Here is a 115,343-nt window from a genome sequence, read left to right on the forward strand (position 1 = left end):
ACGACACAAAAAAACCTACTAGCTTCAGTAGGTTTTCTCTAACTTAGTTGTACTCAACGACACGAGCTAAATAGTTGAATTCTCCTGAGTCACCATGGTAATCGCGGTAGACATCGACACTGAAATATTTAGGTTGATCAGCGTAAATGTGGTCAACGACTTTTTGCTCAAGTGACTCCAACGTTTCACCGACCTGAGAGTACACGAACTGCTTGTTCACTTTTTCCAATTTACGTTGTTTCGCTTCTTTGTGTGACACATAGTTGTTGATCTCTTCCCACTTTCCCACGAACTCGACCGCCACGTAACTCGAGTTCTCGTCAATCATAATAAAGGCTGCACCTTCTTCTTTGATTGCAGACAGTTGCTGCATATCACTATCCACTTTTTGCTGGTCAAGATGGGCTCCACTTTGGGCGAATGCAGTCGCGGAAGCGGTAAGCATCATGAGTGTAAGAACGGCTTTTTTCATTGTATCGTTTTCCTGTATTAAGGGAGTTCAGTTACCCAAAGTTGCCCTTGGGTGGCTTTTTTGAATCCATATTCGTAAATCGTCAGCAAGTAGCGGTGATCGAACATATCTTTCGTTACTTTGGCGTATCTGAAATCTTGATCAATGTAGGTAAACTGCATCTCGATATCGTTGATTTCACTGATGTATTTCATTCGATAGAGATCACCACGAGTTTGCGCTAGCGTAAGGCTTGAGACACTCTTCGATACCAAGTCCAAACCTTTGTCTTTTAGTGGACGATACGGCGCTTTTAACGCACCATTGCGAATCACATCCAACTGAGGCGCTTTTTCTAACCCCAAAGCATCTGAGATTTGTTGATAGTTGAAGTTAGACGGATTAAAGAACACCTGCGCTGCGAGACCGCCATCTACGTGTAACTCCTCAAGTGTTTCTCCATCATGTTCAACATCGATAAATTGTGGAGGGAAAACACCAGGGATCGATGCGCTCGCAGCAAGCACCTTGTAAATAAGTTCAGATTTGTCCGCTAAATCACTGTTCGCAATCGCACCAATATTCCAAATCACCAGTTCGCCTGAATCAAAATGGGTACTGCCAATAAAGAGGCGTTTACCATTGCGGTGTTGCTGCGCCATCGCCTCGATCATGGGCTCAGGGTAAGCGTCTGCGATGAAATCATAGAGGTTCTCACCATCGGTAAACGCGTCCTTAAACAGGGTATTTAAGAAGTTCTTCTTACCCAAAATATTCTTATCATTGATGTTGAGCATGACTTCTTTCATCTTTGGCATCGCATCACCGCCAATGAAAACAAAAGGAGCGATTAGGGCACCCGCACTGACTCCAGTAATGATGGCATAATCTTTTAGCTCCCCCTTTTCCTGTAGCCCCATCAAAACGCCGGCCCCGTATGCGCCGTTTACGCCACCACCCGATAAGGCCAAAATATTGAGCTGTTCACCCTCTACTTTGATCGGTGTGGTTTGATTGTGCGCTGAGTAGAGAAAATCCGGCGCTTCATTGGCCCACATTCGAAGTGGCTCATTTGGTGTCGAACTCGCGATCTCGACATCTTTATAGTTGCTTTGAGAAACACGAACATCCAGCGTATGAGGTGAACTACAAGCTACTATCAACAGCGAAAGTGCAACCGTCACACCAGAGGAAATTAAACGATTCATAATCAGTCTCATTTAATGTTCTCTGGCGTATGACCAGAGACTCAGTTTGAAGTTAATTGGGTCAAAATGAAGTCCGTTTCGTTGTGTGGAGTTACTATAGCTAGGCACGGCTAAACCCCATAATCGCGATTGTAGGATGCTATCCATCAAAGCAATTATGCCAAGTTTCTATATGCTAACTTTACGCTTCTCCGTTAATTAGGTACTGCGCTAAGCAATTTTCACGACGTTGAACTCATGCGTCGGTTCGACAAATTCGTATTGGGCATTGATCGTCTGTAGCTCCCATGTGCCATAGCCTTTGGTGATCTCCAATACACCGTAAACGGCGTTATGTGTATGACGAAAGGCTGCGACAGGAGACATCTTCTTCACCAAACAAGAAGTAAAAATCGCAGAAATCAAATCACCGACACCGACTGGCTGCATAGCAAATTCAACACTAGGGCGTTGGGCCAAATAGCTTGCTTTCGGCGTGGCTAAAATCATACTGAAGGCGTCATCTGTTAGTGCATGCAGGTGTTTCACCAATACCATTTTCGGTCCCAGCTCTAGGGCTTTTTTACATGCAGTGACCGCATCATAAAGAGAGTCAATTTTCACACCTGTTAACTCGCTCAGTTCAAACTGGTTAGGAACAATCACATCAGCGATGGGCAACAAGCTATGGCTTATCGCTTCTTTGACACCGTCTGCCACAATGCAACCTTTGTCTGGATCACCCATAACTGGGTCACACACATAAAGCGCGCTGTGGTTACGCGATTTGACTAAACTTACCGCTTCGGCCACCGCTCGACATTGCTCTGCGCTGCCTTGATAACCGGACAGTATCGCGCCACATTCGCCTAACTTCTCAATGTTATCTAAGCCTCTCATTAGAGAATGAATTTCATCTGCCCCAAACTTCTGTCCAGTCCAACCTTGCTGGTACTGAGTGTGATTTGAAAACTGAACCGTGTGAATTGGCCATACTTCGAGGCCCATTCTCTGCATTGGGAAGACTGCAGAACTGTTTCCGGCGTGGCCATAAACCACATGAGATTGAATAGAAATAATGCTTTTCATAAGTCACTCTTAATTTGGGAGTTTGTTAGCTTGGCGACTAAATAAACACAATGCCGCGCACTGTGCTTATTTGGTCGGAATAGCCTCGACAACGCCGAGGCTTATTCTTAATCAGGCTGGATTAATTAGCCTTGGAACTCAGCAAAGTACTCATCCAACACTTTGCGTGTTGCACGACCGATAAGCTCGTATTCGTGGTGAGTAAGGTTTGCTAACGAAACTCGAACTGATGCGTGCACTACATCGAAGCCTTGGCCTGGAAGTAGGATAACGCCGGTTTCATGTGCAAGGCGGAACAGGAAGTCTTTGCCCTTCTCACTCGCTTTGAACCATTCAACGAAGGCTGGTCCGTACAACTTGCCGCCCAAAGTGTCGAGCTCAAGCAGTGTGTAGTAGTCCACACAATCTTTGTTTTCTTCAATTTCTACACCCATGTTTTTGTACAGAGTTTTGTAACGCTCGCGAATGATGCGTTTACATGCTTCTTTATAGTTTTTCTCTGAGTCCATCAAGCAGTTCAATGAGAACAGCGCCATTTGAACTTGTTGAGGAAGAGACAAACCTGCTGTGTGGTTAAGTGCTACGCTGCGGCTATCTGCAACGATACGGTCAATAAACTTGATCTCACGCGGTTCCGGAGTCAGCGTTTTGTAACGATCGTCCAACTCAAGTTGACGCGCTTCAGGAAGGCTACGCATTGCATCGTCAAACACGTTGTTGTGTTGAATTGCAATCGAGCCTAGACGCCAGCCTGTTGCACCGAAGTACTTAGAGAACGAGTACACACAAAGCGTGTTGTATGGTAGTTTCGCAAACAGTGAGACAAAGTCGTCCGCAAAAGTGCCGTATACATCGTCAGTCACAATGAACAGTTTACAAGACATAAATTTTGCACATTTCGCTGATACATTTTGGTTAAAAAATCAAATTCAATATATGCAAAAAAATTATTGCACATAAGAAGCTATTACTGTGCACTTTCATCTAATTTATACAAATGATTCATAGCAGAAAGGTTGCCACGATATAATTTCATAAACAGGAAATTGTTGGGCCCAATGACACAACCAAGGTAAGCATTTGATTTAAAAAACAATAGTTAAATATACGACAGTGGTAGTTAATAGCTGAGGAAATTGGATGGCAGATGGTGTGAAGAGTAATAAAGATTCATACTGGGTAATAGGGTATCAGACTAAAATGGCCGCGACCGCAATCGATACTCTGTCATTCCTAAAACATTTTTGCCCCATTGTTACTTGGGGCTAGTACTAATCCATCTATTGTGAGTATGGCTTTGCCTTAATAAATCTTATTTGAACTCGCCTCTAAATGAGTGGGCTTATCGATGTAACTCAGCAACGCTCATAGTGAAAACTAAATCCGAATCTGCTTGGTTTGAGTAGCTGTGAGGGACATCCGTTTTAGCTATAGCGGACTGACCTTCATGCAGTTCTATGGCTTTCCCATCAATATTCAAAGTGAGTATTCCAGACTCAACATGAAAAAGTTCAAACGTGCCTTGTGGATGACCTGCTGATTCAAAAACTTCTGATGGTTTCATATTCCAGCGCCACAACTCAATCATATCTGGGCCGCTTGTTCCCGCCAGAAGTTTTGCGCTACCACCGTGCTCGCCAGTCCAAAGCGTTGGAATGTCCTCTTTATCAATGATGTTGACTGTTGGGTTACTCGCAACATTCACAATATCGGCAACCGAAATCCCAAGGGCAGCAGACAGTTTACACAACGTCGAAATGCTAGGGTTAGCTGCCCCTTTCTCTACTTCTACTAACATGCCTTTACTTATCCCTGCTCTTTTTGACAGGGCATCCAGTGACAACTTGAGCCTTTTTCGATGTTCCTTGATCCTTGCGGCTACCGCTTGATTAATGAAATCAGCATCAGTGCCACTATCGGTCGATATATTGACTTTTTTGGTCATTGTAATGTATCTTGCATAAAAATGAATCACTGAAGGAATTATCTAATGGTTGTTATAGTGCCGTCAATCGATGCTCGAATTTCCCAGATTGCACCAGAGTTCAAAGCATTGAGCATATCCGTTAAAGGAACGGAAGTTCAGAGCCAAGAGTATGCAAAACGGGTTCTGCAAGAAGCATGTACTTCCGTCATTGAGAACGACTATCCATGGGCAGAATCACACATCAATGCGTGGGGAGACGTTTTTCGTCAATTTGGCGCTAAACCAAATCGAACCCCTTGCTCGGCTGCTGCACTGCGAAAACGAGTATTGAAAGATGGAGGAATGCAGAGCATTGACCCTATTGTGGATATTTATAATGCCATCAGTATTCGATACGCCATACCCGTAGGTGGTGAAGATATGGACAGTTATCAAGGAACGCCAACACTCACTATCGCAGATGGCTCTGAATCCTTTGACACCATGAAAAATGGTGAGGCTTCAATTGAAAACCCTGATGTTGGGGAAGTAATTTGGCGCGATGAAGTAGGCGTTACTTGTCGTCGTTGGAACTGGAGGCAGGGTGTCAGAACCCGAATTGAATCTGACACACGTAACATGTGGTTTATTCTAGAAAGCTTGCCTGAAATGCCACTAGAACACTTGCAGGAGGCGGGGCAAGAAATGATTAAACACTTGCAAGTGATCATGCCTGATTCAGTGATAGAGCAATCGTTGGTGTTTGCTTCAAAATCCATTGAGGTTTGATGTGATAAATACTTTGTTAACGGGTGCCGTTGTTTCTGGAAGTTTGATTGTCGCAATCGGTAGCCAAAATGCGTTTCTATTAAAGTGCGGATTAAAAAAGCAATACGCACTGTCCGTTGCCACTATCTGCTTTCTTGGAGACATTCTACTGATCAGTACTGGTGTACTTGGTGTAGGGACACTGCTCTATAAAGCACCATTATGGAAAGACCTTTTGACTCTTGGCGGCGTAGTATTTCTTTTCTGGTATGGCTACCAATCTGCAAAATCAGCATGGAATGGTTCAAGTCACCTAGAGTTGGAAAATTCGGACATTGCCCAGAGTTGGTTAAAAGTCGTTTTAATGGCGATGGCTATCACTTTTTTAAATCCACATGTCTATCTGGATACGGTGGTGATCCTTGGTGGTGTGACTGCTCAAATGGAACCTGATGAAAAACTATTGTTTGTTATAGGGGCACTGATTGCATCAGGGATCTGGTTTTATGGATTAGTGTATTTGGCTAACAAGTTGATCCCACTTTTTAGTAAGCCAAGAACATGGAGAATTTTAGATTCTGCGATTTCATGCATCATGTTTGGTATTGCATTGAAGCTCGCAACACCTCTATTAAGCCAATACATATAGAACGTCTCGATAAAGCTGCATTTCCAATAACTAAACTGCTCCTGCCAGATTGGACACAGATTTTCCATACCAGAAGTTATTCGCATTTTGCTAATTTAAGTAAATGCTCTAAATCATTTCTGTCCAGCTTCGAGCTAGCTACCTCTGGCTAGTTCAACTCGCACCAAAGCTTGTTGCACTTCGATTACGTTTCCGATAGTCAGCTAGTTTTGATATGCAAAAGTAATGTGTGGCAAAACGCAAGACCTTACCCCATTTCTTTTTCTTCCTGTGCTAACTAAGTTCGTTCTAACCATGCTCGAATCTGTTTGATAACGGCTGGTATCTCACTTTCTCCTCGCTGGTTTTGAAAAGCGTGATCCAAACCAGCGAGTAACACAAACGACACGTTCGAACGCGACTGCATCAGTTGCTCTGCTTGTCGTTTCGCCTGATCAGGTGAAACGTTAATGTCTCGCTCCGACTGCAAAATGAGAATGTCGGCACTGACCCGTTCAAGTATCGTCCTTTGGTCTAACGTCAGCATCTCTTTCCACCAAGCAAAACCATGGGAGCTCATATTGATGTCCATTGTTTCAGCGCTTACCACGGCTTGCTGAAAACCCAAGAAACCATTTTTTGCATCTATCAAGGCTTCCGATGGCATAGTTTGCTCCATATTATAGAGAACATCATCAACGAAGAAGCGCCCACCAGCGTTCAAAGACACTAAGCTATCAACCGATGGAACTTGTGACGCGACCATGGCGGCAACTACGGCCCCTTCACTCCCGCCAAGTACAATAATGTGCTCATAATTACTCTCAAGTCTTTCGATCACTTGTCGGTAGTCTGCCGTGCGCTGTGTCGGTGAATCCTTTTGAATGTACGCTGTCGGGCAATCAGGGCTATCGCCATCGGGATTCCACCTGATCGCTTGGTTTAGCCCGTATTTCTCTACCGTGAGTAAATCAGCCTCTGGCGCCGTTTGAGAAAATAGGTTATTAATCGTCGTGCTGTGGGAGACGCTATTGCAATCAGAGCCTTGCATGATAACCAACAAGGTATTACTCGGATTTTCCGCCGTTTTGGTGAGGTAATAAATTAACGATGAGCCATCTTGCCGCTCGATACTATGGATAGTAGAAGACGCTTTGGCGACGCCAACAATAAGTAGCGGTATTACTAGAATTATCCGAATCAGGCCCATTTCAACCCCTTAAAATTAATATAAAAGTTAAAATATTCACCTTTTGAGCACCGCGAATCGGTAAAGTTCATTTTGCCTTTAAGATTCTGAATGGAGTGGTGACCTAAAGCTCAACCAGCGTTGTTGTCCAAGGACGTTCTGAAGCCAATCTCGGCAAACACGACTCTGCCCCTTTTCGTGTTAGCACGGAGACAGTCCTGTTACCAGAATTGTGTTTCAATAGTGCCTTGTAGTATCGAAAATACTTACCTCAAACTCTAGAGATTTATGTACTATACCACCTACTGGAAGCTTGATGGGTGGTATTGACGTGAACTTATCTCAAATTGATCTGAATTTGCTCTTTGTTTTAAAGCACTTGCTCGAAGAGAAGCATGTATCTAACACCGCTATGGCTTTAAATATGAGCCAGTCTGCGGTAAGTCGAGCACTGCAAAAAATGAGAGTTTTCTTTAATGACGAATTACTGGTGCGCAAGAAATACGGCTATGAACTGACTCCAAAAGCAGAGTCAGTAAGGCAAGACATCAATAATGTGATTACCAGTTTAGAAAAACTTGCCCATAGAGACTCGTTTGATCCGAGCACTGTATCAAGCACCGTTAAGGTTTACGGCCTTCTTCCTCAGATTAATACCTTAATGCCTAAGGTTATCGCTAAGATTCGGCAAGAGGCTCCAAACCTTAAGGTCAGTTTGGACTCAGCACCAAAACGTCATTTTGATGCGTTGGTGGCTGGAGATGTTCATTTCGCACTTTCCTCTCATCAACCGCCAAGCTCTGAGCAAAATATCTATCGAATGGTTGTTGCTAAGCGTACTTTCCGTTTGCTTATGAGCCGCTATCATCCACTGGCCGATTTAGAGCTAACTCCAGAGCGTTTGGCCGAATTTGACTTTGGACAAGTCTCTTTGCAGGGTGAGAAGCGATTGTCGTTTGAGCATAAATACCAAGAGCTAGGGTTAGCGAACAAAAAAAAGCGTTTATCAGCGCCAGTGCAACTGAATAACTTTAGTTCTGCTCCAAGTATCGCTGCGGAGACTGAGATTATATTTCATCTACCGACACCTTTTGCAGAGGCAGCTTGTCAAGACCCTCGCTTGATCGTTCGAGAAGTACCTGCCGAGCTACAGTTGGACTTTCAAGAAGTCTTCCTATATTGGCACAAACGCTTTAACGATGATCCTATGTGTGAATGGGTACGAGAGATCTTTAAACAGCTCTATGTTGGAACCGATACTTTAGCTTAAATGCTTATATCGGGTAATTCGTGGTTAACTATTCGTATATTGGATAGTGATATTCTCTTTTCTCGATAGTGATTAACTTGTCAGTGATTATGATAATCAGGTTTAATTGATAATAATTATTAAATGCAATTACATTTTAAGCCTATTCAATATGAAGCCTCTTTTCACATACTCTCTATTTTCTACATCAGTTGTTTCTGCTTGTATTACTGTACCTATGGTCGTTGTTGCAAATGACCAGTTACCTGAGACTGGTATCAATACAACAGCAATGGAAACCGTAGTGGTTACAGCCTCTGGTTACGAACAGAATGTCACAGAAGCGCCAGCAACAATAAGTGTTCTCACCCGAGAGCAACTTGAAAATCGCTCATATAAAGATTTGACTGATGCTTTAAGTGATATACCTGGGGTAACCGTTACAGGAGGTGGTGATGGCCAAGATATCTCAATTCGAGGTATGCCTGCTCAATATACGGCCATTCTTGTTGATGGCAGGAAGCAGTCTGGTCGAGAAACTCAAACTAATGGTAGTACGTTTACTGAACAAGACTGGCTTCCCCCGTTGAGTGCAATTGAACGTATTGAAGTTGTACGTGGCCCTATGTCAACCCTTTATGGGTCTGATGCTTTGGGAGGTGTTATTAATATTATTACGCGTAAAAATTATCAAGAGTGGCACGGAAGCTTGCGTGCAGAAACGACGCTTCAAGAAAATTCAAAATCTGGCAATAGCTATCAAGGGCAGCTTTACCTTGCTGGCCCTGTCATTGATGGTCTGTTGAGTACTTCTTTGACTGGACTGTATCAGGAAAGAAAAGAAGATGAAATTGAAGGTGGTTATGCAGGTAAGACACTCGACAACTATCGAGCTTCTTTGTACCTCACACCTACCTCGGATGACACTTTTACTCTGGAGTTCACTAATCATAACCAAGAGCGAGAGACCACTCTAGGTAAATCAGTGGAGCGAGAGTCTCAAGTTGCAGTACGAGAATATGAACGCCAATCTATTGGTTTTAGCCACGACGGAAACTACTCTTGGGGTACAAGTTCTTCATTTATCAGTAATGAAACAGTAAAAAATATCGGTGCAGATAAAGAAGTCGAGAATAGTCAAATTAATACGCAATGGGGTCTGCCTCTTAATGCTCACTACTTAACACTGGGCGCATCTTTCGAGCAAAAGGATCTGACTGATAATAAACTGTCATTGACCTCTAAAAACAAGCAATGGGCAGTATTTGCTGAGGACGAGTGGTATCTCACGGATACATTCGCTCTCACCCTTGGTTTACGTTACGACGACAATGAGATCTTTGACGGGCAATTTAGCCCAAGAGCTTACGGGGTCTGGTCTATTGACCCTAGTTGGACGCTAAAAGGTGGTGTGTCTACGGGTTATCGAGCACCTAGTTTGACACAAATGGACGAAGAGTGGGTTCAAGAGAGCTGTAGAGGACGTTGTTCTATTTACGGTAATCCAGACTTAACAGCAGAAACCTCCATCAATACAGAGATGGGACTGTATTACGTTAATGAGCGAGACCTTTCTGCAAACATTACTTTGTTTTACAGCGACTTCAAAGACAAGATCGAAAGTGAGTTTGTCTATCCGACTTGTACTGATAGCAGAAGTTGCGACCGCACTTACGTCAACATTGATGATGCGATCAGCTATGGTGCAGAAAGTTCCGTATCTAAGGGTATTACAGAGTCAATTACACTAAGTGCGACCTACTCGTATACTCGTAGTGAAAAGAACACTAATGACGATGATGATGGCTTGCCTCTCGTACAAGCACCTGAACATATCTTCTCACTTAATGGTGATTGGGCAGTGCGTGATGATGTTGCTTCATGGGCCCGAATAAACTATCAAGGCAAAGACAAAAACAACATCACTAGTGATAGCACAAGAACTTTGGCACCTTCTATTACTTACGTGGATCTCGGTGTGAACTGGCGTGTAACTAAGAGTGTGAAGTTAATGGCAGCGGTTTATAACTTGTTCGATGATCAAACCACAGAGGAAGAGTTTGGCTACATTGAAGATGGCCGACGCTACTGGTTAGCTGCTGAAGCGACTTTCTAATCTACTCACTTTTTAAGCGAATAACAAAACAATGAATACGAAAATTAAGTCTGCGATGACCTCTGTTCTACTTATGCCCTTTATCTGTTTGGCTGGGGAGTTCAATGTAGAGAAGGATATCTTGTTCAAAACTGTAGGTGAAAGAGAGATTAAACTCGATCTTTATGCTCCTTCGGTTGAATCAAATACTCAGTACCCGTTATTAGTCTGGGTACATGGTGGTGCATGGAAACGTGGGAGCAAAGACGCCATCCCAGAAAAGAACCCATTATTACTTCAGTCTGTGTTGAATGAAGGTTATGCGCTAGCTTCAGTTGATTATCGTTTAAGTGGAGAAGCGATCTTTCCTCAACCAGTACAAGACATTAATGATGCACTGAACTATTTGTACGACAATGCTGAAAAGCTCGGTATTAAAGCGGACAATGTTGTGATAATGGGACGCTCTGCTGGTGGGCACCTCGCTGGCTTTATTGGTGCGACTAACTCGGCATACCACCAAGTAGATTTCTATGAGCCACCAAAGTACAAGGTCTCAGCCGTAGTGAGCTTTTTTGGCCCTACCGATTTACTTGAGTTAAGTAATAAAGGTGGCAAGAAAACCAGCAAAAAATCGTCTGTATCCCGTTTCTTAGGAGATATTCCAAACAATATTCCAAAGCTTGCCAAGAAAGCATCAACGACGAGTTATGTGAATGAAAATACTCCACCATATATACAGTTACACGGCACCTTGGATAAGCGAGTGCCTCTATCTCAAAGTGAGATACTTAAGGCTAAGCTTGATGAGCATGGAGTTACCAACCAACTTTTCATTGAAGAAGGTGTAGGACACAGTGCACCTGTCTTTGATACCGAGAAGTACGTTACTCATGTTTTGGACTTCTTAAATAAACACTTTCCGAACTAACAGCTCTAGTCAATATAAGGCTTAAAAGTTCAAGGGGGAATACTGAGCCAACTGTGATTACAGTTGGCTTTTTCATGTATCTCTATTGGACATTTATCATTCTGATTAACGGGAGCGGCTGCTCATTTTCAGGCAGGGTTGAATAAATCTATGGCTACTTTGGGGTATGTATTCTAACGAACTTATGTCCAAAAGTGTGTCATACGCATCAAAAAGGTGCTCAGATCACATTTGTTAATCTATCATCAAGCCCAGTTGAAGTTGTTAGTCCAAAAGACTCAACCCATATTGTTTATCCTAACGGGTACCTAATCACTACTGGTAGACTGGTTGTTGCAAACTCTGGAGGCTCTGTAGTTAGTAAAGAAGAGCGAGGCATCGTTGTGGTTCGAGATTATGGTGGTAAAAAAACAAATGTAAATCAAAGAAGTGCCCCTTTAGCCGTTTGGATACCGAGTGCTATTGGTGGAGCAATCTTGGGTGGAATGGGAGTTGTAGCTTCGAACCCTAGTGCAGGCCTTAGACCCATGGTCATTGGAGCGTTCTCAGGGGCCCTTGGTGGTGCATTAGGCCCATTGATTGGGGCTGGTCAATTTGGAGGAGGAGGTGCTCTAGGTGTCTCAGTAGGTGGAGCGTGTAGCAGTTGCCATATTTAATTTGGATGATGGCAGTAACATCATACATTACCCTGTACTTTACTCTGTTAAAAGGAAAGAAAGAACGATTTATATATGGGCTCATATCGATCACTCTAATTACTGTGAGCAGTATGTTTAACATCAGAGAGCCTCATCTTTTTGATGTTTTGTCGTCGGTCATTATCTATGTTCTTTCTAAGTGGGTTAAAACAGATCCTAAGTATTTTCTACTCACAGTCACTGCCATATATTGGCTCCACCCTTTAGTTTTGAGTGTTGCAACTCTTCAAAGCTCATGAGAAAGAGCGGATGCACCAATAAAATAATGCTGAATAAGTAAGCGTTGTGTAACTTACAAGGAGTCGCCAGGGTAGCGACTCTTTTTTGATGCTCGATGAAGTATGTCTCGCTTTAAGTCCGTTGATTCGATAGAGTGTTACCGTTCCAACCATCACCTTTTCAATTGAGCTCAAAAAATTCATCTATTCGTTAAGGAATACAAGCCACATAGATCTTTGGAGTATCGTAGTAAAGCTTCTGTATAAACTTTAATCTAGAGCATCACACATAGCGATCATTTGGGTACTTGGTCATATTTAGTTGAATTAGGTAGGTAACGGGAAAACTAACTACCTTTGTCGTTTGCTAAAATAATGCCTGTCATTTAATTTAATTTAGCCTTGAGTAGCGGGTTGAGTAAATAATTAAGAACCGTTTTCTTCCCTCCTAATACATCGACCTGGGCAATCATTCCTGGGCGAATTGGATACTGCTTGCCCTCCTTCTCGAGAAAGTTAGTCTCGGTCTTAACGAGAATTTGATAGAAATAAACTTTTCCTTGAGACGTCTCTTCCTCGATAGTATCGGGACTAATTTGAATAACCTCTCCTTCTAAGTCACCATAAATAGAGAAGTCATAGGCCGTAATTTTTACCTTTGCTGGCATACCGGGGGCAAGAAACGCGATATCCTCTGGTGCAATTTTAGCTTCGACTAACAACTGCTCATCAATAGGCAGCACATACATTATCGGCTCACCTGGCTGGACAACACCTCCTTTTGTCGTGATGACAATATCATTAACCATACCTTTTACTGGTGAAACTATTTCTGTTCTCAGTAATTGATCTTGCCGCTGTACCAAGGCTTCGTTAAGAACATTAAGCTCCGCTTTTTTCTGTGTCAATTCCGTGTAAGCGTCCTGCATATAGCTATTGTTTACTTCTACTATTTGACCTTTAAGATCTTCCAATTCTTTCTCTAAGCGTAACGCTTCCATTTTACTGACTGATGCCGATTTAACCATTGGCCTTAAGATAGCTAGTTGATCTTCTACAATCATTATTCTGCGTTTTAAGCCTGAAATCTTCTCTTTCTTACTATTTCGCCTAGTTTCGAACAGTGCTCGCTCAAAGGCTAAATCTTTGTTATCAATACGCGCCTGATCAGAGAAGGTCAATGAAGGCTTATTTTTGACTTCTGCTTCTAACCTAGTGATTGACGCGAGTAATGAAGAAACTTGACTCCGCCCTTCTCGATAAGCAGCTTGAAAGCGAGTTTTATCCATATGTATCAGAATATCGCCTTCGTTGACCAACTGCCCTTCTTTTACGAGTAAATTTTGTACAATACCGCCTTCAAGGCTCTGAATTTTCTGTAAACGACTAGAAGGGATAATTTTTCCTTCACCTCGGGTTACCTCGTCAATTTCTGAAAAAGCTGCCCAGAGGATAAAAACGGCAACAATCAGAGAACATAACCACAATGCAGGTCGAGCCGAAAGAATGCGCTCGCCTCCTATCAGTTTGCTGGACGAACCCATGCTTTCACCTTTGGTTGCTGAATGCCTAATATTTTATCAAAATCACCTTGCATCGCGACGCTACCATTGCTTAGAACGATACCTTGACTGCCAAGACTGAGCATGCTGCGTTTATGTGTAGACATCACTAAGGTTTTACCTTTTAGCCACGTACTCATAAACCTAATCACTTTTTCTTCATTACTTTGATCAAACGCTGATGTAGGTTCATCCAATAAAACAATTCTTGGGTTTTGCAGTATGAGGCGAGCTAATGCGACGGCTTGTCGTTGTCCTCCAGATAAACTTCGGTTTCCTAAAATTGGCATATCTAATCCGAGAGGATGCGCGCGAACAGCAGACCCCAAACCAATATTGTCGAGCACCTCAAAAATGACGTCGTCGGAATGTCTGTCACCACCGATAAGTAGATTCTCGCGCAAAGTACCGTAAAAAAGCGCAGAGTCTTGTGGTAGATAACCAATGTCTCGTTGTCGGTCACTAGGATCAAGCTGGGTCATAGAAATATCGTCAATCAACAAGTGACCACTATCAATATCTTCTAATCCAGCAAGTACACGTAAGAGGCTTGATTTTCCCGCACCGTTACCTCCTAGCAAAATCGTGTGGGTTCCTGCTTTAATTTTGAGCTTTTCTATAGAGAGTGCTTTTTGTCCTTCTTCTCCATACGTCAAACATACATTTTCTAACTGATAATCACCATTTAACTTAGACTTTTCTGCAAATTGGCGTCCACAAGGGCGCTCCACAGGAGCCTGCATAATTTGGTCGAGCCCTTCTAGAGCCACTTTCACATGTTGCCAGCGTACCAATACGCCTGTAATTTGGTTAACTGGTGCAATCGCACGAGACGTGAGCATGGTACAGGCTATCAAAGCACCAATGGTCATTTCGCTCGCACTAATCTGGTGGACCCCAACAACAACGACAAAAATGAATCCCAATTGCTGAACCATTGACGCACCATAGCTGAGTTTGTTAGACAAGCTTTTTAAATCAATGCTGTCAGCTGCTTGTTTTTTTGTCAGAAGCTCCCAAAGGAAAAGGTTGCGCGAAGTAGCGTTGGTAGCTTTGACTGTTTCAAGGTTCTCTATCACTTCAATCATAAGCCCATGTTTAATAGCTCCTTCTTTTAACCCCTCTCTAGATAACCGTGCTAATTTCCCCTGCATAAGTAGGCTGGGCAACAGCATAAATACTATAGCAAGCACTGGAACCCAAACCACAGCACCACCGAGATACCAGATCACTAACAAGAAAAGGAAAATGAAAGGGAAGTCACTGATAGTCGCCGCTGTCGATGAAGTAAAAAACTCGCGAATAGTTTCGAACTCTTTTAATTGACTTGAAAACGCTCCGACGGATTGAGGTTTGGCTTTTAAGCGCATGTGCAACACTTGACAAAACAAACGAGATGAGAGTTCAAGGTCAAGCTTTTTACCCGTCACATCTAGTAAATAGGCGCGTAAAATACGTAGTAGGAAGTCAAAAACGATTGCAATAACGACCCCAGACGTCAATATAAACAGGGTATCGAATGCATCACTAGGCACCACCCTATCGTATACTTGTAGCGCAAACAGTGAGGTCCCGATAGCCAGAATATTAGCGAACAAGGAAGCTATACCAACATCGATATAGGTTGGCCAACACTTTAAGAGTTGGGACTTCAACCAATGTTTTTCATAAGGCTCCGCATACCCCTCTGCACGGTCATCAGATTTATATGAAACGCTTGCAATAACAACGAAACCGGAATACCGACTTTCAATATCAACACGAGGAACAACTCTTTGTCCTTTTGTTATAGGACAATAGGTAGTGAATTGCTCATCGCTCACTTTAAGCAGAATAATACCATCATTGTCTTCGGTTAGCAGAAGGGCTGGCAAGTGTTGATTATTCAGCTTTCCTAATGACTTTTCCAAGATTACGGAAGAAATTCCGTGGGAATCTAAAGCCCTATTAATCAGCTCAATTGAAAATTTCCCGTCTTTCAATGGTAGACCTTCACCAATGACATTGTAGCGAATTGGCTTGCCAATCAATGCACAATAATTAACGAGCGCCTCTCTAAGTGGGTCTTTACTCTGCGTCTGATTCAATATTCACCCCCATAACTTTCTGGAGCAAAATAAGAATCCAACACGCCTAACTCAGCTCGAATTCGGTATGGAATTCTTAGTAGCTCTATAGAAACATTCAAATGTTGATTAGCTAACTCAAAACGTTCGCGCTCGACGTTCAACAATTCTTGAACAGTGGTTAGACCAGCCCGAAATTGGTCTTGATACGCTAATACCAAATTCGTTGCTGCATCAAGCTGATTGATAATGGCGCCTTCTTGTTTTTCGAGCGTCGCCATCGTTTCGCGCTGTATTCCCATGTTTCGTGCCATATCGAGTTGGGTAAATTGCACATCCCATTTCGCAGCTTCGGCTCGCAAATGTTCAACATCATCTAAGTCAAAGCTCGCAGGGCCTTGCTTTAGACTGGCTCTAACATTGACAGCGATAGCAGAATCTTCCAGTAAATCACCTCCCACTTTTCTACGCTGAGAGTAGGCATCAAGCACAAGTTTCGGCAATTGTTCTGCTTTAGCTTGACTCGCATCATTTTTTGCAACTTCCACTTTCTCGACAGCTTGCATATATTGTGGTGATTGTTTAATGAGTGTCGATTCATCTTCCTTTCTCGGTAGTACGTTCTGTTGAATTTGAGAAAAGTTCGGCAGTGTAGGTAAGCGATTGACTGGCCTTTGGATCAGTAATTCCAAACGAAGCTTTGCCTGACGCTCATCGCTCAAAGCTTGTTGCCACTGTTGCTCACTATAGTATATAGCTTGACGGACTCGATTGACCTCAGAACGATCACTGTATCCACCGCCGCTACGCACATTGGCCATTTTCTCTATATTCTCAAGATGGCTCTGGTGGTCAAGTATCAGTCTCTTTCGCTGTAATTCCATTTTGCTATCAAAGTAAGCTTCAATGATTTCTAACCCTACCTCGGATCGAACCTGCCTTAAGTAATGCATCTTTTCTCGCGCTCGGGCATTCATGCTACTCACTTCACTATCCAAAGCCCCCCAATCATAAAGGGTGTAACTGGCATTTATGTTGTAAGCGAGATCCCCTTTTACACCATCGGCAGGTCCCGCGGACACATCCAGTGTTGGCCAATAACCTCCTTCACTCAGGTCAACTCTCATATCGGCTTGCTCTACTTCTGCTTCAATCGCCCTAACTCTCGGGTTCAAAGATAAACCTTGAATAACCAGTTGCCGTAGAGAAGGGGCCTCTATTGAAGAGGCCGACCAACTACTACTACAGGCTAAACTCATCAATAACAACGACGCTCTGATAGTAGATTTAGTAACCGACATTACTCTCCTCTTCGCTCGTTAATGGTGGCGTAATTGAACCTGCATTACTAAACATGACTCCATCTATCACGATGCTACCTGAGTCACTGCTCGCTAATGGCTCAACTTGCCCATCAGATGACTCCATTAAGGTGAGGTCAGAACTCTCTTCAGCGGTATACGAGAGCATTGCTTCCATCATAGTCGTGACTGACTCAGGAACGCCTTCTCCCGTTGCCTTTACAAAGACATTTAGTTGAGTTCGTTCCACCGTTCCATCGGGGTATGCCACTTCATAAGTGAATGAGTCATTGAGGATTCCACCAAAGACGGCTAAATTGCTATCCGGTGTATAGCTGTAATTACCCTGCGCATCAACATTTAGAGATCCGTATTGCCCTACTAGAGTGGTATTGGTAGCAATAGTTTCGAAATTCAATCCGTCGCCAGAAACAGACAGACTATAATCTGTACCAAACTGAACATCATTATCAAATAAGTTCCCTTCCGCAACAGAAACCTCATCCACCGTATATTGATCCATATAGTGCGTAATAGATGTCAAGTTAGCGCCCAAGGAACCCGCAACTCCCACAGGAACGTTGACTGTTAATGTAACTTCATAACTGCCTTCCGCCAGTCCATCAAATATCACCTGCCCACTATTCCCACTGACTAACGACAATAATGCATCATCAGAGAAGCTTTCTACTTCAGTCATCACGCCCCCTACATCTTGTGCCAGTGTCAATGTAACGTTACTGCCAAGACCAAGTAATTCATTGCTATCTAAAGTAAATCGCAAATCCTGAGTGGTGTTCGCTGCCACCTCGACACTGTATGTATCAGACTGGGAGCCGCCTAATGATACAAGCCAACTAACATTTAGCGCGTCAGTTATCTCTGGTTCAACAACTGAAACGTAATCATAGTGAAGGCCCGCAATAGCCGTATCTGAAGCAGTTCCTTGACCTGAAAGGTTGAAGGTTAGCTCTGCACTCGAACTGCTAAATCCATCTGAGATGGTATAAGTGAAACTATCACTATCACCTAAGCCAGCACGTGCTCCGTTAGCCACATAAGTGTAATTTCCGTCTTCATAAACGGTAAGCTCACCATACTGACCACTCAGTACGACACCCAATGTGCTGCTTCCAAGAACTGTAACTATATCACCGTCGCTATTAGTCACTTGGGTTACCACACCACCATTCGTGAGCGAGTCAGCTACTTCACCAGCATTCCCCCCCTGGATCACGTTGCCACTAACCGTTGTACTGCCTTCAAACTGATACTCAGTGAGGGTAGACGTCACATCAGTTCGTTGTAGTAGTGTTAAGGTATTACTTAATAAAGTGTCCGCAACTATATCCAACACCTCATCCACAACACTAGCTAAACCAATGGCATTCAATCCGGTCGTTAAGGTGTCGACTAAATCACCCGCGCCAATACTGTCAGCACTGGCCAGTAATGGTTCAAGAATAAATGTGCGCACTGCACTTCCAACTCCCAATCCACCTGCAGAACCCAAAACGTTACCATTTAAAGCGGATTCAATTGCGTCTAGGAGCACTTCTTGATTTTCTGCGCCCAAAACCACACCACCTGAGCCCAATTCCGTTAGAGATACATTATTATCACCACTCGTATCAAACAGATTTGCCAGCTCACTTTCATCGTTACGAACTACAACCGAATATTCGCCAGCCGGTAACCCCGAGAAGTTAGCCACGAGAGTATCATCACCAGTCACCCCTAAAACAGTCAGTCCTGCAACGTCACCTACAAGAGGATTGTCTGGTGACATTGCTTGTCTAACGACTTGACCCTGGGCATCAACAACCTCAACAACATACGCATCTGCAACGGCCACTAAAGCTTCTTGGTTCACTTCTACAACAACTTCTCCATTGAAGCCGCTGCCTACAATAATAGGAGTGCTTGAAATACTGCTTGCGTTATTCGTCGTGCTTATACTTGATAGTGTTGTATCGCTCGATGCACCTTCTAACAGCCCAAGAACTTGCGTATCGCTGTCTGTCACAGGCTCACTTACTTGGCTGGTTTGTACACCTAATGCCATATCTACTGAATCTGATTGAGCGGATGCAGCAGTAAAATCTGTCCCAGAGATCGCAATCGTCAGCGTTGCTGTATCCGATGTTTCGCCATCCGATAAAGTGTAGGTAAAGATTTCATTTTGCCCGACAGAGGCTCTATCACCATTGGCAACATAGCGATAGCTACCATCAGATTCAATATCCAATGTGCCAAATTGTCCTTCTATAGTAGTAACACCTGACGCATTGACGATAAGGCTCTCACCAGTTGAGCTCTCAACTTCCGTGATCAAAGATCCTGCTATAACGGCGTCTGCTCCCTCTCCATTGCTATTACCCGTAATAACATTGCCTTGCGCCTCAGTTTCTCCGTTATAAATGTACTCAGTGACTGTCGTCGTAATATCGGTGCCTTGTAACACTGTTAACGTATTACTGAGTAATGCATCAGCAACAGCGCTCAGCACGATATCTAAACTACCTGTCAAGCCAAGCCCGTCTAGACCTAAAGTCAAAACGTCTACAAGTTCACCCGCCCCAATTTCGGTCGTGGTGTCCAGCGCAGACTCCAGAATTCCTCGCACTGGAGGGCCTAGAACTACTCCGAGAGTTCCTTCAACAGTATTTAAAACAGAATCCTGGTTATCTGGCCCCAATACTACTCCAGCATTACCAAGCTCGGTTAGATTAACATCACCATTGCCATCGCTATCGAGCAATTCTTCCAACTTACTCTCATCATTGCGTACAACGACCGTATAATCTCCTGCCGCTAGTCCATCCACAGTGAATGAAACAGTTTCATCACCTGTAACATTAAACACATCTAAACCACCAACATCAGCCAATTGAGAATTAGCACTAACACTTGCATACACTAGCTCATTGTTTGAATTGTACACCTCAACTTTGTATGCATCGGCCACAGCAACCAAGCTCTTTTGCGAGACCTCAATCGCTACTTCACCAACATGATCTACAGACACTGTAAACGCAGAGCTTGCGTCTGTGCCTCCAGTGCTTTCTGCCACCCCAACCACTTGGACATCTTGAGTCGTTTGAGCAGGAGATACTGTTACGGTAGGATCTCCCATATCTAGAGAGCTAGTATCTTCGACTGCATCAATCGATTGAATTACAATATCTTGAGCAAGGCTACTTTCACTATTCCCGGCTTCATCAGTGACGGTGGCTATAACTGAATGTGTTCCTAAAGATAGAGTAGCATTTGAAAGATCAAGCACCCAGTTACCACTACCGTCTATAGTTAGCTCTGGGTCGGTACCTTCGGTATATATTGTTCCTGACACATTAACAGTAAGTAGTGTAGCTTCACTAGTGTTGATGGTACCGGTCAACACTAACGTTGTATCACTTGTGATAAAATCACCACCAGTACCAGAGTCAGTGGTGATGCTATCAAAGCTAACTATCGGTTCACCAATTACACCACCACTGACAGATGTATCTAAAATGGTGGTATCAGTAACTGTGCCAGTGTTCCCCACTGCATCTGTCACTTCCATGAAGACTGTAATCAAACCATCACTCAAACCGGATAAGTTAAGGTTATTGACGGTAACTACGCCCGAGCCGTCTACGGTAATATTCGTTGTAGGAATAGAGATATTGGTATTACCGTCACTGACTAGAATCGAATCTATGGTTGCTCCAACCTCTACTTGTCCCGATAAAGATACTGAAACCGATTCAGTCTCACTTAACAACTCATCACCACCGTCATTAAACGCGATCGAATTACTCCCATCACCATTACTTGGTCCGGTAGTGTCGATAACTAATGTACCAGAGGCTACCCCCTGGTTCCCCGCCTCATCGGTTGCTGTTACCGTAACGGTGTAGCTGTTGTCAGCTAGCGACGCTAACGTATTGTCCGCCAAGGTCCAGGTGCCATCACCGTTATTGGTTGCTGGATAATCAACCCCATTAACTGTGACCGTAATATTAGCGGTAACATCATTAACCGTACCCACTAATGCCGGCGTCGTATCATTAGTAGTAACGTCATTAGCCGTAACTATTGGCCCTACTGTATCAACAACCAACGTACCAGAGGCTACCCCCTGGTTCCCCGCCTCATCGGTGGCCGTTACCGTAACGGTGTAGCTGTTATCGGCTAACGACGCTAAGGTATCGTCCGCCAAGGTCCAGGAGCCATCACCATTATTGGTTGCGGTATAATCCGCTCCATCCACCGTTACCGTTACGCTCGCCGTGGCATCATCCACTGAGCCTGTTAACGTTGGCGTCGCATCGTTGGTCGTAGCGTCATTCACCGAGACAATAGGCGCAACCCCATCCACCACCACCGTGGCAGGCGCACTTTCATTGCCCGCCTCATCACTGGCTGTGGCCGTAACCGTCGTGCCATCCGCTAAAGGCGCGTCTGGCGTGATGCTCCAGTCCCCATTGCCATCAGCAACCGTGGTGTAATCGGAAATGCCATCCCCATCCACATCCACCTGCACTTCACTGCCGGCTTCTGCCGTGCCGCTGATCTCTGAGCCGTTGGTCGCGTCTAATACTGGCGCGGCGGGTGCCGTTGTATCAATCACCAAGGTCCCCGTTGCGGTCCCTTGGTTCCCCGCCTCATCGGTGGCGGTCACCGTAACGGTGTAGCTGCTATCGGCTAACGACGGTAAGGTATCGTCCGCCAAGGTCCAGGTGCCATCACCGTTATTGGTTGCTGGATAATCAACCCCATTAACTGTGACCGTAATATTAGCGGTAACATCATTAACCGTACCCACTAATGCCGGCGTCGTATCATTAGTAGTAACGTCATTAGCCGTAACTATTGGCCCTACTGTATCAACAACCAACGTACCAGAGGCTACCCCCTGGTTCCCCGCCTCATCGGTGGCCGTTACCGTAACGGTGTAGCTGTTATCGGCTAACGACGCTAACGTATTGTCCGCCAAGGTCCAGGTGCCATCACCATTATTGGTTGCGGTATAATCCGCTCCATCCACCGTTACCGTTACGCTCGCCGTGGCATCATCCACTGAGCCCGTTAACGTTGGCGTCGCATCGTTGGTCGTAGCGTCATTCACCGAGACGATAGGCGCAACCCCATCCACCACCACCGTGGCAGGCGCACTTTCATTGCCCGCCTCATCACTGGCTGTGGCCGTAACCGTCGTGCCATCCGCTAAAGGCGTGTCTGGCGTGATGCTCCAGTCCCCATTGCCATCAGCAACCGTGGTGTAATCGGAAATGCCATCCCCATCCACATCCACCTGCACTTCACTGCCGGCTTCTGCCGTGCCGCTGATCTCTGAGCCGTTGGTCGCGTCTAATACTGGCGCGGCGGGTGCCGTTGTATCAATCACCAAGGTCCCCGTTGCGGTCCCTTGGTTCCCCGCCTCATCGGTGGCGGTCACCGTAACGGTGTAGCTGTTATCGGCTAGCGACGGTAAGGTGTTGTCCGCCAAGGTCCAGGTGCCATCACCGTTATTGGTTGCTGGATAATCAACCCCATTAACTGTGACCGTAATATTAGCGGTAACATCATTAACCGTACCCACTAATGCCGGCGTCGTATCATTAGTAGTAACGTCATTAGCCGTAACTATTGGCCCTACTGTATCAACAACTAACGTACCAGAGGCTACCCCCTGGTTCCCCGCCTCATCGGTGGCCGTTACCGTAACGGTGTAGCTGTTATCGGCTAAGGACGCTAACGTATTGTCCGCCAAGGTCCAGGTGCCATCACCATTATTGGTTGCGGTATAATCCGCTCCATCCACCGTTACCGTTACGCTCGCCGTGGCGTCATCCACCGAGCCCGTTAACGTTGGCGTCGCATCGTTGGTCGTAGCGTCATTCACCGAGACGATAGGCGCAACCCCATCCACCACCACCGTGGCAGGCGCACTTTCATTGCCCGCCTCATCACTGGCCGTGGCCGTAACCGTCGTGCCATCCGCTAAAGGCGTGTCTGGCGTGATGCTCCAGTCCCCATTGCCATCAGCAACCGTGGTGTAATCGGAAATGCCATCCCCATCCACATCCACCTGCACTTCACTGCCGGCTTCTGCCGTGCCGCTGATCTCTGAGCCGTTGGTCGCGTCTAATACTGGCGCGGCGGGTGCCGTTGTATCAATCACCAAGGTCCCCGTTGCGGTCCCTTGGTTCCCCGCCTCATCGGTGGCGGTCACCGTAACGGTGTAGCTGTTATCGGCTAGCGACGGTAAGGTGTTGTCCGCCAAGGTCCAGGTGCCATCACCATTATTGGTTGCTGGATAATCAACCCCATTAACTGTGACCGTAATATTAGCGGTAACATCATTAACCGTACCCACTAATGCCGGCGTCGTATCATTAGTAGTAACGTCATTAGCCGTAACTATTGGCCCTACTGTATCAACAACTAACGTACCAGAGGCTACCCCCTGGTTCCCCGCCTCATCGGTGGCCGTTACCGTAACGGTGTAGCTGTTATCGGCTAAGGACGCTAACGTATTGTCCGCCAAGGTCCAGGTGCCATCACCATTATTGGTTGCGGTATAATCCGCTCCATCCACCGTTACCGTTACGCTCGCCGTGGCGTCATCCACCGAGCCCGTTAACGTTGGCGTCGCATCGTTGGTCGTAGCGTCATTCACCGTGACGATAGGCGCAACCCCATCCACCACCACCGTGGCAGGCGCACTTTCATTGCCCGCCTCATCACTGGCCGTGGCCGTAACCGTCGTGCCATCCGCTAAAGGCGTGTCTGGCGTGATGCTCCAGTCCCCATTGCCATCAGCAACCGTGGTGTAATCGGAAATGCCATCCCCATCCACATCCACCTGCACTTCACTGCCGGCTTCTGCCGTGCCGCTGATCTCCGAGCCGTTGGTCGCGTCTAATACTGGCGCGGCGGGTGCCGTTGTATCAATCACCAAGGTCCCCGTTGCGGTCCCTTGGTTCCCCGCCTCATCGGTGGCGGTCACCGTAACGGTGTAGCTGTTATCGGCTAGCGACGGTAAGGTGTTGTCCGCCAAGGTCCAGGAGCCATCACCATTATTGGTTGCTGGATAATCAGTTCCATTTAGGCTAACAACGACATTTGCTGTTGGATTGCTTATAGTCCCAGATAAGGGAGGAGTGTCATCATTAGTGACTTCATTATTGAACGTAACCGTCGCGGCGGAAGTGTTGATGGTACTCGTAGCAGGAGCACTGGTGTTCCCTGCTTTATCGGTGGCCGTCGCAACGACCTCTGTACCGTTATTCAGCGGACTATCTGGCGTTACACTCCAGTTGCCATTTTCATCTGCAGCGGTTGTATAATCGGGCATACCATCGCTATCAACATCAAGACGAACAATGCTATTCGCTTCCGCAATGCCACTAATTTCCGTACCATTTCCGGCATTAATAACTGGACTATCCGGAGCAACCGTATCAATGTTCAAGGTGCCCGTTATTGTCCCCTGGTTCCCCGCCTCATCGGTTGCCGTTACCGTTACGGTGTAGCTGTTATCGGCTAACGACGGTAAGGTATTGTCCGCCAAGGTCCAGGTGCCATCACCATTATTGGTTGCTGGATAATCTGCCCCATCCACCGTTACCGTTACGCTCGCCGTGGCGTCATCCACCGAGCCCGTTAACGTTGGCGTCGCATCGTTGGTCGTAGCGTCATTCACCGTGACGATAGGCGCAACCCCATCCACCACCACCGTGGCAGGCGCACTTTCATTGCCCGCCTCATCACTGGCTGTGGCCGTAACCGTCGTGCCATCCGCTAAAGGCGCGTCTGGCGTGATGCTCCAGTCCCCATTGCCATCAGCAACCGTGGTGTAATCGGAAATGCCATCCCCATCCACATCCACCTGCACTTCACTGCCGGCTTCTGCCGTACCGCTGATCTCTGAGCCGTTGGTCGCGTCTAATACTGGCGCGGCAGGCGCCATTGTATCAATCACCAAAGTGCCCGTTGTTGTCCCCTGGTTCCCCGCCTCATCGGTGGCGGTCACCGTAACGGTGTAGCTGTTATCGGCTAAGGACGCTAACGTATTGTCCGCCAAGGTCCAGGTGCCATCACCATTATTGGTTGCGGTATAATCCGCTCCATCCACCGTTACCGTTACGCTCGCCGTGGCGTCATCCACCGAGCCCGTTAACGTTGGCGTCGCATCGTTGGTCGTAGCGTCATGCACCGAGACGATAGGCGCAACCCCATCCACCACCACCGTGGCAGGCGCACTTTCATTGCCCGCCTCATCACTGGCCGTGGCCGTAACCGTCGTGCCATCCGCTAAAGGCGCGTCTGGCGTGATGCTCCAGTCCCCATTGCCATCAGCAACCGTGGTGTAATCGGAAATGCCATCCCCATCCACATCCACCTGCACTTCACTGCCGGCTTCTGCCGAGCCGCTGATCTCCGAGCCGTTGGTCGCGTCTAATACTGGCGCGGCGGGTGCCGTTGTATCAATCACCAAGGTCCCCGTTGCGGTCCCTTGGTTCCCCGCCTCATCGGTTGCTGTTACCGTAACGGTGTAGCTGTTATCGGCTAGCGACGGTAAGGTGTTGTCCGCCAAGGTCCAGGAGCCATCACCGTTATTGGTTGCTGGATAATCAACCCCATTAACTGTGACCGTAATATTAGCGGTAACATCATTAACCGTACCCACTAATGCCGGCGTCGTATCATTAGTAGTAACGTCATTAGCCGTAACTATTGGCCCTACTGTATCAACAACCAACGTACCAGAGGCTACCCCCTGGTTCCCCGCCTCATCGGTGGCCGTTACCGTAACGGTGTAGCTGTTATCGGCTAACGACGCTAAGGTATCGTCCGCCAAGGTCCAGGTGCCATCACCATTATTGGTTGCGGTATAATCCGCTCCATCCACCGTTACCGTTACGCTCGCCGTGGCGTCATCCACCGAGCCCGTTAACGTTGGCGTCGCATCGTTGGTCGTAGCGTCATTCACCGTGACGATAGGCGCAACCCCATCCACCACCACCGTGGCAGGCGCACTTTCATTGCCCGTCTCATCACTGGCCGTGGCCGTAACCGTCGTGCCATCCGCTAAAGGCGCGTCTGGCGTGATGCTCCAGTCCCCATTGCCATCGGCAACCGTGGTGTAATCGGAAATGCCATCCCCATCCACATCCACCTGCACTTCACTGCCGGCTTCTGCCGTGCCGCTGATCTCTGAGCCGTTGGTCCCGTCTAATACTGGCGCGGCGGGTGCCGTTGTATCAATCACCAAGGTCCCCGTTGCGGTCCCTTGGTTCCCCGCCTCATCGATGGCGGTCACCGTAACGGTGTAGCTGTTGTCAGTTAGCGACGCTAACGTATTGTCCGCCAAGGTCCAGGTGCCATCACCGTTATTGGTTGCTGGATAATCAACCCCATTAACTGTGACCGTAATATTAGCGGTAACATCATTAACCGTACCCACTAATGCCGGCGTCGTATCATTAGTAGTAACGTCATTAGCCGTAACTATTGGCCCTACTGTATCAACAACCAACGTACCAGAGGCTACCCCCTGGTTCCCCGCCTCATCGGTGGCCGTTACCGTAACGGTGTAGCTGTTATCGGCTAACGACGCTAAGGTATCGTCCGCCAAGGTCCAGGTGCCATCACCATTATTGGTTGCTGGATAATCTGCCCCATCCACCGTTACCGTTACGCTCGCCGTGGCGTCATCCACCGAGCCCGTTAACGTTGGCGTCGCATCGTTGGTCGTAGCGTCATTCACCGTGACGATAGGCGCAACCCCATCCACCACCACCGTGGCAGGCGCACTTTCATTGCCCGCCTCATCACTGGCCGTGGCCGTAACCGTCGTGCCATCCGCTAAAGGAGCCTCTGGCGTGATGCTCCAGTCCCCATTGCCATCGGCAACCGTGGTGTAATCGGAAATGCCATCCCCATCCACATCCACCTGCACTTCACTGCCGGCTTCTGCCGTGCCGCTGATCTCTGAGCCGTTGGTCGCGTCTAATACTGGCGCGGTGGGTGCCGTTGTATCAATCACCAAGGTCCCCGTTGCGGTCCCTTGGTTCCCCGCCTCATCGGTGGCGGTCACCGTAACGGTGTAGCTGCTATCGGCTAACGACGGTAAGGTATCGTCCGCCAAGGTCCAGGTGCCATCACCATTATTGGTTGCGGTATAATCCGCTCCATCCACCGTTACCGTTACGCTCGCCGTGGCATCATCCACTGAGCCCGTTAACGTTGGCGTCGCATCGTTGGTCGTAGCGTCATTCACCGTGACGATAGGCGCAACCCCATCCACCACCACCGTGGCAGGCGCACTTTCATTGCCCGCCTCATCACTGGCCGTGGCCGTAACCGTCGTGCCATCCGCTAAAGGCGTGTCTGGCGTGATGCTCCAGTCCCCATTGCCATCAGCAACCGTGGTGTAATCGGAAATGCCATCCCCATCCACATCCACCTGCACTTCACTGCCGGCTTCTGCCGTGCCGCTGATCTCTGAGCCGTTGGTCGCGTCTAATACTGGCGCCGCGGGTGCCGTTGTATCAATCACCAAGGTCCCCGTTGCGGTCCCCTGGTTCCCCGCCTCATCGGTGGCGGTCACCGTAACGGTGTAGCTGCTATCGGCTAACGACGGTAAGGTATCGTCCGCCAAGGTCCAGGTGCCATCACCATTATTGGTTGCGGTATAATCCGCTCCATCCACCGTTACCGTTACGCTCGCCGTGGCATCATCCACCGAGCCCGTTAACGTTGGCGTCGCATCGTTGGTCGTAGCGTCATTCACCGAGACGATAGGCGCAACCCCATCCACCACCACCGTGGCAGGCGCACTTTCATTGCCCGCCTCATCACTGGCCGTGGCCGTAACCGTCGTGCCATCCGCTAAAGGAGCCTCTGGCGTGATGCTCCAGTCCCCATTGCCATCGGCAACCGTGGTGTAATCGGAAATGCCATCCCCATCCACATCCACCTGCACTTCACTGCCGGCTTCTGCCGTGCCGCTGATCTCTGAGCCGTTGGTCGCGTCTAATACTGGCGCGGCGGGTGCCGTTGTATCAATCACCAAGGTCCCCGTTGCGGTCCCTTGGTTCCCCGCCTCATCGGTGGCGGTCACCGTAACGGTGTAGCTGCTATCGGCTAACGACGGTAAGGTATCGTCCGCCAAGGTCCAGGTGCCATCACCATTATTGGTTGCGGTATAATCCGCTCCATCCACCGTTACCGTTACGCTCGCCGTGGCATCATCCACTGAGCCCGTTAACGTTGGCGTCGCATCGTTGGTCGTAGCGTCATTCACCGTGACGATAGGCGCAACCCCATCCACCACCACCGTGGCAGGCGCACTTTCATTGCCCGCCTCATCACTGGCCGTGGCCGTAACCGTCGTGCCATCCGCTAAAGGCGTGTCTGGCGTGATGCTCCAGTCCCCATTGCCATCAGCAACCGTGGTGTAATCGGAAATGCCATCCCCATCCACATCCACCTGCACTTCACTGCCGGCTTCTGCCGTGCCGCTGATCTCTGAGCCATTAGTAGGGTTTAATTCTGGGGTTGAGGGCGCAGCAGGTACAGTAGGTGCATTTGTATCAATAACCACAACCCCTGTGGCAGTCCCTTGATTGCCGACTTCATCGGTGGCGGTCACCGTAACGGTGTAGCTGTTATCAGCTAGCGACGGTAAAGTATTGTCTGCTAGTATCCAAGTCCCATCACCATTATTAGTTGCAACGTATTGCTCATCGTTCAAGCTAACAATAATAGTCGCCGTGGGATCATCAATGGTGCCACCTAATTCTGGTGTTGTGTCATTAGTCAGCACATCGTTTACTTGTATGTTAGGCCCCTGAGCGTCAATCGTCGATACACTAGGCCCACTTTCGTTGCCAGCTTTATCAGTGGCTGTTACTTTGACTTCTGATCCATTCTCTAACGCAGGCTCAAAAGTAATACTCCAAGACCCTGAATCATCAGTAACAGTAGTATAATCAGTTTTACCATCACCGTTGACATCTATCTGAATTAGGCTGCCAGGTTCAGCGTTGCCGCTTAAGTCACTACCATCACTAGGGTTTATCGTTGGGGTATCAGGAGCTGTTAGATCTATGACCAAGCTGCCGGATACTGTGCTGCTGTTACCAGCTGGATCTGTCGCGGTTATTTTTACAGCGTACTCTCCTTCTGCAAGCTCGGGTAAGGTATTATCCAGCAAGCTCCAAGTACCATCACCATTATTTATAGCTGGGTAATCAACCCCATTAATCGTAACAACAATCGATGCTGTAGCATCGTTTACAGTACCACTTAAGGCAGGTGTACTATCATTAGTCGCCAAGTCACTAAAACCAACATTAGGAGCTTCAGTATCTTCAACAGCAGGTTGTTCATCATTATTGCTACTTCCATTGCTCCCCCCTCCTATCGCGGCAGCTCCGAGTCCCACCAGAGCAACGCCACCCAAGATCATCGGCCACCAAACTGTTTGTTCTTCGACCGTGTCATAGCCTAAACTTTGAAAAACAACTTCATCTTCTTCTAAGCTTTCTAGAAGATCTTCCGTTAATCCAGATTGTGGAACGAAGTAGTAGTATTGTCCGTCTTCCGCTAAGCCAACAAATTTAGGAGGGTTATCTAGTTGAAAGTAGCCTTCGAGTATTAAATTAGCTGGAGCATTGGCTGGCGTGCCACCCAAACGGATTTCTAACGAGTCATCAATTCGTTTAAACAAAACTTGTTGTGGGGCTACACCCGTACTTGGTTCAACCACTTCGTAAAGAACATTATTTTGTACCCCTATAGAAGTACTACCATTGTTAGCCGCCACATCATAGCGTTCAACAATCTGATCGCCATCACGAACGATGATTTCGTACTGATTATCCATAACACAATACCTGCCAAATTATTGATTAGTTAAATGTTTTTGATGACCTAGTTTTGTACATAGGTTGTCACGTAAACCTGTTCCTACCCCTTACGATGAATGAGTAAAAACAACGGATGATTTAAGGCATTTCTTACTGATTAATGCCAAGTGTGGTGATTCATTTCTTGCTCTGCCAGATCCGAACCGTGACACGACGATTAGGCTGCAAGCAACGAATCAATTCCTTGCGAGCAAGCTTAGTCGAGCACTTAACGATAGGCTCACTAGAACCGAAACCAAAAGCGCGTATCGGCCCATCGTAGCCACGGCTGATAATGTAATCAGCCACAGTTTGAGCACGTTCTTCAGAAAGCTTCTGATTAAAGTTTCTTTCACCTATATGATCGGTATAGCCAGAGACAGTGACCTTTAAACCCTTGTTTTTATGGTTATCAATAAAGTCGACTAGCTTCTGCAACTCGTCACCTTGAACAACATCCATAAGCTGCGCGCCCCCAAACTCAAAAAATGATTCCGAGCTGAGATTGAACTCAATCGGTTGATCGATACTACAATCTAAATCGTGGCGAGGAACTAAGAAGCTCCTAGAGCTAGCGTTAGCGACACTATCGTCTAAATAGGAAATGTTTGTTCGTAGCGTATACCCGAAGGTGCGGAGTAAGGTAAAAACTTGATGTGTTGAACTAAACTGCCTGTAACATCTACATTAACAGCCTCCAGCATTCCACCTCTCGTGACTTGGAATGACTGATTACCATTACAAACAGGTAAAACAACGTGCTGTGAGGGCTGTAACCCAGCCATAACGGCACCATTAGCAAAAATGACTATGGCTTCTGACTGTTCTTCAATTGAACTGGCATACGAGAAGACAACTTGGGAGACTGATTCACCTCCCTTAGGCTGTACGGGCTCTTCACCTACTAATAGGCTTCCTTTACTGGTGCAAGCAGATAAAGCGATGGTGCCAATAAATAGACATACCTTTTTAATTGCATTCATTGCTTTCAATAATCCTTCCTAGCCTTTAGTTGAGTAAGCTAATAACCTTTATAAAGGCGGGTTTATCAATTAACGCTCGCTCTAAACTAAAAATTTATAATATTATGTTATTAATACATAAAGACTAGAAGGCAAATAAAAATAATCAAGATTAAAATATATTTTTATTTAAAGACAACAAAATTAGAGTGGTTATATATCAATGCATTTATTGTGGTTAAATGAGCCAACAATATATATAAAGGCACTCACCTTACAAAGGTCTCCAGATAAAGCCACTTAAGACAACCCCAAATACCCAGAAATGGGTAGAACTGAAAAGTTAAGGTATATATCTAAATATAACCATTCGGAATATTCCAATACTTAAAATCAACCAAACTTTAAATAACCTAACACAATTATCAGACTTTAAAATCATTTAAAAACAAATATATTAATCTACAAAAGTGTCAACTTTAATAATTAGAACATTAAGTCTAACTACCTGAAAAATGATCATTAATATCAGCGCACGCAAATGAAATAAGTTATCGTTTTCATTTGCGTGTTGTTCTTTAAACACTACATGATGTTATGTGTTAAAAGATGCGAACTTCTCAGGTTGAAACGCCATCGATTGACAGTACAAGCAGTATAAAACTTATGAGTTGTATTTTTTCTTGGTTCTTTCAACGATTGCCAGGATGTATTTTGTGATGTTAGTAAGCCTTTATACAAGTCTACTATGTTATTCCGACATTACATTAACCATTAAGATTAGATCTGTAGCACTCACGAAACTAATGAACTCTAAGGTAGTAAATCACGAATATCGCAGCTAAGTACTTGAGCTATTTTATATGCTTTTTCGAGGGTAATATTCACTTCACCACGCTCGATACGTCCTACATAGCTGCGGTCAATGTCGGCAGTTAAGGCTAACTTATCCTGAGAAATACCTCTATCTTTTCGAATAGAACGAACATTATCACCGAATTTTTTCGCTAAGTCTTTCATTTCAATCGTACATTAAAAAGAAAGACTATCCATTCTTGATGCGTCCATTACCACGGACTATAATCCGCAATTGTTTTTTTGCCCTCCACAATTGAATACCGAGAGTTTATACGTGTCGAAAGTCTTTACCATTCACCACGATATCATTGATTTTCTTAATAAGTCTGATGCTGATGAATTTAAAATTCCCAATATTAGAGATGTTCTATTAGCGACAACCATGCAAGAGAAGAGTAAAGATTATGTGCGTATATTCGTATCCAAACAACTCAACGCTATGGTTAAACAAGGGTTACTAACAGCTCAAGGAAGCTTCCGAAACAAAGTTTTTCACAAAACCCATCGATTTGAAGAGTTCAAAGCTACGGTCAATGATCAGCAAAAACGGGGCAAAGCTGATACTACAATTACAACCAAACCACCCTTTTACTTGGATGAATTAAACAAAATAAGGAGCCAGTTAAATGGAGAGCTTGCAATATCAATTGCTGAAATGGACGAATATCGTTCGATTATGACGCAATTTCCTCAAACACAGGAAAAAGTACGAAGGCTGCATCAAGAATCAGCACAGCGCTCTGCAATTATAACTGGGCAGGTTACAGCTTTAACAAAAACGATAGAATTACTCCAAACGGAGGAGAGTTAATGCTGAGAGCATGGCAACAAGAGTGTATAAAACAAGCAATTGAAAAATATACATCTGGTAGTAAGCATTTTCTCGTTCAAGCTACTCCCGGAGCAGGCAAAACGCTAATGGCAGCTCATGTTAGCAAGCAATTACTAGATGCAAATATGATTGACTTAATCATGTGTTTTTCTCCATCAGTAAACGTTGCTAGCGGATTTACCGTAACCTTCTCGAGTATATTACAATGCCCATTTAATGGCACGCTTGGCTCATTAGGGACTTCACTGACGTATCAAGCCATCCAATACCTAGATGAGTCGTTTTGGACAGCTATCTCAAAACACCGAGTATTAGCAATATTCGATGAAATTCACCATTGTTCCGGCGAAACACTAGCTGAAGCTAATGCCTGGGGAGAGCAGGTAATTTTGAAGGTTCAGAAAGCAGCTACGTATACTTTAGCACTTACGGGAACTCCCTGGCGTACAGATTGCCTACCTATATCACTGAGTTCTTACAGCGATCCGGAAGGAAAGATCATCTGTGATTACCAATACACTTTAAGGCAGGCTATCTCAGAAAAAGTGTGTCGAAAGCCGAAACTAGTATTAGTGGATAATGAACGGTTACAATTTATCAGCTCAGAACAGAATAAGTCCTATTCATCGATTCAGGCCCTATTTAAAGAGCAAAAGATCAGTTACTCCAGTATCTTACAAGATAAAGATGCTTTAACTCATATTCTCCAACTTTCAGTAGAAAAACTCTACTCAATTAGAGAAACAAACAACAATGCTGCCGGACTTATCGTTGCCACATCCGTATCACATGCGAAACAAATAGAGGCAATTCTGCACGAGCAATTAAAGCAACATAGTGTGATGGTCTCCTACCATGACCCAGACGCTCAAAGTATTATTGAGCAATTCAAAAGTGGTTATTCTCCCTGGATTATCAGTATTGGCATGATCAGTGAAGGAACCGACATACCAAGGCTTCAAGTCTGCTGTCATTTAAGTAGTGTTCGTACTGAATTGCACTTTCGTCAGATATTAGGGCGTATCCTTAGGATCACAGAAAGCAATAACCAAGAAGCTTGGTTATACACCTTTGCAGAAGAAAGTTTGATGAAGTTTTCTGAGAGAATTGAACAGGATATTCCTGAGTCTTGCTTATATGTTATGCAGAAAAATGTCAACGAAGAGATGCTAAATCAGACGCCTCCAAATGATCTATCACTCCCATCTAGTACCATTAGAAGTGATGGGGAGATGTATTGGAATAGCGATAAAGGAGAAATAGTTGGGAGCAAGCACAGCCTACTTCATCAATCACTAACATTAGGACAGTTTAGAGAACGAGTTATTGAGGCATTTATTGGAATATGAGATATGTTTTAAAAATCAGTGGAAATCGTCATTAGCTCGCCGTCTTTGTCAGATCGCTAGCTGAGCAAAGCTTAAATGATCACAAAATCGTGCTTCTCATATCAAAGCACAGAAATACTTTACTGTCCCTTACATGTACATATCGCTTGTTCGAGAGATTTAAGGTAACAGAAACCGAAGAAGATTAGTCTTACTGGTTCTTTTTTAATTGATAGCAACCATCACTTATTACTAGAACCGGTTCTATTCATTGAAATACTGTTAACTCTTGAATGACTAATCATTGGCCATTTTTTGCTAAAAATTGTAGTCCTAAGATAGAGCAACCCCCGTCATTCAATCTAATAAAAGTAACCAACAGGAAAATATCTGATTACGTTTCATTTGTATTGAGCGTAAGATAAGCATTTAAATCATAGACTTTTTCGGCAACTAGGGCTTTAGAGTTAAAAGGATGTCAGCGCCGATGTAAAAATGACCCACTAACGCCGATTTAAAATTGGCCCACCTGAGGCAAACTATCCGTTCGTAAATGGACAAAACGGCGGATTATGATCAATCAGGAGCAACTAGTGGAAATACACGTTTTACATCAGCAAGGGCGAAGCATCCGCCGCATCGCAAAGGATCTGGGTATCTCAAGGAATACAGTTCGCACTTATCTTCGAGATAAAAGCAAAGCGCCTGTGTATCCCGAGCGGCAATCTCGACCAACCAAACTGCAGCCTTACCATGACTACTTGCGCACCCGCATTGAAGCCGCAAAGCCTTATTGGATACCCGCAACTGTCTTACTACGTGAGCTGAAATCTCTCGGTTACGAAGGCGGTATAACGATGCTCAAAGAGCACATCAGGCAGTACAAACCGAGTACGCCAATCGACCCTGTCGTTCGATTCGAGACATTGCCAGGTGAGCAGATGCAAGTCGACTTTACGACCATCACCCATTACGGTGTACGTGTTAAAGCCTTCGTGGCAACGCTTGGTTATAGCAGAGCGACCTTCGTTCGCTTTAGTGAACGAGAGCGCCAAGAAGACTGGATACAAGGTCTTGAAGAAGCGTTTGAATACTTCGGCGGCGTCCCTAAAGAAGTTCTGTTCGATAATGCGAAAGCCATCATGATAGAGCGTGATGCTTATGGTGAAGGTGAACACCGCTGGAATCCAGCACTGCTCACCGCCGCCAAGAAATACAGTTTTAAACCAAGAGCCTGTCGTCCATATCGCGCAAAGACCAAAGGGAAAGTGGAGCGCTTTAACTCTTACTTGAAGAATAGCTTCGTCACTCCGCTTGCGGCGACACTCAAGCAGCACGGTCTTAAAATCACCGTCGATGTTCTTAATGGGCATATCGGCGCATGGCTAGAAACCGTCGCTCATCAACGAACTCATAGAACGACAGGTGCAAAGCCTCAAGTTCTCTTAGATGAAGAGCGCTTTATACTTCAGCTACTCCCATCGCCAACGCGCCCAGTCACAACCCTAACAATGAGTGATAATGTGGTGCCGCTGGAGAGCTTCCAGCACCCACTATCAACGTATGATGCACTGTTGGAGGTGCGACCATGAACCTTCAAATGAATCGCATTGAAGCTGCCTGTGCAGCGCTGAAGCTACAAGCTATCGGTCAGGAATGGCCGAGATTAGCAGAAGCCGCCAACCATCGTGAACTAAGTCTAGCCGATTACTTAGAGTCACTTCTGAACGCAGAGTTGGAAGCACGAGCGGAACGCACAAGAGCCACACTGACTAAGTTCGCCAGCTTTCCAATGAAAAAAACGTTCGATGACTACGACTTCAAGTTCGCAACAGGCGCTCCGAGAAAGCAGCTCAAAGAGCTAACAGGGTTGGCCTTCATCGAGCGAAAGGAAAACGTGGTGCTACTTGGGCCAAGTGGCGTTGGCAAAAGTCACCTTGCGGTAAGCTTGGGTCACATAGCGGTTCAAAAGGGTTTAAAGACAAGGTTCATCACGGCAGCAGACTTGATGCTTCAACTCTCCACTGCGAAAGCTCAAGGTAAACTTGAAAGCTACTTGAGACGCAGTGTTCTCGCTCCAAAGCTCCTTATCGTCGATGAAATCGGGTATCTACCGTTCGGCAGAGAGGAAGCGAACTTGTTCTTCAATGTCATCGCCAAGCGTTATGAGCAAGGCAGCATTATCGTGACTAGTAATCTGCCGTTCTCCCAATGGTCAAATGCGTTCGCCGACGATACGACCTTGACGGCAGCTTTACTCGATAGGCTTCTTCATCACTCGCACATCGTACAAATCAGCGGTGAAAGCTATCGATTAAAAGGAAAGAAGGCGGCTGGAACCATACCAACGGTTCTGGAAAACCTATCTGAAAGTAGAAGTTAATTACATGGGTGGGTCAGTTTTACTTCGGCGATAACGTCGATAAGTGGGTCAAATTTAAACTGGCGTTGACAATGCTTTAGTAATGAACTCACCAACCACGCTCTCTGTGGTTAGAGAGGCATTAACCGCAGCATAAGCAACAAACGCTTTGTTCGGTTGGGAGAGTGCATTAGGTGTGTATTTAAAGTGCGCTTGTAATACATTGTCGAACGCTTCAGTAACCGAACGCCAACGGTTGATACCATGCATCTCAACGATGATGACGTGTTGAACCAGTATAGATTCTAATGAAAGCGCAAACCGCTTGGATGAGCGTTCAGTGAGTTGGACAACGCCTTGATAGTCGAAGATAGCCGCGACACATTGACTTGGTGGATGAATAGCCCCAAGACTCGAAGCAGAAATATCGGCAAACAAACACAACTTCTCTTCTTCAATGGCTTCTAGTATGTCCCATTGGGTTAAATAGGTTTTATCGCAGACTTCCTCAAGCCTTACATAGCGGCGTTTAAACTGGCTCACTTCAATCCCTTGTTGAGTTAACAATTTCAACAACGAATTACAGCACCAAGATCACTGTATATAAAACCATAACTTTAATGCTTCGAGTGATATCTCGATTTATCTTGCAACTTAACCAATAAGATTCACCGCCGCCGCTTTGTGCTCTGGAGCTAAGTGTGCATAACGCAGCGTCATCTTGAGGTCAGCATGCCCAAGCAACTCACGCACGATATTCAAATCAACGCCCGCCATCACTAACTTGCTCGCGAAATGGTGCCGCAAGTCATGGAACCTAAAATTCTCGATAGCAGCCTCTTTCAATAATGATTGCCACGGATATTGAAAGAACTCAACGGGCTGGTTATTCGATATAAAGACATAGTCAGCATCAGGATTCTGTGCTCGCCAGCGTTCAAAAAGCTTTAATACCGTGTCATTGAGCGGTATCGTTCGCGTCTTCTTCGACTTGGCATTTTCAGAACGAATTGTTAAGTAGCGATTAGGCAGTGAAACGTGTTCCCATCGAAGACTTAATAGCTCTCCTTTACGCATTCCTGTATTCATTGCGGTGATTACTAACGGCTCGAAGAAATCAACGAACTGAAGATGCTCTATCTTGTTATTGGACTTTCGAACGCGTTGATTTCGGTCTCGCAGCGCGTCCAGTAAACGCTTCTCTTCTTCATTAGAGAGATACCGTATTCGAGTGTTATCTTGCTTGATGAGTTTAACACTGCTTAAGTTATGGCTATCGATGAACTCCCACTCTACCGCACGATTTAAAGCGGCTCGAAGTCGGTTCACACAATACTCTATCGTCGCTGGGGCACGCCCTAATTTCCGACGCTCCGTGATCCACTGCTGAATATCCCACGCTTTTATCTCCTCTAACGGTCTGTCTAGGAGGTGAACAAATGAATGAGCGATGCAAGCATAAGCCTGATCCGCCCGCTTGGGGTTCATTGAGATAAGGTAGTCTTTATAGTGCTCAGAGAGAAAACGGCCAAGCGTCAGGTTTTTGCGCATCTCTGTCTTTTTAGCTTCATGACGAGATTCTTGGATATCCACCCCGCTCGCCACTAATCCCGCTTTCTCTTTGACTAAATCTCTAGCTTGAGCGGGTGTGAGTGAATCCGCCGAGCCGATGAAGTAATTTCGTTGTTTGCCATTTAAGCGGTAGTAAAAGTAATACTTGATTGCGCCTTTAGGTGAAATGCGAGCATGAAACCCGCTGATTTCAGTGTCGTTGAGCCGTCCCTGTTCGACAGTTAGCGCCTTGATTGAGGTGTTGGTTATCTTCTTCTTAATGGGCATGCACAAGTCCTTTGTGTAGCGTATATGTAGCAGAATAATTGTACATACACACATACCCATGAACAACAAAGCACAAACAACATACATATAAGTACATGTTTTTATGCGAGTATTAGCTCATTCTTGTTCATTGTTGTTTACTGGAAGATTTTACCCATTCCCACTGTTAAGGTGTGAGCAACGTAATACCGATGCTACCGCATACCACCTTAAACACTAAAACCAACGCATAGTAAAAAATGCCACGCGTTGCGAATCACTCTTAAACAGATTGTTATGTACCGCCTCAAAACAAGGCACTTTCAATTTGGAACCACTGCTCCATAAAAGGGATAAAGTCCCTTTGAGGTATGAACTTCTGTGCCGCTGTATTATTTTTTAAAAATACTTCCTCCAAAGCCCACACATGGTGGTCGGCGTAAACAGCCCACGCCTTTGCTCCATCGTGAAGCTCTAATCGGGATAGAGGCTTGACAGACAGATAGCCTTTTAATAAAGCTAATGACCTATGAAGCTCCAAATCGAACATATACATGCATGCTCTCGCCAACTCATAACCAGGAGGCATGTTTTGCACTAAATCCCAGTCGATCACATCGCTTACTGTGCAATTAGAATCAAAAAAGACATTGAAATGATGAAAGTCGCCGTGGATTAATTGCCTGCTTGTTAACGGGGTATATGAGTGCGTAGCTTCTGAGCTAGCTAGATAATCACGCTGTTGTTTTACTCTTCGTAGCACCGAGTTATTCATATCAAATTCACTATTTGTTTCAATAGCAGCGACTATTTTTTGTAGTCTATCGACCCAAGCACTTTTATCCCAAGAAAGCTCAATTGTTGGAAAGTCGTTTCCAACCTCGGAAGCGAGTTGAACATGCAGGTCAGCAAGGGCTTTTCCCAACTGAAAAGCATGAAACTCAGACAGAGCACTTTTTTCGATTAACGTTCCTTTTGCTTCAGGAAATAGAGCATAAAACTCATCACCTATTTTACAAAAGGAGTGGTGATCGCGCGTCAAAACAGGGGCAATTATAGTATTCAAATTTTGCGATAACTTTCTCAGCAGCTCATGTTCTAACTTGATCTTAGCAACATTGCGAACACTATATTTTCTAAGATAATAAGTCTCTGAGGATTGGATACGAAAAACATGATTCGTCGCACCAGCTGATTGACGTTTTATACTAGCGCCAGCACCAATCTGACTCCAGTTTTCACCAACCTTACGAACAAAATCACTCATAATTCCAGTTACCCCTTAGGTACATAACGCCTTGTTAAGGTGTGAGGCACGCAATACCTAAGTCTCCGCAAACCACATTAACCACTAAAACCAACGCATAGTAAAAATGCCACGCGTGCCGAATCACTCTTGAACAATTTGTTATGCGCGTTCTCCACGATTGAAAGCAACTACAGTAGCGCGTAATTTAGTCAGCTTAAACTCTGTAAGTAACACTGTAACAAAAGACAATATAGAAACGGAGATAAGTGCAATATTTATCAAAGCATTACCACTAAACTCATAAATACCTGACAGACCAATAAAAAGCAAAAGACAGGCAATTATCGATGGAATCGAATCATTAGTTTTCACTTTATACTCATCATCAGGTATATCTTTTATTATCGAAACCGGATTTGAAAGCCCGTCAAGCCGAACTGCAATTTTTCCTTTTTTAATTTTGACTTTTAGGCCAGAACTTCTTAACGAATTAGCTAAATCTTCCATGATTGATTATCTCCATTTCTGCGAGCGCATAACGCCCTGTTAAGGTGTGAGCAACGCAATACCGATGCTGCCGCACACCACCTTAAACACTAAAGTCAACGCATAGTAAAAATGCCACGCGTTGTGAATCACTCTTAAACAGTTTGTTATGCGCTTTGCTCCACTAATTCAGCTGTTCCAATAGAAGCGACTCGTCCTTCAATATCAGTAACTATATCTCCGGAGAACTGATGATTAAGCTGAACTTGAACGTTAGGTAGGCCTATTGGTGCAATATTAATTAAGTACCCATCTTTTATGGTTTCCACCACGTATTTATGCTCGCCAGAAACTTTAAGCTCAGATAGAACGACACCTAAATTGCTATCGATTACCTCTGCAGATGACGCAGATAAACTGAAAACACATTCCCCCGACTCGCCTGAATTGGGAGCTAACAACATGAAACCCACATGTCTACCATCTATTGTTTTCAATACCATCGCTTTTGGTAGTTCATTATCCATACATCCCTCGATCTTTAAATGCACTAGCGCATAACGCCCTGTTAAGGGGTGAGCAATGCAATACCGAAGCAGCCGCATACCACCTTAATCACTAAAACCAACGCATAGTGAAAATGCCACGCGTTGCGAATCCCTCTTGAACAGTTTGTTAGGTGCGTAGCCAAAGTTGGTAAAAGTCGGTTTCATCGTGCTTGGGATTCTTGCGCACGAACTCCCAACCATGGCGCTTGTAGAATGTGAGAGCTCTATGGTTAGTTCGGCTTACTGAAAGTACAGCACGCAAACAACCCGCTGTACTCAATGCGCTTACAATATAATCCTGCAATTTTGCAGCGAGACCTGAACCACGAAAATTCGGCTTTAAGTAAATGAGATGCACATAGCCAGTCTCCGGCTCGGGTGAAAAGCTACGAAACTCTAACTGCCCTGCAAACTGACCATCCACAAATATATGGATATAGAACCATCCTGATGTTGCTAGCCGGTCTAATACTCGTTCACGATAACCACTGATGAAGTCGTCGAAACCATCGTAATGCCCAAAACTACAAAAGTATGCATCTTTTCTCGCAGCTACGCACAATTCGAAATCATCAATGTTTATCTGCTGAAAAGCAATTTCCATACTTACCTTTTCCTTCAAGCACCTAACGCCTTGTTAAGGTGTGAGGCACGCAATACCGAAGGTTCCGCATAACACCTTAACTACTAAAGCCAACGCATAGTAAAAATGCCACGCGTGCCGAATCACTCTTGAACAATTTGTTATACGAATTTCTTCAGTGCCAACACTTGCTGTTCAAATAACTCACAATCTGACTTTGAGTATGACTTAGCGACATTAACCCATTGAACGCCCGTTTCATCTATGTGACGAAACTCGACTTGAAGTGCATATTTAGAACAACGAAAAAGAGCAAAAACCAAACCTACAACCGTCAGACTAAGAACTAAAACTAGTAGCCATTGTGGCACCTCTTCCAACCTTGGAATAACTAACCAAACTGCCCCTGAAAAAACACATACCCAGAATAAAACTTGACCTAAATTATCAAGAAAACTTAACTTTTTAACCCTAACATTGTTTATCTTAGACAAAGGATATGAGTCTTTCTTAAACCTGAACTCTTTTGAATCCAAGTTAAAATCATTACTTTTGTACATAATTTCCCTCTATTCGTATAACGCCGCGTTAAGTAGTGAGCAACGCAGACCACCGACCTAAAACATTGTGCCGTAAACACTAAAGCCGATTAAAACCAAAAATGCCACGCGTTGCGAATCTGCCTTAAACGCTTTGTTATACGTTTATATTTCTGATGATCTTATTGCAAGCACTAACAACATCGGAACGATAAAACTTCATCGTTTCAACTAGCTCTTTATCAGCTTTTACGAGAAACTCCTCTGAGCAATTCAAACGAACATGATTAAGTGGTAAATGGTCCGTCTCCGATGCTATGAGACCAAATACGTGGTAATCAGTGTTCCAGCATTGCCCATACATTTCGTTTCCAATACGCGATAATGCAATTATGTTTTCTATATAATTATCATCTGTTTCGAGTAGGTTCTTTGCTAGTTTAATCGCTTCTTCAGACATTTTCTTGCCTCCGATCTTCCCAAAACGTATAACGCCCTGTTAAGGGGTGAGCAACGCAATACCAATGCCGCCGCATACCACCTTAAACACTAAAATCAACGCAAAGTAAAAACGCCACGCGTTGCGAATCCCTCTTGAACAGTTTGTTAGCTTGCTGCTTTCCCCAGAAGTTTATTATTTATTTCAACGACTCCGAAGAATAAGATTATCCCTATACCTCCATTTAACACAGCCAAAGCCGATGGAATAAAGAAGGTTGAAAGCTCTTTAGCATTCACCGCAGGCACCAATATGAACTTAACGTTGCATAAGTACCAAAGTAAAACAGGTAACACCGAATAAGTACACCCTAGAACACGGCTAGACAGGCTTAAACTTGATTCCTTCAAAAACGCAAACACAAATCGAAATACCGTAAAAAACCCAGCACTACCTAGCAAGAAGGTACCCAGCACACCGACAGCAAAACCAATAATTAATAGGTTTTCGCTTATATATAATTCCTGTAGTGCGGTAATGCCTAACAGCAAAGAAATAATTGATGTTACTCGGTAAGCCTTAATTTGTCTGATTCTCATTATCTCTCCCCAGAAAGCTAACGCCGCGTTAAGGGGCGCAGGCACGCAATACAAAAGTAACCGCATGACAACTTAACCACTAAACTCAACGCAAATTAAAAATGCCACGCGTGCCAAGTCCCTCTTGAACGCTTTGTTATGTGGCTTTGCCTCTCAAGCCAATTAAGTTGCCAAATGGGTCTTCAACTTGACACATTGAAAGCCCATTTTCTATTTCCATTGGGCCTCGGTAAAGCTTTGCACCAAGAGCCTCAAAGTATGCTAATGACTTGGATAAATTGTTTACTGACCAATAAAGAACAGTTCCATTTTTACCAGAGCCCACTTTTTCATCAGCTTGTACTATTTCAATAGAAAAGCCATTGAGGTCTAATACCGTAAAATCAAAATTTGAGTGGTAGACAGGCGTCGCTTCAGGAAAGGCCTTTTGATGCCAATCTAATCCCTGCTCTACATTAGGGACATGAACAAGAACTGCTGCTGGGTTCATAAATTCTCTCCTGCCACATAACGCCCTGTTAAGGTGTGAGCAACGCAATACCGATGCTCCCGCATGCCACCTTAAACATTAGACGCAACGCATAGCAAAAATGCCACGCGTTGCGAATCACTCTTAAACAGTTTGTTATGTGTTTGCGTGCTGAAGTTGAAAATGCAACTGAGACATTAGTGATTGATATACTTTCATAGTAAATACTTGCAAATTTTCCATACAAAACTCACCACCAATAATTGGATGCAGATCCCAACCTAAGCATTCGTCTTGTTTTGGTTGTAGCCCGTGTTCGAGCGCCAAGTCATACCAACTAGTTAAAAAGACATTATCACACCAATCTTGTGATTTATTCATTTTATTGTACTCATGAAAGTCCGAAGCAATTGTTTCATAGGTACCATCTAAAACCGATAACAATGAAATTGAGCCATCCACTTCACCAAATAGCCAGTCACCCATGATGGTTAGATACAAAGGTTTCCCTGTAGGATTAAGCAACCATTTCCACTGAGGTAACAAGGTATCTATTTCTACGTCCGAGACTTCCCAAATAAACTGCATTTTTATCTTTCTCACTCTGTTTAGAAACCCATTGACACATAACGCCGCATTAAGGTGTGAGCAACGCTACCACGATACTTGACCATACCCCCGTAAACACGAAACCCAACGATGGAATGAAAAATGCCATGCGTTGGGAATCACTCTTAAATGCTTTGTTAGCTGTTGCTTTCGAAGCCAATAAACCAAGCAATATTCATAAAAAATTAAGTCGATTCTGTAGTCCCATCCCGGAATACCCGTAAAAACTCGACTTTATCTTTAATAGAATCTGCATGTTTTTCATATTCATTGAAATCTATGACCTCTTCCAAGTCACCTCGGTCATCATACCTATAATGAGTAATCTTGGCATCTTTAGGATCAAAGCCAAATTTAGCAGAATACCTGCAGTGCAAATCCCCAAGGAATATGTCCTTGAACTGCAGAAAATACACAGTATCAAACCATCCAACATGTGAAATTACATTCCTTCGGAATTTTATCGGTGTAACCCAGTTCCACGCGGGTTGAATCCGTGATCGAATCAACATATCCGATGTATCGATCTCTTTTAGGCATTTTTGAACTTGGTCATCAGTATCAAACTGCATTTCGACGCGAGTAAGATGAGTCGGTGCGATATTGAAATTAACGGGTGTTCCGATACTAATAAGATCATGCTTAGGAAATTCCTTTTTGATAATTCTTAGTAACTTTGCCAGCGTTCTATCATACGTAACTCTAGAGGTCTTTCCATAAACATCTGTTACATATTGTGGAACATAGTCAACCGTAGACCTAACTAATATATCTTCTGTTGCGATACTAGCAACAACCGTTAATGTACTTCCATCATCTTGTTTGATTTTGCTTATTTGCATACTGACGCTCTCTTGTGTTTTTAAGCCATTATAAAATTAGACTCAATGAGTAAAGCTGTCCAATATGTGGAATATTTGATGCCAATAGCTAACGCCGCATTAAGGTGTGAGCAACGCTACCACGAAAGCAAACCATATCACCGTAAACACGAAACCCAACCTTGAACTGGAAATGCCAAGCGTTGGGAATCACTCTTAAATGCTTTGTTAGCCCTAGGATTCTGACCAAAGTTCAGAGTCATCTTCTGATAGCTGTTGAAGCTCTCTTTCTATAACCACATCTTCAGGCCATTTGATATCCAAGGAGTTCTTGAATTCTTGAATATCTACATAAGCAATTATGTCACCCTCTATTTGTAACTCCCACGCCGAGCCATTCCACTGAGCAAAATCATAGACGCCTGCAGCTGGCCCTAGTTTTACCGCAACAAAATACATACCAACAAATGATGGCAGTCCTTTTTCCCAATTCAACTCAATACTCATACTACCTCCTAAAACTTTTCACGAAAGCGTTCAGCTACGTCGGCCAATTCCATTAAGTAAAGTGGTTTTAATTTACATAATTGATGAGCGTTTTCAATAAAACCTAAGAGTAAAAAGTAATTTTTATTCAAAAAGCCCTCGCAGTAGATCAACGCGGTGTTACTGGTCTTATGATATGAAAGCTTCTTCAAATGCCAACGTTTGGATGAAGAATCTCTAATATGGATGTGGGACATCCCAGCCTGCTTGACCTGACTTGGAAAATCATAAGTAGTGTCTCGACCAAATGATTCGTGGGGAACACCCGTTTTCTTGTAATCTTTGAACTGACTGACCAATAAATCTAGTTTACTTTTATCAAGACTATCCCTAAATCCTGAGCTTACAAAAACCTTTACATCCTTGTTCATTTTTATTACTCCATTTCAATAAAAGTTACTTTGTTCCTTATTTTTGAATCATTCATCGTTGCTCGTTCAGTTAACGCTGCTGAACGCCTGATTTCATCTCTTTTGAGTGCTTCTGTCTTATTGTCACCATCTAAGACTTTTTCTTTTTTGAGAACTATCGCTTTTTTCCTTTGTTGCATATTACACTTTCCTCTCTATTTAATTTAGGGCTAACGCCCAATTAAGGTGTGAAGCACGCTACCACGATACTCAATTTGACCACCGTAATCACTGAAACTAACTCAAACCCAAAATGCCAAGCGTGCTGAATCACTCTTAAATTGTTTGTTAGGCATTACTTACTTGGGGTAGTTATGTATTGAACTTCCCAGCCTAAACTTTTACATGACTCGACAACTTGAGTTGGTTGAACCTCATCCTCATATTGTAGGGCTTTCGAGAACTGCCCATCTATTTCTCGATCTGCTAGGAGTACAAGTTTCGAGCAAAACATATCGTATCTTTTCCTGACGAGGTTTCGCCCAAAACGGCACTTACTATAAATTTTCTCTGTTGTTTCTACCCCAAATGAACTTCTAGTAGCAAGTGCCATTAATTTATATACCCCGAAGAGAAATGCTGAAACCACCCCTAGTACTCCAAAGTAAACGGAAAGATTTTCGGTAGAAATCGTAAATATTGAGGAAATGAAAACTATCGTTAATACAATTTTGTATAGTGGCAAGATTGTAGTAGCTAGTGCATGCATCCAAGTATAATTCTTGACTTTTGTTTCCGTCGAAAACCTCATTAACTTAGCATGCTCATTTCCTGTCAGCTCATTTGGTCGATTAAGAAGAATAACTTTGGATTTGTCTTTCAGAAAGTCGTTTAAGGTGATTTCTCTTACATCATGATGTTCTTCATTGTTGTCACTTTTTACCGCTTCAAGAATTTTATTGTTACTGGTAGCAATAGCGACATGGCTCCATTCGCCCCCAGTCCCCAACCTAATAACCTTACTTAGGAATCCACTAGATTGAGTTGCTAATATATCTCCAGCTTTCATGACTTCTCACTTTCAGTTATTTCGATATGGTTGCTTGTAATGCCTAACGCCCTGTTAAGGTGTGAGCAACGCAATACCGAAGCCGCTGCAAACCACCTTAATCACTAAAATCAACGCATAGTAAAAATGCCACGCGTTGCGAATCACTCTTGAACAGTTTGTTAGGCTATTGACTCTCTGGGGTTCTCACGTACGTCCCATTGAAGGTGACATTTAGCCCCCCACAACCGTTGTCTTTGCTCACTATGAGGGTATCTTGCTCAAATAAAATTTGGAGAGTACAGCCGTCAACGTCATAGTCTATTTGATTACCTTTTAACGTTACAACTCCGTCGATTTCTCCAAAATTTACAAGGCCAGAAGAAGAGTCACCTACCCAAACTGATGTCCCTGATAGTTCGTAGGTGTTCGAGCCCACCTTAGTTAAGTCAATAAAGGCAGTGTCAGTATCCAATTGATCATTGTTATACCGCTCATAATGCCCCTGAAAATCAGGAACAACTGCTGCATATGCAAGCGATGAAACAAGCAACATACTTAGAGCTACGCAAACTGTTTTCAAGCTCAAATTCTCCTCAATAGCCTAACGCCGCATTAAGGTGTGAGCAACGCTCCCACCAAAACCAACCCATACCACCGTAAACACAAAACCCAACGATGGAGTGAAAAATGCCAAGCGTTGGGAATCACTCTTAAATGCTTTGTTATATTTTTATTGCGACTTAGCCAAAGACATTACTCCCATTAATGAATGTGAAGCCTGTTTCAACTCATTTTTCTCTTCAATTTTGTCATTGATATACTTTCCAGCAGTAGCCATTAACCCAACACCAGTGACAAAAGGAGCAAGCACGGGGAACATTGCAACAGTTAAGCTAGCGCTCCCTATAAAGGCAGTTTGCTTATGTTTAGCCTGATATTTTGCTTTTATTGTCTCGATTTCTTTATGATGTTTAGAGATTAACGACTCAATATACGAGCAAACTTCGCCAGAGACATATTCCAGATCATCAAGTTTAGTGGATGGCAATGTACCAACGAGCTCTCTCAGTTGCTTCCGAAAATCTACATTTTCGTTAGACTGTCTAATTGCAACCATTTGACTAAATTCGATATTTGATAAAAAGTCTAAACGGCTGTTATTTAAGGCATGAACTATCCCTGATGTCTGCCCATCAAATGCTGCCAATTTAGATAGTTGGCTATTCTTCATCGAACAAACAAGTTTATAATAATGAGCTTGGCTATCAATACATAGCAATGGATTACTCTTAAGCTCATCTGAGTTCTCAAGCAAGTGGAATTGTGGAGCAATTCGCTCACAGATAGCATTAACAATAATAGCTTGCTGTGGCATTCTTAAATGCTCATCACACCACTGTGAGCTCCTACTTTTAAGCATCTCTGTTCGATAATGCCCCATTGCTATAGGAACACGATCTCCAGGGTTACGACCAGGAGCAACAAAGAGTTGACTCTTTTCGATTTTGTCATAGAAATCTTGTTCATATTTTTGAGAATATTCAAAAATATCTTCACCACTTTGTATACCAGAATCCACATAATGATTAAAAACATCGACAACCAACTGACTAATTTGCTCTTGGGTATGCGTATCGTGTTCTTCTAGCGATTTTTCCCAGCTAGGAAAAATAAAAAATGGTAATAAATCAAAGCTATTCTTATTGAGTTCTTTCATTTGAAGAACGTAAAAGATGGCTTTTACGATATTAATGTATATGAATTTTTCTTCACCTCTATCTCGCTCAAAGTATGGTAATACTGGATCAGGGATAAGAACCGTATCGGAAAATAATATTGACCTTTTGGTCGCATTGAGTTGAGTTTCGTAGAAACGAGAACTTCCCCCGAGAACCAATTTACAAGCATTTAATTCTTGAGCGAACTGAAATGCTGCTGAACCATGCTGAGAGTATAACGCTCGTAAGTTAGCCTCAAGATCTGCAAAGTAATTGTCACCACTAGCCATACTGTGCACATTTTGCTTCATTTCTTGATGAACAGAGTCAAACGATCGGAAGGATGTTGCACATTTACCAACCAATTTTACGAAAAAATCATTCAATATATCGAGATACGTTGTTTGATATTTGTAAAGCTCTCTAGTATCCACATATCCTCCAAAAATATAACGCCTTGTTAAGGGGTGAGCAACGCAATACCGAAGCCGCCGCATACCACCTTAGTCACTAAAACTAACGCATAGTAAAAATGCCACGCGTTGCGAATCCCTCTTGAACAATTTGTTAGGCGAATTACTTAAAAGGCAGTGGAATATCTTTCGTTATGGATATGTCTTCTAAACACTGCTTTAAAGGTAACTGCTTGGATTTATGGATTGTTGTAATCGAATTTTTCTCTTCGTCTACGTCCACTGTTAAGCAAGCACAACTAAAACCATAGCTTCGATTTGTTCTAACAAATTCATTTTCATTTGCAGTCGCTTGATAAAGCAGTTCCATCGATTTATCGTCCAATGCACTTGAAGTACCTTGGACTGATATATCCCACGATCCATCGCGATCAATCAACCACATATTGGCAGGAGAAGGATTTTCAAGCCATCCACATCGAGTCTCTTCTGCCGTCGCTGCTAATGCAGAAAACATCCCCAAAATAACAATCAAAAATCTCATTATTTACTCCATTCGCCTAACGCCGCGTTAAGTGGTGAACAACGCGACCACCTTACCTAAATAATTGTGCCGTAGACACTTAAGCTGATTTAAACTAAAACTGCCAAGCGTTGTGAATCCGTCTTAAACGCTTTGTTAGGCTTCGGTAGCTCGACTGTGGGTCATGCCCCCAACAGACAAATGCATACAATACCAATATTTGAGCAAGCCAAAACAATGAAGAAGTCAGGCATGTAACATAAACTTCAGGTAAAATTGCGATTGCTTTTGAGTATTTATCGTCAGCGATAGTTCCTTTAGCTTCAAATACGCTTATTGTCACATTAACTGGTGTATACCCCAACCAATACACCACCCATGAACCAGCAGAAACTGGAACTAAAAATAGTAATGGTCGTAACCATTTATACGGGAATACAAAATACAGTAGCATTATTGTATAAAGTGCGGTTAGGAATAAAGTCCAAGAACGTACTTTCGTGTTTAGTAACCAGTAAGACTCTTTAGCGTACAAGCATAAAACAACACTTCCCAGCATGCATGCAAACAAGAATTTACCGATTTCTGAAGTTTTTTGGAATCGGAAGAGCACATAACTAATCAGTACTCCAAGCGTAGAAAACCACCCTAGAACATCGAGATTCATTGTGAAAAATCGTGGAGCATACGTATTGTTCAGAATCAGAATACCTAGTAAGACGCCAACTAATAGGTAAGCTATAAAAACCCTGATTAATAACCAAACGATTTTCTTCATTGTTTCCTCGTCCATTGAGAAGCCTAACGCCCAATTAAGGGGTGAGCAACGCTACCACCCAAACCTAAAGCATTGTGTCATAAACACTAAAATTGAAGTAGAAGCAAAAATGCCAAGCGTTGGGAATCCCTCTTAAATTGTTTGTTATATCCGTGCTTGAGATACCAGTGAACTTAGTATTTCCTTGGCTTCAACAGGCACAAGATTTAACTTGCTGAGATCATTGAATTTTACCCAAGTAAGTTCATACCGGTTAGTACTACTTTGAATAGCACGCTCTGGGCTATGTGCTGACAGCCTAGGCTCAAAAAGCTGAACATTTACGAGAAAAAAATGCTCCTCTCGTCCGCGGTTAACGACTGAAAAAATTTCTTGGTAGTTGTCAATTCGCAAACTGGTTTCTTCAAAAACTTCTCGTACGATTGCTTGCTCAAGTCGCTCTTCTGGCTCAACACCACCACCGGGGAAAACCCAATAATCACGTCCCTCTTTAAAGCGCTTGATGAGGATGATCTCTGCGTTCTGACGATTAACCATTAGAGCACTAACTCTTTGTTTCTGCATTATTTGCTCCTAGGATATAACGCCGCGTTAAGTAGTGAGCAACGCAACCACGAAACCTAACCATACCACCGTAAACACTATACTTGATTCAAACTACAAATGCCGAGCGTTGCGAATCTGTCTTAAACGCTTTGTTAGGCTACTGATTTTCTCCTATGCGCCACAACACACCACTCGGATCTGTTAAACAAAACTCGAGCATTCCCCACGGCTGCTCAATAAGCTCTGTGACCTTTACACCAAACTCTTTGTCTAGATTGAGTTTTAAAACATGTGCATACCAACTTTGAGCATCTTCAACTAAGAGATGCATCATAAAGTTGTTGCTGTGAGCAGGTTCGTAAAAGTCTTGAAGCAAGAAAGAACAGGAGCCTGATTTGAAATATGCGATTCCGTCAAACTCAGATGCCATTTCAAAACCCATTGTCTGATAAAAGCGCTTAGAGCGTCCAAAGTCTTTAGCAGGAACGAATGACTTTATTTCTACGGTATTCAGGTTTTCCATTTCCATCTCCATTTTATAGCGACTGGCTGTAGCCTAACGCCGCATTAAGGTGTGAGTAACGCGACCACGAAACCCGACCATACCACCGTAAACACAAGACTCAACGATGGAATGAAAAATGCCAAGCGTTAGGAATCACTCTTAAATGCTTTGTTATAGCGCTTTTCGCAACATCCGTATGGGTTTTGTGAGCTTTGTATACCCTTTCAATTTAAACACATGGGAGTCATTGACAGCAATACAATACACCTATACATTGCACGTTGTATGACATCTTGAAGCTGATAGTGAATTGTTTTGTAAGAAGAAAACTTGATGCAAAGTGAATTGATGAAGTCACAAAAAACCAGAACTCAAACGGTAGTGTTAGAGTCTTTGTGTTGTTGACTTATTAACATACACAAAGTGCTAATACTCCTAGCATTGGAGTGACCTATGACTTTGTATATAAGTAACTTAGCTTGCTTACTAACACTTGCAGTACTTTTATCTCTATTGGTATTCATTACAGTAAAGCTAAGAAAAGAGCCAATCAAGCTATTTGGCTTAGCTGCAACTTGCACTTCAGTACTACCTGAAGTGCTGAAGCAACTAACACTTTAAACTTCTGCTAGCTCTGCGACAACAGAGCTAGCAAATAGTACAGTCGCTCCCTGCGCTATAACGCTTTCTATACGGCGATTTGCCGTTTTTCTGGCAGACTATCGCCTTCTTTCTTATCAAAAGCGCTATCAATCGTAGCACTTATATATATGAAACAAATAGAAAAACAGTATGAATATGTGTGGTAGCGCGCGCAATTAGGCGGCGCACAGCACGCTAATTTCAAAAGTGGTGATACATTAACGGATCTGTATAAATAAACAGGTTAATTTATCATGAAAAGTCAGTTTTTACTTAGTGTAAAAGAGCACATGCTTACTCGTCATTATGCGAATAAAACTATCGAAAGTTATCTATTTTGGATAAAACGCTTTATCACTTTTCACCAGCTTGCACACCCATCAACACTAGCAGAAGATGATGTCATTCAATTTCTGAGTTACTTAGCGGTAGAAGAAAAAGTTGCGGTAAAAACGCAAGCTTTGGCGCTGAACTCAATATCATTTTTATATCGTGATTATTTCAAAACCCCACTATCACTTGATATGAGATTTCAGAAATCCTTGACCGAAAAGAAACTTCCCGTTGTGTTAACCAGGGAGGAGATCCGAAGATTCGTTCAGCATATCGACCCGAGGTATAGACTCCATATTCAGCTGCTTTACGGCTCAGGGCTTCGAGTGATGGAATGTTTACGCTTACGAGTTCAAGACATCGATTATGATTATGGTGCAGTTCGCGTTTGGCAAGGAAAAGGAGGTAAAAATCGTACAGTCACATTAGCCAAAGAACTGCATGAACCACTTAAAGCTCAAGTTAATTTAGCAAGAAACTATTACTTTAAAGATAGACACATGCCTGGTTATGCGGGCGTATACATCTCTGAAGGTTTACGACGTAAATACCCAAAAGCGGAGCTAGATTTTAACTGGCACTTTTTGTTTCCATCAACAAAGTTAAGCGCAGATCGAGATACTGGTGAATTGAGAAGGCATCATATCAATGAAAGCGCAATACAAAGAGCAGTAAAGCGCGCGGCAAGCGACGCAAGCATTGAGAAAACTGTAACTTGCCACACACTAAGACACAGTTTTGCCACGCACTTATTGGAATCTGGCGCAGACATTAGAACTGTTCAGGAACAATTAGGGCATACTGATGTAAAAACCACGCAAATCTATACTCACGTTATCGAGCGCGGGGCTGGCGGTGTGTTGAGTCCATTATCCAGCCTTTAGAAAAACAAAGCCACCTCGAAAGGTGGCTTTGCTTTATAACTCGTTATTGACGAACACCGAGTTTCACATTGCCTTTTGAATCAAACCAAAGTGCTTGTGAACGGCGACGTCCTATTAGTATCGGACCATCGTCATAAAAGAGAAAGTTCTTCCAGTGCTTTTTAAAAATAGACCATTTCGTTTCGATGACATTGTACTTCTCGTAGCAAAAGTAAACGGTCACATCGTCTTGCCAATCGATATGTGCCTCAACTTCCGCTAGCATGTCAGGATCATCCGACTCCCAGGCAGCCATCCAATCCACAGTTTCAGACCAATTCGCCTCATTCATTGGCCAGTCTTGGGAACTAAGTCTATCCATATCAGGGCTTTGAGCACTGATATTTTCTTTCCAAAATTGTGCTGAACGGGCTTGGCTCATCGGCTTAATAAAAGCCAAATCTTCTTCTGGCATAGGCATCGACTGATGCGTAAAAATCCATTTTCTTTGGTATTCATCCAAAGGCAAATAAGACATTCAGTCTCCTTTATTACGATTTCAGCCAACCTTTCTCTGTGGCTTCTTCAATCAACTCTTTCGCTTTGTCCCATAAGGTAACAGAGCCAAATTCAATTCGTTTATTAATGGTAAGTGCTTGTTCGCGTGAGACACCATGTTCCTTCCAACTCTGACCATTATTATGGTAGTTCAAGAGCATTGGAATTAATCGATCGAGTGCTTTTGCATACTCAGCATCATCGGTCTGCGCGGCTTCAAATTCATGCCAAAGCGCCAATAGCTCTTGCTCCTGATCGCTGGGTAACATACCAAACAAGCGCTCTGCAGCTCTAATTTCTTTTTCTGCTTGCTCTTGAGACGCAGCAGTATCATAAACAAAGGTATCGCCCGCGTCGATCTCTACTACGTCATGTATCAATAACATTTTCATCACTCGGCAAATATCAACAGGTGCATTCGCATGCTCTTCCATCAATATTGCCATCAGTGCGACATGCCAACTATGCTCACCACTATTTTCGAGGCGCCCTTCAGCACTTTTAACTCGAGTTCGGCGCAAAATGCTTTTGAGTTTATCGAGCTCGATTACAAGTGCTAACTGCTTTTCCAATCGTTCCATACTATCGCCCTTCTGGCTGCCAATTCGGATTAATAAGCGACGTTAGAACGTGGTCTTGCCACTCACCATTAATCAAAAGGTAATCTTTTGCATACCCTTCTCGGTTGAAACCTACATGCTCTAGCACAGCTTCACTGCGTTTATTGTGAGGCATGTAGCCAGCTTGAATACGATGCAGTTTCTGAACGTTAAACATGTAGTCGCAAGCCATGGTTAATCCACGACGCATATAACCATGCCCTTGCGCTTTTTCAGCGAGAGAATATCCGACGTTACAAGAATAAAAAGGAAAACGACTCAAACTACTAAAGGATATCGTACCTAGCATTTCACCCGAAGAGGCTCTGACTAAAAGGCAATAATACCCCAATCCCATTCGATGCAGCTCATTGAGCTTGATAAGCTTTTGCAACCAACCGTTCACTGAGAAAAAAGCCTCTTCACGTTTCGGTTCAAACGGTTTCAGGTATTCTCGGTTGGCTTGAAAATATTCGGCAATCATATCTGCGTCACCGATTTCAGCGGTACGAAGAAGCAAGTCACCGTCCAACTTATGAACGGCGATAGATGAGCTGTTATCTTCCATTACAAATGATTAATTCCGTCTTTTCGTTCAATTCGATTAATTCTTACGTATACCGTAATCACGCAGTTTATTAGCGATTGAGGTATGCGATACATTCAAGCGCTTAGCAAGCTTGCGGCTTGATGGGAATGACTGATACAAACGTTCCAGAACTTGAGATTCATAATCACGCATGATCTCATCCAAAGAACCGTCGATGTTAAGCGTTGCACTACCAGCGCCGACTGACTGAGGCTGAGGTAAATTGAAGTGATCCGCGTTTAGTATATCACCATCCATTTCCGTGAGCGCTCGAAGAACCATGTTATCCAGCTGGCGCATGTTTCCTGGCCACTGATAATTTGCAAGGGCATCAACTAGACCATCATCAAACTCTGGCTTATCAATCCCAAGCTGTTGAGCATGTTTCGCCACAAACAACTCAAGCAATGGTGCAACGTCGTTTGAGCGCTTACGTAACGGAGGAATGCTGAGCGTAAGTACGTTGAGACGATAATACAAATCTTCACGGAACATTCCTGCTTCAGAAAGCTCGGCAAGGTTATGTTTTGTTGAAGCGATGATACGAACATCGACATGCATCTCATCTTCTGCACCGACACGACGGAAATTACCATCCTGTAGAAAACGTAACAGCTTGATTTGAAGGTGCGAACTCATTTCACCGATTTCATCAAGAAATACCGTGCCGCCATTTGCTTGCTCAAAGATGCCTTTGTGGCCTTGTTCATGATTGAATGAACCCGGCGCATGACCAAAAAGTTCGGTTTCTGCTACATCGTCAGGCATAGAAGCACAACTCAAAACTAGGAATGGCTTGCTCGCGCGGCTAGAACGGCTGTGGCAAGCTTTAGCAAGCATTTCTTTACCAGTCCCCGTTTCGCCCTCAATCAACAATGGTTGGTCAAGCACAGACAGCTTCTTAGCTTGGTTCATTAGTGCTTTATGACGGTTCGATATACCAACAAAGTGCTCAAAACCCAGAGGATTATGCAGCGGTAGTGCTTCTTCAATTCTGGCAACTTGCTGACTAGAGCGAATCGTCATTAGAGTACTCGCTAGAGTCGAGTTTTGCGCTTCGTCTCGGATATAAACGGGCATCAACTCTAGAACATAGTCCAAGCCATCAATCACAAGGTTTTCCCGCGTTCGACCATTAACACCTTCAGACCAACGAGAGAAACGAACACTTGGTAACAAAGCACCGATTTGAGTACCAATCACTTCTTGCTTGTGAAGGCCAAGCAATGAAAGTGCAGACATGTTTGCCATGTCTACGGCACCTTTAAGATCAATGGCAAAAACCGGATCGGGCAAGTTATCAACTAACGAGAGCAGCTCCGTATTGTGGCGCTCCATCGGCATAAACTGGATTTTACGTACGTCTTTCACCCCCGGAATACGGCGGATTTCAGCCATCAGCTCACTAAACGTATCAAAATCAATATCCGGGCAATTCAAATAGATAATACCGCTAATATCGATTTCGATACCACGCAAGTCGATGCTTTTAGACGCTAAAATATCGAGCAGTTCTCGGGTCAAGCCGAGTCGATCTTCACATAAGACTTCAAGACGCACTTAAAATATCCCAATTCACAACTGTCAGGAAAAGTTGACAGTAGTTTCTATCATGCTTGGAATGGCGTCAAGCAATCCTATCCATCAAAGTTGATATTCGTTACGGTTTCATCGTAATTGATGCAACTTTCGCCGCCACTGCCTTGCGTATGGTGCCCAACTTAACCTGACGGTCAGGATACCAGGGTAGTGGACGCAATAAGGTCATCGCTTTCAAGCCCAAACGTGCCGTTAGAATACCAACACCTAGTCCCTGCCCTGCACGAGCAGAAACTTTGCCAGCAAGATCCATCGACATCAAATCCATACTGGCATCAATAGCGAGCTCACTGGCTCCAGCCGCCGCCATATTGACAAATACCGCTCTTAGTAACTTGATGCGAGAGGCATAACCTAGCTCTACCCCATATACTTTGGAGAGGTTGTCGATCATTTTGAAATTTCGCCAAGCCACCAGCAACATATCAGCGGCAGCCAGAGGGCTCACGGCGACTAGGGCCGCACACTCGGTTGCGTGCTGTGATACGATTTTCGTTGCCAACTTGTCTTGTTGGCTCACCACCATCGAGTCATACATATCAAGAATTTCAGCGTCACTATGAGCAGGGTTAATACTGTTCTGCCAACGATCAAAGCCCGGATTCTCTGCCATCACACCACTTTGTTCTGCTACGGTTTCGCAAAAGGCTTTCCCTTTCCCAACGCTCTCACTATTAACAAGTGCTTCTGCTTCTTCTTGAACACTAAAATGATTTCGTAGTTTTCGCAGTTTCCAAAGCTCTTTACCCATAGCTCCTAAACCAAGCGAAGCGATCGCAGCAATAAACCCCGTCCAGCTTAAGGCTAGCCAATCAGAAGCCTGAATTGCGGTTATAACCGAGTCCACCGCTTGCCAGCCAACCAGACCAGCAAAAGTTGCAAATGCGCCAGTCGCGAGCCATTTTCTGCCCGATTTTGGACGAATGACATGCTCGAGTTGCAATTCCTGTTCGGTCTCCTGGTGCGCTTCTTTAACTTCAACAGGTACAAATGTTTCTTTTTCGCCGAATGTTTGCTGCGCCGTCAACTCCGGTTGATTCGATTGCTGATCTTTTTCCATTACCTTTTCAGAGAAAACTTGTTTTTGCTTCAACTCACTCATTTCAATTTATCTCCAATCAGGTAATCCAGTGCTTTGTCTAAGCGTATGTGCTTCACTGGCTCATCATTCGGTGAGGGCATCGGACGAAACGACGTAAAATCAAACCCGTTGTTTTGCCAATAAGCTGCATTTGGTAGCTTTTTCGGCACCTCTCCGGGAAACATAGTCATCGGCTCACCACCCAATGTTGTTCCTTGTAACGCCGGGATGGTCTTATCTCCAGAGGAAATAAACCCCGTCGTGGTTGCTTGGATGGAAGCGATACTCATGCAGCTCATCTCAATATTCTCGTAGGCTGCCGTTTGCCATGCTGGATGCACCATTTGTTGGAGCAGAGACACCAAATTTGGGTGCTGATCGGGCGTGATATGATCCGCTTTTGTAGCAGCAAACAACACTTTGTCGATTTTTGGTGAGAACAAACGACGCAAAAAGCTACTACGACCATAGCGGAAGCTATGCATGATCTGTTCTAGCGCTTGGCGCATGTCGTAAAACGCTTCATCACCGGCATTGAGAGGCTGCAAACAATCCACCAGTACAATCTGGCGATCGAAGGTCGCAAAATGATGCTTATAAAACGCTTTCACTACTTTCTGTTGGTATTCCTGAAAACGGGCTTCTAGCATCGCTAAGTTACTGCCCTTGGGCGCTTTGCTTTCCGAATCAGCACGACACGGAAAAAACTGTAGCACCGGCGCGCCTGCTAGCTCACCAGGTAATACAAAGCGGCCAGGCTGAACCCAATGAAGGCCAGAGTCTTTACAAGAATGAAGGTACTCTGTGTATGTGTGTGCAACTTTCTCAAGTAGTTTCTCATTCACTTCTGCAAAGAGATCCACTTTCTCCAGTTCAGAAAGCCAAGCTTTGGCTAAATCGCCACGCTGGCCTTTAAGTGCATCAAACTGAGTTTGCGACCACGTTGCAAAGTCCATGTCCAATAAAGGCAGGTCGAGCAACCACTCTCCTGGATAGTCGATAATATCAACATTTAAAATTGCGGTTTTACTCAACAGCTTTTTCGTAGTTTTATTTGGTTTGTACTTGAGCGCTAAGCGAATCTCACTCACATCACGTGTCGGTACTGGCCACTGAGGTGGAGTGGCATGAATTTGGCTCATCGCCTCATCGTAAGCAAAGCGTGGCACCATCATATTCGATTGAGGCTCACGCTTCGCTCCAATAAGGCGCTTATCTCTAGCCGCAGTCAAAAGAGGCAAATTGTCATGGGTTGCAGTATGAAGAAGCTGATTCACTAATGACGTGATGAATGCCGTCTTACCGGCACGAGAAAGTCCGGTGACAGCAATTCGAACATTAGAGTCCATACCTCTGTTGATAAAGTCATTAACTTCTTTCTTTATTCTCTTCATTACGCTTCTTTATCTTACTCCACTTTAAAACAACGTTGTCAGCGACTTCGAATTTCGAGCTATGAATACTGTTCTATCCCGAATTCTATGAGTTTAACTTTATATACCTTAATAAAAGATGAACAAAACATCCGGCTTAATGCTGTATCAAAAAAGAAAAGCCCCTGAGTGGTTCAGAGGCTTACTTAATCTACAGCATTAGTTACTCTATATGCGCTGATTACTATGTTAAACAGGAACCCGCTTTCTTTAAGCCTAGTCGTCTTCGATCAACTTATAGATAACAAATAGAGCGATTTCTAAAATCAGCCACAACACACATGTGATGGTCACGTACTTTTCATCAAAGATGCTGATACCGTGAAGAATCAAGTCATAGCCAACAAAGCCACCTATCACTACAGCAAGAATAATTTGTAGAATCTGAATAAAACGAGGCATGCCGTCTCCTAATTATTGTTCGCATAACGTTTGATTGCTATGCCTAAAGGTTTATATCCTTAATTATATAGACAAAAAGTGCAGGTTTCGCTGCACTTTTGTCAATTGTTTGCTAGGTAAATCAGCACCTTGTCACATTCTCTCTACTGAGACGCAGCAAGATTGCCCTTTGCCTTATGCTTCCATCTCTTGAATTTTCACTTTCCAAGTGTCTGGACCAATTTGGTGCGCGTTAACACCATTTGAGTCGACAGCCACTGTTACTGGCATATCTTCAACTTCAAATTCGTAAATCGCTTCCATACCTAAATCTTCAAATGCGACAACGCGAGCTTTCTTGATCGCTTTCGCCACCAAGTACGCAGCGCCACCGACAGCCATTAGGTAAACCGCTTTGTGATTCTTGATAGATTCAACCGTTGCAGGGCCACGCTCAGCTTTACCGATCATGCCCATGATGCCTGTTTTTTCTAGCATCATATCGGTGAATTTATCCATACGCGTTGATGTTGTTGGGCCAGCAGGACCAACGACTTCATCACCAACTGCATCAACAGGGCCTACGTAGTAAATGAACTTACCGTTTAGATCTACACCTTCAGGCAGACCTTCGCCATTATCTAGCATGCCTTGAATACGTTTATGCGCAGCATCACGACCAGTCAGAATTTTACCTGATAGAAGAACCGTTTCGCCTGTCTTCCACTCTTGTACTTCTTCTTTAGTAATTGTATCTAAGTTTACGCGACGCGTATTTTCGCCCGCTTCCCAAGTGATGTCTGGCCAATCTTCTAGTTTAGGTGGTGTTAGCTCTGCTGGGCCGCTACCATCAAGCGTGAAGTGCACGTGACGAGTCGCCGCACAGTTCGGGATCAAACAAACAGGCTTAGAAGCCGCGTGCGTTGGCGCAGTTTTGATTTTAACGTCGACAACAGTCGTCAAACCGCCAAGACCTTGCGCACCGATACCAAGTTTGTTCACGCGATTGAAGATATCCAAACGAAGCTCTTCTTCTGCGTTTTGTGGGCCACGGTCAATAAGCTCTTGAATATCGATGTGTTCCATTAGAGATTCTTTTGCCAATACCGCTGCTTTTTCAGCCGTACCGCCGATACCAATGCCAAGCATGCCAGGAGGACACCAGCCCGCCCCCATTGTTGGTAGCGTTTTTTCTACCCACTCAGCAATATCGTCAGATGGGTTTAGCATCACCATCTTAGTTTTGTTTTCGCTACCGCCGCCCTTCGCAGCGATCTGAATTTCAACTTTATCGCCCGGAACCATGTTGATATGTACGACGGCAGGCGTGTTGTCTTTGGTATTAATACGTTTACCAGCAGGGTCCATAAGTACTGACGCACGCAACGGGTTATCAGGGTTCGTGTACGCTTGTCGAACACCTTCATCTACCATCTGCTGAACCGTCATGTCGGTCGAATCCCATTGCACGCCCATACCGATGTTGACGAAACACGTCACAATACCAGTATCCTGACAAATTGGACGGTGACCTTCTGCGGACATTCGGGAGTTAATTAGGATCTGAGCAATCGCGTCTTTCGCGGCTTGACTCTCTTCGCGGTGATAGGCTTTTTCAAGAGCTTGAACAAAGTCTAGCGGGTGGTAGTAAGAAATATACTGTAGCGCATCAGCGACACTGCTGATCACATCCTGCTTGCGTATTACCGTCATTACATGCCTCGTTATAGTTATGCTTCCATTATTGGCTTGGCTTCAATCGTGTTTGTTAAGCTTATTGCTCTTTTGAGCTTCGTTTTTTATAAACAATTGTCGAACGGCTGATATCGACACACGAAATGCTGAAGTTGCCTACTTGTAAACCATCTCAAAACCCTATGAATAGAGGGAGTTTGGCTACACAGAGGAATATGATACTCTTGCTGCCCATGACATGCCATGCAGTGAACGATCTCTTTGTCACAAATTACACAAATGAACAACATGGACAATCAATTCATTGATTTTAAAGCGTTGGAATACGCACCAGAGTTTGCTCTTCACCTTTTTTCTCGCATTCAACACCAGCCTTGGGCGATGTTGCTGCGTTCTGCATCAAAAACGCATATCGATAGCCGCTTCGATGTATTGGTTGCCAACCCAATTGCAACGTTAGAAACCACTGCCGACAACACACAAGTTGAAACGCCATCGAATGCCTATTCAACTCAAGATGACCCATTTGCGCTGCTTCATCAGATGCAAGAACAGTGGCTTCCTCACGTAGAGTTAAATAAAGAATTGGATTTGCCTTTTGTCGGCGGTGCGCTAGGTTACTTCAGTTACGATTTAGGTCGCCGCGTAGAAACGATGCCAGAAGTGGCAGAAAAAGATCTCAACACGCCGGATATGGCGGTAGGTCTGTATGAATGGGCCGTCGTTGTTGACCACAAGCTTAAAAAAGCATGCTTAGTCGGTCAGAACATCGAGCAAGCTTGGCAATGGTTAAACGAGCAAAAAGCAGAACAAACCGTTGACTTCGCTTTGTCTGGTGCTTGGCAGTCAAACATGACAAAAGAGAGCTACGCCACTCGCTTTGACAAGGTGCAAGAATACTTGTTGAGCGGTGACTGTTATCAGATCAATTTGGCGCAACGCTTTAACGCACCGTATCAAGGCAGTGAGTGGCAAGCGTATCTAAAATTAGAGTCCGCCAACCAAGCGCCATTTTCCGCTTTTATCCGTATGCCTGAGTCTTCGATTTTGAGTATCTCTCCAGAGCGCTTTTTAGAGCTCAAAGATCGCGTCATTGAAACAAAACCAATCAAAGGTACTCGCCCACGCAGCGAAGATCCAAAGAAAGATAACGCTAATGCCCATGACTTGCAGACAGCGGAAAAAGATCAGGCAGAAAACCTGATGATTGTCGATTTGCTGCGTAATGATATTGGTCGGGTTGCATCACCGGGTAGCGTTCACGTGCCAAAGTTGTTCGATATTGAAAGCTTCCCTGCCGTGCATCATTTGGTGAGCACCATTCGTGCAAATTTGGATGAACAATACGCTCCTGCGGATTTGCTGCGAGCGTGTTTTCCAGGTGGTTCAATCACGGGAGCACCTAAAGTTCGCGCAATGCAGATCATTGAAGAACTGGAGCCGCATCGACGCAGCGCGTATTGCGGCAGTATTGGCTATATTTCACGCCATGGTCGTATGGACACCAGCATTACTATCCGAACTCTTGTAGCGGAAAAAAACAAACTTTACGCTTGGGCTGGCGGCGGCGTCGTGGCAGATAGCGATTGCGCCTCTGAGTATCAAGAAACGTTGGATAAACTTTCAAAGATTTTGCCAGCGCTGCAATCGTAGATTTCAACCGTGGACAACGTCGCTTTAATGCTATTGACGAAAACAATCTAAAACGCCTCCAGAACGGTAATGCCGCTCATTTAACAGCGAGTGGCATATTTCTGTATCTCATCACCCTGCACAGCGACGAAGGAGCGTGATACAGGTTCTTCTATTCAAGCACTTTGTGGTCAAATTTGTTTCATTACCCGCTCATCGTGCTGCTACTAGATTCTCAGTCTCGCCAAGGCTCGCTAGAATGACCCAAAAAACATCGTTAAATGATCGGCATTATCCAGTGTGGTGCGTTTTTTTGTGTGTTTTATTTGCATGTACTTTAGCTTTTAGCCGTTGGCCAACAAACATACTTTTTAAGAGGCAGCGTCTACTGCTCAAGCCACTTACACATAATCTGTTCGATATCGGTTGCGGTGTACGGCTTAGTGAGGATGTCGTCCATGCCTGAATCAATGCACTTTTGACGCTCTTCGATGGTAGTGCCAGCGGTTAATGCAATAATAGGATGAGTAAAGCCACGCTCTCTCAGATACATCGTCGCCTCATAACCATCCATTTCTGGCATTCGGCAGTCCATGAATATCAGTTCGTAGTCTTTACTTTTCACCGCTTCTAATGCTTCTTTGCCGTTGGCTTTTAAATCAGGTGTAATGTCGAGTTTTTTCAGCATTTGAGTAACAATGACTTGATTCATTCTGATGTCATCAACCACTAATATTGAGCGTCCTGCTAAATCGCTTCGCTCTATGGTGACCAACTCCCCCTCTGCTGTGCCTTGTGCTTGCCCTTCCTCAAGAGGAATAGCAACTTTAAAAGTTGTCCCTTTGCGCTCTTCACTTTCAAAGCTAATTTGACCTTGCATCAAATCCACAAGGTTTTTACAAATCGCGAGACCTAAACCTGAGCCTTCAAAGCTGCGTTTCGCCGAGCGATCAACTTGGACAAATGGATCAAAGAGTGACGGCTGTGCTTTTATTGGGATGCCAATACCAGTGTCTTCAACCTCAAAATAAGCCGTGCCGTTAAGCCATTCCACCCGTAACACGACACCACCCAAGTGAGTAAACTTAATCGCGTTTCCCACCAAGTTAACCAAAATTTGTGTAATGCGCTCTAAGTCACCGACTAAAAATTCTGGAATCCCCAGCTTTTTGTCGATAGAGAAATGGATGCGTTTTTCAGCAGCCTTAGCTGCAAATACACCCATGATGGCTTTTTCAAGTTCCTCCCAGGCAAAGACTTTATGTATGATTTCCATCATACCGGCATTCATCTTACTGAAATCAAGAAGATCATTAATGATAACTCTCAATAAGTCCCCTGATTGAGTCAGATTGCTCAAGTATTGACGCTGCTCTTCTTCTAATTGGGTTCGACTCAATAACTCCGCACTACCCAATACGCCATTGAGAGGAGTTCGCAGCTCATGGTTAATCATGGCGACAAACTCCTTCGTCGCTTTTTCTGATTCCTCAGCCCGCTTTCTCAGCTCGACCTCTCGCTCTAAACTTAAGTGTCGACCAATAACACCATGAACTAAGTCAGACACGAGCTCCATCTGTTTGGAAATAAAAGACTGATCGATTTGATCTTGCAACACAGAGAAAATCAACTCCCCAACCGTTTCCCCATCAATGATAACTGGCAAATGCAAATTCTCTCCCTGCCAATTAGGAGAGGTTAAAATCTCGTTGTTATGACGAAGCTGTAAGTGACCAAAGTGATGACGACGCAATGAGCTCAGCTTTGTAGCGTCAAGAAACAAGTAAGCCGCAGAAATGATCGAGTTAGAAGTGAGCTGCTCAATAAAGCTCGCTATCATTGCTTCATCGAACGTGCTCGATAAAAAAGTACGACCGAACTTAATCAACGTGGCATCAATTTGCTCTTCAAACTCAAACTTACGAAGATCCTTTTTAGATTTCAGCTCTAGCTTTTTCAATGCAACACTGAGTTGCTGGTTGGATTCATATAACTCTAAGCTTTTCTGTTCCAACAGCTGCTCAGCTGCTTTTCTTGATGCAACTTCTCGTTTGAGTTTCCTTTCTAATGAGGAACTTCCCGTCATATCGTTCTTATTGAGCCTCTAACCAAAAACGTACTTTGCTGCCATCTTCTGACTGGTTTTGATGTTTGATATGAACTACCTCACCAAAATGTGCAGCACAGCCTTTTATCAATCCTAAGCATACGTGAGACATACATCTTGCGCTGTGGTAGTCAAATACCAATTGGGATTGATTTTCACTAATGAAATCAAATTGCGGAGGGTTAGCATCAGGATAGAGCTTCTTAACTTCGACATGAATAAAGTCTTCAACATGGCGAACAAATTGAAACGTCGTTTCACACTGTTGCAAACTGGCGTGACTAGGAATGGAGCGAAGTAAATTCAAAAAGACGCACTCTCCAAACACTTCTTGCAGTTGCTCGGGGGGAACACCAGATACTTTACTGAGATTCACGATCAACTTAACCAAGTCTTTGTGATCGTAACTACCAACAGCGGTGTAAACACCTTCATCGTTAGAAAGATCGAGAACTTGGTCTAACACATCAAGACCGAATTTCTCTTCTACTAACTCCATGAACTCGGTGAAAATAATCCCTTTCATTGGCCAATACTTGTCCTATAGTGACGTCCTAAAATAAAGAATGGTGTATAACCTTATAAGTTTCAAATTAATATGTTCAAGCAGAGTGAGACACACAACACAAAGAGGGAAAGTGCTGGCGAGTGCTTTAATGCGAATGTTTTATTTGGTAACCAGTAACGATAACGCCATACGCTTTGCCGTCTTTGAGTATAATAAATAATGGTTAGGCACGATAAATAAGGACCCAGTTTGGTTATCGACAAAACTCATTTACTACAGAACTTTCAATTTCGGCTTCCAACGGGCTACCACAAAGAGTCCCTTGCACGACTGAAATGGATGAAAGAAAAGTCCCTGAGAGATGCGGCAGTCTTAATCGGTTTTGTGGAACGCGATGACGGGTTACAAGTCATTCTGACTAAGCGCGCAGCCCACTTACGCCATCATCCGGGACAAATCAGCTTTCCCGGTGGCAAATATGAGCAGGAAGATATTCAGCTCGTGAATACCGCTTTAAGAGAAACCAAAGAAGAAGTTGGGATAGAAGATGAGCATATTCATGTGTTTGGTCAACTGCCTACACTACCAACGATTAGTCAGTTTAATGTGACACCTTTTTTGGCTTTTGTTTCTCCGGAATATAAAACGCATATTGACCCAAATGAAGTAGAGTCAGTTTTTGAGGTTCCAGCCAACCATATTCTGAACCCCAAAAAATTGTATAGCACCAAATTTGACCTAAAAAGAAGCAGTCATCGTGTATTTGCTATCCCATATAGACAGCATTTCATCTGGGGCATGACGGCACAAATTATCGAATCAATGCAAAAACATATTATTTCACATTAAACAGTTGTTGATATCGGTGCTTTTATAGGCGCGATCATTATGCGCATCAATATTAATAAAACGTTGCTTCATAAACATTCATTCACATTAGATTAATTTTCCATTTTCACCGCAAACGCTTGCGGTGAAATAAATTTATACAAACAGCCCTATTGATAAGTTTTTCTAATTTTACTCATTAGCAGAAATCACGAGTAGCACATCATTTTCGTGATAAAAAGCAGGTTTTTGACATATCATTCAATAAGCGTAAGCAATAAATGATTTAGATCTAATTTTCCTAGTGTAAAATCTTGCAAAATTACTCCCGACTTATTTCCTGTTCCCAAAATGAGTAACTAAAAAATGAATACAACTACTTCTGCGGTTTCTACCGCACAATCGTCTAGTAAGTTTTCTTACAAAGACTTTACCTGGTGTCTGTCCCTTTTTGGTACGGCAGTAGGTGCAGGTGTACTGTTCCTTCCTATTAAAGCAGGTGCAGGTGGCTTCTGGCCATTAGTAATCCTAGCCCTAATTGCAGCACCAATGACTTGGTTCGCACACAAATCTTTAGCTCGTTTCGTTCTTTCTGCGAAAAACCCTGAAGCGGACATCACCGACACAGTAGAAGAGCACTTTGGTAAGACTGGCGCAAACCTTATTACGTTCGCTTACTTCTTCGCTATCTACCCAATCGTACTTATCTACGGTGTTGGTATCACAAACACAGTTGACTCTTTCCTAGTTAACCAAATGGGCATGGAATCTATTCCTCGCTGGCTACTTTCTGGTGCACTTATTGCTGCAATGACAGCAGGCGTAGTATTCGGTAAAGAGCTTATGCTGAAAGCAACTTCAGCAATGGTTTACCCTCTCGTGTTCATCCTACTAGCACTGTCTGTATACCTAATTCCTGGTTGGAACACTTCAATGATGGAAGTGTCGCCTGACTGGGGTGCAATGCCAGCTATCGTTTGGCTAGCAATCCCTGTTATTGTGTTCTCTTTCAACCACAGCCCAATCATTTCTCAATTCTCTAAAGAGCAACGTCGTGTATACGGTGATGACGCAGTTAAGAAAACTGACACTATCACTGGTGGCGCAGCAATGATGCTGATGGGCTTTGTTATGTTCTTCGTTTTCTCTGTTGTACTTTCTCTGTCTCCAGAGCAACTAGCAACAGCGCAAGAGCAAAACATCTCTGTTCTTTCTTACCTAGCAAACGTGCATGAATCTCCACTGATCTCTTACATGGGTCCATTGGTTGCTTTCGCAGCGATCACCTCTAGCTACTTTGGCCACTTCTTAGGCGCGCACGAAGGTCTAGTTGGTCTAGTGAAATCTCGTTCAAAATCACCAGTAAGCAAGATCGAGAAGATGTCTCTAATCTTCATTGTAATCACAACTTGGATCGTTGCTATCGTTAACCCAAGCATCCTAGGTATGATTGAAACAATGGGTGCACCGATGATTGCGGCAATCCTATTCTTGATGCCAATCTTCGCAATGCAAAAAGTTCCTGCGATGGCTAAGTACAAAACTTCAGCACCTGTGCAAATTTTCACAGCAATCTGTGGTCTTGCTGCAATTAGTTCTGTAATCTACGGCGCTCTTTAATCATCTCTGCCCAGTGCAGTATGATTAATCCAAAAATATAACGATAAAATTAAGCCTCCCAACTCCCCTTGGGAGGCTTTCTTCTGAGGTAATCGATATGATTAGTGTTTTTGATATCTATAAAATCGGTGTTGGACCTTCAAGCTCACACACTGTAGGCCCAATGAAAGCGGGTAAAGAGTTTATTGATGATCTTCGTGCAATGGGAAAACTGCGCGACATCACTAAAATCACCGTTGACGTTTATGGATCACTATCACTGACAGGGAAAGGTCACCACACAGATATTGCTATCATCATGGGTCTTGCAGGCAACACTCCTGAGAAAGTTGATATCGATTCTATCCCGGGCTTTATCGCTCGTGTAGAAGAAACTGAACGCCTTCCTGTTGGCATGCACTGTCACACAGTATCGTTCCCACGTGAAGGTGGAATGAACTTCCACAAAACAAACCTAGAGCTACACGAAAACGGCATGCAGATCCACGCTTGGATTGATGACGAAAAAGCGTACTCAAAAACTTACTACTCTATCGGCGGTGGTTTCATCGTTGATGAAGAAAATTTCGGTAAAGAAGCTGAGAACCCAGTAAAAGTACCTTACCCGTTTACAACGGCAGAGGAACTGGTTAACCAATGCCACGAAAGTGGATTGTCCATCAGCGCACTAACCATGAAGAATGAGCATGCGCTTCATTCAGATGAAGAAACTCGTACTTATTTCGCGAACATCTGGCGCACAATGCGCGAGTGTATGGATCGCGGTATGAATGAAGAAGGTATTTTGCCTGGTCCACTACGCGTGCCTCGTCGTGCAGCAGCACTTCGCCAGCAGCTACTTACTTCAGAAAAGACGACAAACGACCCAATGTCTGTTGTTGATTGGGTAAACATGTTTGCTTTCGCAGTAAACGAAGAGAACGCAGCAGGTGGCCGCGTTGTTACAGCACCAACTAACGGTGCGTGTGGCATCATCCCTGCGGTACTGGCTTACTACGATAAGTTCATCCAAACTGTGACTGAAAAAGATTACATCCGTTACTTTGCGGCTTCTGGCGCAATCGGTGGTCTTTACAAGCGCAACGCGTCTATCTCTGGTGCTGAGGTTGGCTGTCAGGGTGAAGTTGGCGTGGCATGTTCTATGGCAGCAGCAGGCCTTGCTGAGCTTATGGGTGGTAGCCCAGAGCAAGTGTGTATGGCAGCAGAAATCGCGATGGAGCACAACTTAGGTCTAACGTGTGACCCAGTTGCAGGTCAGGTTCAGGTTCCATGTATTGAGCGTAACGGTATTGCGGCAGTAAAAGCAATCAACTCTACTCGCATGGCACTACGTCGCTCTTCAGCTCCAACTGTTTCTCTAGATAAGGTTATCGAAACCATGCTAGAAACAGGTAAAGACATGAACGCGAAATACCGCGAAACATCTCAAGGTGGTCTAGCAATCAAAGTGATTTGCTAACACGCCTTTCTGAATACCAATCAAAACCCGAGTTTATGCTCGGGTTTTTTTATACCTAAAAAATCCAGGAAAATGCGTTATCAGGACAAGTAAAAAAAACCTAAAACGTTGAATATATCCAAATATTATGGATATCTCAGTAAAAAATCACATCTCTTCCCTAGCTTTATTGATAACGTAGCCAAAAATTAAACTTGGAGCACATCAACACATGATTAGGTTTGAAATTGGAAACCAAATCTGCGTTTGCTTGTCCGAAAACGAAATATCTCTAGAGCTCAATCAGTCACTCCACCACTCCATTCCTGTCAACCCAAATGAGTACGCCATTCTGTCAACTATCGCCACATACGGCAGTTTAAATACGCCGATTAGTCAGCGGTTAATAGAAAGCAAAATCACTCAACAATACAAAATGACACTGCCTGAAAATGGCTTTAAAAACGCGGTGGCCGCTCTAAGAAAGAAATTTCGCAAGCTCACGGAAGAACACTTAACCACTAACAAAAACATTATCGAAAACATTCACCGGACCGGATACTTCATCCCTTTTACTATGCAAAACAACCACCAGAATGGCATCGAACATCAACAGAAGATCAATCAATACACAACCAATAGTCTTCGAAAAGCACTTCGTATTTGCCTGCGTAATAAAAAGATCTATTCAGAAGCGATGTGGGTTGTGTTGATCACTGCGATCATTTTCTTTGCTATCTGTTACTACGCGATAAACAGCATCGTTAAACATAATTATCTGGATAACGCCTTCGAAATTGCAGAGAGCCTTTCCCGCAGGAGTTGCTTTGCTAATGAAAGCGAACTGAAGTCACTATTTGATAATGTGAAGTTGGTGGAATCGAGCATGATGCTAGATCGTTTCAATATTCGATGCTTAGTCACTCCAGAAACCGTTGTCCCTGTCAGCAAAAAAGCCTTTGAAGAGTGGAGTAACAATAACAATTACACCACCCAATCATTTGACTTAAATAACGCAACCGTTTTGGTTCGTGTTAAAAACATTAACTTATCCGACAATGTTGAAAATCATATTTCACGTTTTTTTCTTTCTGGTATGAAGCTATCAACGAATACCGGAACGTCGTTAGAGATTGGTAACACCAATGAACGCTTTTTCAATTATCACGTAAAGAATAGTGGCTATAAAGAGGTGTATTACATCTCTGGACCGTTTCAAAGTATCATTCTACTGAGCTTACTTTTTCTCATTATACTGCGTCACCGCTCCCTACAAGCCTTTATGGCTTACTTGTGCGCAATTCGACAATTCAAAATAAAACTGGAACCGATTTATAACACTTCGGCACAAAAGATTGTGCACTACGAAGCCCTCTCCCGGTTTAAGGTAAAAAATACGCAACGGTTTATTGAAACACTGATCCGCAATGGATTGCTGCTAACTCATACCTTACTGGTGATTGATTCCATCTACACCAAACAAAAAGCGTTGCCCATCCCTATCAGCATTAACGTTTGTCCTTCTTTGCTGCGAGGGCGTAACTTTTCAATCCTATATAGAGAGCTATCTAATCGGGATTGCCGTTTGCTGACAATCGAAATCACAGAAAATGCATCGATGTACTATACCTCTGAGATTTATGGCAATGTCGCGAAACTAAAAGCTCTGGATTGTAAAATCAGTATTGATGACTTTGGCACCGGTAATAATAATGTGGCGCTTATCAGCAAGCTGAATCCGGACTATATCAAAATCGACCGAGAATTTGTTATTGGCCTAAAAACTGATGATAAAAAGATAGAAACCTTGCGTCAGTTAATTGCTATGGGCAATACGTATCGCTGCACGGTCATTGTTGAAGGCGTAGAAACGGCAGACAGTGCTCACTTACTCACAACATTGGGCGCATACATTCACCAAGGTTATTATTACCCTCTTCATTGCTAGCTTTTCTTCACTCGGTTAGTTACTTAAAATAGATTTAATACTCTATAAAAACTCGTGGTGGCATAACGGTATGCCGCCAATTTGTGATTGAGCGATGATTGCGATTAAACCCACCAAACTGAAAGATTTTTCAAGTTTGATGCAATTGGATGTGCAAGAAGAGCAAAAAGGATTTTTTACACCGTTTGAAATGGCTTATCAAAAACGTAGTAAGTCAGAGGCGTTCTTTACGATTTATTCTGATGACCTATTAGTAGGCTATCTTGTTATCGATAAAGGTTTCTCCCAACATGCGCCGTTTGCTAAACGATACGAACTGGAGCTTAAATACTTGATGATTGATCAACGTTTCCAACGTCAAGGGGTTGGGAGTGAGGCATTGCGTAAACTGTTCCTTTATGCGTATACCATTAACCCTAAAAGCACCTCTCTTTGCTCCACTGTTCCACAAAGTCAGCAATACGCTATGAGTTTTCTTGATGCGTGCGGATTCATTAATACAGTGGAAACAACATTGGGTGATAATGAAAAAGAATGGATTCTACGACACCCATTAAGCTAGCAGGCGAAGCATAATCAAAATTGGGGCATTCAGATACAACAAAGGCAAGCTTCTCGCTTGCCTTTGTTTAATGCTCAATGGAAAGTGACTTATTCACCTTTGTAAATACAACCCGCTGTGCACGTTTCTTTGATTTCTACTTTACTTAGCAGTGGTAAGCTTGGCTTAAGCTGCTGCCAAATCCATTTTGCTAATACTTCGCTAGTCGGGTTCTCTAACCCTTCAATGTCGTTTAGGTAGTAATGGTCTAAGCGATTGTAAATTGGTTTAAATGCAGCTTTGATCTCTGCAAAATCCACTACCCAACCTGTATGTGGATCAACTTCACCTTCTACATAAAGACGAACAAGGAAAGAGTGTCCGTGCAAACGACCACACTTGTGACCTTCTGGTACGTGTGGCAAATGGTGTGCTGCTTCGAACATAAACTCTTTGTATAATTCTGTTTTCATCTTGATTCTCAGGCTTTAAAAAGACAGGCAATACTAAGGAATTCGCTGCCAAGAGACAAGCGTTACCCCATACAAGCGTAGCAAAAACTTCCGCTGGTTCCTGGCCTCTTTGCTATCACTCACACCAGAGCGCCGTATTTCTGTCACGCGCCAAACATTTGATTACACAGCACTCACATCACAATTACATATCCCCAACATGTGTGGGGTCACAATCATTCATTTCGTTGTTCGCAGTGCGCATTTGTGCACATTAATATTGTGCAGTTCGTTCCAATTACACTTATAAATTTATGCGCTCAACTATCACTTTTAAGCTCTTACTGGCGTTAATTGCTGTCTTCAGCTGCGTTCTAGCTGCCTCTACGGCTTACCAATACCATCAACAAAAAACCTTAATCAATGATGTTCTTAGTGAACAACTCCATGATAAGGCTAGCAATTATTTCGATAGCCTAAATATGATGATGCTTACGGGCACCATGTCGCAAAAAGAAACCTTACGTCAAAAGGCCCTGACCCAAGAAGGCATTGAAGCAGTTCGCGTGTTGCGAGCTGATACTGTGACCAAACTTTACGGACCTGGGCAACAAAACCAGCAGCCTGTCGATGATATTGATCAACGAGCGTTGAATGGTGAACTGGTGATTGAACCAATCTCAGCCGATTGGGGCAAAGGGTTAGTAGTCGCACTACCAATGAAATCGAGCGAAAATTACCGTGGCACCAACTGCGTTTCTTGCCACGTTGCACCAGCAGGAGAAGTGTTGGGCGCGATTCGCTTGGAATACAACATGAACCACGTCAATTCAATGATCAGTAAACAGGCAATGTTTGCGATGGGAATAATGGCCGTAATCGCATTTGTGGGCTTCATCATAACGATGAGTTTGATTCAGAAAATCATTGTACGACCAATTCAAAGAACGTCGAAATTCATGTCGAATGTGAGCCATAGCAAAGATCTATCTCAACGACTTATGCATCACCAACAGGATGAAGTGGGCCAACTTTCTACTTCAATCAATTCATTCATGGATACGGTCTCCGAAAGCTTAGAACGTGTGCAAGACACCTCTCACTCACTTGCCGACTCCGCGAGTAAACTAACTGCTGTCGCGCAGTCCACAGATAAAGCGGCCAATAACCAACAGCTAGAGACCAACGAAGTACAAATTAATATCACCGATATGTTGCAGCAACAAACTGCGGTTGAGGACTCGACTAATAATGCTACTGTTTTGGTCAATCACACCGTTGATGTCGCCACTCATAGTGCAAGCCAAGCACACAATGTAAGTGAAGACATCAAACAACTAGTAAGTAACATTGATACCGTACGGGAAAAAATCAGCTCTCTAAACCAAAGAACCGAAGAAGTGTCGTCCATTCTTGTGGTTATTAAGGGTATTGCAGAACAAACCAACCTGCTCGCGTTGAATGCTGCTATTGAAGCCGCCCGTGCCGGAGAGCAAGGACGCGGTTTTGCGGTCGTCGCGGAAGAAGTGCGTAACCTGGCTTCTAGGACGGCTGAAGCCACTGGTAATATTGAACATATCATTTCTCAATTCCAGCAAGGAAGTGAAGAGTCATTAACTTCTGTTGATACCGTCTGCCAGTTTGCTCATCAACGCTCTGTCGATGTCGAGGCACTATCAGCCACAATGCATAACGTTGTTGACGAGATGCGCCAAGTTCTCAGGCATGCAGAAGATATCCAAAACCAGACGCAAACCACATCTGATGTAAGTCAGCATATTCAATCTAAAATAGATGTGATCACACTGCATGCTAACGACACATCGCAATCAGCATCGCACACGCGTGATATTAGTGTTGATTTAGAGCATCTATCCGAACGTTTAGAGCAATTACTAAACCAATTCACACTTTCAGAGCACAAAAGAGTGAATAAATAGAGAGATTCTCCCCATCAAAACGAATATAAAGGTTGATGCGAGCGAATTGACAGGTAATATGTCTCGTTGAATCTGTAAAATGCTACCCAACTCAGCGCTTAGCTTGTTTTTTGAACAAAAATGTTATTAGACAAGTACTTTAAGTAAGCGTTGAGTTGAATTTTTACCTCAATGGAGAATATTGAAAACATGACTTACGCGCCTGTATCAGACGTATTGAAAGGTCAGCTAGCAGTAGACAGCGAAGTGACTGTTCGTGGCTGGATCCGTTCACGTCGTGATTCCAAAGCTGGAATCTCTTTCCTTGCCATATATGACGGCTCTTGTTTCGACCCGATTCAGGCCGTGGTCCCAAATAATCTTAATAATTACGAAGAAGAAGTATTAAAGCTAACGACTGGCTGCTCTGTTGAAGTAACTGGTAAGATTGTTGAATCTCCTGCAAAGGGTCAAGACTTCGAACTTGCTGCCACTGACGTTAAAGTGGTTGGTTGGGTTGAAGATGCTGAAACTTACCCAATGGCAAAAACTCGTCACTCAATCGAGTACCTACGTGAAGTTGCGCACCTACGTCCGCGCACAAACGTAATCGGTGCAGTAGCACGTGTACGTAACTGCCTATCTCAAGCAATCCACCGCTTCTACCACGAGCAAGGTTACTTCTGGGTATCTGCGCCGTTGATCACGGCTTCAGATGCTGAAGGCGCTGGTGAAATGTTCCGCGTATCTACGCTAGACATGGAAAACCTTCCTCGCACTGACGCTGGTAAAGTGGACTACAACGAAGACTTCTTCGGTAAAGAGACGTTCCTAACCGTATCTGGTCAGCTAAACGCAGAAGCTTACGCTTGTGCGCTAAGCAAAGTTTACACTTTCGGCCCTACTTTCCGTGCTGAAAACTCAAACACAAGCCGCCACCTAGCAGAATTCTGGATGGTTGAGCCTGAAGTTGCGTTCGCAGAACTGGATGATGTAGCGAAACTGGCTGAAGACATGCTCAAGTACGTGTTTAAAGCGGTGCTTGCAGAGTGTCGTGATGACCTTGAGTTCTTCGCTCAACGCATCGACAAAGAAGCAATCACTCGTCTAGAGCAGTTCGTTTCTTCTGACTTCGCGCAGGTTGACTACACTGACGCAATCCAGATCCTTCTTGATTCAGGTCGTGAGTTCGAATTCCCAGTTGAATGGGGTATCGATATGTCTTCTGAGCACGAGCGTTTCCTTGCTGAAGAACACTTCAAAGCACCTGTAATCGTTAAGAACTACCCGAAAGACATCAAAGCATTCTACATGCGTGCTAACGATGACGGTAAAACAGTTGCAGCGATGGACGTTCTAGCACCGGGCATCGGCGAAATCATCGGTGGTTCTCAGCGTGAAGAGCGCCTAGACATTCTAGATGTACGTATGCGTGAAGTGGGTATCGATCCTGAACACATGAGCTGGTACCGCGACCTACGTAAATACGGTACAGTGCCACACGCAGGCTTCGGTCTAGGCTTCGAGCGCCTAGTATCTTACGTAACTGGTATGGGCAACGTTCGTGACGTGATCCCATTCCCACGTACTCCTCGCTCTGCGAACTTCTAATCACTTTTTAGTGATGTTGAATTAAAAAGACCTCCCATGTGGAGGTCTTTTATTTTGTACGAATGATTTTCTAGCAACCGGTGTATGCACTCTAGTTGTTATCTTCGTCGTCATCCTCATCTGCTCGCGCTGCGTATTTTACTCCAACCACACACAAGCCAAACATCACAAATGGGATAACGGCAGCAGTGTATTCCGTCCAAACCATATGAGAAAAAGATTTCGCCAATATCAAGTGTGCAAACACCAACAAAAATGCGCTAAAAATAGCAACACCCATCAACCTAAGTTCATGCTTTACCAACTGCTTTTTCATTCCGGCTCCTAACCTAAATGGTTGTCTGCCCATGATTGAAACACAGCTTCGGTATCGTCCACTGATACAGTTTGAGCAAAAAACAGGTAAACAGTTGGCTAATGAAGTAATTCTCCGACCGTCTTCACGGCTTGTTCTAATTCATCATTTACAGGTAACGATGTATTAAGCCTCAGGTAGTTCTCATAATTTGGAGCGACAGAAAACAACTGACCAAATGCTACAGTGATGTTCGCTTCCAATAACTTTTGATAAATCGCTTTTCCGCACTTTGTTTTCGGCAGTTCTATCCAAAGAAAATAGCCGCCTTCCGGTTGCGTGTAACGAATCGATTGGGGAAAGTACTTATCAACCAGTTCAATAAACGCCAATTGCCGCTGCTCAAGATTCTTTCGCAGTTTTCTAAGATGGCTATCATAACTATCGTTTTGCAAGTAATGCGCGATACCCTGCTGGATTGGTGCACTGCCTGACAACGTCGAGATAAGTTGCAGCTTTTGAAGTTGCGCATTGAAGCGTTTGTTTACCACCCAGCCCAGCCTATAGCCAGGGCAAAGGCTTTTTGAAAATGACCCACAATGCAATACGCGCTCTTGTGTATCAAAAGCTTTAAGTGAGCTTGGCTTTTTTTCAGAAAAATAAAGCTCTGAATACACATCATCTTCGATCAAGTACACATCGTATTTGTCAGCCAGTTCGACGATACGCTGCTTCTGCCCGTCACTTAATAAGGTTCCTGTTGGATTGTGAAAGTTAGTCATTAACCAACATGCGCGAACATCATTGTCGGTAAAAGTCGCTTCAATTTGATCCACTGAATGTCCAGTTAACGGATCCACCGTTATTTCTATCGCCTTTAGACCTAAACGTTCAATCGCTTGAAGTGCGCCATAAAACGTCGGTGATTCAACTACAACAGTATCTCCAGGCTGGGTCACGGCCTGAAGGCTCAAATTCAACGCTTCTAATGCGCCAGAAGTAACGACAATATCATCATGGGTAAACACCATACCTTGTTGGATGTACCGTTGAGCAATCAAACGGCGTAGAGACTCACAGCCCGGCGGCAAGTTATCCAATAACGTCTCTGCCCCCATTTTCCTGCCTGAGCTGGCTAGGTTGCGGTTTAGCGCTTCTAATGGGAACAATGCAGGGTCTGGAAACGCGGAGCCAAACTTCACCGCATTCGGTGAGGCCTGATTTTTGAGGTAGTCGTAAAGTTCATCGTTGATGCTGGAGCGATAAACGGAAGTGGCTGGAGAACTCGGTTCGAAGCGGTCCAACTCCGCAGTCACAAAGTATCCAGACTGAGGTTTCGCTGCGACCCAACCTTGTGCTTCGAGCAGCTGATAAGCTTGTAATACCGTACCTGCGCTGACAGAATGGTTTCGGCTTGTTACACGCACTGATGGCAGCTTTTCCCCTGCTCTCCAAGTATTTTGCTGAATCTGCGTTTTGAACAGCTCAGCCAGTTGACGGTATCGGTTCATGTTTCCCTCATTTCACTTACAGCCGCACCATAGCATACTTCGCGCCAGCATTCTGATATGGGAGTATTCAATTTAGCAACGTAATTTATCAATCTTATAATAGATATTTCAGCCACGAAGTGAGCGTTTATATCCCATACTTTGACCGTTACACACATATTGCCTCACATCTTTGCAATACCTAAAAGCCAAGGTTTTACGTTGGACTGAGTGCGTTAAACTCACTTCGAACTACTGTCTTTAAATCAGGAGGAAGCGATGAAAGTTTTTACAATGGACGATCTCTCGTATCGCGGAAAACATAAAGGTGTACATAGTTGGGACCATCCTGGCAGTACCACCCCTTATTATTGGCATCCTGATTGGCTGCATATCGCTGAAGATGCTTTGGGTGAACACAAAAAGGCTGACCTTGAAGTCCCTGATGGAGAAACAGCGACAGAAGAGCATGCAAAAGCGGCGATTCTCAAACACTTGAATGACGAGTAGTTTAGGCTCTATCACCGTTCAAGAATAGCATTAGGTAGGCGAATCCATCGTTGTATGCTTTAAACACAAATAAAGCTAAAACCTGCCAAATAGTAAATTCTTCTGAATGAGAAGTACGCATCTTCTATAGCGTTCAAAGGGCAAAATAAGTCGATTGTTATCACATTAATTTTCATTACATCTGTTACATTTAAATAGTAATGGTGATGCACACCTCAACTCATGGATTATGAGAGAAAACAATAATGGCGAAATACAACGAAGAAGATATTAAATACAAAGGTGAATCCAACGGCGTACATTCTTGGAGCTCTCCTTCCGGCCAACCTTATTACTGGCACCCAGATTGGCTACACGTTGCGGAAGATGCGACGGGTACGCATCCGAAGCAAAAACTTGAAGTTGAAAAGACAGAAGTACCAACCGAAAAGCACGCATTAAAAGCGATCTTAAAGCATATGAACGACTGGGCGACTGAAAAACTTTCTTCTAACCCTGACATCGAAACCAATGCGGTTGAGTCGGAAATCAATCTGAAGAAATAACCCCAACCGATATCCATACTCTAACAGTAAACGCTCCACCTTTGGTGGGGCGTTTTTGTCTCAACAAATCCTCACTAGACAATTATAAACGTGTTAACGCAAAGCACTGAATTGAAACGATTGGGATGTGTGCAAAACTTCTCCAACCATGGCATAAATGCCCTTCAAACTCTGTGCCTACCAAACGTTTTCATGGCAAAAACTTTAGTTATGTTAGAATTCTGTTTCAAATCGCAACTTTTTTAGGTTTTCTTTTCAGTAACGGTTGTAACCAATATTGCTGAAAGGTATAAATGTTAGCACACCCCTTCGATTAACATGGATGAAGATTATGTTTGAAAAAGTAGTTGCCGCTCCGGCTGACCCTATTCTTGGCCTTACTGAAGAGTTTAAAAAAGATGCTCGCGCAGACAAAATTAACCTTGGCGTAGGTATTTACAAAAACGAGCAAGGCGAAACTCCCGTTCTTGCGACAGTAAAGAAAGCTGAAGCAGCACTTGTTGAAACTGAAAAAACCAAATCTTACCTAACCATCGAAGGCACAGCAGAGTACGGCATTGCAGTGCAAAAACTGCTTTTCGGCTCTGATGCAGAAATTGTAAACGAAAAACGCGCTAAAACAGCTCAAGCTCCGGGTGGTACTGGTGCACTACGTGTTGCCGGCGAGTTCATTAAACGTCAACTAGGCGATGTAAAGATCTGGATCAGCAACCCAACATGGGCGAACCACAACGGCGTATTTACTGCTGCTGGTATCGAAACGGCACAATACAGCTACTACAATGCTGAAACAAAAGACAAAGACTTCGATGCGATGCTAAATGATCTGCAATCTGCATCTGAAGGCGACATCGTGCTTCTACACGGCTGCTGTCACAACCCTACAGGGATCGATCCTACGGCTGAAGAGTGGGAAACATTGGCGAAACTTGTCGCAGAGAAGAAATTGCTTCCTCTGTTCGACTTCGCCTACCAAGGCTTTGCTAAAGGTGTGGAAGAAGATGCTGCAGGTCTTCGTACTTTTGCTAAATACAACAAAGAAATCCTAGTCGCGAGCTCTTTCTCGAAAAACTTTGGCCTATACAATGAACGCGTAGGTGCCTTCACGTTAGTAGCTGAGTCAGAAGAAGTCGCAACAACCGCATTTTCTCAAGTTAAAGCCATTATTCGCTCTATCTACTCTAACCCACCTGCACACGGCAGCGCTGTCGTGACTCACATTCTTGGCAACGCCGAAATGCGTGCGGAATGGGAAGCTGAAGTAGCAGAAATGCGTGACCGTATTCAAGAAATGCGTGAACTGTTTGTAGCGACACTAAAAGCAGAGGGTGTGGACGCAGACTTTAGTTTCATCGAACGTCAAAATGGTATGTTCTCTTTCTCTGGTCTTTCTAAAGAGCAAGTTAACCGCCTTAAAGAAGAGTTCGGTATTTACATTGTCGGTTCTGGCCGAATCAGTGTTGCTGGTATGACGAAGTCAAATATGGGCCCTCTATGTAAAGGCATTGCAGCGGTTTTATAATCGACTGTCGCATACTTTATTAAAAGGAAAGGTCAGCATAAGCTGACCTTTTTTGTTTTAACTTAACGCCAAAAACGAACCCGTCCGATCTAGTAGACAAACTTCAAACTCAGCCCTACTTCATTGACGTAATCTGAGCTTTCACCGCTATAATCAGTATCTCTAAACTGATAAAAAAGACCAGTGCCGATGACTTTATGCCATTGGTAGTTAAGACCGATCTTAAAATTGTTCTCATCAACGATATCACTACGGTTCAACTCCACTTCAGCTGTCGCAATAAGCTTTTCACTGAGCAAGTAATTCACCCCAACAGTTACAGCTTGAATCAATTCGCTATCGGAAGACAACGTATTATCCGTTTTGTCGTCCGTCGCTTTCGCTTTGATTGCGCCTATTCCATATAGCCCGTAGATATCGAATTGCTCTGTAACTCCATAACGGTAACCACCACCAAACAAAAGGCGGTCAATGCGAAGAGTAAAATCATCCGGATGGAAAAACTGCGCTGAGTAATCAACATTAAACAACCAGTTCTCAGTAAACAAATAGTTACCACCGAGTCCAACTGTGGTCGCATTAGAGTTATCTAACCATTCTTCGTTTGTCGTTCCGGCACCAACATCCAAATGAATGTGTTCGTACCCAAATTTTTCTGCTTGGTCCATGACCGCTGCGCTTGATATCGCCGGCAAAGCAGCTAAAGAAACAAGCAATAAATTTCTCACCATTCGACTTCCTTTCATGAGAATTATCTAAACACTGTATTCCATCGCCTGAGCTACTTGGCTCAAGAAGAATAGCTTAATCTAAAGACGTGATAACGATCTGAAACAGCCAAAGATCTAATCAGTCATCACGAAGAAAACATATCGACGACGTCTTTTTCAATTGAGGTGACCATATAGTAGTAAAAATGAAGCTCCCTTATCGTGCGATATGTCAGAATCTTATGACTGAGCACGAAAATCGCGGTTCAGATAAGACTCTGTTTTAAAACTAAGTTAAGATTACTTTATTATTTGCGAACTAAAAGGCGCCTTCGATGGATGCAGAACTTCTCGAGATTTACAACTTTCTCGCCAAGTATCCCCCGTTCAATGAACTCCCTGAAGAAACACTAAACAAGGTGACAGAGAGTGTCGAAATCTCGTACTACCGAGAAGATACCCCCATCATCCATTTTGGAGACTATATCCAAGATTTATACGTGGTGCGAAGCGGTGTTGTTGAAGTTTATCGACGCAAAGGTGAGCTGTATAATCGCCTTGACGAAGGTGACCTATTTGGCCAGATGGGCATGCTCACCAATAACAAAGTCCGCTTTCCGGTAAAAGCCATTGAGGATACCCTGCTCTACTGTATTCCTGGTGACATTTTCCAAGAAATTTACGATAACTTTGATTCCTTTGCGGATTTTGTTGAAGTTGAAAATAGCGCTCGTTTACGCCAAGCCATTTCAGAAAACAAAGACGCCAATGACCTGACGACGTCGAAAGTGAAAACCTTGCTGACTGGCGATGCTCATACGATTGATCGTGGTCAGACAATCCAGCAAGCCGCGCAGCAAATGGCGAATGACAACGTATCGGCTTTACTTATCGTCGACCCAGATTTCGTTCGTGACGAAGACGATCCACAGTCCCCAGTACTTGGTATCATTACTGACCGTGACTTGTGTACCCGTGTGTTAGCTGAAGGTTTGTCCCCACAGGACGATGTGTCCAGTGTGATGACCACGGAGGTCATGTCTCTTGACCACAACGCTTACATCTATGAAGCAATGTTAACGATGCTGCGTTACAACGTACATCACCTACCAGTGGTAAAAAACCAATTACCAATCGGTATTATCGAAACAACCGACATTGTTCGTTATGAATCTCAGAATTCGTTGTTGTTGGTGAGTAGTATTTTCCAACAACAGACTATCGAAGATTTAGCCGTTGTTGCCGAAGAAGTGAAAAGCAGCTTCGTGCGTCTGGTCAATGAAGATGCCAACTCTCACATGGTGGGTAGCGCGATGTCGGTCATTGGCCGAAGCTTCAAACAGCGTCTGCTAGAAATGGCAGAAGAAGAGCTTGGCCCACCGCCAATTCCTTATTGTTTCCTTGCACTTGGCTCAATGGGGCGAGATGAGCAACTGTTGGTGACTGACCAAGATAACGCCATCATTCTAGATGAGACCTATCAAGAAGAGAAACATGGTAAATACTTCGAAGCCCTAGCAAAATACGTCAGCGATGGGTTAGATGCCTGTGGCTACAAATATTGCACAGGTGATATTATGGCAACCAACCCACTATGGCGCATGACTCGTTCAGAGTGGGAAGAGTGTTTTGCTGACTGGATTGATAACCCGAACCCGAAAGCACTACTCAACGCCTCCATCTTTTTCGACTTGGATGGCGTCTATGGCCGCTTAAAATGGGCAGAACAGTTAACTAGCTTTATTGTTCGTCGCGCTCGAAAGAACAACCGCTTCTTAGCGTGTTTGGCTCGTAACGCACTAAACAGAACACCACCTCTGGGCTTCTTTAAAGACTTCGTGATGGAAAAAGATGGCAGACACAACAACTCCATCAACCTCAAACGTCGCGGTACTGCTCCTCTGGTCGACTTAATTCGCGTTCACTCTCTGGCGGTTGGTTCACGTGCACAGAACTCGTTTGAGCGTCTTGACGACATTATTGATGCTGGCATTTTGCCAAAAGGTCGAGCACAAGACTTAAAAGACGCGTTAGAATTTATTTCCATGGTACGTATTCGTCACCAAGCGACGGATGTGGAACTAGGCATTGAGCCTGATAACAATATCGAACCGGAAAACCTCTCTGAGTTTGAACGTCGCAACCTAAAGGATGCATTCCAGATCCTAAGCAATGGTCAAAATTTCCTTAAGTTCCGCTACCAAGCGAACAAGAGCTTTAAGTGAGGTTTAGCATGATTAAAAAGCTCTTTCAGAAGCCAACCATTCAGTGGCCAACGAAGTTTGAACAAAAGCTGGAGATGGCGAAGGATGAGAATTTAATTGCGTTTTATAGCAACAAGCCGCCTGCTCCAGAAACACCGTTATCTGAGGTGGAGTTCGTGGCGTTAGATTTCGAAACGACGGGTTTGAATCCTGAAAAACATGACATCATTACTATTGGTTTGGTGCCGTTTAACCTGAAGCGAATTTTCCTACGTAACTCGCGTCATTGGAAGGTACGTCCACAGCGTGCACTCGATGAAGATTCAGTCATTATACACGGTATTACTCACAGCGAATTGATCGATGCACCTGACTTAGGCGATATCTTAAGCGAGCTGCTACCATCCTTAAGCGGGAAAATCATTGTTGTTCATTACCGTCGTATCGAGAGAGAGTTTCTGGATAAAGCGCTCAAAAGCCGTTTAGGGGAAGGTATTGAGTTTCCTGTTTTAGATACGCTGCACCTCGAAGAAACGATTCAACAGAAACGTTCCGGCTCTCTCTGGGAGCGTTTAAAAGGGAAAAAACCAGAATCGGTTCGGCTAGCGCAATCTCGACGCCGTTATGGGCTGCCAGACTATACGCCTCACCATGCATTAACCGATGCAATTGCTACCGCAGAGCTACTGCAAGCGCAAATCGCCCATCATTACAGTGAAGAGCAACCCATCAGTGAGTTCTGGCTGTAGTATACTTCACGCTTAATAGCGATCAAAAAAGGAGCCAGATGGCTCCTTTTTTACTTAGGTTGAGACAAGATTACAGCTTAAAGCGTTGAATCTCTTGTTCAAGTTCGTGTGATAGCTCAGACAGGTGAGCAGCTTGTTCTGCTGCTTGATGAGCTTCGACTGACAACTCGTTAGACACGTCACGAATACCTTCAGTGTTACGAGTGATCTCAGTGGTTACCGATGCTTGCTCTTCTGCTGCTGAAGCAATCTGCGTTGCCATATCACTGATACGCTCAACAGCAGTGTGGATTTGCGTCAAGCTCGCTGCAGCCGCATTGGCATCATCAACACTGGTATCAGCTAGACGACGACTGTCACCCATAATACCGACCGCTTTGGCTGTTGTGCCTTGTAGCATCTCGATAGTTTCTTGAATCTCTTGCGTTGAAGCATGAGTACGTTGGCTCAATACGCGGACTTCATCTGCAACCACAGCAAAACCACGGCCTTGCTCACCTGCACGTGCCGCTTCGATCGCCGCGTTAAGTGCAAGTAGGTTCGTTTGCTCTGCAATGCCTTGAATCGTTGATAGAATCGTATTGATGCTATTTCCGTGTGCTTCTAGCTCTTGAATCACATCAGTAGCAACTTGAACTTCTTGCGCTAAGTTCTGAATAGAGCCTTGCGTTTGAGTTACTTGGCTTGAACCGTGTGAACAAGCTTGAACCGCTTCTTCTGAGTTACTTGCCGTGCTATCAGCATTACCTGCAATTTCTTGTGTCGCTGCTGCCATTTCGTTCACGGCCGTCGCCACCATGTTGATTTCATCTTGCTGGTAAGAGATACGCTGACTACGCTCCTCAGCTTGCTGTGCTGTCGTGCGTGCTTGCTCTGAAAGCGCAGAAGATACGTGGCTAAGCTTAGTAACCATTGTGTGCATGTTGCCAACAAAACGGTTGAAGTTTTCCGCCAGTTTACCTACTTCATCATCACTGCGTGGTTCTAGGCGTTGCGTTAAGTCACCTTCGCCAGATGCAATTTCTTCCAGTGCATTTGATACGCGGTTCAAGTCACGGAACAAGAAACCAACTAGCCAAGAAACTGCAAGAATAACCACAATCGTGATCGCCACAGCAGTGAACAATAGATCTCGTAGCAATACCGCATGACCTGCTTCTTCTGTTGCGCGATCCATTTCAATCGCAAACATCCAATGCGTACCAGGAACTTTATTGAAGTAGTAAAGCTTCTCTTTTCCTTTGATTACCGTATCTTCGATACGACCTTCATCGGCGGCGCGCTCAATTGCCTCTTCTGAAAAATCTTTTAGAACACTGGTGATAGGCTTAAGCGTCAAGCTTTTATCTGGATGCGCTAAAAAGGTGCCTTCATTCATGTCGATTAGCATCGCATGCGCGTTTTCACCTGCATCTAAGTTAATCACATCGCTGATAAGCTGATCGATCAGTACGTCCGCACCAACAACACCAACAAACTGACCATTTTTCATTACTGGCTCAGCAATGGTCACAAGTAGTGCATTCGTGATTGCGTCTTGATATGCGGCTGTGATGATTTGCTTACCCGCTGCATCAGCATCCTTGTACCAAGGACGTGTGCGAGGGTCATAATCAGCACGGTTACGTTCCGGATGAGAGCGGTACATATCACCGTTTGGTGTACCAAGGAAGATGTCATCGAAGCCACCAGCCTTGCGAGCTTGTTGTAGGAAAGGAACAACGTCTTGCTCGGTCGAGTAGTCGTTGAACGCAGTGGCAATATCTTTACGGATATTGACCCAATCAGAAATTCCCTCTGACGCAGTAGTACTAAGACTTTGCGCACGTGAATAGACACCTGAACGAGTCTGATCAAATAATTGACCAGCCGACAACCAAGTAAGTGCTGTTGCCATCACAACAACAGCAGAAAGGCTTGCGCCTATAAGCTTTTGTTTTAATGATAATTTCATATTTATAGTTTTTTGAGTTGGGAGAACAGTTAAGGTGCATGAATATTACACACTTTTTTACGACTATTCACTAATTTTTAAAAAACAAAATAGCACATTAACTCTTTGTAAAATATGAACTTTCATGTGTCATTTTTTTGTCTCGAGCGTCATAAAAACCGCACAAAAAAAGCCAGCAAATTGCTGGCCTTTTGATTAATTGTTAGTCAGACGGTTTTATAAAATGCCGAATTACTGACGCTCTGTTCTCATACCCATCAATAAGCTCACACACATTGCAAGCAGAATGAAGGTAAATGGCAGTGCTGTAGAAATGGCACCAGCCTGAAGAGCTTGAACCGCCTCGGAGCCACCAATCCATAGCAGAGCAACCGCAATTGCACCTTCCATGAATGCCCAGAAGACACGTTGAAGTACAGGTGCATCAACTTTACCACCTGCAGTGATACTGTCGATAACAAGTGAACCAGAGTCAGAAGACGTAATGAAGAACACAAGTACCAACACAACAGCGATGATAGAAAGCATGCTACCAAATGGAAGAACATCAAACATTTGGAACATAGCAAGTGATACGTCAGTCAAGCCATTTGTGCCCAGCTCACCTACTTTATCAACAACTTGCTCGATCGCCAGGCCACCAAATACAGACATCCAAACAACGGTAACCGCAGTTGGAACCAGTAGAACTGCTGTGATGAACTCGCGAACGGTACGGCCGCGAGAAACACGCGCGATGAACATGCCTACGAATGGCGACCATGAAATCCACCAAGCCCAGTAGAATACTGTCCAGCCTTGGAACCAAGCTTCGTCCGTACGACCAAACGGGTTACTTAGTGGGATGATATTCTCTACATATGCCATAAGTGTGGTTGGAATCGAACCTAGGCTCGCCGCCCAACCGATAAGACCAACAAGGAGAAGTAGCAAGAACGCCACAACCATGTTGATGTTACTAATGACTTTAACACCACCATCGATACCGCGTACGACTGAAACAACAGCAAGTAAAGTCACCACGGTAATAACGACGATTTGCAGACCTAGGCCTGGCTCAACACCAAATACGTGATGAATACCACTTGCTGCTTGCTGCGCACCTAGACCTAGGGATGTAGCAAGACCAAATAAAGTCGCAAGCACAGCCAGAATGTCCACAATGTGGCCAGCCCAACCCCATGCACGATCACCCAGAAGTGGGTAGAAGATCGAACGCATAGATAGCGGTAAACCTTTGTTGTAGGCAAAGAATGCTAAAGAAAGTGCTACAACACCGTAAATTGCCCATGGGTGAAGGCCCCAGTGGAACATCGTTGCACCCAGTGCCAATCTCGCGGCTTCTGGTGTATTTGCCTCAACACCAAGTGGCGTTTCATACCAACCGGTGAAGTAAGCGACAGGTTCTGCAACACTCCAGAACATTAAACCGATACCCATACCAGCTGCAAATAGCATTGCAAGCCATGACATAAACGAGTAATCGGCAACAGCGTCTTTACCACCTAGTCGGATCTTACCCATTGGTGAGACGATAAGCGCCAAACAGAAAATAACGAAAATGTTACCTGCAATAATGAACAACCAATCGAATGAACCAATAATTTTCCACTTCAGCCCATCAAGTGCCGTCTTTGCGGTATGTGCATCTAGAACTAATGCAGCGACAAGAAACAGCGCAATTAAACCTGCACTAATACCAAAAACTGGGTTATGAACATCAAAACCCCATTTTTGAACGTTGTCCTGACCTACCGTATAGTCGGTACTATCGATACTGTACTTATCTATACCCTTTGTCATCGTTCCTCTCTATTTTTGTAGTGTTTTTACGTACCAAACAAAAAAATCTTTCGAACACGATACGTTTTGCATTCCGTGAAGGCGCAAGATCCTATCATTTGACACGTTTTTGTCTATCTTTTTGCTATTAAAAAATCCAATAACTTACTTTTCACTGTGTGATTACGGCCTTTGATAGAACAAATCACTACTACAATAGTTAGACCACAAACATTTATTGCTATAATAATTTTAGCTCTTCTTATTTTGTCGAAAAGGCGCGACAAAATGGTATTGAGGACACGGCGTAAAATTGTAGAGGTAATTTTTGATTTCCCCCCTTTAAATAAGGGCGCATTTAAGTTAGTGTCGCCTCGATAAATGTTCCCTACAGACTGGATGAATAAATTGGAAAAGTACGAAGAAGTATTGGTCTCGATTCGTCAGATCATCCGCGCTATTGATTTACATTCTAAAAAGCTGAGCAAAGAGTCTGGATTGACTGCTCCACAGTTGATTTTGATGCGCGCTATCAATGACTTAGATAACGTGACGATTAAACAGTTGTCTAGCCACACTAACATGAGCCAAGCGACCGCAACGACCATTCTAGATAGACTAGAACGAGGCCAGTTTGTTGAGCGTCAGCGCAGTGTTCAAGACAAGCGTAAAGTGCATGCTGTACTTACGAGCAAGGGCCAAGAAGCCTTAAAACAAGCACCAACGCCGCTGCAAGAGCACTTCATTAATCGATTCCAAAAATTGGAAGAATGGGAGCAATCCCTTCTACTATCTTCCGTTCAACGCATCTCGACGATGATGAATGCAGAGGACATCGATGTTGCTCCAATGCTAGAGCTTGGTAGCATTACCAAAGCCGATTAGTTTCGCTCCCACGTGCTCGCTTTTTGCGGGCACTACTCTCCTACTCAGTCAACCCAGTTTCAAACGCATATTTTGCTAACTCTGCCGTCGAATGTAAGTCCAACTTGTGCTTAATGTTATGGCGATGCGTCTCTACCGTTCGATAACTAATATTGAGTAAAGTGGCGATTTTCTTGCTGCTGTTTCCTTGAGCAACTAATTTAAGTACCGCTTCTTCCCTGCGGCTGAGAGGATTCGTTTTTTGCGTGGCAGGCACCACTTCTTGGGTAAAGAGTGTTTGTGTGACGGATTCACAGAAATACGTCGAGCCTTGGTTAACCGTTTTTATTGCTTGCACCATTTTCTCGGCCGAGATTTCCTTGAGCATATATCCTACGGCACCAGCTTGCATGACCTTCATGATGTACTCGCGATTATCGTGCATGGTCAACATAAGTATTTTGCTCTCTGGGCGAGCTTCTTTAATCACACCAGTCGCTTCAATACCGTTCATTATTGGCATGCTGATATCCATCAATATGACGTCCGGTTGCAAGTGCTTTGCGACCTCTATCGCTTCCAAGCCATTGCTTGCTGTACCCACCACTTCGATGTCAGGCTCTAACTCCAAACGAGCCATGAAGCCATCCAATACCACTTGATGATCATCGACAATCACTACACTAATCGGTTTATCCATAAACTATTTCATCCAAATTAAGCAGCACAGTAATCTCTGTTCCCAAGCCAAGCTCACTCATTAGCTCAAATTCACCACCGATGAACTCTACACGCTCTTGCATGTTCCTTAACCCAATCCCTTGTTGGTGCACTGCTTGGTTAACCACAAATCCAACGCCATCATCACGTATGAGTAATTGCAGCATATTGCCCATTTTTTGCAAAGTAACCGTTACTTTTTTCGCTCGCGCATGTTTTTCAATGTTATTCAAAGACTCCTGAGCGACGCGATATAGCGTCGTTGCGACTTCCGAAGTCAGTTTGTGCTGCTGAGTATCGAAATTGCTCTCGATATCAATCCCGGAATGGGAATGAAAATCCTGTAGCAAGGTCGTCAGTGCTGCTTCTAAACCGATATCATCGAGGGCGCTTGGACGGAGCTGATGAGAAATATGCCGCACCTCATTTATCGCGGTGACGAGCGATCGTTGTGATTTATCTAAGTGGGATTTGAGTTTTTCGTCTTCAAGTCTATGACTCATTAAGTCTAAATGACATTTACTGGAGACTAACAACTGATTGATTCCATCGTGCAGTTCTCGCGCTAAATGCTTTTTCTCATCTTCTTGGAACATCACGGTTTTATGTGCCAATTCTTTCAGGTTCTTATCAGCGAGGCGATGCTCGTGCAGATTGATCGCCAAAGTGAGAACAATGATTACAGCAACGGTCACCGCTAAGATCACGACGACTGAGAAAAATGTCGTTTCGATATTTTTGTTCACTGCCGCGCGCATATTGGCGACTTCTCGGCTGACATCCTCAATATACAGCCCAGTCCCTATCATCCATTCCCACTTATCGAGCCATGCAGCGTAACTAAGCTTAGGGACGACTTCACCTGTAGATGGCTTTTGCCATAGGTACTGATGAAATCCACCACCTGATTGCGCTTGATACAATAAAGCTTCGATTAAGCGATCGCCATTTTCGTCTTCAAGATAGAGTAAGTTTTCCCCGACAAGCTCCGGAAGAACTGGGTGTACAAGGTTGGTACCATATTTATCATAAGCAAAAAAATAGCCGTCCGACCCATAACTCAAACGATTTAAAATCGCTTTCACACGCGTTTTGGCAACACTCTCTTCTAAAGTCGGATCGTTGTAGATGTAAGAAATGGAGTCAAAAGCGACGTCGACCGTATCTTTCAGCGCCGCTTCTTTTGATTGGATCAGGTTTTGATGAAAGATCTCTACCTCCCTTTTGCCAAGGGTCTTGGTTTGATAGATAGAGATCCAGCTGATACTCGCTGACACCAATACCACGGGTATCAGTGTCAGCAGAATTAACTTTGCTTTGAGAGGCATCCCTTCCCTCCATGAAACGCTGCCTTTACAGCTTACTATCTTAGCAGTACAAACGAATCGATTGTGTCTGCATAGACATAATTAACAGCTTAACAACTTGTCTCAAAAGGTAAAAACTCTCAGTTCACAAAATCTCTTTATTATCGAGTGATTAACTCATACCGTAAAAACCTGGGAAAAACAGCAAAGACGCCAACACAACAATCTGAATCGCGATGAATGGCATCACACCTTTGTAGATATCACGCGTAGTAACCCCTGCTGGAGCGACACCTTTTAGATAAAACAAACTAAAGCCAAATGGCGGTGTGAGGAACGACGTCTGCAAGTTCATCGCAATAAGAATCGCAAACCACGTCATATTAATGCCCATCAATTCAGCGACTGGCGCAATAATTGGCACGATGATAAAACAGATTTCAACGAAGTCGATAAAGAAACCTAAAATCAGAATCACCACCATGGTAATAATAAGGAATCCCCACTTTTCACCCGGCAGTTCTAACATCCACTCTTCAACTAAATAATCACCACCGGTGTAGGTAAATGCCATTGAGAAGGCGGTCGCACCAAGTAAGATCGCAAAGACCATTGCGGTTACCTTAACTGTCTCTTTTGATGCATCATAAATCATCGACCAACTAAACTGTTTATACAATAGCGATAAAATTATCGCACCTGCACCACCCAGTGCCGCTGACTCTGTTGGTGTTGCAATCCCTGCAAAGATGGAGCCCAATACCACGATGATCAATGCTAAAGGTGGCAATACAGCTTTCAGTGCGGTGAGCACTTCTTGTTTACGACTGATCGACTCATCACGCTCTATCGCCTGTGCGGCTTGAGGGTTCAACTTCGCGTAGATGAGAATATAGATCACATAGGCGCCAACAAGTGTAATACCGGGCCAGATCGCAGCTTGAAATAGGTCCCCTACCGGTACGCCAAGTACATCACCCAACAAGATCAACACGATAGAAGGTGGGATAATTTGGCCCAACGTGCCAGACGCACAAATAGTCCCACACGCTAAACCTTTGTCGTAATTGTACTTTAGCATCACAGGAAGAGATATTAAGCCCATCGCAACAACTGATGCGCCTACCACACCCGTTGAAGCTGCAAGCAATGCGCCAACTAACACGGTAGAAATAGCGATACCACCGCGAACGCCACCGAACAAACGCCCCATTGATTCTAGTAGCTGTTCAGCAAGCTTCGTTTTCTGTAGCACTAGCCCCATAAAAACGAACAGCGGTACGGCCATTAGCACCGTATTTTCCATAATGGACTGAATTCGATATGGCATAAAAGCAAACATCTCGATGCCTTCAGCCCAAACACCAAAAATCAGCGCGATACCACCAAAAGTAAAGGCAACGGGAAATCCCAATAGAAGCGCAAAGAGCGCAACAAAAAACATCACTATACCGATCATAATGACTTCCTTTTACGACTTACCGTTATTACCGGCATAGATGAGATGAGGGTTGACAATTTTGTTGATTGAATGAAGTAACAATCCAATACCACTCACCGCCATAAAGAAAAATGACAGCGGAATCATCGCTTTGATAATCCAACGATATGGTAAGCCACCTGGGTCACCAGACGTCTCGCCTAACGCGTAACTTTCCTTAGCGAAATCAACACCAAACCAAGCTACCAGTAGGCAAAAAGGGAATAAGAAAAATAGTGTGCCTATGATGTCGATGATGGATTGTGCTTTGTAAGATAAGCGTTCATAAAAAATGTCGACGCGAACATGGCCACCGGACTTAATTGCGTAAGGCACACCAAGCAAGAACACGGCAGAGAATAGATGCCATTCCATTTCTTGGAATGCGATAGACACATCATTAAACACGTAACGCATGACAACGTCGTACACAACGTTTGCTAACAACAAAATAAACAGGATGCTGGATAACCATCCGAGAAAATCGCTAAAGCGGTTAAATAATCGCTCAATATAAATAAGACTTCTCATTCCGAACTCCGTGGAACGTTTAGATGCGCTCCGCTATGGTGCGGAGCATTCATTATGAAGTTTTCTTGGGCTTCGATAGCAGGCTAAACCTCTCGGCATCGCCTGCTTCACAACGTTATTGTTGAGCTTGACTGTTTAAGTACGCTCGGTGCGAAATATCTGACCATGGTCGAACTTGATTCATATAGTTCGCTTGCGACTCTTGAATCTCTTTCGCCAAAGCATCTTTTTCTGCATGTTCTTTCAACAAACGATCGTTTGCTTCTCTCAACGCAGCTACTACTTCAGGTGGGAAATCTTTTACTTCAACATTTGGGTATTCAGACTTAATAGATGCCCAGTTTTTGCCGCTTTCGTGTTTCGATTGCGTGTACATATCGTAAGCGGCCGTTTTCATGGCTACTTGCAAAATCGCTTTTAGATCATCAGGTAAACGATTCCAGGTACGCTTGTTAACGAGGAACTGAAGCTCAGTCGCTGGCTCATGCCAACCTGTGTAGTAGTAAGGCGCGATTTTGTGGAAGCCCATACGTAGATCCAGCGATGGACCAACCCATTCCAAGGCATCAATCGTGCGACGCTCTAGAGAAGTATATAGCTCACCAGGGGCGATATTCGTTGGCTTGGCACCTAACTCAGCCAAAATCTCACCAGCAAACCCTGGGATACGCATTTTCAAACCCTGTAAGTCCTCGACGGACTTGATCTCTTTTTGGAACCACCCGCCCATCTGAGTATCGGTATTACCGCCAGGGAAAGACATCAAGTTATGTGGAGAGTACACTTTTTCCATCAGCTCCATACCACCGCCGTAGTAAAACCATGCATACTGCTCAGTTGGCAACATACCGAAGGGCATAGAAGTGAAGTAAAGTGTGTTTGGAACCTTACCCTTCCAGTAATAAGACGCTGAGTGACCCATGTCATACTGACCCGACTTAACCATATCAAACACCCCAAAAGGCGCTTTATGCTTGTTTGCGGAATCAATGCGGATTTGCAAACGTCCGTTGGACATCTCTTCCGCCATTTTGGCCATGTTTTTTGTGGTATCACCAAAAATTGGGAAATTAGGCCCCCAAGTTTCAGCAAGCTTTAAACGATAGACTTTTTCAGCAGCGTTTACAGAAGTCGCTGCGAGTGCCATCGCGGCAGCGACAGCGGTTGTTTTGAGCACTCGTTTTAAAGATTTTTGGATTAGACTCATCGTTCACGTCCTTTATCACCAAGGTTATTGTTGTCATCCATTTCATTAGGATTGGCTGTATTCGGTATAAAAGATGTAACAATGTTGTCTAATGCGAAATGGGCATGAACACGGAAGCGAGTAATTCATCAATAAGGCATTAGCCTAAGGTATTACGTACAAGTACGTAGGACAATCGTCATGACAAAAGACTGTTAATAGCAAAATCAATAAATTATATTTTTATCTATGAATAAAAATAAAAGACAATACGTACGTATTTTTCTGCCAAAAAATTTACATAGTATTTAAGAAAATGTGACAAACCACTTATTGGTAGTGTTAAAGTCAGTACTTAATGCATTATTTCCAATACCAAGATAAAAAAATACCTCGGCATCGGCCGAGGTATTCAATCCAGAACGGTAGCGGTAATTAAACTGCTTTGTAGATAACTTTGTTACCTGCTAACTGCTCTTTTTGAACTAGGTTTTCTTCAAGAAGCTTCTTTAGTGCGCCAGTAGCCCATGATGCCGCTTTAGTATCTTCTTGACCTGCAGCTAGACCGATGCCTTTAGGGTTAATACCTTCAGCATTCGCCATAACGATGTCTAATACTTGTTGTTGCTTAGGAGTAAGGGCAACATCAACTGTTTTCACTGCAGCTACTTTTTTATCAGCTACTACTTTCTCCGCAACAGCTTTTTCAGCAACAGAAGGTGCTACTGCTTTTTCCGCAACAGGCTTCACTGCTTTAGGTGCTGCAGCTAAGTTTGCTACTGTCGCTTTAATGCGTTTTTGCAGTTTCATCTGCACTTTACGCTTATGAGCAAGTCTCATTGAATATTTCTCCAGTTCACTGCATCTCAGCAGGGATGAAAATTTGAAGCGCGTTTTATACCAAAATTCACAAGCAATTTGTAGGTTTTAGCGGCGAAACGCGATGAAAAATGCGCTCAAAGCATAGAACGTCTACTATTTAATCAGATATTTTATGAACGGATTTATTGAATACTGGGTATAAAAACAGAGGTTTGTTTTATTTTGAATGCAAATCAATGCACATAAAGCTACCCACTTATTTTTGGACAAGTATTCGATGAGGTTATAAGCATGGAAACGCTGCACCTAACAAATTCACATTTCAAACCCGACTCCCCTATCAACAGAATACTTTTGTTGCTCGTTGCACTCATCACTTTGTTTTTGGTTGCCATTTCTCCGGGATGGAAGCAAGCCATGTTGTCGGTCATTTTGATGTCTGCAATCGTTGGTTTCGCCATCTTGATGATTAAGAAAAGCCAAGTCACTTTTACGCTGACAGCTTCTCACTTTCAGCAACACCTTTTTAAAGGGGGTTGGGTCGTCAGATGGCGAAATATTGAGTCAATCGGTATTTGTAGCTACCAACAGGAAGGGTGGCACCAACCGCTACCTTGGATCGGTATTCGTCTAAAACACTACTCACCCTACTTAAATTCAATCTGCCCTCGTATAGCGACAGAAATTCTCCTCAGCCAGCGAGCACTGCTTTACTTGGGCGCGAAACAAAATCAGTGTGAAGATAAGTTTGAGGATATGGTGCTTGACCCTAAACCGTATATAAACAGAGATGGGATTGAGTACAAAGGTTTGTTAGCGATGCTCGCCAACCGGATGAAGTATCAGAGAGGTTTCTACGGCTACGATCTATTTATATCAGCAAGTGATCTAGATCGTGAGGCTGAGGACTTTGTGGGACTGACTCGGCGATACTTAGCTGCCGCCGAGCCAGAATAATGCTTAGTACACGCACTTTTAGTAAAGTGGCATCTCGTCAGCAACGAACGGGTTAGTTTTACGCTCGTGACCGAAAGTCGATTGAGGGCCGTGACCAGGGACAAACGTGACATCATTGCCTAAAGGCCACAATTTCTCTTTGATAGAGCTAATCAACGTATTGAAATCGCCTTGTGGGAAGTCAGTTCGACCAATGCTACCGTTAAACAAAACGTCACCCACAAACGCTAAACGCGCTTCTTCGCTGTAAAGCACAACGTGACCAGGTGTATGACCAGGTGTATGGAATACGTTCAGCACTTGACCACCGAAAGTGACAGTGTCACCCTCATTTAGCCATTGGTGCGGTTCAAACGCTTCTGTCAGCGGGAAACCAAACATTTGGCTCTGACCTTCCAAACCTTGCAACCAGAAGTTATCTGCCTTGTGAGGACCAACAATCTCTGTACCGCCAAGCAGTGCAGACAGCGGCTCCGTGCCACCTACGTGGTCCAAGTGACCGTGTGTTAGCACTAGGTTTACCACGTCAACACCCAGCTCTTTGATAAGCATAGCGAGCTGCTTTTCATCGCCGCCAGGGTCAACCACAATGCCTTTCATGGTTTCGTCACACCAGACAATAGAACAGTTTTGAGAGAAAGATGTTACTGGAACAACTTGGTATTTCAGAGCCATAGATAACCTATACCGAATAAATTTGCGTGAAAACTGCCGCAACTATGACACTAAGGCCTAGCGACTTCAAGCTTTGAACTGTGGGTAATCGACGACGTTCTGAGACTAGAAACCTTGTCTCAACTGGCACTACCAAGAACGAACAGCACCCGTATCGATATGAACAAAGTTACTGCCTGGATAATAACCCACGCCACCGGCTTTTAGGCTTAATGCAGCATCACGAACTGTTGAAAGCTTCACACCGTCTAAACGGAAATCAATGGCCTTTCCTTCCATGTGCATGCTCTTTTTCGCTACACGAGAAGACCCGTTGCGTAGCGAGGCATTAGTGGCAGGAGAACGGTAACCTGAAATGACGATCACCTCTGCTTCTGTACCAATTAACTTTTGAATTTGACTTATTTGATCGAACAAGCGTCTATCCATGGGATGAACCTCATTTCGTCGATGGTCTCGACAAAACTCATTCAGCCTTTGAAGTTCATCATTAATGTATCGTTTTCCATCGAAATAGCATGTTTCGAGGATCTCTCCAGTATTAAGATTGTTCATCGCCAGTGCACGTGGCTCGTCAGAGAGTGAAGCCCAAGAAAATGATGGCAGGGCAGAGGCCAACACCACACCACCAGCGGTCATTTTAAGGAAATCTCGGCGGGAAAACTTACGACTTACCATTTCAAAATACAGTGCTCAACAACTAGACAAGTCGTGGACATTAACCAAACACATTTGTCACGTCAAATGCATAAAACGCTCCATCTTGATTTTCAGATGCAGTAATTATTGCTTAATTATTGAACGAAAAGAGAATTCTTCGTTTTGTAAATTTTCCTTAAAGATTTCAACTGCGGTGATCGTACTTATAGATATCATCACGGTAGTAAAGCGTTCCCTCTTCCAACCATGCTGTTTGATAAATGATGTGTACTTGAATGCGCTCTCCCAAAGGAACTGACGTGTTAGACCGACGAGAACTTTCTCGCTTTTTCGCTAAACGTTCTTCCAACCCCTGAGTTTTGAACAGAAGTTCTGCTAACTGGTCTGCATGTTCTACACGAACACATCCTGAGCTGAATGCGCGTCTGTCCTGTTCAAACAAGTTCTTACTTGGCGTGTCATGCAAATAAATAGCTTGTGGGTTAGGCATATTGAACTTGTACAATCCCAGTGCATTTTGTAAGCCCGACGCCTGTCGCATACGATAAGGAAATGTTCTCGGATTCACTGTTGCCCAATTGATGGTTGTAGGGTCAATAATTTCGTTCGAAGTCCAAGACCGAATGATTTGAATGTTATGGTTAATCAAATACATCGGATTACGTTTTACTTTAGGAATAATGTCTTTAACCATGATAGTCCAAGGCACGTTCCAAGTTGGGTTGAGAATAACGGAATCCAGTGCTACCGACATGATGGGCGTTTTTCTTGATGCTCTCCCTACCACAACTTTAGACTCAAACAAGGGTTGACCGTCATGCCAATACGTGACTTCGTATCCAGGCACGTTAACAAAGACAACATTATCCCTTTCTTTCGACCAAATTCTTGAACGCTCAGAATTCAACGCCAGCAGATGCAATCGCTCTTGAGGAGAAAAGTTGATCCATCGAATGGTATTCGGGCCGATAACGCCATCTTCTTTCAAACCATGAATACGCTGGAACTCTTTTATCGCAAGCTCTAATTGTTCGTCATATTCTTCAGTGACTAAATCCAAGTAAGAAACATCTACGCCTACGATCTCCATTCGCTCAATCAATAGGGGTCTGTTTTCTAATATATCGCCAACACGTGCTAGCCCAGTTTGTTGATAGGCAGGATATTGGTACTGAGAATGTTCCGATAGCGAAGAATAGGCGGAGTAGAAAGCATCATCTGTTTGTAATGGAGACCGGAGACTTGCCAAAAACTGACCAAGTTTGCCAACCGTAATCTCATTACTCAAAATCGATAAAGTATCGATGCTAGGAGCGGGTAACGTAACATGGGCTTTGTCTGTAAATAGCCAATTAATCCCTTCTTCGGGGAGTTGCTCAAGATAACTAAGGTACATCAAGAGTGAGTCTGTCATCACTAAATCGAAGTCGAGATTATCTCCCTGCCACCTTACTTGGTTTATCCGGTGAAGTTGATTTTCGAATTCATCGGTGACATCCGCAAGTGCAACCAGGTTTACTTGAAAAAGAAACTGCTCAATATCACTTTCATTTTCCCAGTTCAAACGGTAATTGGTGCTTTGATACAGTTGATCAATCACCTCTGGATAATGGATCATTTTTTCTACAGACAGCTTTTGTACCGCTCCCTCTTGCTCAACTTGCGCTGAAGCTTCGAGAGAAACGACGGTGGAAAAGCTGCAAAACGGCACCAGAAGTGCCGTCATGATTAAAACCCTAGCAAACACTGAAATGATCCTTGCGCTACTTGCCATAATAAAAAGTATGGCAAATATCTCACAGCTTGCAGGTTTAAAATTAAGAATCTGATGCCGAAAACGACAACAAAACTCTCTATAAGTAATTACTCAATGATCTTTCTAGATAATTCTCGACCAATGGTTATCCCATTGCACACCGCTTGCGAAGGTACTTTTTGACTCTTCAGGCCTTTGCTCTACCACTTTTCCCGCCCCAGAGCTGACTCGGAACTCATCGCCATAGACCACAACACCAGAGGCATCTGGTAACGCACTTAGCTCGACCAATTTGCCCGTAGATTTAGACCATATACCATAACAACTGCCCGGAGGCGAAGTGGCTAAGATCCATTCATCGGTTGCTGCAATACTCGCAACGTAGTGATTGAAACGCGCCCACTCTTCAGGCTCAGCTTGAAGATCTTGCATTTCACCACCACGCGTGTGCATGGCGATCAAGGCTGGATACTCGTCCGGCTCACCACGATATTGCTGACCACAAAGCACGGTTTCCGCACCATCATGAGCTAAATGGCGAATACTCAACTTATGATCCGGTAAAGACACTTGATCCAGTAGCTCACCCTTCTGTGAAAGGTAACTCAGGCTGGGTTTCATGCTATCAAGATTGAGAGGTTCACGACCGTTAGTGTGTACGCCACCGACGCCAATCGCCAATACACCATCAGGCATCATGATCACTTCATGAGGACCAAGGCCAAAACCCGTTAACTCATCAATCTTTTGATATTGCTTCTGCACATCATAAACACCAATGATCCCGCGGCTTGTCCCCCTCTCCCCTTCTGTGGCAAATAGCAACGTGCCGTCATGGGAGTAAACACCATGTCCGTAAAAATGACGATTTGGCGTTGCTAGTTGCAGTTTGATCATCTGCTCTGAGCGATAATCAAACACCATGAAGAAAGTACCTGGTCGACGACCAAAAACTACGGCGTGGCCTTGTTGGTTGGTTGCTACACCGTGACCACGCTCAGGAATCGGCAATGAAGATAGCGGCATACCATGCTCATCCGCCACCACCGCTGCGAATTTATCTCGACCAATGATAGAACAGCCGATCAACGCAGGTTCACGTGAGCTTGTTGAAGCACAACCAAATGGCATCATAGGTATAGCCGCCCCGAATAGAGCGGCTTTCAGCAAGGTTCGGCGGGTTTGATCAGTCACCATCGGTTGCATTAAATCCTATAACTACGCCAAGCTCGATCGCCACTTCTTCGTGAATCAGGTACTTCAATTGCTCTAGCTTATTGTATTGAGAGAGCACCATGCGATAGCCTTCTTTTGTTTGTAGTGCAGCAAACAAGCTCTTATCTTCTGGCCAAGTTTCTAACGCCATTTCAAACTGATGAACGACACGGTCTGCGAGATCTGCATGGCCTTGCTCTCTAAGTAGCGCATCTAAACCATTCCCGTTAGCAAAGTACAACGCTTCCATCCCTTGAAGGTTGGCTTTTAAGTTTGAAAGCGAGGTCTCGGAACGCCACGATTCTGAGAAATACGGGCGAGGCTTACCAATCTTCGCTAGCGGTCGGCTCAACTTCTTCATGCTGTATTCAAGCTGATTCGAGAGCAGTGAAATGTACTCAGATTCCCATTCCGTCATCTCTAGCGATTTCCAAGGGTTCTCTGCCCAAGAATCCGCGATGATCTGCGCTTTGTCATCAAGGTTTTCAGCAATCGAAACGCCTGTCGCACAAGTATTGCCGTTGCTAGATAAGGTCGACGCTTTATCGTAAAGCAGCCATTCCAATGCACCTAAACCTTGCACGGTGACACTTTGGGTGGAGATATCTTCTGCACTCCAAGCTTGATCAGATTTCGTCAGTACAGACATTTTACGACCAGTGGTATTCTTTTTATCTGGCCAAAACTGAACATTCCAGCTTTGCTCCAACGCCGTAGCAGGGCCACGTTCTTGACCTTGTAATGCCATCCACGCAAGCATCGTTTGATGCCATTGCTGTTTTACTTGTGCATCATCTTTCGACTCTGATGCGCAGTAATCTGCGAAGCGTTGTTCAAGTTCTGTGGTTTGCGCTAAAAACGTCTGAGCTGATTGAAACTCAACCTCGTACACGCTTTGAGAAATATGACTTGTACTCTCAGGCTTGGTTGAGCTCGAACCGACAGTCGATTGGCAACCAACCAAACTTAACGTTGCGGCAATCGCACTCACTAATAGTGTTTTTTTCATGGTTGCTTCCTTATAGAGAATTCAGAAACGCAATCAATGCGTCACGTTCTTTTTTGTTCAGTGCTAAGACGTTTTGTTTCGCTGTCTCCGCTTCGCCGCCGTGCCACAGCACCGCTTCCATCAGGTTACGAGCGCGGCCATCATGTAGAAAGTAAGTATGTCCGTTTACTTCTTCGGTATAACCAATGCCCCATAGCGGTGCCGTTCGCCATTCACGGCCGTTTGCTAAGTATTCCGGACGGTTATCGGCTAAGCCTTTACCCATGTCATGCAAAAGCATGTCTGTGTATGGGTGGATAAGCTGCTCAGAAAGCGCTGGTAACTCTGGTCGTTTCGCCGTTTTAACACTGGTCTTGTGGCAGCTTTCACAGCCAGACGCAGCAAAGATTTGCTGACCAAGTTTCACGTTAGGATCATTGACGTTACGGCGAATAGGTACGGCTAAGTGTTGGCTGTAAAACTCTACGAAGTCGAGAATATTTTCACTCACTTCAGGTTTGCCGCCATTTGGCATGTCGTCACAAATGCTTTGTTTCGAGGTACAGTTTTCATTTGGGAATAAATGGCTCGTAAGACCCACATCACCATTAAATGCTGCTGCATTTTGCTGCATTAGCGTCGGTTGTCCTGCTTTCCAGCCAAAGCGACCAATCGAGAAGTCGTCCTTCTCAATATCCCACACCTTATTTACTTTGCCTGAGATACCGTCTTTGTCGGCATCTTGTTCATCAGCCCAAGCAAGTAGCGTTTCGTCGGGAATACTCTCTAACAAACCAAGGCCGATCATTGGCGGTGCCACGCGTGCTGAGAACTCGGTATCAGGGTGCATATCGCCGTAACCCAGATCGGTAATGTTCAAATGAGGTTTTCTTAGCGTCACCGTCGTACCGTCTTTAAATTTCACTGGGACATCGGTGTAAGTGATTTCGATTTTGCCTTCTGGCGTTTGATCTTGCAGAGCGAAATCTTGAAGCTGGCCACCATAAGTCGGCTCAGGTATGCCGCCATCTTTGATGTAAGCTTTCTTTTGTTCTGGCGTCATCGCAGGAATGCTTAAGCGCACTAACATAGACACGGCATGTAAATCATCTTTCTCTGGCGGATGACCACGACCGTCTTTGATGTGACAATTCTGACAACCATTGGTGTTAAAAAGCGGGCCTAGGCCATCACGAGCGTCCGTTGACGCTGGCGCTTGTACCCAAGGGTTACGGAAAAAGCTGTTACCTACGCTAAAGTCGAGGCGTTTGCTCATTGGCAAGTTAGCAGCAGGAAGAGAATAGGCATTCGCGCCGTCTTTTTTAACACTGGTTTTGCCACCAGACTTAACATCATAAGCCATGGCAGAAGAAGAAAGGATCGCGGCTAGCGCAGAAATTAGGTATGGCTTCATATCATTGCTCTACATAGACAACAAGGGTGATAACAACGAGCTCAAACGTCAAAAGGGCTCACAAAGAGCCCTTATTTATTATGGTTTTCTTATTAAAACTCGTGGTCAGCAGTATCAGGGCTTAGGCTGTCGATGCCGACAATGCTTGCCGCACGCTCAATCGCACCGGTTTGTGCTACCAACGACATGATGGTGTCGTTTACTAGCGCGTTGCCTTGTGCGTTACCCGCTGCAATAAGTTGGTCAAAGTGCTGGTTGTTCTTCTCTGCAGAAGTCACTAGCTCACCAACTTGGCTACGTGTTGTATCAAACTGCTTTTGAATTTCGGTCGCGGCTTTCTTGTCTTTTTGAGCAACAAGGTCAGCGATACTTGGACCAGATAGCTCTTTGCCGTTTACACCTTTGTATGTACCTGTGTAAACGTTGTAGATGCCTTGCTCATTGTAGTAGTGAGAGTTGTGCGTGTTGTCTGAGAAACAATCGTGTTCGTCTTCAGTCGAGTTTGCCTCTAGTGCCACCTTCATGCGCTCACCCGCTAGCTCACCTAGAGAAAGAGAACCCATGCCGAATAGCATCTTACGAAGACCATTGTCAGCAGATTCGTTCAATAGCTCTTCACGGTAGTTGCCTTTCACTTCTGCAGACCACTGCTTTTCCATCCACTCTAGGTCTTGAACCAGTAGATCAGCGGCCGCTTTTAGGTACTCACCACGACGATCACAATGACCATTCGTACACTCAGAGCCAACGACGAAATCAGTGTAAGCACGTTGACCTGCACCCGCGTTAGTGCCGTTTAGGTCTTGACCCCAAAGCAAGAATTCAATCGCGTGGTAACCTGATGCAACGTTTGCCTCAGAACCGCCTACTTCGTTTAGATCCGCTAGCAATTCTGGAGTGATTTTTGAAACGTCCAGTTTAGAAGCACCAATCTGCAGACTTGTGTTCGCGATGATGTTGGCAGCAGCGCCCTCGTTACCCAATTCGTATTGGTAATCAGCCGCTACGTAGTCAATCAAACCTTCATCAAGTGGCCATGCGTTCAGCTGACCTTCCCAATCATCAACAATCGCGTTACCAAAACGGAAAACTTCAGACTGTTGGTAAGGCACGCGAGAATCTAGCCAAGCTTGTTTTACTTCTTCAAGCTTTTTCGCTGATGGTGATTGTAGAAATTCGTCGATTTTCACATCAAGCGCTTTCGCTGTTGTTACTGAATCAGCAAATACAGCATGGGCAACGTCCGCGTAATGTTCGACTACTTGTTGTTTAGTTACTGTGGCAGCAACGGTAGAACCACTGGCAATGAGGAGTGATGCAGCAATAGATTGGACTAAAACTTTTTTTGCATTCATCTGAAGCATCCTTGTTGAGCTTTTCAATTATCGTATTGGTAGTGCTAATTATTCTTATTTGCACTTTAGTCTCGAGATAATACAAATTTACAATTTATTTGCAACTCCAGATACAAAAAAACCTCATAAAAATGAGGTTTTTCACAGACTTTATTGTCAGTTTTATCTTTAGGATTAAACCTTTAGGTCATGTTTTCCGTGAGAGACTTTTGCCTTCAGATAATTTTCGTTGCCATCTTTGATATGTGCAGAGGTATTGACAACCTCGCCAATTTCAATTCCGTACTCAGATAACTCACGGATTTTCTTAGGGTTGTTCGTCACGAGGCGGATCTTATTCACGCCTAAAGCTTCTAGCATTTGTGCTGCTTCTGTGAAATCACGCAGGTCATCATCAAAGCCCAAATGGTTGTTAGCTTCGTACGTGTTCATGCCCTGGCTTTGTAAGCGGTATGCATCGATCTTATTGTACAAGCCAATACCACGACCTTCCTGACGGAGATACAAGATGATACCACCGGACTCGCCCATGCGATTGATCGTCTCTTCTAGTTGCTCACCACAGTCACAGCGTGAAGAGTGGAACACATCGCCTGTCAAACACTCAGAGTGCATACGAACTAAAGGCATGTCCTGAGTTTGGTCCGCTTGTTTAAAGATAATAGCAACATGCTCTTTGTCTGTCTTCAGACCATGGAAAGACAGAATTTCGGCATCAATGTTACTTTTTGCCCCGACTTTAAAATCTACTCTGGCACGTACTTCCGCCATATCTATACTCACTCGATTTATTGCTTGATGCGCTTGATGCGTTTTCGTTATTGCATTCATGGGATTTACTCGTTGCTCTTCAACTATGGGGACTGATACCGCATTTTGCAATATAGAGATCACAATTGAGGGCAGTTATCCACTCAAGACAGCAAAAGAGAAACACTCTCCAACTGAACAATTGTTATATTATAACAATTTAAAAAAACTACAATAAAAAACCCCAGACAAATTTTGTCTGGGGTTTCAAGAAGGTCGTTTGGTCTATCTTTTAATGGGTCTGACTGCGCTTCCAAACGGCGAGTTCAATCCAAACTGCTTCGAGTTCTTGGATTTCCTCGTCGGTCAACACGGCGAGCGTTGAAGTAACTTGAGGCAGGTTCGGTGATTGCAATGCACGAATCTGCGAATAGAAGTCTTTTTTAAGTTGTAATATAACTGAATCCACTGCGTGCACCTATTTCGTTCTTTTATTACTTATCCAGCTCAAAATTTTTATTTTCTTTATACTGGAAACTTCATAAATTCGGAAAAATGATAACATTCTGCTTGTTAAGTGCACAATTTATTTTTAATAGTGGAATAACGGTCACATTAATTACGCTTCACCATTCGGATCGAATATAAGACAAAAAAGATCAAAAATAGCACAGGAAAGATCCACAACAGCGCCGTGGAATAATTTAATGGTGGTTGGTACAGAACAATATTCCCATAACGAGCAACTAGATAGTCCTTTATTTCTTGATCTGAGCTGCCTTCATTGGCCATCGTATACACTTTCAACCTCAGGTCTTTAGCCGCTTGTGCATTAGACTCGACAAGGTTTTGGTTTTGACACTGCGGGCAGCGTAATGCCTTGGCTAACGAGGTTGCACGCTGTTGCACTTCAACGGAATGAAATTCAAACAGATCAACATTCTGTTCTATATCCGCACTTCTCGTGAAAGGAGAAAATAGTATAAATAGGATTAAAGTGAGGAGAAGATTATTAAATCGAAACATTCAAGTATCCTGAAAATATATCGTTCCATTTATCTGCCGTTAGCTCTCCACGATATTTGATCAATATACGACCATTTGGATCAATCAAGTAAGTTTCCGGCGTTCCGATAACACCTAGCTCCACAGCGAGCTTTCCATTAGGGTCACTAATTACTTCAATATATGGATTTCGTTTAGAGCTCAAATATTCACGAGCGGCTTGTTTTTGATCTCTATAATTCAGCCCAATAATAGGCACACCGAGTTCTGCTAACTGCAATAATTCTTCATGCTCTCGTTTGCATACTCCGCACCAAGATGCCCAAACATTCAATAATTTATATCCGTCGCTTTTGAACAACTGCTCAGAAACCATGTCATCAGAGATCAGAGAAGTAGAGCGAAAATTAGGTGCATCTAAATTTCGTTGTGGGGACAATTCAACATGTGGTCGCTCAGACAAAGCCACCGCAGTTACTACAGCAAACACGGCAACAGCCACAAACAGACCTCCGAGTTTAAGCGTATTTCTCGATCGCATTGATAGCCTCTCTCCTTTTCTTTAGGCCGGTTAATAGCGCACCAAACACAGCTAGTAGCCCGCCAGACCATATCCACCAAATACCTGCGCGGTACTGAACTTTAATCGCATAAGCATGAGTGTCGACTTTATCACCCAATGTCACGTAATAATCGCCATGCCATAGTGAACGAATCGCGGGCTCGGTCATATTCATCACTCGCACAGGGTAATGACGCTTTTGCGGGTTGAAATTGAGCATGCGGCCATCTTCCAAGTGCAAGGTGATCTGTCCTTGTTCCGCGGTGTAGTTTGGCCCCACCAGCCATTCGATACCATGATAATCGATAGTGATCCCCGCCCTTTGTTGAGAACTGCCGGGTTCGACACGTAAATTGTGTTCATATGAGTAGTGACTGTTGAATACAGCTCCACTCACCGCCAGCGCAAAACCGACATGTGCCATCACGATTGGCATGAGTTTGCGCTTATTGGAACAACGAAACAGCATAACGAGATGCGCCACAATCACCCAAGTAGCCAACGTTATGGTTAGCAATACTTCGAAATGCAGTGCGTGCACTAAGAAGATAAACCCGATCCCAGAGACAAGAGATAACGCAATACTGATCGCAATATCAGCGCTTACACTCGGCACTGTGCCTTTTGTCCATTTCAGCAGCGGCATGAAAGCTAAGGAAATCAGAGCCAGTATGCTTAATGGGAAGATCAGACTATTAAAATAAGGTGCGCCAACTGAAATGTTTCCTAAACCGAGCAGTTGATAAACCATCGGATAAAAAGTGCCAAGAAAAACGATAGCAGTCGCAATAACCAGCAGACCTTTGGCGATATAAGCAGTGTAAGCTCGGCTCGCTAGAGATTGAAGTTTGAAGCGAGGGAGTTGTTCTCCTCGCAAAATCAGTACGCCAAAAGTGATGATGACAAGCAAGCTCAATACACCAAGCAGCACCAAACCTTTAGTTGGGTCCACCGCAAAAGCGTGCACTGAAGTCAGCACGCCAGAGCGCACCACGAATGTCCCTAAAATGCTTAGGCAGAACGTGGTAAACGCCAGTGCATAGGAGCTCCAAATTGCGCCTCTGATACGTGTTGCGACAACACCGCTGTGCAACAAAGCAGTACCCGTAAGCCAAGGCAGTAAAGAAGCGTTCTCCACAGGGTCCCAAAACCACCAGCCGCCCCACCCTAGCTCATTGTACGCCCACCATGATCCCACCAAGATACCTAATGTAAGCGTTCCCCATGCAAAAAACGCTGCGCTACGAGCGACCACATACCAATCGCTCATCGGTTGTTTACCCAATAGCGCCGCTAATGCAAAAGCTAATATTGCTGCGTAACCGACATAACCGAGATAAAGCAATGGTGGATGAATGATAAGCCCAACATCTTGCAGCATTGGATTTAGATCTCGCCCTTCCGACGCCAATACTTGGGCATATTCGAACGGGTTAGAGGTCATTAACGTGAACCAAGCAAATGTTGCAATAAGAACGTTCATGATTCCTAAACAGTCACAAGTATATTGGGCGTTGAGCGGTGACTTAAATGCAATAAACGACGCCCATAAACTCAGGGTGACGACCCAAAACAACATGGAGCCTTGGTGCCCGCCCCAAGCGGCAGCAATCTTGAATGCTACGGGAAGTTGACTGTTGGAATGCGTAACAACATATTCCAACGCGAAGTTGTCTTGCACGAAGCAGACGATCAGAAGTGCTAAACAAATGAAGGAAGCTAAGCTAATGATGTGGGACATCGCGACTTGATGCGGCAATGTCGCCTTCTTACTCATAGCACGACGTAGCCAATGCAGCAACGATGCACAAGTCGATGTTACAGCCACCAATATCAGTAAGAAGAACCCTAGCTCAGCTTCCATTTATCCCCCTTACACTACGGTCATTTGACCGGCATAGAGAATGAAAGTACGCAGCATAAGTACGCCAACCAAGCTCAACATCGTGACCACAAAAACGTAACTGCCTTTGTGGCGCACTTCAGAAGGCGTCAACCAATTGAGAGTCAAAGGCGTAATCATGCCGATGAACACTACCCCAACCCAGAACCATTGAGCCCAGAATCCACTCGAAATTGCATTCCAAGCCGCGACTTCGTTCTGACCACCGCTGAAGATCAATCCAGTAAAGAAGGTCACTAAGACAAACAACTCAAACAACACTACTGGGCGTTCAAATCCGTGCACCCAAGATACACTTGGGCTGCTGGTCGACTCTTTAAACACCAAGATGCCGAACATCAAGCATGCCGCTGCGCCCGAGGACAAACTAGAGAACAGGAACAAGATTGGCAGTACTGGATTGTTTAGCATTGGATAAGTCTTCAACGCAGACAATAGAAAGCCAGTGTACGCTGCAAGTACGATGGCTAAGAAGCCCAAGAACAATTCAATGGCGTTGTTGGCTTTCCCCGCCTTAATCAAAATGCCATCGGCAAAATCCAGCAGTTTGCTTGGTAACTTCCCTTCACAGAAGCTGATGATTTGATGGCGGAAGATAACGCCAATCCAAACAAACAACACGATCATGTACACTTGGAACAAGATCACGCCCATCGACATCACAGACGTTGGGTTGTAGTAGATCATGATCTTCCAAAACTCTAAAGGCTTGGTTAAATGGAAAATCAAAATTACCAACCCAGCAATGATGCCAAATGGTGCGAGCCAAGCCATCGCTTTCATGATGCCGTTTTTTGCGGGATCACCTTCAATCACTTTGCGTTTTAAATAGATTGAAATCATCACCGTACCCGCTGACATCCCAGCAAGGAATAAGTAAATCGCGATGATCCAATCCCAGACTAACGAGTCAAAGTGGAATGCACTTTCGAAGCCGTTCATGATGACACCTCCCCTTTGCTATGCGGAATTTTGTACAGTTTAGGTTGCGTACCTAAATGCGATTTATCGCGATAGACAACATGGCTTTCGATAGCTTTGCTCACCTCGCTAGTTGGGTCATTCAAATCACCAAAGATGAGTGCTTTTGTTGGGCAAGATTCCACGCAAGCTGGCTGCTTACCTTGCGCTAGGTTGGTATCACGGCAGAAGTTACATTTATCCGCAGAGTGATCGGCTGGATTAAAGAAGCGCACTTGGTAAGGGCAAGCAGCAAGGCAATAACCACATCCGACACATTTCTCTTTGTGTACATCCACGATGCCTGTCGCTTCATCTTTGTATGCAGCGCCTGTTGGACAAACGTACACACATGGTGGGTTATCACAGTGCTGACAGGATTCGCGAGTAAACTGGTATTCCACATCTGGAAATTCGCCAATCGGTTCACTGCGATGAATTTTAAGTCGCGTTACGCCTTCAGGGACTTTATTTACTTCGCGACAAGCATCGGTACAAGCGGTACAGCCAATACAGGCATTTTCATCGTGAACCATACCCATGCGTTTCGCTTGTTCACTGTTGCTGGCATAAAGAGAGGAGCTAACAACGGAAGTGCCTGCAACGCCTGTAGTTAAAATCAACGCGCCGCTGCCGGCTAAAAAGTTTCTTCTCGAACATTTCATGCTATCTATCCTCTTCTTTGGCAAGTTCAGGTTCGACGGCAAATTCAGAGTGACAATCCACACACTGCTTGATCAGTTGTTTTCTGTCGTACGACAACGCTTTGGTTTTCGCTGCGTGTACATCGTGGCAATTTGAACAAGTGAGGTTTTTGGCGTGCACATCGTGCGTCCAGTGGCTTTCTCTCAGCTGTGTCGGTGCGTGGCAATCCACACATTGGCTGTTAGCTTTAAGAATCATGCTTGGATCAAGTAACACTTTGTCGTGTACCTCTTTCGATTGCGCGGCAGAAAACTTAATCACATCAGGCGCGCCTTCACGATGGTCGGGACCAATGTTGCTATGGCAATTGGTGCAATTAAGTTGCTTCCCTTGGCTGAGTAGAGCTTGCGGGTCATGCGAAAGGTTCAGAGTCTCTTTTGCATCCTTATGACATTGCAGACACTTGTAGTCACGGTCACGGATCAACTCGACTTGATGACGCTCAGCTTGAGCACCTTCAATCGGCTCTGAAGAAGTCGCATGGGCGGCGATGGAGAAACCATAGATGGCAAAGACGAAGAGAAGTTTCAGCATTGTCTCTATGGTCAATTTTATACTGCCCATATTGTTCTTTCCTTAGCTCGATAATAATTGATAACTATTCTCAATTATTTATTTGAGCGACAATTAATTTCCTCTGAAGATATTTTTTAGATCTTCAAATGACATCAATTCTTATTTCGGAAAGCCACAACGCTAAACCTATATTTATAATACCTCTATTATTCATAAGGGGTAGAAACACCTGCTCAAAAAGCGAACTGAATCACCCTATTTTTAAAAAGGTTAAAAACCCAAAGCATTGCAGAACAATGACTTAACAACTACCACTTTAGAGGTATATAAATTCAAACATGACTGAGATCACTGGTGTAAATTGATCTAAAACAAGACAAGATTCACTCACTATTTCATCTATCCAATTAAGCAATATTATTAATCGTAGATCTCCAGTTCTTATTTGGAATAGCTCCTCACAACGCTGCTAATAAAAACGAATATGGAGATAACACTGTGAGCATAAAACACTGGATGAGCGCACCTATTGCGGTTGCGACCTTATTCGCCAGCCAATTATTTTTGGTTGACGCTCCGTTAGCGGCAGAAGAGAAGGATTTTATCGATCCTCGTAACGATGTCTTTGAACAGAACCACCCTGATCAATACCATTCTTGGAAAGCAACATCCGAAAGTGAGCACATTGAAGATGCTCTAAGTGAAGACCCAAACATGGTTATCCTGTGGGCAGGTTATGGCTTCGCGAAAGACTACAACAAAGCGCGCGGTCACTTTTACGCACTTGATGATGTTCGCCAAACCTTACGTACCGGCGCACCAACCGACGAGAAGTCCGGGCCTATGCCGATGGCGTGCTGGAGCTGTAAAAGCCCAGACGTTGCTCGCGTGATTGATGAACGTGGTGAAGACGGTTATTTCGAAGGTAAATGGGCACGCTTAGGCTCAGAAATCGTCAACCCTATCGGTTGTTCCGATTGCCACAACACAGGCTCTGAAGCCTTCAAGAAAGGCGAACCTGCGCTAGCACTGACTCGCCCATACGTCGAGCGTGCTTTTGATACTATTGGTAAAAACTTTGATGAACAGTCTCGCCTAGATAAGCAAGCATCGGTCTGCGCTCAATGTCACGTTGAATACTACTTCACCGGCCCAACTAAAGCGGTTAAATTCCCATGGGATATGGGCACCACCGTTAATGACATGGAGAAATACTACGACGCGTTGAATTTCAAAGATTGGACGCATGCCGTATCTAAAGCGCCGATGCTAAAAGCGCAACATCCAGGTTTCGAAACTTGGAGAGCGGGTATTCATGGTAAAAACAAAGTGGTGTGTGTGGACTGCCACATGCCTAAAGTGACCAAAGAAGACGGTACAGTCTACACAGACCACAAAGTGGGTAACCCGTTTGATCGTTTTGAAGACACCTGTGCGCAATGCCATACCCAAACTAAAGAGCAGCTACAAGGCATCGTCTCGACTCGCAAAGCGCAAGTACTGAACATGAAGCTAACCGCCGAGAAGCAAATCGTAGCGGCACACTTTGAAGCAGGCGCAGCGTGGAAAGCAGGTGCAACAGAAGCAGAGATGGAACCTATCCTACAAGATATTCGCCATGCACAATGGCGTTGGGACTACGCGATTGCTTCTCACGGTGTCCACATGCATGCTCCTGAGATAGCACTTGAAGTACTAGGTAGTGCAGTTGATCGCGCTGCTGACGCCCGTACCAAATTGGTTCGTTTACTGGCAACCAAAGGCATTACTGACTCTGTTCAAATTCCAGATATCTCGACCAAAGCGAAAGCACAACAAGCACTGGGCATGGATATGGAGAAAATGAACGCAGACAAGAAACACTTCCTAGAAACAGTAGCGCCAGACTGGGATAAAGCAGCGGCTGAACGCGAAGCCACGTATTAGTCTAACTGGCGGAGGTTAATTTATAGATACAACAAGGGGCGCACTGAACGCCCCTTTTTTTGTTTATTTGTTTCTTTGTTATCTTTATTTCTTCATCCCCGATTCTATCGAGAGACAAAATCGAATGTACTAGCGACGAGGAAGCCTAGGTCTAGGTTGAATATTTGGACGTGCTTTAGGCATCTGCACATTTGGACGAGCAACTGGGCGCTGGATCTTCGTTTCCGGTAATGCTTTTCTTTGTTGAACCTTTTCTTTCACCGCCTTGCCTTGTAAAGTCGCTGGTTCAATATGCTCCGGACGATTCTCCCATTGGGTTCGAATCTCTTGCTTTTGCTCGTCAGGCAGTGATTGCCAATGATCGTCAAGTTGGCGTTTCATGTTATCGATATTGGCGGACATATCGTCGTCTTTCCAATCTTCGACTTTGTCTTTGATGGATTGCTGTTGGTCTTCATCTAAACCATTCCACCACTCTTCCAGTTTCTCTTTGTATTCATCGTCGTTATCGCAACAGCCCGGATAGTAATAAATCCAGTAGTCGTCATGATCGTACCACCACGGATCGTAATAACCCGATGAATAATAAACCATAGAGGAAGAGCCAGAATGATCGGAAGAGCTACAACCCGCCAGCACAGAGCCGCACAGCAAAACCAATATGCTTAGTGCTTTATTTTTCATTCGTTGCCCACCTTTCTCTCTATTGCTTGTTAAATTGTACGCTTACAATAGCTCTTTTGCTTTGTTAATAGAGTTAATGATTTGCACCCTATCTAAATTTGGATCATTAGAATCTAATAATATTACCCAGGCATCAATCGCTTCCTGAAATCGGAATGACAGAAAATGATCATTTGCGATCAAAGACAAAGCGGCTTCATTGTGCGGTTCTATCTGCAAAGCTTGCTCCAAAAGCAAGCTAACTTCTTGCGTCATTGATTGCTGGTGAATGTAGTACAAGGTAGTCGCCTTTGCAGCAAGTTGCGTGGCACTGACTGGCTCAGTCAGTTGGATCGCGTAATCAAAACAAATCAACGCACCGTCAAATTCACCCTCTAGCAGGTAGCCCTGCCCGAGTTGGAACCACAATTCAGCGTTGTTCGGATCTTCACGCAACTGGTCTTGAATCTCTTTCATGATGTCACGAGCAGTCATCATTCGTGACATTTCCGCGTGTATTGGTTTAGGCGGTGTTTGATGAAGCAATAAGAAACTGGCACTCGTCACGACAAGTACTAACAGGCAAAAGCCAAACCATTGAGCAGGTTTAGCTTTTGATGCACTCAGTGATAAGAGTACGATAAACAACCCCATCAGAGTGATGGCAGCGAAAAACCAAACAGACATAACACGTCCTGTAAACAAAGATAACGTCAGTGTACGCATTTCTTACTTTAAATGCGTTGATACAGATACAAAAAAAGCCGAGCAACTAAGGGCTCGGCTTTTCATATCAGGATAACGATGTAAGATTACTCTTCGTTACCTTCCTCTGCATCATCAGCAGCTGGAGCGTCTTGCTGCGTATTTTCATCTGTTGACTCTAACGCTTCTGCATCTTCATCAGCAGGCAGCTCTTCATCATCAACTTCTTCAATACGTTGCAAACCAACAACTGATTCATCTTCCGCAGTACGGATAAGCGTTACACCTTGTGTGTTACGACCAACTTGGCTAACTTCACCCACACGAGTGCGTACTAACGTGCCAGCGTCGGTGATCATCATCATTTCATCACCTTCAACAACCTGGATAGCACCAACTACCGGGCCATTTCGCTCAGAAACTTTGATAGAAACTACACCTTGAGTGCCACGACCTTTTGTCGGGTACTCGCTAAGTGCTGTACGTTTACCATAACCGTTTTCTGTAACCGTTAGGATATCGCCTTCGTGCGAAGGAACAATAAGTGATACAACTTGGTCATTTTCAGCCAGTTTCATACCACGAACACCAGAGGCGGTACGACCCATAGGACGAACACCTTTAAACTTGATCTCTGGCTGACCATTCTCATCAAGAACTGGTTTACCATTTTCATCAAGTACTGGAATCTCTTCTGCTTCTTTAAAGCGAACCACTTTACCCGCTTTAGAGAACAGCATGATTTCGTTTTCGCCGTTAGTGATATCCACACCGATTAACGAATCGTCTTCACGTAGGTTCACAGCGATTAGGCCGTTTGAACGTACGTTTGCAAACTGGTTCAACGGCGTTTTCTTAACCGTACCGTCACCTGTTGCCATGAAGATGAATTTGTCTTCAGAGAATTCATCAACACGTAGAATCGCGGTAATGCGCTCACCTTCTTCTAATGGAAGGATGTTCACAATTGGCTTACCACGCGCAGTACGGCTCGCTAGAGGCAATTGGTAAACTTTCAGGCGGTATGTCTTACCACGAGTAGAGAAACACAAGATGTTATCGTGGGTATTCGCCACTAGAAGACGCTCGATATGGTCTTCATCTTTCATCTTAGTCGCACTCTTACCTTTACCACCACGGCGCTGTGACTCGTAGTCGCTCAGTACTTGGTACTTAACGTAACCACCGTGAGATAGAGTAACCACAACGTCTTCACGTGCGATCAGCTCTTCCATGTCAATATCATGGCTCGCAGCTGTGATTTCTGTACGACGAGCGTCACCAAAGCCGTCACGAACCGCTTCAAGTTCTTCACGGATCACTTCCATCAAACGCTCAGTGCTCGCAAGGATATGCATGAGTTCAGCGATTTCTTCTAGAAGTGTTTTGTATTCGCCAAGAATCTTCTCGTGTTCTAGACCTGTTAGTTTATGTAAACGTAGATCTAGGATAGCTTGTGCTTGTTGCTCAGTCAGGAAGTACTGACCATCACGAATACCATATTCAGGCTCTAGCCATTCAGGGCGCGCAGCATCTGTACCAGCACGCTCTAGCATTGCTGAAACGTTGCCTAAATCCCAACCACGAGCGATAAGACCCGCTTTTGCTTCAGCCGGTGTAGGTGCCTTACGGATAAGCTCAATGATTTCATCAATGTTAGCAAGCGCTAGAGCTAAACCTTCAAGGATATGAGCACGTTCACGCGCTTTACGCAGTTCGAAGATAGTACGACGTGTCACAACTTCACGACGGTGATCAACGAAGCACTTCAACATATCTTTTAGGTTGAATAGCTGTGGCTGGCCATTGTTTAGAGCCACCATATTGATACCGAAAGTGGTTTGCAGCTGAGTCTGAGCGTAAAGATTGTTTAGAACTACTTCGCCCACAGCATCGCGCTTACACTCAATAACAATGCGCATACCGTCTTTATCTGACTCGTCGCGCAGTGCACTGATACCTTCTACTTTCTTATCTTTAACTAGCTCAGCGATCTTTTCGATCAAGCGAGCTTTGTTCACCTGGTAAGGAATTTCAGTGACGATAATGGTCTCTTTACCATTCTTCTCCACTTCGATGTCCGCTTTCGAACGCATGTAGATTTTGCCACGACCTGTTTTGTACGCGTCTACAATGCCTTTACGACCGCTGATAAGCGCCGCCGTTGGGAAATCAGGACCAGGAATGTAATCCATTAGTTCATCAATAGTGATTTCTTCATTATTGATGTATGCAAGACAGCCATCAATCACTTCGCCAAGGTTATGAGGCGGGATGTTGGTTGCCATACCTACTGCGATACCAGAAGCACCGTTAACCAATAGGTTTGGAATTTTAGTTGGAAGAACCGCTGGGATCTGCTCAGTACCGTCGTAGTTTGGTACGTAGTCTACGGTTTCTTT

At 44.4% G+C, this 115,343-nt stretch carries 102 protein-coding genes and 2 pseudogenes (1 of these 104 only partly in view); 28 read left to right on the forward strand and 76 right to left on the reverse strand.

The features are described from left to right. Nucleotides 1–43: 43 nt before the first annotated feature. From H9L11_RS00315 to H9L11_RS00335, 5 genes and pseudogenes are all read right to left on the reverse strand, one after another. Nucleotides 44–472: a hypothetical protein gene (locus tag H9L11_RS00315; protein ID WP_047102715.1), complete on the reverse strand. Its 429-nt coding sequence runs from the start codon at nt 470–472 to the stop codon at nt 44–46. Between the two features lie 17 nt (nt 473–489). Beyond that, the gene (locus H9L11_RS00320) at nt 490–1,659 is read right to left on the reverse strand and encodes a patatin-like phospholipase family protein (RefSeq protein WP_017634571.1); all 1,170 of its coding nucleotides are present in this window, start codon (nt 1,657–1,659) and stop codon (nt 490–492) included. Nucleotides 1,660–1,869: 210 nt separating this feature from the next. Further along, on the reverse strand, nt 1,870–2,727 hold the full coding sequence (gene pdxY, locus H9L11_RS00325) for a pyridoxal kinase PdxY (protein WP_005377109.1): 858 nt from the start codon (nt 2,725–2,727) through the stop codon (nt 1,870–1,872). Nucleotides 2,728–2,852: 125 nt separating this feature from the next. Further along, nucleotides 2,853–3,599: pseudogene (locus H9L11_RS00330) on the reverse strand (bifunctional aspartate transaminase/aspartate 4-decarboxylase); the annotation flags it as partial. Nucleotides 3,600–4,069: 470 nt separating this feature from the next. Beyond that, entirely contained in the window at nt 4,070–4,672 is a 603-nt protein-coding gene (locus H9L11_RS00335) for a helix-turn-helix transcriptional regulator (protein ID WP_025768446.1), read from the reverse strand. Between the two features lie 45 nt (nt 4,673–4,717). Here H9L11_RS00335 and H9L11_RS00340 point away from each other — a divergent pair, with 45 nt between their 5' ends. Both H9L11_RS00340 and H9L11_RS00345 read left to right on the forward strand, forming a co-directional pair. Next, nucleotides 4,718–5,422: a B3/4 domain-containing protein gene (locus H9L11_RS00340; protein ID WP_025768445.1), complete on the forward strand. Its 705-nt coding sequence runs from the start codon at nt 4,718–4,720 to the stop codon at nt 5,420–5,422. 1 nt (nt 5,423) lies between these two features. Further along, nucleotides 5,424–6,050: a LysE/ArgO family amino acid transporter gene (locus H9L11_RS00345; protein ID WP_025768444.1), complete on the forward strand. Its 627-nt coding sequence runs from the start codon at nt 5,424–5,426 to the stop codon at nt 6,048–6,050. Nucleotides 6,051–6,327: 277 nt separating this feature from the next. Here the strand turns inward: H9L11_RS00345 and H9L11_RS00350 are convergent, their stop codons facing one another. Further along, a complete protein-coding gene (locus tag H9L11_RS00350; protein ID WP_176311000.1) occupies nt 6,328–7,239 on the reverse strand; it encodes an alpha/beta hydrolase in 912 nt (303 codons plus the stop codon). A 295-nt stretch (nt 7,240–7,534) separates the two neighbouring features. On the opposite strand from H9L11_RS00350, the gene H9L11_RS00355 reads away from it, so the two are divergent. The 4 genes from H9L11_RS00355 to H9L11_RS00370 all read left to right on the forward strand — a co-directional run bounded on the left by H9L11_RS00355 (nt 7,535) and on the right by H9L11_RS00370 (nt 12,149). After that, on the forward strand, nt 7,535–8,488 hold the full coding sequence (locus tag H9L11_RS00355) for a LysR family transcriptional regulator (RefSeq protein ID WP_017819843.1): 954 nt from the start codon (nt 7,535–7,537) through the stop codon (nt 8,486–8,488). A 151-nt stretch (nt 8,489–8,639) separates the two neighbouring features. Continuing rightward, nucleotides 8,640–10,583, forward strand: coding sequence for a TonB-dependent receptor (locus tag H9L11_RS00360; RefSeq protein WP_205390910.1), 1,944 nt, complete (start codon nt 8,640–8,642; stop codon nt 10,581–10,583). A 31-nt stretch (nt 10,584–10,614) separates the two neighbouring features. Then, entirely contained in the window at nt 10,615–11,493 is an 879-nt protein-coding gene (locus tag H9L11_RS00365) for an alpha/beta hydrolase (protein WP_180208720.1), read from the forward strand. A gap of 194 nt (nt 11,494–11,687) precedes the next feature. Further along, nucleotides 11,688–12,149, forward strand: a complete 462-nt coding sequence (locus H9L11_RS00370; protein WP_205390911.1) for a hypothetical protein — start codon at nt 11,688–11,690, stop codon at nt 12,147–12,149. 646 nt (nt 12,150–12,795) lie between these two features. Here H9L11_RS00370 and H9L11_RS00375 read toward each other — a convergent pair. The 7 genes from H9L11_RS00375 to H9L11_RS00405 all read right to left on the reverse strand — a co-directional run bounded on the left by H9L11_RS00375 (nt 12,796) and on the right by H9L11_RS00405 (nt 32,228). After that, nucleotides 12,796–13,953, reverse strand: a complete 1,158-nt coding sequence (locus H9L11_RS00375; protein ID WP_154204499.1) for an HlyD family efflux transporter periplasmic adaptor subunit — start codon at nt 13,951–13,953, stop codon at nt 12,796–12,798. Beyond that, entirely contained in the window at nt 13,932–16,058 is a 2,127-nt protein-coding gene (locus H9L11_RS00380) for a type I secretion system permease/ATPase (protein ID WP_017633495.1), read from the reverse strand. Before H9L11_RS00380 ends, H9L11_RS00375 begins: the two co-directional genes overlap by 22 nt. Then, nucleotides 16,055–17,338 carry a TolC family protein gene (locus H9L11_RS00385; protein WP_033906201.1) on the reverse strand — a complete coding sequence of 428 codons (1,284 nt, stop codon included), beginning with the start codon at nt 17,336–17,338 and terminating at the stop codon, nt 16,055–16,057. Before H9L11_RS00385 ends, H9L11_RS00380 begins: the two co-directional genes overlap by 4 nt. After that, entirely contained in the window at nt 17,325–30,224 is a 12,900-nt protein-coding gene (locus H9L11_RS00390) for an Ig-like domain-containing protein (protein ID WP_205390912.1), read from the reverse strand. Before H9L11_RS00390 ends, H9L11_RS00385 begins: the two co-directional genes overlap by 14 nt. Before the next feature lie 160 nt (nt 30,225–30,384). Continuing rightward, complete coding sequence (locus tag H9L11_RS00395; RefSeq protein WP_205390913.1) at nt 30,385–30,708, reverse strand: OmpA family protein; 324 nt, start codon at nt 30,706–30,708, stop codon at nt 30,385–30,387. 131 nt (nt 30,709–30,839) lie between these two features. Next, a complete protein-coding gene (locus tag H9L11_RS00400; protein ID WP_205390914.1) occupies nt 30,840–31,238 on the reverse strand; it encodes a hypothetical protein in 399 nt (132 codons plus the stop codon). Between the two features lie 783 nt (nt 31,239–32,021). Continuing rightward, the gene (locus H9L11_RS00405) at nt 32,022–32,228 is read right to left on the reverse strand and encodes a helix-turn-helix transcriptional regulator (RefSeq protein WP_154204496.1); all 207 of its coding nucleotides are present in this window, start codon (nt 32,226–32,228) and stop codon (nt 32,022–32,024) included. Between the two features lie 112 nt (nt 32,229–32,340). Here H9L11_RS00405 and H9L11_RS00410 point away from each other — a divergent pair, with 112 nt between their 5' ends. The 4 genes from H9L11_RS00410 (at nt 32,341) to istB (ending at nt 36,609) form a co-directional block, all read left to right on the forward strand. Further along, nucleotides 32,341–32,877 carry a hypothetical protein gene (locus H9L11_RS00410; RefSeq protein WP_235213044.1) on the forward strand — a complete coding sequence of 179 codons (537 nt, stop codon included), beginning with the start codon at nt 32,341–32,343 and terminating at the stop codon, nt 32,875–32,877. Continuing rightward, nucleotides 32,877–34,247, forward strand: coding sequence for a DEAD/DEAH box helicase family protein (locus tag H9L11_RS00415; RefSeq protein ID WP_180208723.1), 1,371 nt, complete (start codon nt 32,877–32,879; stop codon nt 34,245–34,247). Before H9L11_RS00410 ends, H9L11_RS00415 begins: the two co-directional genes overlap by 1 nt. 551 nt (nt 34,248–34,798) lie before the next feature. Next, a complete protein-coding gene (gene istA, locus H9L11_RS00420) occupies nt 34,799–35,818 on the forward strand; it encodes an IS21 family transposase (RefSeq protein ID WP_205390739.1) in 1,020 nt (339 codons plus the stop codon). Next, a complete protein-coding gene (istB, locus tag H9L11_RS00425) occupies nt 35,815–36,609 on the forward strand; it encodes an IS21-like element helper ATPase IstB (RefSeq protein WP_205390738.1) in 795 nt (264 codons plus the stop codon). Before istA ends, istB begins: the two co-directional genes overlap by 4 nt. Before the next feature lie 54 nt (nt 36,610–36,663). Here istB and H9L11_RS00430 read toward each other — a convergent pair whose 3' ends face one another. The 23 genes and pseudogenes from H9L11_RS00430 to H9L11_RS00580 all read right to left on the reverse strand — a co-directional run bounded on the left by H9L11_RS00430 (nt 36,664) and on the right by H9L11_RS00580 (nt 51,196). After that, a complete protein-coding gene (locus H9L11_RS00430) occupies nt 36,664–37,131 on the reverse strand; it encodes a hypothetical protein (protein WP_205390915.1) in 468 nt (155 codons plus the stop codon). Nucleotides 37,132–37,242: 111 nt separating this feature from the next. Next, entirely contained in the window at nt 37,243–38,427 is a 1,185-nt protein-coding gene (locus H9L11_RS00435) for a site-specific integrase (protein WP_047104075.1), read from the reverse strand. Nucleotides 38,428–38,713: 286 nt separating this feature from the next. Beyond that, nucleotides 38,714–39,673: a phosphotransferase gene (locus H9L11_RS00445; RefSeq protein ID WP_033907124.1), complete on the reverse strand. Its 960-nt coding sequence runs from the start codon at nt 39,671–39,673 to the stop codon at nt 38,714–38,716. A 141-nt stretch (nt 39,674–39,814) separates the two neighbouring features. Further along, nucleotides 39,815–40,162 (reverse strand): hypothetical protein, encoded by a 348-nt coding sequence (locus tag H9L11_RS00455; RefSeq protein WP_172563192.1) that lies wholly within the window; start codon nt 40,160–40,162, stop codon nt 39,815–39,817. A 39-nt stretch (nt 40,163–40,201) separates the two neighbouring features. Further along, nucleotides 40,202–40,304, reverse strand: a pseudogene (locus H9L11_RS00460) (DUF3265 domain-containing protein). A gap of 4 nt (nt 40,305–40,308) precedes the next feature. Next, nucleotides 40,309–40,668 carry a hypothetical protein gene (locus tag H9L11_RS00465; protein ID WP_104979452.1) on the reverse strand — a complete coding sequence of 120 codons (360 nt, stop codon included), beginning with the start codon at nt 40,666–40,668 and terminating at the stop codon, nt 40,309–40,311. A 148-nt stretch (nt 40,669–40,816) separates the two neighbouring features. Beyond that, nucleotides 40,817–41,293: a GNAT family N-acetyltransferase gene (locus H9L11_RS00475; protein WP_005500215.1), complete on the reverse strand. Its 477-nt coding sequence runs from the start codon at nt 41,291–41,293 to the stop codon at nt 40,817–40,819. 140 nt (nt 41,294–41,433) lie between these two features. Beyond that, nucleotides 41,434–41,832, reverse strand: coding sequence for a DUF6232 family protein (locus H9L11_RS00485; protein WP_025539256.1), 399 nt, complete (start codon nt 41,830–41,832; stop codon nt 41,434–41,436). 136 nt (nt 41,833–41,968) lie between these two features. Continuing rightward, a complete protein-coding gene (locus H9L11_RS00490; protein WP_054730763.1) occupies nt 41,969–42,271 on the reverse strand; it encodes a hypothetical protein in 303 nt (100 codons plus the stop codon). A 146-nt stretch (nt 42,272–42,417) separates the two neighbouring features. Beyond that, nucleotides 42,418–42,849: a hypothetical protein gene (locus H9L11_RS00500; RefSeq protein ID WP_172563191.1), complete on the reverse strand. Its 432-nt coding sequence runs from the start codon at nt 42,847–42,849 to the stop codon at nt 42,418–42,420. A 136-nt stretch (nt 42,850–42,985) separates the two neighbouring features. Further along, nucleotides 42,986–43,339: a glyoxalase/bleomycin resistance/dioxygenase family protein gene (locus H9L11_RS00505; RefSeq protein WP_172563190.1), complete on the reverse strand. Its 354-nt coding sequence runs from the start codon at nt 43,337–43,339 to the stop codon at nt 42,986–42,988. A 135-nt stretch (nt 43,340–43,474) separates the two neighbouring features. Then, nucleotides 43,475–43,906 carry a T6SS immunity protein Tdi1 domain-containing protein gene (locus tag H9L11_RS00515; protein ID WP_042524345.1) on the reverse strand — a complete coding sequence of 144 codons (432 nt, stop codon included), beginning with the start codon at nt 43,904–43,906 and terminating at the stop codon, nt 43,475–43,477. A gap of 206 nt (nt 43,907–44,112) precedes the next feature. Further along, nucleotides 44,113–44,769 (reverse strand): hypothetical protein, encoded by a 657-nt coding sequence (locus H9L11_RS00520; RefSeq protein WP_205390916.1) that lies wholly within the window; start codon nt 44,767–44,769, stop codon nt 44,113–44,115. Between the two features lie 213 nt (nt 44,770–44,982). Continuing rightward, a complete protein-coding gene (locus H9L11_RS00525; protein WP_025441781.1) occupies nt 44,983–45,255 on the reverse strand; it encodes a hypothetical protein in 273 nt (90 codons plus the stop codon). 8 nt (nt 45,256–45,263) lie between these two features. Further along, nucleotides 45,264–45,665, reverse strand: a complete 402-nt coding sequence (locus H9L11_RS00530; protein WP_025441780.1) for a type II toxin-antitoxin system YafO family toxin — start codon at nt 45,663–45,665, stop codon at nt 45,264–45,266. A gap of 5 nt (nt 45,666–45,670) precedes the next feature. Further along, complete coding sequence (locus H9L11_RS00535) at nt 45,671–45,844, reverse strand: hypothetical protein (RefSeq protein WP_153645908.1); 174 nt, start codon at nt 45,842–45,844, stop codon at nt 45,671–45,673. A 155-nt stretch (nt 45,845–45,999) separates the two neighbouring features. Next, nucleotides 46,000–46,713, reverse strand: a complete 714-nt coding sequence (locus H9L11_RS00540; RefSeq protein WP_172563188.1) for a hypothetical protein — start codon at nt 46,711–46,713, stop codon at nt 46,000–46,002. Nucleotides 46,714–46,879: 166 nt separating this feature from the next. After that, nucleotides 46,880–47,275, reverse strand: a complete 396-nt coding sequence (locus tag H9L11_RS00550) for a hypothetical protein (RefSeq protein ID WP_172563187.1) — start codon at nt 47,273–47,275, stop codon at nt 46,880–46,882. Between the two features lie 150 nt (nt 47,276–47,425). After that, nucleotides 47,426–48,847 carry a hypothetical protein gene (locus tag H9L11_RS00555; RefSeq protein WP_172563186.1) on the reverse strand — a complete coding sequence of 474 codons (1,422 nt, stop codon included), beginning with the start codon at nt 48,845–48,847 and terminating at the stop codon, nt 47,426–47,428. 142 nt (nt 48,848–48,989) lie between these two features. After that, entirely contained in the window at nt 48,990–49,370 is a 381-nt protein-coding gene (locus tag H9L11_RS00565; RefSeq protein WP_058666943.1) for a DUF4087 domain-containing protein, read from the reverse strand. A 94-nt stretch (nt 49,371–49,464) separates the two neighbouring features. After that, nucleotides 49,465–50,127 carry a hypothetical protein gene (locus H9L11_RS00570; protein ID WP_205390917.1) on the reverse strand — a complete coding sequence of 221 codons (663 nt, stop codon included), beginning with the start codon at nt 50,125–50,127 and terminating at the stop codon, nt 49,465–49,467. Nucleotides 50,128–50,271: 144 nt separating this feature from the next. After that, nucleotides 50,272–50,691 (reverse strand): NUDIX domain-containing protein, encoded by a 420-nt coding sequence (locus tag H9L11_RS00575; protein ID WP_205390918.1) that lies wholly within the window; start codon nt 50,689–50,691, stop codon nt 50,272–50,274. A 139-nt stretch (nt 50,692–50,830) separates the two neighbouring features. Further along, nucleotides 50,831–51,196: a VOC family protein gene (locus tag H9L11_RS00580; protein ID WP_205390919.1), complete on the reverse strand. Its 366-nt coding sequence runs from the start codon at nt 51,194–51,196 to the stop codon at nt 50,831–50,833. Between the two features lie 435 nt (nt 51,197–51,631). Between H9L11_RS00580 and H9L11_RS00585 the strand changes: the two genes are divergently transcribed. Both H9L11_RS00585 and H9L11_RS00590 read left to right on the forward strand, forming a co-directional pair. Beyond that, complete coding sequence (locus tag H9L11_RS00585) at nt 51,632–51,799, forward strand: hypothetical protein (RefSeq protein ID WP_205390920.1); 168 nt, start codon at nt 51,632–51,634, stop codon at nt 51,797–51,799. A 275-nt stretch (nt 51,800–52,074) separates the two neighbouring features. Beyond that, nucleotides 52,075–53,037: an integron integrase gene (locus tag H9L11_RS00590; RefSeq protein WP_017636093.1), complete on the forward strand. Its 963-nt coding sequence runs from the start codon at nt 52,075–52,077 to the stop codon at nt 53,035–53,037. 43 nt (nt 53,038–53,080) lie between these two features. On the opposite strand, the gene H9L11_RS00595 is transcribed toward H9L11_RS00590, so the two are convergent. From H9L11_RS00595 to H9L11_RS00630, 8 genes are all read right to left on the reverse strand, one after another. Continuing rightward, a complete protein-coding gene (locus tag H9L11_RS00595) occupies nt 53,081–53,554 on the reverse strand; it encodes a DUF2947 domain-containing protein (protein ID WP_033905624.1) in 474 nt (157 codons plus the stop codon). 13 nt (nt 53,555–53,567) lie between these two features. Further along, nucleotides 53,568–54,155: an HD domain-containing protein gene (locus tag H9L11_RS00600; protein ID WP_205390921.1), complete on the reverse strand. Its 588-nt coding sequence runs from the start codon at nt 54,153–54,155 to the stop codon at nt 53,568–53,570. A 1-nt stretch (nt 54,156) separates the two neighbouring features. Further along, nucleotides 54,157–54,741 carry a ribosomal protein S5-alanine N-acetyltransferase gene (gene rimJ / locus H9L11_RS00605; protein WP_005376916.1) on the reverse strand — a complete coding sequence of 195 codons (585 nt, stop codon included), beginning with the start codon at nt 54,739–54,741 and terminating at the stop codon, nt 54,157–54,159. 36 nt (nt 54,742–54,777) lie between these two features. Further along, nucleotides 54,778–56,322, reverse strand: a complete 1,545-nt coding sequence (gene tyrR, locus H9L11_RS00610) for a transcriptional regulator TyrR (protein ID WP_017820442.1) — start codon at nt 56,320–56,322, stop codon at nt 54,778–54,780. 100 nt (nt 56,323–56,422) lie between these two features. After that, complete coding sequence (locus H9L11_RS00615) at nt 56,423–57,463, reverse strand: TIGR01620 family protein (protein ID WP_017636096.1); 1,041 nt, start codon at nt 57,461–57,463, stop codon at nt 56,423–56,425. Further along, complete coding sequence (locus H9L11_RS00620; protein ID WP_005376907.1) at nt 57,460–58,836, reverse strand: YcjX family protein; 1,377 nt, start codon at nt 58,834–58,836, stop codon at nt 57,460–57,462. Before H9L11_RS00620 ends, H9L11_RS00615 begins: the two co-directional genes overlap by 4 nt. A gap of 255 nt (nt 58,837–59,091) precedes the next feature. Further along, entirely contained in the window at nt 59,092–59,277 is a 186-nt protein-coding gene (locus tag H9L11_RS00625; protein ID WP_005376906.1) for a hypothetical protein, read from the reverse strand. Between the two features lie 174 nt (nt 59,278–59,451). Next, nucleotides 59,452–60,969 (reverse strand): fumarate hydratase, encoded by a 1,518-nt coding sequence (locus H9L11_RS00630; protein ID WP_005376905.1) that lies wholly within the window; start codon nt 60,967–60,969, stop codon nt 59,452–59,454. Nucleotides 60,970–61,239: 270 nt separating this feature from the next. Between H9L11_RS00630 and pabB the strand changes: the two genes are divergently transcribed. Beyond that, the gene (gene pabB, locus H9L11_RS00635) at nt 61,240–62,604 is read left to right on the forward strand and encodes an aminodeoxychorismate synthase component I (RefSeq protein WP_042522775.1); all 1,365 of its coding nucleotides are present in this window, start codon (nt 61,240–61,242) and stop codon (nt 62,602–62,604) included. Between the two features lie 364 nt (nt 62,605–62,968). Here the strand turns inward: pabB and H9L11_RS00640 are convergent, their stop codons facing one another. Further along, nucleotides 62,969–64,669, reverse strand: a complete 1,701-nt coding sequence (locus H9L11_RS00640; RefSeq protein ID WP_005388280.1) for an ATP-binding protein — start codon at nt 64,667–64,669, stop codon at nt 62,969–62,971. A 7-nt stretch (nt 64,670–64,676) separates the two neighbouring features. Next, nucleotides 64,677–65,216, reverse strand: coding sequence for a heme NO-binding domain-containing protein (locus H9L11_RS00645; protein ID WP_005388282.1), 540 nt, complete (start codon nt 65,214–65,216; stop codon nt 64,677–64,679). Between the two features lie 231 nt (nt 65,217–65,447). Between H9L11_RS00645 and H9L11_RS00650 the strand changes: the two genes are divergently transcribed. From H9L11_RS00650 to H9L11_RS00670, 5 genes are all read left to right on the forward strand, one after another. Continuing rightward, on the forward strand, nt 65,448–66,047 hold the full coding sequence (locus tag H9L11_RS00650) for a CoA pyrophosphatase (RefSeq protein WP_005376901.1): 600 nt from the start codon (nt 65,448–65,450) through the stop codon (nt 66,045–66,047). 345 nt (nt 66,048–66,392) lie between these two features. Beyond that, nucleotides 66,393–67,646: an aromatic amino acid transport family protein gene (locus H9L11_RS00655; RefSeq protein ID WP_005376900.1), complete on the forward strand. Its 1,254-nt coding sequence runs from the start codon at nt 66,393–66,395 to the stop codon at nt 67,644–67,646. 97 nt (nt 67,647–67,743) lie between these two features. Then, entirely contained in the window at nt 67,744–69,105 is a 1,362-nt protein-coding gene (locus H9L11_RS00660; protein WP_005376899.1) for an L-serine ammonia-lyase, read from the forward strand. A 211-nt stretch (nt 69,106–69,316) separates the two neighbouring features. Continuing rightward, nucleotides 69,317–71,032, forward strand: a complete 1,716-nt coding sequence (locus tag H9L11_RS00665) for an EAL domain-containing protein (protein ID WP_205390922.1) — start codon at nt 69,317–69,319, stop codon at nt 71,030–71,032. 94 nt (nt 71,033–71,126) lie between these two features. Continuing rightward, nucleotides 71,127–71,594 carry a GNAT family N-acetyltransferase gene (locus H9L11_RS00670; RefSeq protein WP_172563569.1) on the forward strand — a complete coding sequence of 156 codons (468 nt, stop codon included), beginning with the start codon at nt 71,127–71,129 and terminating at the stop codon, nt 71,592–71,594. An 89-nt stretch (nt 71,595–71,683) separates the two neighbouring features. Here H9L11_RS00670 and queD read toward each other — a convergent pair whose 3' ends face one another. Next, nucleotides 71,684–72,046, reverse strand: a complete 363-nt coding sequence (queD, locus tag H9L11_RS00675) for a 6-carboxytetrahydropterin synthase QueD (protein ID WP_005376896.1) — start codon at nt 72,044–72,046, stop codon at nt 71,684–71,686. A gap of 293 nt (nt 72,047–72,339) precedes the next feature. Here queD and H9L11_RS00680 point away from each other — a divergent pair, with 293 nt between their 5' ends. Continuing rightward, nucleotides 72,340–73,965, forward strand: a complete 1,626-nt coding sequence (locus tag H9L11_RS00680; RefSeq protein WP_053304300.1) for a methyl-accepting chemotaxis protein — start codon at nt 72,340–72,342, stop codon at nt 73,963–73,965. A gap of 189 nt (nt 73,966–74,154) precedes the next feature. Then, nucleotides 74,155–75,555, forward strand: a complete 1,401-nt coding sequence (gene asnS / locus H9L11_RS00685) for an asparagine--tRNA ligase (protein ID WP_205390923.1) — start codon at nt 74,155–74,157, stop codon at nt 75,553–75,555. Nucleotides 75,556–75,646: 91 nt separating this feature from the next. On the opposite strand, the gene H9L11_RS00690 is transcribed toward asnS, so the two are convergent. Then, nucleotides 75,647–75,871 (reverse strand): hypothetical protein, encoded by a 225-nt coding sequence (locus H9L11_RS00690; protein WP_033905633.1) that lies wholly within the window; start codon nt 75,869–75,871, stop codon nt 75,647–75,649. A gap of 98 nt (nt 75,872–75,969) precedes the next feature. Further along, nucleotides 75,970–77,361 carry a PLP-dependent aminotransferase family protein gene (locus tag H9L11_RS00695; RefSeq protein ID WP_053304299.1) on the reverse strand — a complete coding sequence of 464 codons (1,392 nt, stop codon included), beginning with the start codon at nt 77,359–77,361 and terminating at the stop codon, nt 75,970–75,972. A 258-nt stretch (nt 77,362–77,619) separates the two neighbouring features. Between H9L11_RS00695 and H9L11_RS00700 the strand changes: the two genes are divergently transcribed. From H9L11_RS00700 to H9L11_RS00710, 3 genes are all read left to right on the forward strand, one after another. Then, entirely contained in the window at nt 77,620–77,850 is a 231-nt protein-coding gene (locus tag H9L11_RS00700; RefSeq protein ID WP_017636104.1) for a hypothetical protein, read from the forward strand. A gap of 245 nt (nt 77,851–78,095) precedes the next feature. Continuing rightward, nucleotides 78,096–78,395, forward strand: a complete 300-nt coding sequence (locus tag H9L11_RS00705; protein ID WP_005376885.1) for a hypothetical protein — start codon at nt 78,096–78,098, stop codon at nt 78,393–78,395. 331 nt (nt 78,396–78,726) lie between these two features. Continuing rightward, nucleotides 78,727–79,917 (forward strand): amino acid aminotransferase, encoded by a 1,191-nt coding sequence (locus H9L11_RS00710; RefSeq protein ID WP_017636105.1) that lies wholly within the window; start codon nt 78,727–78,729, stop codon nt 79,915–79,917. An 89-nt stretch (nt 79,918–80,006) separates the two neighbouring features. Here H9L11_RS00710 and H9L11_RS00715 read toward each other — a convergent pair whose 3' ends face one another. After that, a complete protein-coding gene (locus tag H9L11_RS00715) occupies nt 80,007–80,648 on the reverse strand; it encodes an outer membrane beta-barrel protein (RefSeq protein WP_017820457.1) in 642 nt (213 codons plus the stop codon). A 314-nt stretch (nt 80,649–80,962) separates the two neighbouring features. On the opposite strand from H9L11_RS00715, the gene H9L11_RS00720 reads away from it, so the two are divergent. Together H9L11_RS00720 and H9L11_RS00725 are read left to right on the forward strand one after the other, a co-directional pair. Beyond that, nucleotides 80,963–82,852: a DUF294 nucleotidyltransferase-like domain-containing protein gene (locus H9L11_RS00720; protein ID WP_033905640.1), complete on the forward strand. Its 1,890-nt coding sequence runs from the start codon at nt 80,963–80,965 to the stop codon at nt 82,850–82,852. Nucleotides 82,853–82,860: 8 nt separating this feature from the next. Beyond that, on the forward strand, nt 82,861–83,580 hold the full coding sequence (locus H9L11_RS00725; RefSeq protein ID WP_081107483.1) for a 3'-5' exonuclease: 720 nt from the start codon (nt 82,861–82,863) through the stop codon (nt 83,578–83,580). Nucleotides 83,581–83,650: 70 nt separating this feature from the next. Here H9L11_RS00725 and H9L11_RS00730 read toward each other — a convergent pair whose 3' ends face one another. Next, nucleotides 83,651–85,534, reverse strand: coding sequence for a methyl-accepting chemotaxis protein (locus H9L11_RS00730; protein ID WP_005376880.1), 1,884 nt, complete (start codon nt 85,532–85,534; stop codon nt 83,651–83,653). Between the two features lie 231 nt (nt 85,535–85,765). Then, nucleotides 85,766–87,337, reverse strand: coding sequence for a BCCT family transporter (locus H9L11_RS00735; protein ID WP_005376879.1), 1,572 nt, complete (start codon nt 87,335–87,337; stop codon nt 85,766–85,768). A gap of 387 nt (nt 87,338–87,724) precedes the next feature. On the opposite strand from H9L11_RS00735, the gene H9L11_RS00740 reads away from it, so the two are divergent. Next, nucleotides 87,725–88,201 (forward strand): MarR family transcriptional regulator, encoded by a 477-nt coding sequence (locus tag H9L11_RS00740; RefSeq protein ID WP_005376877.1) that lies wholly within the window; start codon nt 87,725–87,727, stop codon nt 88,199–88,201. 40 nt (nt 88,202–88,241) lie between these two features. On the opposite strand, the gene H9L11_RS00745 is transcribed toward H9L11_RS00740, so the two are convergent. The 6 genes from H9L11_RS00745 to H9L11_RS00770 all read right to left on the reverse strand — a co-directional run bounded on the left by H9L11_RS00745 (nt 88,242) and on the right by H9L11_RS00770 (nt 94,244). Beyond that, nucleotides 88,242–88,880, reverse strand: coding sequence for a response regulator transcription factor (locus H9L11_RS00745; protein WP_005376875.1), 639 nt, complete (start codon nt 88,878–88,880; stop codon nt 88,242–88,244). Continuing rightward, a complete protein-coding gene (locus H9L11_RS00750; RefSeq protein WP_005386831.1) occupies nt 88,873–90,228 on the reverse strand; it encodes a cache domain-containing protein in 1,356 nt (451 codons plus the stop codon). Before H9L11_RS00750 ends, H9L11_RS00745 begins: the two co-directional genes overlap by 8 nt. A gap of 151 nt (nt 90,229–90,379) precedes the next feature. After that, complete coding sequence (locus tag H9L11_RS00755; protein WP_005376871.1) at nt 90,380–91,666, reverse strand: TRAP transporter large permease subunit; 1,287 nt, start codon at nt 91,664–91,666, stop codon at nt 90,380–90,382. 12 nt (nt 91,667–91,678) lie between these two features. Beyond that, nucleotides 91,679–92,218 carry a TRAP transporter small permease subunit gene (locus H9L11_RS00760; RefSeq protein WP_053306570.1) on the reverse strand — a complete coding sequence of 180 codons (540 nt, stop codon included), beginning with the start codon at nt 92,216–92,218 and terminating at the stop codon, nt 91,679–91,681. A 115-nt stretch (nt 92,219–92,333) separates the two neighbouring features. Further along, nucleotides 92,334–93,425: a TRAP transporter substrate-binding protein gene (locus tag H9L11_RS00765; RefSeq protein ID WP_017636112.1), complete on the reverse strand. Its 1,092-nt coding sequence runs from the start codon at nt 93,423–93,425 to the stop codon at nt 92,334–92,336. Between the two features lie 414 nt (nt 93,426–93,839). Continuing rightward, on the reverse strand, nt 93,840–94,244 hold the full coding sequence (locus tag H9L11_RS00770) for a hypothetical protein (protein ID WP_005376863.1): 405 nt from the start codon (nt 94,242–94,244) through the stop codon (nt 93,840–93,842). Nucleotides 94,245–94,517: 273 nt separating this feature from the next. Here H9L11_RS00770 and H9L11_RS00775 point away from each other — a divergent pair, with 273 nt between their 5' ends. Continuing rightward, a complete protein-coding gene (locus H9L11_RS00775) occupies nt 94,518–95,183 on the forward strand; it encodes a DUF2982 domain-containing protein (RefSeq protein WP_005376857.1) in 666 nt (221 codons plus the stop codon). A gap of 18 nt (nt 95,184–95,201) precedes the next feature. Here the strand turns inward: H9L11_RS00775 and H9L11_RS00780 are convergent, their stop codons facing one another. The 15 genes from H9L11_RS00780 to nrfB form a co-directional block, all read right to left on the reverse strand. Beyond that, complete coding sequence (locus tag H9L11_RS00780; RefSeq protein WP_205390924.1) at nt 95,202–95,858, reverse strand: MBL fold metallo-hydrolase; 657 nt, start codon at nt 95,856–95,858, stop codon at nt 95,202–95,204. Nucleotides 95,859–95,987: 129 nt separating this feature from the next. Next, a complete protein-coding gene (locus H9L11_RS00785) occupies nt 95,988–96,536 on the reverse strand; it encodes a DUF882 domain-containing protein (RefSeq protein WP_205390925.1) in 549 nt (182 codons plus the stop codon). Nucleotides 96,537–96,702: 166 nt separating this feature from the next. Next, complete coding sequence (locus H9L11_RS00790) at nt 96,703–98,244, reverse strand: L,D-transpeptidase family protein (protein ID WP_064354124.1); 1,542 nt, start codon at nt 98,242–98,244, stop codon at nt 96,703–96,705. A gap of 153 nt (nt 98,245–98,397) precedes the next feature. Further along, nucleotides 98,398–99,480 (reverse strand): DUF1513 domain-containing protein, encoded by a 1,083-nt coding sequence (locus H9L11_RS00795; protein ID WP_025998733.1) that lies wholly within the window; start codon nt 99,478–99,480, stop codon nt 98,398–98,400. Continuing rightward, nucleotides 99,461–100,498, reverse strand: a complete 1,038-nt coding sequence (locus H9L11_RS00800) for an imelysin family protein (protein WP_205390926.1) — start codon at nt 100,496–100,498, stop codon at nt 99,461–99,463. Before H9L11_RS00800 ends, H9L11_RS00795 begins: the two co-directional genes overlap by 20 nt. A 10-nt stretch (nt 100,499–100,508) precedes the next feature. Beyond that, nucleotides 100,509–101,891, reverse strand: a complete 1,383-nt coding sequence (locus H9L11_RS00805; protein WP_005376848.1) for a di-heme oxidoredictase family protein — start codon at nt 101,889–101,891, stop codon at nt 100,509–100,511. Between the two features lie 92 nt (nt 101,892–101,983). Further along, on the reverse strand, nt 101,984–103,246 hold the full coding sequence (locus tag H9L11_RS00810) for an imelysin family protein (protein WP_053304295.1): 1,263 nt from the start codon (nt 103,244–103,246) through the stop codon (nt 101,984–101,986). 174 nt (nt 103,247–103,420) lie between these two features. Beyond that, nucleotides 103,421–104,077 (reverse strand): GTP cyclohydrolase II, encoded by a 657-nt coding sequence (gene ribA, locus H9L11_RS00815; protein WP_005376846.1) that lies wholly within the window; start codon nt 104,075–104,077, stop codon nt 103,421–103,423. Between the two features lie 211 nt (nt 104,078–104,288). Further along, the gene (locus H9L11_RS00820) at nt 104,289–104,465 is read right to left on the reverse strand and encodes a hypothetical protein (protein WP_020480909.1); all 177 of its coding nucleotides are present in this window, start codon (nt 104,463–104,465) and stop codon (nt 104,289–104,291) included. 146 nt (nt 104,466–104,611) lie between these two features. Beyond that, nucleotides 104,612–105,022: a heme lyase NrfEFG subunit NrfF gene (gene nrfF / locus H9L11_RS00825; protein WP_053306573.1), complete on the reverse strand. Its 411-nt coding sequence runs from the start codon at nt 105,020–105,022 to the stop codon at nt 104,612–104,614. Further along, on the reverse strand, nt 105,009–105,542 hold the full coding sequence (locus tag H9L11_RS00830; protein ID WP_205390927.1) for a DsbE family thiol:disulfide interchange protein: 534 nt from the start codon (nt 105,540–105,542) through the stop codon (nt 105,009–105,011). The genes nrfF and H9L11_RS00830 overlap by 14 nt, the downstream gene beginning before the upstream one ends. Further along, the gene (nrfE, locus tag H9L11_RS00835; RefSeq protein WP_205390928.1) at nt 105,520–107,427 is read right to left on the reverse strand and encodes a heme lyase NrfEFG subunit NrfE; all 1,908 of its coding nucleotides are present in this window, start codon (nt 107,425–107,427) and stop codon (nt 105,520–105,522) included. The genes H9L11_RS00830 and nrfE overlap by 23 nt, the downstream gene beginning before the upstream one ends. Before the next feature lie 9 nt (nt 107,428–107,436). Continuing rightward, nucleotides 107,437–108,408, reverse strand: coding sequence for a cytochrome c nitrite reductase subunit NrfD (gene nrfD, locus H9L11_RS00840; RefSeq protein WP_033905653.1), 972 nt, complete (start codon nt 108,406–108,408; stop codon nt 107,437–107,439). Beyond that, a complete protein-coding gene (gene nrfC, locus H9L11_RS00845) occupies nt 108,405–109,091 on the reverse strand; it encodes a cytochrome c nitrite reductase Fe-S protein (RefSeq protein ID WP_033905654.1) in 687 nt (228 codons plus the stop codon). Before nrfC ends, nrfD begins: the two co-directional genes overlap by 4 nt. Before the next feature lies 1 nt (nt 109,092). Further along, nucleotides 109,093–109,695 (reverse strand): cytochrome c nitrite reductase pentaheme subunit, encoded by a 603-nt coding sequence (nrfB, locus tag H9L11_RS00850; protein ID WP_033905656.1) that lies wholly within the window; start codon nt 109,693–109,695, stop codon nt 109,093–109,095. A gap of 450 nt (nt 109,696–110,145) precedes the next feature. On the opposite strand from nrfB, the gene nrfA reads away from it, so the two are divergent. Then, nucleotides 110,146–111,573: an ammonia-forming nitrite reductase cytochrome c552 subunit gene (gene nrfA, locus H9L11_RS00855; RefSeq protein WP_081886398.1), complete on the forward strand. Its 1,428-nt coding sequence runs from the start codon at nt 110,146–110,148 to the stop codon at nt 111,571–111,573. 129 nt (nt 111,574–111,702) lie between these two features. On the opposite strand, the gene H9L11_RS00860 is transcribed toward nrfA, so the two are convergent. The 3 genes from H9L11_RS00860 to gyrA form a co-directional block, all read right to left on the reverse strand. Beyond that, nucleotides 111,703–112,257: a hypothetical protein gene (locus H9L11_RS00860; RefSeq protein WP_033905659.1), complete on the reverse strand. Its 555-nt coding sequence runs from the start codon at nt 112,255–112,257 to the stop codon at nt 111,703–111,705. A gap of 42 nt (nt 112,258–112,299) precedes the next feature. Beyond that, complete coding sequence (locus H9L11_RS00865) at nt 112,300–112,923, reverse strand: tetratricopeptide repeat protein (RefSeq protein WP_025767276.1); 624 nt, start codon at nt 112,921–112,923, stop codon at nt 112,300–112,302. 125 nt (nt 112,924–113,048) lie between these two features. Further along, on the reverse strand, nt 113,049–115,343 hold the 3' portion of the coding sequence (gene gyrA / locus H9L11_RS00870; RefSeq protein ID WP_017636128.1) for a DNA topoisomerase (ATP-hydrolyzing) subunit A. The gene runs 417 nt beyond the window's last position; only the last 2,295 of its 2,712 coding nucleotides appear in the window; the start codon falls outside the window, past its right edge — the gene reads right to left on this strand; it ends in the stop codon at nt 113,049–113,051.

Source organism: Vibrio sp. sp1 (genome assembly GCF_016920955.1).
GTDB lineage: Bacteria > Pseudomonadota > Gammaproteobacteria > Enterobacterales > Vibrionaceae > Vibrio > Vibrio alginolyticus.

Excerpts from the sequence above, each read along its gene's own strand:
- H9L11_RS00315 (WP_047102715.1), bottom strand. The coding sequence starts at position 472 with ATGAAAAAAGCCGTTCTTACACTCATGATGCTTACCGCTTCCGCGACT.
- H9L11_RS00320 (WP_017634571.1), bottom strand. The coding sequence starts at position 1,659 with ATGAATCGTTTAATTTCCTCTGGTGTGACGGTTGCACTTTCGCTGTTG.
- pdxY (WP_005377109.1), bottom strand. The coding sequence starts at position 2,727 with ATGAAAAGCATTATTTCTATTCAATCTCATGTGGTTTATGGCCACGCC.
- H9L11_RS00335 (WP_025768446.1), bottom strand. The coding sequence starts at position 4,672 with ATGACCAAAAAAGTCAATATATCGACCGATAGTGGCACTGATGCTGAT.
- H9L11_RS00340 (WP_025768445.1), top strand. The coding sequence starts at position 4,718 with ATGGTTGTTATAGTGCCGTCAATCGATGCTCGAATTTCCCAGATTGCA.
- H9L11_RS00350 (WP_176311000.1), bottom strand. The coding sequence starts at position 7,239 with ATGGGCCTGATTCGGATAATTCTAGTAATACCGCTACTTATTGTTGGC.
- H9L11_RS00355 (WP_017819843.1), top strand. The coding sequence starts at position 7,535 with ATGGGTGGTATTGACGTGAACTTATCTCAAATTGATCTGAATTTGCTC.
- H9L11_RS00360 (WP_205390910.1), top strand. The coding sequence starts at position 8,640 with ATGAAGCCTCTTTTCACATACTCTCTATTTTCTACATCAGTTGTTTCT.
- H9L11_RS00365 (WP_180208720.1), top strand. The coding sequence starts at position 10,615 with ATGAATACGAAAATTAAGTCTGCGATGACCTCTGTTCTACTTATGCCC.
- H9L11_RS00375 (WP_154204499.1), bottom strand. The coding sequence starts at position 13,953 with ATGGGTTCGTCCAGCAAACTGATAGGAGGCGAGCGCATTCTTTCGGCT.
- H9L11_RS00385 (WP_033906201.1), bottom strand. The coding sequence starts at position 17,338 with ATGTCGGTTACTAAATCTACTATCAGAGCGTCGTTGTTATTGATGAGT.
- H9L11_RS00390 (WP_205390912.1), bottom strand. The coding sequence starts at position 30,224 with ATGGATAATCAGTACGAAATCATCGTTCGTGATGGCGATCAGATTGTT.
- H9L11_RS00395 (WP_205390913.1), bottom strand. The coding sequence starts at position 30,708 with ATGGATGTTGTTCAAGGTGACGAGTTGCAGAAGCTAGTCGACTTTATT.
- H9L11_RS00405 (WP_154204496.1), bottom strand. The coding sequence starts at position 32,228 with ATGAAAGACTTAGCGAAAAAATTCGGTGATAATGTTCGTTCTATTCGA.
- H9L11_RS00415 (WP_180208723.1), top strand. The coding sequence starts at position 32,877 with ATGCTGAGAGCATGGCAACAAGAGTGTATAAAACAAGCAATTGAAAAA.
- istA (WP_205390739.1), top strand. The coding sequence starts at position 34,799 with ATGATCAATCAGGAGCAACTAGTGGAAATACACGTTTTACATCAGCAA.
- istB (WP_205390738.1), top strand. The coding sequence starts at position 35,815 with ATGAACCTTCAAATGAATCGCATTGAAGCTGCCTGTGCAGCGCTGAAG.
- H9L11_RS00435 (WP_047104075.1), bottom strand. The coding sequence starts at position 38,427 with ATGCCCATTAAGAAGAAGATAACCAACACCTCAATCAAGGCGCTAACT.
- H9L11_RS00445 (WP_033907124.1), bottom strand. The coding sequence starts at position 39,673 with ATGAGTGATTTTGTTCGTAAGGTTGGTGAAAACTGGAGTCAGATTGGT.
- H9L11_RS00455 (WP_172563192.1), bottom strand. The coding sequence starts at position 40,162 with ATGGAAGATTTAGCTAATTCGTTAAGAAGTTCTGGCCTAAAAGTCAAA.
- H9L11_RS00465 (WP_104979452.1), bottom strand. The coding sequence starts at position 40,668 with ATGGATAATGAACTACCAAAAGCGATGGTATTGAAAACAATAGATGGT.
- H9L11_RS00475 (WP_005500215.1), bottom strand. The coding sequence starts at position 41,293 with ATGGAAATTGCTTTTCAGCAGATAAACATTGATGATTTCGAATTGTGC.
- H9L11_RS00485 (WP_025539256.1), bottom strand. The coding sequence starts at position 41,832 with ATGTACAAAAGTAATGATTTTAACTTGGATTCAAAAGAGTTCAGGTTT.
- H9L11_RS00490 (WP_054730763.1), bottom strand. The coding sequence starts at position 42,271 with ATGTCTGAAGAAGCGATTAAACTAGCAAAGAACCTACTCGAAACAGAT.
- H9L11_RS00500 (WP_172563191.1), bottom strand. The coding sequence starts at position 42,849 with ATGAGAATCAGACAAATTAAGGCTTACCGAGTAACATCAATTATTTCT.
- H9L11_RS00505 (WP_172563190.1), bottom strand. The coding sequence starts at position 43,339 with ATGAACCCAGCAGCAGTTCTTGTTCATGTCCCTAATGTAGAGCAGGGA.
- H9L11_RS00515 (WP_042524345.1), bottom strand. The coding sequence starts at position 43,906 with ATGCAGTTTATTTGGGAAGTCTCGGACGTAGAAATAGATACCTTGTTA.
- H9L11_RS00520 (WP_205390916.1), bottom strand. The coding sequence starts at position 44,769 with ATGCAAATAAGCAAAATCAAACAAGATGATGGAAGTACATTAACGGTT.
- H9L11_RS00525 (WP_025441781.1), bottom strand. The coding sequence starts at position 45,255 with ATGAGTATTGAGTTGAATTGGGAAAAAGGACTGCCATCATTTGTTGGT.
- H9L11_RS00530 (WP_025441780.1), bottom strand. The coding sequence starts at position 45,665 with ATGAACAAGGATGTAAAGGTTTTTGTAAGCTCAGGATTTAGGGATAGT.
- H9L11_RS00535 (WP_153645908.1), bottom strand. The coding sequence starts at position 45,844 with ATGCAACAAAGGAAAAAAGCGATAGTTCTCAAAAAAGAAAAAGTCTTA.
- H9L11_RS00540 (WP_172563188.1), bottom strand. The coding sequence starts at position 46,713 with ATGAAAGCTGGAGATATATTAGCAACTCAATCTAGTGGATTCCTAAGT.
- H9L11_RS00565 (WP_058666943.1), bottom strand. The coding sequence starts at position 49,370 with ATGAGATTTTTGATTGTTATTTTGGGGATGTTTTCTGCATTAGCAGCG.
- H9L11_RS00570 (WP_205390917.1), bottom strand. The coding sequence starts at position 50,127 with ATGAAGAAAATCGTTTGGTTATTAATCAGGGTTTTTATAGCTTACCTA.
- H9L11_RS00575 (WP_205390918.1), bottom strand. The coding sequence starts at position 50,691 with ATGCAGAAACAAAGAGTTAGTGCTCTAATGGTTAATCGTCAGAACGCA.
- H9L11_RS00580 (WP_205390919.1), bottom strand. The coding sequence starts at position 51,196 with ATGGAAAACCTGAATACCGTAGAAATAAAGTCATTCGTTCCTGCTAAA.
- H9L11_RS00585 (WP_205390920.1), top strand. The coding sequence starts at position 51,632 with ATGACTTTGTATATAAGTAACTTAGCTTGCTTACTAACACTTGCAGTA.
- H9L11_RS00590 (WP_017636093.1), top strand. The coding sequence starts at position 52,075 with ATGAAAAGTCAGTTTTTACTTAGTGTAAAAGAGCACATGCTTACTCGT.
- H9L11_RS00595 (WP_033905624.1), bottom strand. The coding sequence starts at position 53,554 with ATGTCTTATTTGCCTTTGGATGAATACCAAAGAAAATGGATTTTTACG.
- H9L11_RS00600 (WP_205390921.1), bottom strand. The coding sequence starts at position 54,155 with ATGGAACGATTGGAAAAGCAGTTAGCACTTGTAATCGAGCTCGATAAA.
- rimJ (WP_005376916.1), bottom strand. The coding sequence starts at position 54,741 with ATGGAAGATAACAGCTCATCTATCGCCGTTCATAAGTTGGACGGTGAC.
- H9L11_RS00615 (WP_017636096.1), bottom strand. The coding sequence starts at position 57,463 with ATGAGTGAGTTGAAGCAAAAACAAGTTTTCTCTGAAAAGGTAATGGAA.
- H9L11_RS00620 (WP_005376907.1), bottom strand. The coding sequence starts at position 58,836 with ATGAAGAGAATAAAGAAAGAAGTTAATGACTTTATCAACAGAGGTATG.
- H9L11_RS00625 (WP_005376906.1), bottom strand. The coding sequence starts at position 59,277 with ATGCCTCGTTTTATTCAGATTCTACAAATTATTCTTGCTGTAGTGATA.
- H9L11_RS00630 (WP_005376905.1), bottom strand. The coding sequence starts at position 60,969 with ATGACGGTAATACGCAAGCAGGATGTGATCAGCAGTGTCGCTGATGCG.
- pabB (WP_042522775.1), top strand. The coding sequence starts at position 61,240 with ATGGACAATCAATTCATTGATTTTAAAGCGTTGGAATACGCACCAGAG.
- H9L11_RS00640 (WP_005388280.1), bottom strand. The coding sequence starts at position 64,669 with ATGACGGGAAGTTCCTCATTAGAAAGGAAACTCAAACGAGAAGTTGCA.
- H9L11_RS00645 (WP_005388282.1), bottom strand. The coding sequence starts at position 65,216 with ATGAAAGGGATTATTTTCACCGAGTTCATGGAGTTAGTAGAAGAGAAA.
- H9L11_RS00655 (WP_005376900.1), top strand. The coding sequence starts at position 66,393 with ATGAATACAACTACTTCTGCGGTTTCTACCGCACAATCGTCTAGTAAG.
- H9L11_RS00660 (WP_005376899.1), top strand. The coding sequence starts at position 67,744 with ATGATTAGTGTTTTTGATATCTATAAAATCGGTGTTGGACCTTCAAGC.
- H9L11_RS00665 (WP_205390922.1), top strand. The coding sequence starts at position 69,317 with ATGATTAGGTTTGAAATTGGAAACCAAATCTGCGTTTGCTTGTCCGAA.
- H9L11_RS00670 (WP_172563569.1), top strand. The coding sequence starts at position 71,127 with ATGATTGCGATTAAACCCACCAAACTGAAAGATTTTTCAAGTTTGATG.
- queD (WP_005376896.1), bottom strand. The coding sequence starts at position 72,046 with ATGAAAACAGAATTATACAAAGAGTTTATGTTCGAAGCAGCACACCAT.
- H9L11_RS00680 (WP_053304300.1), top strand. The coding sequence starts at position 72,340 with ATGCGCTCAACTATCACTTTTAAGCTCTTACTGGCGTTAATTGCTGTC.
- asnS (WP_205390923.1), top strand. The coding sequence starts at position 74,155 with ATGACTTACGCGCCTGTATCAGACGTATTGAAAGGTCAGCTAGCAGTA.
- H9L11_RS00690 (WP_033905633.1), bottom strand. The coding sequence starts at position 75,871 with ATGAAAAAGCAGTTGGTAAAGCATGAACTTAGGTTGATGGGTGTTGCT.
- H9L11_RS00695 (WP_053304299.1), bottom strand. The coding sequence starts at position 77,361 with ATGAACCGATACCGTCAACTGGCTGAGCTGTTCAAAACGCAGATTCAG.
- H9L11_RS00700 (WP_017636104.1), top strand. The coding sequence starts at position 77,620 with ATGAAAGTTTTTACAATGGACGATCTCTCGTATCGCGGAAAACATAAA.
- H9L11_RS00705 (WP_005376885.1), top strand. The coding sequence starts at position 78,096 with ATGGCGAAATACAACGAAGAAGATATTAAATACAAAGGTGAATCCAAC.
- H9L11_RS00710 (WP_017636105.1), top strand. The coding sequence starts at position 78,727 with ATGTTTGAAAAAGTAGTTGCCGCTCCGGCTGACCCTATTCTTGGCCTT.
- H9L11_RS00715 (WP_017820457.1), bottom strand. The coding sequence starts at position 80,648 with ATGGTGAGAAATTTATTGCTTGTTTCTTTAGCTGCTTTGCCGGCGATA.
- H9L11_RS00720 (WP_033905640.1), top strand. The coding sequence starts at position 80,963 with ATGGATGCAGAACTTCTCGAGATTTACAACTTTCTCGCCAAGTATCCC.
- H9L11_RS00725 (WP_081107483.1), top strand. The coding sequence starts at position 82,861 with ATGATTAAAAAGCTCTTTCAGAAGCCAACCATTCAGTGGCCAACGAAG.
- H9L11_RS00730 (WP_005376880.1), bottom strand. The coding sequence starts at position 85,534 with ATGAAATTATCATTAAAACAAAAGCTTATAGGCGCAAGCCTTTCTGCT.
- H9L11_RS00735 (WP_005376879.1), bottom strand. The coding sequence starts at position 87,337 with ATGACAAAGGGTATAGATAAGTACAGTATCGATAGTACCGACTATACG.
- H9L11_RS00745 (WP_005376875.1), bottom strand. The coding sequence starts at position 88,880 with ATGGATAAACCGATTAGTGTAGTGATTGTCGATGATCATCAAGTGGTA.
- H9L11_RS00750 (WP_005386831.1), bottom strand. The coding sequence starts at position 90,228 with ATGCCTCTCAAAGCAAAGTTAATTCTGCTGACACTGATACCCGTGGTA.
- H9L11_RS00755 (WP_005376871.1), bottom strand. The coding sequence starts at position 91,666 with ATGATCGGTATAGTGATGTTTTTTGTTGCGCTCTTTGCGCTTCTATTG.
- H9L11_RS00760 (WP_053306570.1), bottom strand. The coding sequence starts at position 92,218 with ATGAGAAGTCTTATTTATATTGAGCGATTATTTAACCGCTTTAGCGAT.
- H9L11_RS00765 (WP_017636112.1), bottom strand. The coding sequence starts at position 93,425 with ATGAGTCTAATCCAAAAATCTTTAAAACGAGTGCTCAAAACAACCGCT.
- H9L11_RS00770 (WP_005376863.1), bottom strand. The coding sequence starts at position 94,244 with ATGAGACTTGCTCATAAGCGTAAAGTGCAGATGAAACTGCAAAAACGC.
- H9L11_RS00775 (WP_005376857.1), top strand. The coding sequence starts at position 94,518 with ATGGAAACGCTGCACCTAACAAATTCACATTTCAAACCCGACTCCCCT.
- H9L11_RS00780 (WP_205390924.1), bottom strand. The coding sequence starts at position 95,858 with ATGGCTCTGAAATACCAAGTTGTTCCAGTAACATCTTTCTCTCAAAAC.
- H9L11_RS00785 (WP_205390925.1), bottom strand. The coding sequence starts at position 96,536 with ATGGTAAGTCGTAAGTTTTCCCGCCGAGATTTCCTTAAAATGACCGCT.
- H9L11_RS00790 (WP_064354124.1), bottom strand. The coding sequence starts at position 98,244 with ATGACGGCACTTCTGGTGCCGTTTTGCAGCTTTTCCACCGTCGTTTCT.
- H9L11_RS00795 (WP_025998733.1), bottom strand. The coding sequence starts at position 99,480 with ATGCAACCGATGGTGACTGATCAAACCCGCCGAACCTTGCTGAAAGCC.
- H9L11_RS00800 (WP_205390926.1), bottom strand. The coding sequence starts at position 100,498 with ATGAAAAAAACACTATTAGTGAGTGCGATTGCCGCAACGTTAAGTTTG.
- H9L11_RS00805 (WP_005376848.1), bottom strand. The coding sequence starts at position 101,891 with ATGAAGCCATACCTAATTTCTGCGCTAGCCGCGATCCTTTCTTCTTCT.
- H9L11_RS00810 (WP_053304295.1), bottom strand. The coding sequence starts at position 103,246 with ATGAATGCAAAAAAAGTTTTAGTCCAATCTATTGCTGCATCACTCCTC.
- ribA (WP_005376846.1), bottom strand. The coding sequence starts at position 104,077 with ATGAATGCAATAACGAAAACGCATCAAGCGCATCAAGCAATAAATCGA.
- nrfF (WP_053306573.1), bottom strand. The coding sequence starts at position 105,022 with ATGTTTCGATTTAATAATCTTCTCCTCACTTTAATCCTATTTATACTA.
- H9L11_RS00830 (WP_205390927.1), bottom strand. The coding sequence starts at position 105,542 with ATGCGATCGAGAAATACGCTTAAACTCGGAGGTCTGTTTGTGGCTGTT.
- nrfE (WP_205390928.1), bottom strand. The coding sequence starts at position 107,427 with ATGGAAGCTGAGCTAGGGTTCTTCTTACTGATATTGGTGGCTGTAACA.
- nrfD (WP_033905653.1), bottom strand. The coding sequence starts at position 108,408 with ATGAACGGCTTCGAAAGTGCATTCCACTTTGACTCGTTAGTCTGGGAT.
- nrfC (WP_033905654.1), bottom strand. The coding sequence starts at position 109,091 with ATGAAATGTTCGAGAAGAAACTTTTTAGCCGGCAGCGGCGCGTTGATT.
- nrfB (WP_033905656.1), bottom strand. The coding sequence starts at position 109,695 with ATGGGCAGTATAAAATTGACCATAGAGACAATGCTGAAACTTCTCTTC.
- H9L11_RS00860 (WP_033905659.1), bottom strand. The coding sequence starts at position 112,257 with ATGAAAAATAAAGCACTAAGCATATTGGTTTTGCTGTGCGGCTCTGTG.
- H9L11_RS00865 (WP_025767276.1), bottom strand. The coding sequence starts at position 112,923 with ATGTCTGTTTGGTTTTTCGCTGCCATCACTCTGATGGGGTTGTTTATC.